Below are 115,343 nucleotides of genomic sequence, written 5' to 3'. Positions count from 1 at the left end.
ACAATATGTATGATAAGTACTATCAGGAGATCTCCACTAACACTTCTTGGACCAACGGCAACGCTGGTGACAAGTCCAAGCACTATCTGATGAACTGGTACACTTCTTGGGGCGGAGCTCTCAAGAGCACAGGTCAGAACTGGTGCTGGCAGATCGGCTGCTCGCACGCTCACGAGTTCTATCAGAACCCCCTGGCTGCTTACGGCCTGCTGACAAGCATGAACATGAAGGCTGACGGCGCTAAGCAGGATTACACCAAGTCTCTGGAGAGACAGCTGGAATTCTATCTGTGGCTGCAGTCCTCTAATGGTCCTATCGCTGGTGGTGCTACCAACTCTTATAAGGGCCGTTATCTTACTTATCCTTCCGGCGTACCTACCTTCTATGGTATGATGTACGTTGAGCATCCTGTATATGCTGACCCCGGTTCCAACCACTGGACTGGTAACCAGGTATGGGCAGTACAGAGACTTGCTGAACTGTATTACTGGGTTAAGCAGAATGGCGACAACACCGGCGTAAGACCCGGCGGAATGACCATGGAAGCTGCTCTGGAGCAGATCCTTGACAAGTGGTGCGCATGGTTCGTTAACAACACCATCCTCACTGATGATGGCGACTTCTATATGCCTTCCAACCTTGATTGGAGCGGTGCACCTGATACATGGAACGGCTCTGCTACAAGCAACAGCGGCCTGACCTGCAAGATCACCGGCTACGGCAACACTGACCTTGGTTGTATCTCTTCTCTGGCAAACACTCTTACTTACTATGCTAAGGCTAAGGGCGTTAAGGCTAGCGATATCAGCAGTATGACTGCAAGCTCTGTTGGCGGTTCCTTCAACTACAAGATCGACGGCGTTTCAAATGCTAAGGCTGGCACCAAGACCTACACTGCTAAGGATTCTGCTCTGCCTAAGGCTTCTCTGTTCCTTGCTAAGTCTCTCATCGACCGTGCTTGGGATAAGGGTCGTGATAACCTTGGTATGTCCAGAACTGAGCACAACGGTTCTATGGCTCGTTTCTTCAGCCAGGAAGTTTATATCCCCGAGAGCTACAACGGAACAATGCCTAACGGCGACAAGCTGCAGAATGGTGCTACATTCGAGAGCATCCGTACAATGTACACCGGCAACTGCGCAGGTGCAGAGACTTCTCAGGAGTGCATAAAGCTTGTTGAAGAGCTGAGAGCTGCATACAAGAAGGACGTTGCTGCCGGCGCTAAGTGGAGCAACAAGTACTCTGCATCCGACGCTGAGGGTCAGGCAGAGCTTGCTAAGTTCAAGAACATTGCAAACGTTGACCTGAACTACCACAGATTCTGGCACGCAGGCGACGACATGATGGCTATGGGTGTAATGGCTACACTGTATCCTGATCTGAAGCCTGTTCCTATTCCTGTTCCTAGCGATGATTATCCCAAGAATGTTAGAGCTATAACCAACTCTCAGTATCATCAGGTACAGTTCGTTTGGGACAAGGTAGATGGCGCTGACAAGTACGGCATCGCTGTATACCTGGCTGGTAAGTGGAGAGTTCAGACTTCCAACATCACTACAAACAGCTATGTAACTCCTAAGAACCTGACTCCCGGCATGACCTACAAGGTAGCAGTTGCTGCAAGAGTTAACGGTAAGTGGAATACAACTGATCCTATCAAGAATGCTATAACTGTTACTGTTAAGTAATCCATAGGATAACTTAGTACATCATAAAAGCATAATAAGAACCGGGATGGCAATAGTCATCTCGGTTCTTTCTTTATTATGGTACAATCTATGTAATTACTCTCGACAAACATCTATCATTCAACACAGAAGATAGCATCATACTTGTATCCCCTGCTTTCCGGGCTCGATACATACTTAGGATGCAAATAAATAATTCAAAGCGTAGCCTCTCCTTTGCCTTATCCCATACAAAAAAGCTCCGACCCATAAAGTCGGAGCTTTTAAAATCAATATTACTTTATGAGACCTATGCCCCAGATGGTGAACTGACCGCTGCCGCTGATAGAAACATCAAGATCGCCTGATGTGTTCTGATAGTAGCCAAGTTCTGCATCAGGACCGCCCCATGTGTACTGCTTATTACCGCTGATCTTAGTGGTCTTGCCGTTAACAGTAACATCTATGCTGCCCATACCCGAGCTGTTAGCCTTGAATACGATTATCAGACCCTTGCCCTTTGTCTTGAACTTCATGGGGTTCCAACCGTTGAGATTGTACGAATAGGTCAGACCTGAGCTGCCGTAACCTGAACCCGAAGACCATGAACCAGCACTGAAGTTATCCAGATTCTTGGGATCAACATTAACAGTATTTGCGTACTCAGCACCGTATACGTAGCTGGTAGGCTGAGTATAACCGGAGCAGCTGTTTACACTCTTCATAGCCTGACGAACATAGTAAGCCATACAGTCAGCAACAAGCTGTCCGCCCTTCTGATGAGGGTGATACTCGTCAGTGTAGTAATCGCCTGTATTGAGGAAACCGCTATTGAATGCCTTGGTAAGAGCATCGTCCATGCTGATAACAGGTATATCGAAGTTCTTGCCTATAGGATACATCTGATTCTGGCTGGAGAATCCTCCCTTGGAGCGTGTGATTATGATACCTACTGCGGGTGCATTAGGCATATCCAGGAACTTCTTGATGCAGCTCTCGAAGCACTTCTTGTACATAATATCCTCATGGTCGTTTACGGAGAATTCCAGGAAGATGATATCAGGCTTCTTAGAAACTATCTGTGCTTCACTTCTTACAAGGCCGACAACCGAAGAAGTACCGGAAAGACCGGCATTGATCTCGGTGAAACCGCCCTTAGCAAAGGTGTTCTTCAGGTAGTTGGAGAAAGGTGTGGTATAGTTCTTACCCTCAGTGATAGAACCGCCCAGATAAGCAACTGTCAAAGGTGCGCCCTGCTCAGCAGCCGCAAGCTTCTGAGTAAGTCTGTAAGTATTGCCCATGTGCTTTATGGAGTTCTTGTAGAAATTGATGTACTGATAGGAAGCAGTCTCCTGATAGTTATCCCACTTGGAGTGATCAACCGTAACCTCTGTACCGGTACCAGTGCCGGTGCTGGGAACTTTACCTGTTCCGCCTGTCTGAACAGACGATTTAGTTCCCTGTGGTGCAATAACTATATCGTCAATGTAGAAGTCCATAGTGTCGCCGGTGGACTGAACTGTTTCAACATAAAGGGTCATATCACCTGCATTATCAGGGATAGTAAATGTAGTATTCTCAAGCTTTGTCCACTCACCGCTCTCGCAGGTAGCAGAAGCTATGTGAGAATATACAGCAGTGGTTCCGTTGCTGCCGCCCTGCTGCAGAGAAATCTGTATCTCAGCGGATCTGCCGGAAGTCTGAAGAGCCGCACAGCTTATGCTGTATGTCTGACCTGCCTTGAAATCAGAACCGAGACTAACAGCCGCACCGTTCCACTCAGCAGTTCTGCCCGAAACGTATAGCGATTTGCCTGATGTGCCGTAATATGCATAATCGGTAGCTGTAACAGATGCGGGACCTCTGCCTGCCCATGAGTCTACACCCGAATTGAAATCATAATTCAGAAGCGCATTCTGGGAAGGGACATTAATGGAAGGTTCCTCAGGAAGTTGTGAAATAAGACCTGCAAGGTACTTCTGTATAGAATTAACATCATCTATAGTAATACCGCTGCCTACGTTGAATGCATCAGCATTAGCAAGTCCCTGCTTGGAAATATAAGTCTTACTGGGATTCTTGACATACTGAGCAATTAGAATAGCATCATGTATATCAACAACACCGTCGGTGTTAGCATCACCATAAAGTGTAGCATTGCCGGCAGCACTAGCGCTGAACGGTAACGAAGCACCGATCATCATAAGTGCGACAGTTGCACTGAGTACCCTCTTCATTTTTGAAAGTTTCACTATAATCACTCCTTTTATAATTGTAGTCCCGAATAATTATATAAAAATAATAAACAGAACAAACCTTCCGAACAGTTATCCGGGATAAAGAGACGTTTAAAATTTGCTCTTCCAATGTTTGGCATATTTCATAATAAATTACATGATTCAACAATCCCTTATAGTAAATATACAATATATTTAAGTAAAAGTAAATAACAAATTCTCTACATCGCAATTTATGATTAGTACTCCGCAATAATTGATTAGATAATTTACAATACAATGATTAAACTATGATATTTTTAAGAAATACAATTTGAGTTAAATCAATTAACACGTTCTGATTTCTAAGATAAATATATAAATATATTATCACATGTAAAAATGCTCCGCATTAAATTATATAAATAAAAAACTCCACAAACGAAGTGAACCGCCCCACATTGTGCGTACAGCACAAAAAAGCCCCTATGATAATTGAATCAAGCAACAAACTGGCTTCGCAATTCAAGCGGAGTCAGTTTTGTTTTGAGTTGAATGCGTTGGTTATTGTAAAAGTAGATGTAATCATCAATGAGCTGCTTTTCTTCTGCAAAAGTCTTTATCTTAGTTCTGTAAATGCATTCGGTTTTGAGTATAGAAAAGAAGTTTTCTGCTAAAGCATTGTCATATGGGTTCCCACGTCTTGACATCGACGGCGTAATGTGATATGCTTTAGTTAGGTTAAAATACGGTTGTGAAGTGTATTGAAACCCTTGGTCACTGTGGAGTTGCAGCTCTGCAGTGACCTTTTCTTTTGCCTTTGCCGCTTTTATGGTATTCAGAACAAGGTTTATGTTCTGAACAGTAGAAGTCTTGTATGCAACTATGCTGCGGTCATAAAGGTCTCTGATCACCGAGAGATACAGAAATCCCTGAGAAGTCTTGTGTCACCCACTTCTGATTAGTTCTGTCTGAATGAAAGTCACGGTTGAGCAGATTGTCATATCTGTGCAGAGCCTGGCTGTAATTGCAGTATCTTCTTCGTCTGACAACGGAGAGAAGGCTGTACTTATTCATTATACGTAGTATGGTCTTAGGGTTGTGATGGACGCCTTTGCGTTCCAGCCATATCGCAACACGGCGATAGCCATATGTCTGCTTTGTCTCAACCTGGCATTCTCTTATCAGCTCGGAAAGCTCCAGATCCTTTGCAGGCTTTCTCGCTGCGTATCGATGTTTTCCAAAGTGCGGAATAATCACTCTGGTTGTCATGCAACCTTTATTACTGTGACCAACGTTCTTGCGTGACCATTGTTCCCCATAAAAAGGAAAGCAAACCCATTCATAATACGAATTTGTGCAGAACTTGTCAGATCATGTGTTTTTTTTCTGCACCACTGTATTTCCGTATCATCCATATCAATACTTATCCTGCCATAGTAACGTGCTTTTTTGACAAGCTGTTTCCAGCTTTTGAAGCCGCCATGGTTTTCAGATCATTATATATTTATGATACCATAGTTTTCGGGAGAAGTCAATTAAACCAGCGGTTTAGTGTCAGAATATGTTATACCCGGTTAATCACTTACATCTTCATGCATATTGAGGACAGTACGATACAATTCATTAAGCTCTGTAATTTTCAAACGCAGATACTTGTCCGCATCTACATAGCAATCCCTGTTTTTAATATTTCCCCACGAATAGTCATAGAGCAGATCCTTCATACTGTAATCGCTGTCATCATCAAGCGCCATGGCAAGATATTTCGTGCCGTAAGTCACATTGTCAAGCTCACCTATTTCAGGATAGTCAAGGTCAAGCGACTGATAATCACCGCTGTTAAGATAACCTCCTGTTAGCTCTGCATCTTCCTCAGAAAAGCTCTCGATCGGATAGAGCATACTGTACCGGCTTCCTTTATGGCGATACTGCTCAAGGTTATCATTAAACAATTTGAGCCTTTCGTCATCGGGCTCAGTGAACACGCCGTATTCTGTTTGCACCTTCTGCCCGTCACGGTAGGTCACCTTTACAAGATCACCTTTTTTAAATGGCAGCGGTATCCACACAAAATATCCCGAAATATTTAGCTCGTCGCGCAGTTTATTATCTTCTATCACAGGGTCGGCGCTGATAAGGCGGAGGTTCTTGTCATATATATGGTCATAGCCCAGAATACACCCGTTTGGTACTAACGGAACTGCCGATATTATAAACTCGCAGAACTGATCAGGTTCATAGAATTTCTTATTCTTTTTTATCTCCTCAAAAGCATCTCTGTATGTCGGGAAGTATTTGTTCGGGCAGCCTAAATCATCGTCTTCGTCATTTATCGTTTTTATAAAAACATAGCCCTGCGATACATCTCTGAGCGAGAGCGATTTCTTCATACAGTCGATATAAGTTCTTAGCTTCTGCCGGAATGAATTTTCCGTACATTGCCAGGGAGCGCCTGCCATTTCTTCGCCGAACTCATCATCTGCATAGGTCTTAAAAAGATATTCAAGAGCGACTATCTTTTCTTCGGGCGTTTTGTCCCTGTTTCTTGTTATAATTACCGCCTGCTCTGCCGGGGTAAACTCATATCCGATCGATCTGATATGACGTCTTATCGCCTTTGAATCTACAAATGAAAGAAAATCATAATCCATTTTGTTCTCCTGCTCTTATGCGCAGATATTCATCTGCTTTGTCAAGATCTCTGCATCTGAAATATCCCCACGAATAGTCACTTAGTAGTTCTTTCAGACTGTAACCGCTGTTATCATCAAGCGCCATTGCGAGGTATTTTGTGCCGCAGTTTACATTGTCAAGCTCGCTTATTTCGGGGTAGTCAAGGTCAAGCGGATAATAATGGTCGTAACTAAACGTTCCTCCGATAGATGAATCATTTTCTTCTATGAAATGGTCAAGCGGGTAGAACATATCGGTATAGTCGCCTTGTTTACGGTGGCGTTCACGCTTTCTTATAAAGCGCTCGTCTTTTTCATCTTCCTCCCACGAAAAGACTGCGTATTCCTTCTTAAAGCACCAAGAATTTGCATAACGTATCCTGACAAGGTCGCCTTTTTTGAACGGCAAAGGCAGCCAGACATAGTATTTCGAGATATCAAGCTCAGGCAGCTCATCATTTATCGGCAAAACTGCATCGGCACTTACAAGACGAAACTCGTTATCATATGTGTGATCGTAACAGTATCTCTCGCCCTCTGGCTTAGCTGTTATCCTATACTCGCATATGCAGCCGGATATTTCATCGACGTAGTACTCTTTCTTTGCTTTCAGGTATTCATATGCCTGCTGATATGATGAAAAATATATCTTCTCACAATCGGAATAACTATAGCCCTCTTCGCACACTGCGACAATGAAGATATACCCCTGCGCCGATTCTCTAAGCACAAGCGATTCCTTTACACTGTCGATATAGATCCTTAGCTTCTGACGGAATGTCATTTCCGACTCACCGTAAAACGTACCGACCTTGTCTTCACCAAAATCTTTGTCGGTGTATTTCGCATAGAGATATTCAAGTGCGGCGAGCTTTTCACCGACTGTCTTATTATAGCTGTTTGCCATAATCACCGCCTGCTCGGCAGGGGTGAATTTATAGCCTGTCTTTCTAATGTATTCCCTTATCGTCTTTGAGTCGATAAAGGATAAAAAATCATAAATCATGGGTTGTCTCCATTTTTTACATTTATAATCATACTATCTTTCTTTGTTAATACTTGACACTAGGCAGATATCTTTGTACTTTTCACGCAGCGAAAGCACACATATTGCAGCAATAGTATCAATCCTTACCGCACCGTCTGCGTAAAATTCGGTGACAATTTCAATCGTAATGAGCTTTTCAAGGCAAGCGAAAAGCCTTTTGAAAAGTGTTACCTTTTTTCGAGATCTCCCTGTGTCCTGTAAAGCAGACCGAACGCTTCATCTTATAATCTCCTTCTTTTATTATGATAACACAACGTCGGCGCAGAATTTTGCACACGGAATATAATCGATATAATATCAAAGCCAACTCAAATGAGTCGGCTGATTTTTTTCTGACATATCCAAACCATATCGGATGCATTCATTATAACTTACGTATCACTCGTTTGCTGCTTCTCTGAGTTTACGCAGCACCTTGACCATTGCATAGGTATCAAGTCCGCAATATCTCAGCAGATTTTGGCGTATCTCTTCTATCTCTTCTGGAGTGTGGTTTGGCATATCCGCAAATGCATATGAAGCCTCTGAACCATTGTGGACACCGTCGAGATTATGATAATCGAGCTCGGGATCATAGGGATATAGTGCAGGCAGAACATACTTTATGGAATACGAACCATTCATGGCTGAGCTGTAATAATCCTGATCCTTAAATGGTATCATCAGATCATGCATATTGTCATGGATATCCATAAGATGCTCAGACAGATCGGGGAACTGTTTTGCAAGTCTTTCGATAACTCCCTTTTCAAAGCTCATATTATATGCCAGTGAGCATACTCCCATGGGGATATCCGAGACCAGCTGTTCCGCAAGAGCACGCCTGGGATCTGTGCCTTCTTTACCAAGGAACTCACGATGTTCAAGGCTGCCGTCCACCTGTTCGATATGAAGCGAATACTGGAATGGTATCTGCTGGTATGGTCGCTCTTCGTCAAACTCGGGCACAGCGTGCTGGAATGTCTCGAAGTCCAGGTGATATACGGGATATCTTATGGTATTGAGAAAAGCTTGTATGTTATCTGTATTTATCTCATCCGGTCTGTCATACAAAATACTCTCCACCTGCCGCCTGTGCTTCGAATTCAGCTTTATAGCTTTGGCATTATCCAGTATATCCTCGTATGTGATTATACCGTTATGATAATGCTTATACTTGGTTTTTGCAAACATCCCCGCAAGATCAAATATCGAGTTTTCCGGCAGATGTTTACCGCAGTACTTGCGATAGGCACATTCATACGGCTTTTCACAGTAGAGATCAATATCACGCTCGGGTTCTTCCGTAACGGATACATAGCTGCGTATATCGGCAATATTATGATCAACACTGTCACACTTTGCGATCACCACATCGGTACAGTCTTCCATAACAAAAAGCTTACTGAGATCAAGTTCACCATGGCGCACATAGGCACCGTTTAGATGCATATTGAAAACACGCTTGATGTTAAGCCCGCATTTCGTCAGCAGATAATACTGAAATGCCATATCCTCGACGTAAATTTCGGTCAGGTGGGTCGAGCTTTTGACCTCAACTATATCCCACCCGTCACCGTTTTTATGGAGGATATCCACTGCACAGTAAAGTCCGTCATACAGAAAAGCTGCCTCTGCGATGTTCTCAGCGCCTGCGTTTATGAATTCCTGTGTTTTCTTAGTCATCTCGGTTTTTATGTAAGAAAAATCCACAAGATAATAATCTCTGAAATAGCTTCGTGCCAGATCACCCACGAGATTGCCGTTAGCTATAACATTCTCCGACAGAATGTTCTCACCCACCTCGGGCTTATATGCATCAAGCCATAAGATCTTCGGACACTGTATGCCCTTACAGTATTTTGATTTGCTGAGGTCTGTTATCTTCGACACGGATATACCCCCTTTATATCAGTCATTCATACTAACGATACTATTATACAATACATTGATTCGGTGTTACTGGATAGTCATATCCACATGGAAATGTCCGCAGAACCATTTATCATATGTCACTCTTTCAAGAATCTCATCAAGAAATCTTGCTGTTTTGCATCTGCACATCTTATGTGAAAATAACGGTGTTTCTGCGATGATGCTCTGCAGCAGAGTATGGGTTATGATGTAGTCCGCCTTATAAGCGTTCTTTTCAAGAACATCCCGTGCGTGCTGCATATCTTCGCTGCTTGCTTCTTCACCGCTCCACCGGCTGACCCCCTCTGTCCGAAAAGGCTTGTCCACGCTCATTGCACCACCGAAAGTGAAGAACGATCTATCTTCTATCTTATACATTTCACCACGCATAAGATGTATGACATTCGTAGCGTGAGGATGTATCTGTACCTTCCCGCCGAACATATCGGTAACTTCCTGTCTGCTCCACCAGTCGTGATTATCATGGTTGCCTTCGATAAAAAGTATCGAGTACGGTCTTTCTTTCAGATACTTTATACGGTAACTGTATTCACCCTCCCTGCCATTTGAAGCTTCATATTCGGATATATCACTCGGCAAAAACGGAAATCCGAAATCTCCAGTTATGATAAGATGATCATTCTCAGTCAGTTCTATGCCCTGCTTTTTTAGCTGCTCCGTGCTGAGCTTTCCCATATCTAAACCACAGTGAGTATCCCCCGTCAGATATATCATTTTTTCACCTCGTATAGCTTGACATCTTTAATCGTGCAGAAATCTTTTATGGATACTGATAAACTCCTCCGCTGTCATATCCGGCAGTTCACCGAATTTATCAAATATCAGCTTGATAAGCACTGCCGAGCGTGCCTGCGTATTTATACTTCTTTTGGGAGAAAACTCTATATCCGTAAAATGGGTGTAGTTTTTCAGCTGAGATAATTCTTCCAAAGTAAGGCTCTGCCTGACGGCTTTGTAATAGATATGGTCGTAGAATACGGTCTTTGGCTCTAATGGATAATCTGTACCGTCATACCTGAAACCCAGCAGTTTATGGCTCTCGTGAAGTTTTCCTGCTTCTCTCTTTGCCTCTTTCGGGTGAAGTTCAAGCCACTCACGGTGGGGACTGTTGTCATCGTCAAAAACCTTAGATGACTGGAATACATTTTCAAGATAATATCCATCCAGTTTCAGGTTGAACGCACTCAGCTTATTGCCGAGCGGTATTTCTCCTTTGGTGCTTATTTCCAGAGGTTCGGCACCCGGATATTCAACTTTTATAGCCTCATGAAGTGCGGCTATACTCTTTCGCTTCTGACTTACCGCAAAACCCGAAAACCACTGAAATTCGATATCTACACATTTTACTGCATTTCCATCCGCATAAAAAACAGGTCTTTTTGCCATAATTTTCACCTCAGATCAATATTTTCCAGCGCATCATACAGCTTCCTGAATACCAACTGATTAGGATACCGCTTAAAATCTGCAAACACCCATATGCCGTCATGCGAAAAGTGCTCGCGTATTGCAGCAGCACTGCCCGCACTTCTGCTTTGACCGTATTCACACTGGCAGATGATATCTCTGCTGCTTTTGTATGCATCAACAATAAACCTATCCATATCTTTGGCTTCGGAGAAATAAGTATCGTAGTCATACCCCATGTCGCCCAGCACATCAAGATCGTCAAGCTCACTGTAATAGACTTTATCACACACTTCGCTCTAATCAACATGGGTGTAGCTCTTGTCGATATGCTTTATGGCAGGATCATAAAAGCTGATGACCATCGTGTTTTTGGAAAAATCTCCATTTGCGATAAGTGTTTCTGCTTCTGCACGGAAATATATGGTAACATTCATATCTATTGTATCCCTCCTGTAAGTCCGCTGCCTTTTTATACAGTATCATAAAGAGTATAGTACTCTTTGCAATACGCATCGAAATTATCTTCAAAGCCGTCGGGAAATACGATAACCGTGTTTTCTCCATCTACGAGGATCAGTTCTCCGGAGTATCGGGATTACTGCTATCTATTGCTATTAGCTGTTCGCCGTCTACTCTGTCGTAGGTGATCTTACGCTTGTAGGGATCGCTTGAAATCTGAATCGAAATCATACTGGTAGCCCTCCTGCTTGTATACTTAGCAAAATATTAACGCGTATAACCTTTTTGTATAGTTTTAATAAAAATTAATTTAAACTCTCAACATATTATACCACAATATTAGCAATAAAGTCAATTGTTTTTGATGTAAAAAAATATTGTTTAGTTTCATTTAGCTCTTCCACTTCTATGCTGAATACAGAAACCAATCGAAATCAATGCGATTACGATTAACCATATGCAAGACTTATAGTGTGCATTATATGAGCCTTCTCAAATCTCAATTTCATCATAGTTCCTCAGTGTCACAATATAAAGACATCCAAACAGATGAAACCAGACTGTTTTCAGAACCCCAGCTTTCTTTAAGCTTTAGTTCCGGCTTAGTCCTGCCGTCACCGTAACGTGTTGTGCCGACAACAAGCTTTTCACCAAAGTTCATGGTATCGACCGAAGCTATCTCATCCATGACCAAATCAAAAAGCTCTTCATCCATCACATAGCTTAAAACTGTATCCCTAGTCTCACAGAATAACACCTCCCTGTCCGTTGCCAGAAAAAGTTCTTTTTCTGGCATATGCTTTTCCTCCTTGATCTTTAATATACCCATATTGTATCATATACGATGGGTAGAAAAGCGGATATATACTACACGAAAATATATGGCAGCATATCAAGCTCCAAACCCCATCCGTCGTGAAATATCATTGATCTCACAGCTCATATTCAGCCCTGTATCCGAGAAATCCTCCGCGCAAAGAGTGATGATATCATCACCGGTCAGACTTTCTATACTCTTATATTTTGACAATCTTACAGCCTGAGCCAGCTGTGCGTGTTCGACAAGCTTTCTGGCAAATCTGCCATTGCCGAAATCATCACTGTTTATTGCTCTTTTAAAAATGGGTATGAGCGTTTCTTCCACATCAGCCGACAGTTTATAGCCATTGTTCTTTGCAATAAGTTTTGTTATTTCATAAAGCTCGGTGACGGAGTAGTTTTCAAAATCAACATAGAAAGATATCCTTGATCTCAGCCCCGGATTGCGCTCGATGAAAGTTCTCATCTCATCGGGGTAGCCTGCAAATATCACTATCATATCCTCACGATTGTTTTCCATTTCCTGTACGATAGTGTTTATCGCCTCGTCGCCATACATTCCGCTTTTGTCGTCTACCAGCGAATAGGCTTCGTCAATGAACAGCACAGAACCCTTTGCCTTTTTGAACATTTCCTTGACCTGAACCGCTGTCCAGCCGACGTATTTTCCCACAAGGTCACTCCTGCCGCACTCTAACAGATCACCAACGGAAAGCACGCCATTGTCTTTCAGTATTCTTGCAAAAAGCCTTGCAACAGTGGTTTTTGCTGTGCCTGGTGCGCCCGTGAACACCATGTGCATTGAGCGTTTGGCGTTTGGCATACCTCTGTCTGCAAGAAGCTTCTGCATTTTTGAATATGTGACCGCCTGATCGATAACAGTCTTTACGTTTTCAAGCCCGATCATTTCTTTCAGCTTGCTGTAAGCACTGCCCTCGGGTGTTGTATCCTTGTTCAGCAGACTGTTCTTTTTGAACTGCGAATACTGCGGATATACCTTGGTTTTCAGTGCATTGGTGAACCATGTATCATACATCTGTTTCAGATCTTTGGAAGAATATTTTGTATCGGTTGCTACAGCCGAAAGCAGTCCTTTGTCAGCCCTGATTTTATCCTCCCTGCAATATGCACGCAGGATCTTTTTTGCCTCATCGTTCATCGCAAAACGCTCATCTATCCCGATAAACGTCATTTCGGGAAGTCTGTTGGCAAGTATCTTTTCAATGGTGTCATTACCATTACTGTTATCTGCTGCAAATATCACCAGTGTATCACGCTTGTATTTCTTTACGGAATCAAACAGACTGTCGCTCAGGATATCAGCTTTTTTGTGATCGTCAGGAGTATACGTCAGCCCATGCAGCGAAATAACTATGGTACAGCCAACGGCAGTTTTGAAATACTCGTCAAAGCTGTTATGACGATGAAGCTCCCTTTTACCGAATGACAGATAACGCTTTGAACGCAGTCTGCCGTGCTTGTATAGCTGAGATATCAGCCTGTCGCATATATCATCGGTACAGCTGCTTTTCACTATATAATGAACGGGATGACCATATACGTTCTTCGGATTTGAAGGCATGGTTATCCTCTCAAGCTCGGGGAGAAAACTGTCAGCATATAGCCCATAAACAGCGTGCTTTTTGATATCACTCAAAGAATATATTCCGGATAAATTATCTTTAGGCGGATCTCTGTAACTTTCCGTCAACAGCTCAAGACCATAAGGAGAAAGAAGATCACGTTCAAAAGTGAAATCGCTATAATTTGAAATATGCTTACATCTTTCAAAAGCCGTGACAGTTATTTCTTCAAAATTGTATTTACCCGAGATACCGCAAACTTCAGTCAGCTCATTCATGAAGTCATCAACGCTGCTTTTGTCATTTATGATCATGCAGAAATCCAGTACCTTATTAGTATTCTGATAAACGAAAGCGCAGATCTTTCCAAAATATTTTATGTTAAGATCATTCAGGCTGTTCTGTATAAGGTTGATCGCTTCATCGTCAATATCTCTGCGTCTGCGCTTGCCCTCTTCAAAAAGAAGTGGTGTATCAAGGGTGAGCTTTATCTTATAGCACTGCATATTATCCTCCGTTTCGTTTTCCTGTTGTCAGTATGTACCGTCAGAAGTGTTGCTTTTTCAGCATTTTTTCCAGCTCCGTCATTTCGGGTATGCCTGCCTTTTCATAGTATTTGGCGTTCCAAGCGGGAAAGTTTTTTCGCAGGTCATTCTCCGCTTTTAAAAGGTTATTCGCCGTCACCAGCACTTCAATGTCTATCTCGCCTTTTAAGGCTGCGCTCAGTGTTTTCAGCAAACGATGATCCTTGTATTTTGGATTGTATAGATCCAGTCTGAAGAACTCTCCTGTGAAGTATTCAAGATTGTGATAATCATGTACACACTCTTCATAGACCTGACCATCATTACCTAGCCAATATCCATATGCAGTCATGTCCGAGAAATCAGCATATACTTTTCGTTTTTCAAGCCATTCTTCGTCCTTTCCCCAGTAACATATATCATTCAGCACCATAGGCTCGGGAGGGTAGAAAGTCGCACAGGGGATAAGAATATCGCCCTTTTTGAATGGTGTGGGGATATACACCCAGAGAATATCAAAAAGCGGTATCTCCTCATGACAGTTGTACCAAAGGGTATTAACTTCAAGATTATCGTTGAGATGCCCTGTTATATACTTGTCTGTATCTGGAATTTTTGCGGTGATAAAAAGTCCTCGGTATTCGTCGGGCTCACTGTCGGATATATTCTCCTTTAAAACCTCATACGCACGTCCGTATGAGGTGTAGATGGTATCATCGGTGAATCTATTATTATAGTGATAACAGCCGTACTGACAGAACATTCCGTTCCTGTCAGCGTGTATCAGCTGCTCGTATGCTGTCTGCTCGCTGGGGATAAAGGCATTTTTGAGCGCATGGAAAAAGCTGTCGGAGCCTGTGTATTTTTTCAGCCTTTCGTTCCTGACATCGGACATGGTCTCCATTATTTCTCTGTAAAGATCGAGTTTTTCCTCAATGCTGATACGATTGCACGCGTTGATGATGAATCCTGTTTCATAGGCATTGAATTTGTGTCCAATACTGCGGCAGTATTCACCGACAGATTTTGAATTGAAATAGCTGTAAATATCCATATTTTCTCCTTTCAAGAAATCAGTCATAAACGATCTCTTCCCGAACATTATACTTTTTATCAATGAGCTCAAAATATTCAAGCGCACCGACCTTACCCATCGTGAAATATGTTCTGCCCGATTCGGAATCTTCTTCCGTGATATCGTCCCACATTCTGTAGCATACAAAAAGAAAGTCTTCCTCTGCATATTTTTCAAGCAGTTCTTCAATATTTCCCGCGGTGAAAAAGCTGCCCATTCCACCCTCAAAGGAATATGATATGCCGTCATTTGTGATGAAATATGCTCCGAACAATTCACTGCGATGATCCTCATTTTTTGAAAGTTCTACCTCACGACGAATAATAGCAAGCAATCTTTTTATTGCAGCTTGCCTGTCCGCAGCAACATCAACATTCCTGTATTTATCGGTATCTATGTCTGTAAGTTTCAGCCTTGCACAGCACAGCGCATAGTACATTTTGTGGAATACAGCAAGGTTAGGGCAGTATTTCGGATCTGCAAAAATTGCTGTACTGCTGCCCTCAAAAAACTCTGTTACGGCAGCCGCACAACCCGCACTGCGGCTCATACCGCACTCACACTGAAAGATGAGCGTACATCCGTCGTTTACAGCCCTTATAACAAATTCGGCTGCCTCAGATGCTTCGTCAAAAAAATGATAGTACGCATCTTTCAGCTCACTTTTATCAAGATCATCAAGCTGTACGCTGAACACTCTCCCACCCGTCCCGTCAAGGCTGACAGGCTCAGTTTCCTTGTCATAAAAGCTGATGACAGCTGTTTTGCTGTCAATGTCATGGCACTTTACAGCATGGATAAGGTCTTTTCTGGAAAATATCTTTAGTTTCATAATGTGTACCTCCGATTTCGAGCGTATTTTTTTCTTACTGTATCTATATTAACATAGGGCATGCGCAGTTTTTTGAACATGAGGTGTGATATGGATATGATGAGAAGAACCGATTTTTTCGGCAAATATTCATCCGTTCAGCCTGACCACCTTTCCCCACGGCGGCTCTACTTTATCATTATTGATTACCCAAAGCACGGGTATATCATTACACATATCCTCGGGGGGATACTCGGCAATACCATCGGTAAGTATGGTGATGCTTACGGGCGGTTCGTCTTTCATATTGTCGATTACATATTGAAAAATAATGTCAAATCGTGTCCCGCCGCCGCCCTGTGGACGTATGATATCGAGCTTCTCAACATCTTCAAAGCGAACAGGCTCGGTGACCTCGGCATCGAAAAAACCAAGCCAGCCCTGAAGCCTTCCGCTGAACTGTTCAACTGCGCCTCTGACTTCCGAAAAAACATCGGTGATATCATCATCGCTCATTGAACCCGAAGCGTCGATCATAAAAAGGATATTATTGATCTTGTCATCGGGCACATTGAAGTCGGGAAGAAAAAAGTCGCTGTCCTGAAATCGACGGTCGGGCGGCTCAAAGGAATAATCGTTGATCTCCTGCTTGATGAACTCGTTCAGCACCTGCCTCCAATCAATTTGCGGTTCACGGATATCTTTCAGAAGACGTGCGGCAAGCATCGAAACCCCGTCGTAGTTAAAGGTAGAATTCTGTATTTCTATTGCCTTTACAGCGTCACTGATATTCTTCCTCCACTGTTCGTCAAGATATGTATTATCGGAAATTTTTTGCCAACAGCTGTGGTCATCAAACTCGGATAGATTGGAAGCTCTGTCTCCCGACTGTTCTCCCGACTTTGAATCATCATTTGATTTTTCGCTACCGCATTTTTTATCAAATTCTGAGCCAGATGAAGCGGGAACTTTGTTTCCCGATTGCTTTCCCGCCTTTGAATCATCATTTGATTTTTCGTTGCCGACTTTTTTATCTGATTCCGAGCCCGACGAAGCGGGAGTTTTGTTCCCAGATTGCTTTCCCGACTTTGAACCATCATCTGATTTTCCCCTGCCGCTTTTTTCATCAGATGCTAAGCCCGAAGAAGCAGAAGAATTATTCGGTGAAAGCAGATGATAAAGTTCCTCCAGCGAATGTTCATTCCCCTCGCTGCCGTCGGGAGCTTTGTGCGGCAGTATCTTTCCGCCAAGGTGGAGCATACTCTCGTCATTACCATATTCCTCGAAAATATATGAATTAACGATGATGTCCGCAGCAAGCTCTGCACATTTTTTGTCGGACAGACAAGAGATTCTTTTCGGGTGAGATAACGCCAGATGTGTTACCGCATGAAGCATGACAAGGTCAAGTTCACGGTCTGAAATGCTGTCAAGGAAATCTGGCTCGAAATACAGAAAAACTCCGTCTGTACCGAAGTTTTTCACTTCCGACGAAAGCATTATCCTGAGGTGCATCAGCAGCATACCGTAAAAGCCGTGTTCCACCAGAATTCTCATTCTTGAACGCATTATCCGTCCGACAAAAATACTTATCCTGTTACTTTGCATCGGTGAAAAACCTCCCGTTTTTTTGCAGCCATTCGGTAAATTCGGGTATGCACATAAGCTTCAGGCGAAACCCATCTTCAAAAGCCATATAATCACGAAGCAGCATCGCCGCAAATTCGGGCGGAAGCTTTTTTGCATAGCGCACAGAATTTGCGATACGCTCCATATCTTCCTTACATCTGCACGCCCTTGCTGTCATTTCGGCGGTAAGCGCATATAATGCATCGGTGTTTTTGGGAACATCGGGCATTTTACCCGAGAATATCCCGTCGATATCTGGCAGCTCGTCAAACACCCTGCACCAGCTGCGGAATTCAAGTGCCTTGCCGATACCGATACACCCTGCTATCATCGGAAAAATACTTTCGATATCATCGCTGACCACATTCAGCAGAGTGCTGACCATTTCCCATGTACGGGGCGTGGTGAATGCCAGCCCGTCATCTGTATTATCGGACATAAGGCTGCTTTGGCTGAAAGTAAGAAAGCCCAGCACTTTTGAATTTATACCCGAAGCTATTGCCCAGTGCTTCCAGCTTTCAAAGCTGTGCTCTATCTCAAAATGACAAAGACGGTTCGCCAGTGCTCTGGGCATTTTGTAAGTCACCGACTTGTCCGTAACTCTGTTGCCAGCTGCGATCACGATACAGTTTTCGGGCAGCTTATGTTCGCCCACGGTACGGTCAAGGGTTATCTGATAGGCAGCAGCCTGCACCGATTGTGGAGCTGCTGAGATCTCGTCAAGAAACAGTATATTTATCACATCTTCACTTTCGTCCATCTGAAATATTTTCGGGCGCAGCCAGATCGCAAGGGTGCGCTCGGCATTTACTGTTGGTATGCCTCTAAGATCAATAGGATTAAACAGCAGCAGACGGACATCTGTTATTATGACACTTTTTCCTGTGGTGACTTCAATGCGTTCTGCAAGCTGACGTACACCCTGAGACTTGCCTACACCGGGCGCACCCCAGAGCATTACCGAAGGTATCAGTCTGACAGGAAGCCCTGCATTTATAACAGATGAATAGGCAGCTGCAAGCTGTTTGACCATTCCGTCAACACTTTGTACAGTCATTGATGATGTTTTGATCTCGGTCATTTTATTTCACTCCCAGTTTTTTATCAATTAGTTTTAATTTTCTTGATAGTCTCCTTATTTCATCTGAATAGCTCTCCTTGTTTTCAAGCTGTGAACGTGCGGACTTTTCTTCATCTTCAAGATCAGCTATCCGCTTTCTGCGTTTCTCGGCATATTCGTCCAGTGAATTAAGAAAATTATCTGTCCTGATAAGATAGCCTTGCGGACTTTCGCCCAGCGCAAGGCGATATGCCCCTGACCTTTCTATAATAATAATTGGTTTTTCGGCTATCATATTCGCAGGAACAGACAACCTGAAACCTCTGTATTCGCAGATGAAAAGAGGCGTGTCGGAACGGGCATTTTTCATTATCCCGTCATGTATCATATCACGGATTTTCCGACGTTCTTCGAGCTTTGGTATACAGTTGTTTTCTTGTAAAAATGCAAAGTCGCTTTCGGCTTTTTCGATAATGTCATTAAGCCTGTCCATTTCGTTCGGAATAACAGCCAGCCGAGCCGAAAGGCTGTCGTAATGCTCGGTAATCTGTCGCTGTAAAATGCGGTATTTTGAAAGCTCGTTTTCAAACTCAACTCGTTTCTTTATCATCGGATCACCAACTGCCAGTGCTTTGACCTCGGCATAATCAAGCACTGCGCTGTCCACTTCACTTCCGCTGCGTTCGGAGAGTTCTCCCGATATGAGCTGCGTGATGAAACGCTGTTTGATCTCCAGAATCTGCCACGAATATGCGTCAAAGCTGCCCTCGGTTATGTAGCGAAATATCTTTACCTCGCTGTTCGTGTTGCCCTGCCGCAATATCCGCCCCTCACGCTGTATCATGTCGGCAGGCCTCCACGGAACGTCAAGATGATGAACAGCTTTCAGATATGTCTGCACATTTACACCTGTCCCGAGTTTTGCAGTCGAACCAATTAGCACTCTGACCTTACCCGTATTCATATCACTGAATAGTGCTTTCCGCTTTTTGTCATTATTGGCATCATGAATGAATGCTACCTGATCGGAGGGTATGCCCATTCGGATAAGAATATTTTTTAGTTCGTCGTATATGTTGAAACCCTGCTTAGGCGTTGAAATATCACAGAAAACAAGCTGCGTACATTTGCCGCTCGTATCGGAAGCATAGATGTCAAAAACATTCTCTGCGCAGCGGTATACTTTCATATCACATGACGGTTTCACCTTGCTGTCTGCAAGCCGCATATCCAGAGCAGCCTTGCGTCCGTCGGTGGTCAGAAGCAGCATATTATCCTCTTTTCGGTTGACAATTCCCTCACGGATACAATCGGCACGCTCGGATATCATTGAAAGATACGCAGTAAGTTCAGGCGTTTTTGCAACAAGGCAATCTGTTCGTCCATTTAGTTTTGGAATATCCTTTGAAATATCGTTTTTGTGAAAGCAGGCAGCACCCGAGAAAAGCGCTGTCAGCTCCGTCAGATTGTGGAATTGGCTGAGCCTTGTGACCATGCGGTATCCCGAGGTGTCAACATCTATCTCAAAGTCGTTTTTCGGCTCGGCAAACATACCAAGCCAGCTGTCAAACTTGTCTATACCAAGCATTTTAAGTTCACCATGCTGGAGATAGGTCTGCATGGCAAAACAGTCAGACAGCGAGTTCGTTATGGGCGTTGCCGTTGCCATTATCACACCACGTCCGCCGTTCTGTTGCTGGACGATATGCACCTTGTATAGCATATTCACACATTTGAGTGAACCGTTTTCGTTTATACCCAGATACCCGCCTTTGGTTTCGATGGGTATATTTTTGTAGTTGTGCGCTTCGTCAACAAACAGCGTGTTTATGCCAAGCTCGTCAAAATACAGCACTTTATTGTCTTTTGCAGACTTTTGTTCCTGATGCTTTTTAAGCTGCTTTTTGAGCTTCTTCTCATATTTTTCGGTAGACTTTGTTCTTTTATGATACGGTATATCGGCTACGGCAGCGATATGTCTGTTAAGCTCGTTTTCAATGAAGTCGTCCGAGGGGTCTATCATATCAAAGCAGCTGTATGCCATGATGATGCCATCAAAGTCTTCATCAATGATAAGCTGTTTGACAGTCTCACGTTTTGTTTTTGTAAAGAATTTCGGTGTCACGCAAAGCAGCTTTGCGTTCGGGTACATTTTAAGAAAAATGCTTTCCCACTGTGCTACCAGACCGTTTGGCACAACATACAGATTTTTTTGGGATATCCCCGTCTGTCTCAGCTTCATTCCTGCCGCGATCATTATATATGTTTTGCCCGAACCCACCTCGTGAGCAAGCAGAGTATTCGGCATGAACAGTATCTTAGCGACGGCATTTTTCTGATAGGGATAAAGAGTTATTTCGCTCAACATCCCGGGAAAAGTCAAAAATGAACCGTCATATTTTCTCTGTCTGATACAGCCGAATTTTTCATTGTATATATCTCTTAGCTGTTTGCATCGCCTTGCATCATCCCATATCCATTTATCGAATTCAGCGCGTATCTTTCTCTCACATTCGGCAGCTGCGATAGTTTCACTTTCATTGAGCGCCTTGATCTTTTTGTTTTTATCCTGCGGTGACTGTACGCTGTTATACACCTTTATCGGTTTCATGTTCAGCATATTTTCAATGATACACACAGCACTGAGTCTTTTGGTGCCATAATAGCTTTCGTTGTCGCTGAAATAGATATTAGCTGTGACCTCCCAGCAGCCTGTTATTTCGTCATGTTTCACCACTGCTCCCGCAATGCCCAATAGATGACCTATAAAATCCTCTACTATCCTTTCGGGCAGCCAGGGCGAACCGAGTGTAACATAGATATCTTCGGTTTTCAGTGGTACGGGAATGATCTTTTCAAGCGCTTTGATATTATCCTCGAAATATCCGTTGTACTTTTCATTTGCGCTTTCGGCTGCCTTGTATTTGCGCAAGATATTACCGCTGAGATATTCGTCCGCCGTCACCCAGCCTTTGTAGAAACACTCTCCCCATGTTTCAGGATCCTGATATATCGAACCCTTCAGCGTTTCGATCACTTCTCTGTGACTGCTGCCTGTTATCTGAGAAATGTATTCTATATCCACACGGCTCAGGTCATTCAAAGACAGTATCAGCCCGTCGGAAATAGATCCCACATATACACCTGCTGCACGTTCGTCGGAAGAATAACAGTTATTATAATCAAGAGGAAGCTCCATAGAAGTTACCTCGGCAATATGACGTTCTTCCGCCTGCTTTTTCTCGATCTCACACTTGTTGAACTTTGCTATCTGCTCATAGTTTTCGGTGAACCGCTTTAGTTCTGCTGCCGCCTCGTGAAGCTCACTTGCTGAAAGAAATCCCGAGTATTCATTGAAGTGTTTCAGAAATTCACCGAACATTTCCTGCGTTATATTATCGTCAGCCATATCCATTCCCCCTTTGCTTTTTTATCATATCACAGTGTCTGCCCAAAAAATTTAGCACAGCGTGTGATATCCTTATATCATCACGAAAGGAGGAGCTTCTATGTGCTTAAAAACAGTAATGATAATATGGAAATTATGACCGATAGAATACATGGTGTGTATGATATACCGATAAGGATATCCATTCCAAAGGGTGATATCATCGGGACGTGTGTATCGGTGGACGGCACAGATGCAGAGCGATATTTTGAGGCAGGCTTTGCGGTAATATCCTTTGATCTTCCCGGTCATGGTGATAGCGATGCGAGTGAATATTTCTGTGAAACAAATTGCAGGCTGGACCTGCTTACGGTTTTAAAGTATGCAGATGATCATTTTCCCAATGCAAACAACAGGATTATCACAGCATCGGAACATGACCTTACATTTCTTATGGATTATGCAGGAGAACAAATAATTACAGCAGAAAGTGAGGAAATAATATGCTTGAAATTAAGATAGGTGAACAGGGTGCATTATTTGAAATATGCGTTAATGGGCAGATCCAAAAAATAACTCTTGATATGTTGCACCCGATATGGCGTGACATAAAAGATAATGGTATTGAGGACATAGAGTATCTTTCCGCTGATATATGCGGTGATCTTGTAGCCTGCTGTGCCTGTGTATCTCAGGGACAGGGAGGAATAGTTTTTGTCTGGGATACTGTGACGGAAAGCATAGTCCATTACAGCGACGGATGCTATGCGGTGAGAGCATTGGTCTGTGATGATATGGTGTATACCATCCGGGAGGTACATGGCTACGGAATAAGAGCGAGATTAGAGCTTGACCACTGTCCTTTTGGGACAAAAGACACCGAGTTTGAGTGCGAAAACTGTGAGATAGACGATCATATCTGCTTTGCTGAGGATAAGCGCGATTACTTCATCGATTTTGATGAAAACGGAAAGGCGTTTTTGGTGAAAAAAGATGACTGATAAAAAATACAAGCTTCTTGATAGCAGCGGTAATATGTATATTTCAGATGTTCCCGGTTCGCTTGGAGGACATAATAAACTAAAAATTTACGGCAGGCTTGACTGCCCCTCTGCATTGAGATACATCGCAAAGGGACAGTATGTAAAAAACAGGGTGTTCTTTGCCGATGAACAGACAGCCATTGCAGCGGGCTACAGACCGTGCGCTGTGTGTATGAGAGAAAGGTATCTTAAATGGAAAAACAGAAGATGATATGCTGTACAAAATTACGCCCTAATATGAGATATTTACAATTTGTTAACGAACCATGCCTTGCCATATGGTATCATACAAACAAGGAAAACAAAAATGCCTGCGCTCAAAATTTTGAGCAGAAGTCATGCTATAATAAGTCCGTAAATTCAAGAGGAGGAATTGTCATGAAAGAACTCAGACACGCAGAACTCAGCAAAAAGGAATGTTCGCTTTTTATCGTACTGGATTATCTTCGCAACCATACTTCGGAAAACAAGCCAATCACTCTTGAGATTATGTGCAGAGAGATCGAAGAGCTTTACGGACTTGAAATGGTCCGCAATACCCTGACAAGCAAGCTCAGACAGCTTAAAAAGATAGGATATGTTGCCGAACCAAAGAACAACTATGTGCTGACAGAAAAAGAGTTTTCCGATACGGAACTTCGTGTGCTTATAGACAGCCTTGTATACACAAATGCGCTGTCAGAGGATTCGGCAGAGGAACTTATCGACAAGCTGATGTATTTTGCAAACGACAGCCTGCGCAGGGAGAAAAAGCAGATCAAAAGGCGCATGAATAATTATTCTAGAAAAAACGGACGTGACATCATCGGTTCCTATGAATATGTCACCGAAGCCATAAGAAAAAGGAAGAAGCTGCTGCTTAATGTCAAGGTGCTTGACAGTGATTTCAACATGGTAAGAAAATACCCCGAGAGTGTGCCGGTAAGCCCTTACGAGCTTGTCATCTCGAATAACAGATATGTGCTTATATGTGCGGTTGACGGTGATGAAACTCTATCTGAATTCTATCTTGACCGAATCACGAATATGTCGGACACCAATGAAAATATCCGCCCCATTGAGGAGATACAAGGCTTTGAAAAACGTGGTGCTCTGGAGGAATATATAAAATCATCGCCCACACTTGGCGGAGGTATGCTAAAAAACTTTACGGTAAAATGCGATAACGAAGTGCTTTGCGATTTTGCCGAAAGTCTGGGCTGTGAGTTCAGAAAGTACCCTGCGAGCGAAGAAAATGACATATACAATACCGTCATCAGGGTGAATACCACAGCGAATAATCTGAAGCTTGCAATGCTGCCCTATATTGATTCGGTGACTGTTCTGAACGACAAGCAGTTCAACAATGAACTGACAAATATCTTTGAAAGAAGTAAGCACAATATCCATATCAGCGGCAGAGATATTTCCACTAAAATACGTCTGGCAAATGATCTGGAGGAGGCGGTGCGTCTTATTGAGTCATCTAATAGCAGCGAGCTTTATTTTCACGGTCAGGGTGGCAGCTATGATATTTCTGTGCTGAAAAGAGTCCCCCATATCACTTCGATGACACTTCTTCATACCGATCTCGGCACGGGCGAGATACTGGAAGAACTTAAAGAGCTGAAAAAGTTGAAGCTCATAGACTGCAAATTTGACTTTGACCATGTTCTTAACTGCCAAAAACTCAGAAATCTTGCTATATCCGATCTGACACAGCAGCAGGCAGACAAGCTGACGGCTTTTAAAGAACTGGAAACGCTTGAATTATATTACAACGTGAACGACAGGTGCGAAACTCCATCGCAGGAGCTTAAAAATATTGATTTTGTAAAAGGTCTGCCAAAACTAAGACGTATCGAGATCTGCAACTGCATTGCAATTTCCGACTATACACCGCTGGCAGAGCTGCCCTGTCTCAGAACGGTATATATAAGATGTAAGGGGCTGCCCGAGGACACGGAGGAAAAGCTGAGGGAAATACTTCCAAAATGCGAAATTATTGTAAATACTTGACAAATTAATTCTTTTATGTTATAATTATTTATATAAATTTTATACACAAGGAGGATATCAATTATGAAAGAAGCTCTGAAAAATTTAGATGTTAATGGATTGCTGAAGGATCTGGCAAAAAAACGACCGCTGTTTCACAATGAAAGAGATTTTCAATTTGAGATAGCCCAGCTGATCAAAGAAAAATATGACTGTGATATACGTCTGGAATACTACTACGGAAACGATACAAATGCTAAGCGATGCTACATAGACCTTGTTGCAATGCATAATAACTATAAAATAGCTTTTGAACTAAAATACCGCACCAAAAAATTTGAGGGTACAGTTAAAGATGAAAAGTTCGATCTGAAAGAGCAAGGGGCAAGAGATTGGGGCTGTATATATGTTCATACAGACCTGCATAGGCTGGAAGATCTGGTCAATAAAAAGGAGTTTGAAAAAGGTTATGTCATCTTTCTGACAAATGACGAGAAATTCAGAGATAATCCTTTCAAAAAAGGCTCAATGAGTGAACAATTTAGTTTAACGAAAGATACTATTAAAGGAACGGTTAAATTCCAACATGAAGAAAATGGTAAGAAACACGAGGAAACCTCTGTAAAAAACTGTGCAGAGTCATATAAATTCAACGGAAAATATCCCATAAAATGGAATGAATATAGGTATCCTAAAACAGTAGATGACAAATTCAAAGTTCATAGCCTTGTTTTGTGTGTTGAAAAAAAATAAAAGCTGCCGCAGGAAAAATATCCTGCGGCATTTTTTTGCTCAAAAAATTGCACATTCCCCCTGCTATAATATATACAGAAACAAAACCAAAGACCGAAAAGGAGAAGGAAAAATGTATACCGATACCTATTCAAGAGAAGAAATGGCAAAGCGCATAGCAGAGGGCAGAAAGTTCGATAATGCCGTTATTATCAGCTTTTACGATACGGTGGGGTGCGAACCTCTTGACTGTTCGGGGATAAGCGATGATGTGTTTTATATAAAGGCTGATGATCTTGATATCTATGATCTGAATGATATGGGCATCACGGTATATGACTATTTTCCCGACTCGATAAAGCTGGCACAGTTCATAATCAAAGCACATGAAAACGGAAAGAATATCATCTGTCAGTGCGAGTACGGACAGGGGCGGAGTGCGGGCTGTCTTGCGGCAATTAGGGAGTATTTCTTACATGACGGTATATCTGTTTTTGCAGACTATATCTATACTCCCAACAAAATAATTTACAACGAGCTTATCCACGAACTCAGACGGCAGGGAGGAATGATGAATGAACAGACAAACAGATCATAATGGCATAAACAGATTCTACCTTTCGAGCAGAGACAGAGAATACATTGCTAAAAACATAAGGGAGATAAACAAGCAGTGCAGCGAGCCGCAAAGGTCACATTACAGCGTCAGACGCACTACTCCGCTATCTGATCTTGCGGCACTGCTGCTGAGCATTGGTGTAATTATGCTGATTATCCTGATGTTGAAGCATGGTGACAGCGTAAGTAATGTGCTTTATTCTTTGTTTATGAAGTTCTTTGAACAACTTGGCAGATTTCAAAACTGGTTGAATGAGTGAGTTTTACAGAAGGAATTATAACGGCATTTGAGATCGAGAAGGGCTTCACAAGTCTGACCTCGGTAACAATTAAAGGCAGCACGGAAATTTCGGAAAATGCTTTTGACGGCTGTGACAAGCTGACATCAATAATTACTCCGAACGGAGAGTGTTAAATGAAAATATTCATAGGCGGCTCAAAGACTGTCACCGCACTCAACGATGAGATCAGAAAAGTGATAGATATTTTTTGTGAGCAGAACGCAGAAATACTCATAGGTGACTGCTTTGGTGCGGACAAGCTGGTGCAGAGATATCTTCATGAGAAAGGATATCGCAACGTTACTGTATATGTCAGCGGAAGCAAGGTCAGGAACAATGTTGGCGGCTTCAGTACTGTTTTTGTTGATGTTCCCGATGGTAGTAAAGGCTACGGATTCTACGCCGAAAAGGACAAGCAGATGGTTCTTGCCGCAGATAGAGGACTGATGATATGGGACGGGAAAAGCAGAGGGACAAAAAATAATATTATATGGCTGAAAATCATGAAGAAACCCTGTATGATATATCTGACAACTGGTAAAGAACTTGTCTGCGCAGATGAATGTGATATCTGAAGATGTTTAAGAAAGCAAGTAAAAGGAGTCTATCCAAAAATTTGTGTAAACCTCCAAAGTAGTGTATAATAGAAGAGACACTACTTTGGAGGTTTTAATTAAAATAATAATGACCAACCGTAGAAAACAGCTAAAACAAAAAAACTCTGAAACAACGCAATCACGTTATCTCAGAGTTTATAAATCAGCGCCACCTGTTGGACTCGAACCAACGACCCTGCGGTTAACAGCCGCATGCTCTAATTATGCAAGGTTCTCGCACCCAAAATAGTTCTTTAAATGAAAGGTATTAAGATTTTATTCTAAATACCTTTTTATTCATCTATTGCACTTGTTGTAAAAGCGTTCTCAAAGTCCTCGCAGAACTGTTTGTATTCCATATTCAGCTCGATCTTCACATCGTAGCCTTTGAATACTTCTATCCTGCTGAGCACCTGCGAAACGATCATTTTCTTACGCTCCATAGGAATGTTCTCATTGAACTCCTCTGCCCAGCCCTTGAACCTATCGTACATAGGCTTGACCTTTTCAATAGAGCGTTTCTTACCATTCATTTCATTATCAAGAGTATCGAGCTTTTCCTTGATCTCGGCTATCTTTTCCTCGACCTTCTTTATCGACCTGCTAAGTATCTCGGGCGAATACTGACTGTCACCCGTAAGGCTCGCAGCCACCTCGTCCTCCAGCCTGTCGAGCTGATTCTGCTGTTTCGACAACTCAAGATTCAGCTTCGTCTTTTTAGCCTTGTAACATCTCATGTCATTATCAAAATTCTTTTTCAGGACAGCTTCATCGGGAGAGTCCTTGATGCTTTTGAACATCTTGTTTACCACTTCAAGAACTATCGCATCGACCCTATGAACAAGATATGCTGTCTGTCCGTCACAGTGGCACAGCCTCCTGTTTTTATGATAGCAGACGTATCTCGGCTCGGACTTGGTAACTACCGTTCCGTCCTTGCGGGTATGCTTTTCATTATGATTCATGGTACTCAGCGCACCGCCGCAGTGACCGCAGTACATGATGCCCGAAAGCAGCAGCTTCGTCTTAGTGTTCAATGCTACTTCCCTTCTCACATCACTTGTGATCGCCCGCTGTTCAAGTATCCTTTGCACACTCTCAAAGGTATCATCATCTATGATTTGAAGCTCCTTCAATCTCGGTGCATTTTCTACATTGCTGAGGTATCCGCAGTAAACTCTGTTCTTCAATATCCTTATGACCGTATTGCACTGGAACTTAGTTCCGTTATGCGTTGTACAGCCATTTTCGTTAAGATATGAAGCCAGTCTGAATGAACCGTAGCCTTCAACCATTGTCTTAGAGAACATATCTCTGACAATATCAGCTTCCACAGGATCGATTGCAAGGTCATGCACAGGCTTTCCTTTTTTATTCAGTCTGCCCGTATTCACAAGCTGATACCCCAACGGCACATGACCGCCGGTATAACAGCCCTCGGATTTTAACTGCTGCATTCTTGTCTTGATACGCATCGAGGTCTTTTCACTTTCGCCAGAAGCCTGCCAGAACCTTATGTAGTTCATCAGCTTATCGACGTGACTTTCAAACCTCTGCTCGCCCTCGTTGACGCTCCATACCCTTATTCCCTGTTTAACGAACCATTCTACTATGAACGGTGTCTCATCGTCTATACGTCCAATTCTATCGAACATGAACACAAGGAGAATATCGAACTCTTTATTGAGAGCAGCCGCCTTCAAGTCCTGAATTGCATCTCTGTTTTCAGCCGACACCTTGAAGCCCGATACACCCTTTTCAAGGAACTCCTTACCGATAGTCCAGCCCATTTTCTCGGCGAACTCGTGGCAGGCTTCCCTCTGCATAGGTATGTCATCCTTGGTCTTATCGACCTGCTGCTTTGTTGACACTCTATATAATGTATAAACCATTTCCATAACGATTACCTCCGATTTCAGAATTATCAAAAACGTTTCTAAATATCGGCAGATAGTCGTTTGGTGCTTCTCCAACATGGGGAATATTCTGTTTTCAAGCTGCAATAGATTTTCTATAAAATATTATAGCATGGAGCAGCCCGAATGTCAAGAGCGAAAACGATTTTTGCCGATATTTTTTTGTATAACAATAAGCCTTAAACTGCGCATTTAAGGCGTTTGACTTGACCTCCGGTTTAAGTTATTTGGCCGTCGGTTTATTGACTTGATGTATGCGGTATGGTATAATAAATTCATACCGGATTATAGGATATGTTATCACGTTTGCTTATTCGATTTACAGCAAAGCAAACGTGTCATTTGTATATCCTATGAAAAATCTCTAAATATTCTATTACGTTTTAAACTGTGAGTAAAATCCTTTACGCCTGGATTATAGACAAGTATTTTACAGTATGGTATAATAAAACAAACCACTTGAACTGTAAGTCAACTCTTGACTTCCGGATTATTTACAAATAAAAAGCAGTATGATATAATAGACTAAACCACCTCGAAAGGAGCTTATTCTTATGGACGTAAACGAACGCTGTCAGTCACTTCCCGTCATTCATACGCAAAAGGTTGAATGGAGCAAGGGTGAAAACAAGGATAATGTTATCACCCTGTCTTACCCTATCTACAACGATGAGGTCAAAGCATGGATAGACACCTTCTATTCACTTGACATCGCTGATACGGACTACATCAAGAACACCGAAAAGCTAAAGTTTAAACAGATCCCCGACCTTACAAGAGATGAAACTCTCACCCGCATTACTGCTATCATCAGAGCAGAACGTTTTTGTGACGGCACTATTGCCGAAGCTCTTGAAAATGGTGTGCTTGAAGAGCTGGGTGTTCATCTGCACGAGGTTGCAAAATAACCGATCAAACATATCAAAGGAGCAGCATACAATGACCTACGAAGAAGCAGTTGCCGCTATCCCAAAAGGCAGATACCGCCACTACAAAGGCAACGAATACGAAGTCCTTGAAATAGCAAAGCATTCGGAAACGCTTGAGCCTATGGTGGTGTATCGTGCGCTTTACGGCGAGCACGGCGTATGGGTGTGCCCTGCTGAGATGTGGAATGAAACCGTCGAAAAGGACGACAGAATGTTCAAGAGATTTGAAAAATGCGAATGATGTATTTAAATGAACAACCAAGAGCAATATGAAAAAAGATACCATTATAATAGGCGGCAGATCATGTACTGTTTACGCTGATACTTCCCCAGAATTTCTGCTGATACAGCCCACCGACAAACACGAAATTGAACTGCTCGCCAAAGAGATAGAACACATCAAATCACTGACCGACACCCCATTTGCTTTTGCCGCTTTTGAGATAACCGACTGGAACAGAGAACTGTCTCCGTGGGAAGCTCCGCCAGTTTTCGGGAACGAGCCTCTCGGAAACGGCGCAGGCGAAACGCTTGCTTTCATTGAAGATACTCTTATCCCGAAGCTGATCGAACAGTATTCCTTGAACAAGGATATTCCTGTAATCCTCGGCGGTTATTCTCTTGCGGGGCTGTTCGCATTATGGGCAGGTTACAACTCGGACAGATTTACAGCGGTTGCGGCGATATCGCCGTCGGTATGGTTTCCGGGGTGGCTTGAATTCATCGAAAAACACTTCCCTGCTGTAAAAAGCATTTATCTCAGCTTAGGCAATAAAGAGGAAAAGACTCGCAACAAGATCATGGCTGTGGTAGGCGATAATATCCGCAGACAGTACGAAATGCTGAATCAACTCGACCTCAATGTTACCCTCGAATGGAACGAGGGCAATCATTTCACCGAGCCAGAGATGAGGACGGCTAAGGGATTTGCTTGGTGTGTAAACCGATCATCGCATCAATAACGGAGGTAAAGATCATGTTTGACAATGATAGAGAAGAATATACTCCCCGCATCTTTCATACCAGATTCGGTATAATCGTTACTGATAAAAAACATTGCAGATTTGTTATCACAAGAGTAAACACCATAGATAGTCCGTTGGTGTTCCTGCGGAAATGGTCCGATGATACGGAATACGGCTATGAAGAATACTATACCCTTTACAGATCAGCGCTGACCGCAGATGAAGCCGATGAAATTCTCGGCCTTCTTAAAAACAACTAAAAACGCAAGGCAAATGCTCTTCTGAAAAAATGTTTCAAGCCCGAGGGTATTATCTGCGAATCCGTCAGCGAAACACGGCTTGAAGATGCCGTTCCCGATGAATGGTATGCTGTATGGCATGAGATCGAACTCTTTATCACTTGTGAAAAAGATTTTACAGGTTACTATGAAAATGACATTAAGGAACAGGGTTATTGAATAACTGCAAGCGGCAGAATCAGCAACAAAGATATTAGCTATCCCCTTGACAACCGCCGCCCAAAGTGATATACTATTTTTTCGGGCGATGACGTAAGGCGAAACGTCATATAGCAAAGGACAATTGAGCTTCGGCTCAAAGATCGCGGGGCTGCTGCGTGGCAGCCCCCTTTCTTTTTGCCTTGAACAGAATTTTTACAGCTTTCTCTTCCGCTTCTTCGCCTCCTGCTCCTTCCGCTGACGTTCTTCCTCGACGAGCTTCCCAATATAGTCGCCCTGCGAGATTTCGGCGTAAGTATCTCTAATATCCTTATATACATCATACCGCTGTCGGCAGCTGTCAAGACTTTCCTTGATTTTTGCTATCTTTTTGTCCAACTGCGAGGTTTTCTCACGCAGTCGGTCGGCATCGGCAGCGGTCATTATGCCGCTGTCATTTACAGCCTGTCTGCATATATTGAGCTTCACTTGTTCCGCAGAGGACAGCTCATTTTTCTTAGACAACGCAAAGTATTCCTGCGCCTGCTCCAAAAGGCTAACCATTCGGTTGTGTTCCTCAATATAGGCATTTATCTCCTGCCGCTGTTTTTCGTACTCAGCCCGGAGCTTAGTGATTCTGCCTTCAAGTTCACCGATAGAACCTATTCCGTCACGATTAATGACAGACAGTTGTGCCGACAGCCGATACACGTCAAGGTCGTTATCAACGGAATATTCTGCTGTGATAATGCGCTTGCGGGGTACTTTCTTCCGCTGTTCCGCGAGTATACGAACGTCGCCTATGACAGCGACATACGCCACCCTCAACTGCGACTTGCTGTCCATTGTGGGCGTTGTTCCGGCACCTACCTCACGATATAGTATCCGAATTTTCAGGCTTTCTTCGGTGTATTCTTCTCCGAGGGTCTTGGTGCGCACAAATCGCTCCTGCCCAGGTGCGCGGATAGAGATATACTTGCCGCGCTTTATTTCATATCCACGTTCTTCGAGTGCTTGCATCAGGTCATCAAGAGAATTAACGGAGTTTATCAGCCCGTCAATTGCCTGCCGTATCTGCTCCTTCCATGATTTGCCGTACTTCCGCTGCTCCCATTCATAGTAGCTGACCGAGCGTCCTTTGTTCTCGAAGTTCAGCGCAGGGGTAACACCGAACGCCCGGCATACACCGTTGACATTTTCCCTTGCCTGCCGCAGAGAATTTCGGCAAGCATAATATTTCTGCCCGGACAATGAATAAGAGTTCAATATTACATGACAATGCACATGGCTGCGGTCAACGTGTGTTGCGATAACAGCCTGGGCGTCCTCACCGAAATTCTTTCGCACGAATGCCTTTGCTATCTTGTGAGCAAGTTCCGGAGTTACATTTTCGGAATCGGCAAAGCTCATGATATAGTGGATAGCTTTCACCAAACCTTTCCCCTCCAGCGGTTTCGGGCTGCTGAACTTGTCTTTTGCAAACTGCTCATAGACCATACGCATCTGCATATAAGCTTGTTTGGCATCGGTTGTGCAGTTTATCGAAGTCGTGTACAGCATATTTTCTGTCTTATCGGGGTTCAAAATGTATGCTAGACTTTTGTTGACCGAGGTATGAATAGATATTGACTTAAGGTAAGGGATAACGATTCTACCTCCTCGTGTAGCTTTTTAATATCGGCTGCATATATGTTGTTCGTTTCATTTGCCTTCTTTGCGATCTGATTTATATTCGAGGAGATGATCCTCATGCCGTTCAGCAGAGGTGCGACCCCCTTCGTATCATAGAACGTCGGTTTGGCGTTAAGTATCACCTCTCTCAAATACTTTGATGTGGTGGTATTACACGCTTCCGCTCTGCGCTCGATCTTCTCCCAATCCTTTATATCGAAGTCGATCTCCTTGCGGTGTACCTGTTTATATTTTCTTGCCATAAAATGGTTCCTTTCATTTTCAAAATTATGGTTACAAAATCATCGTTCTGCCAATTGACAACTTCTATTTAAAATAGTATAATTATAGCGTTGTTTATCACAGCAAAAGAATACCCCGGGAGGCAAAACAATGGATAAGATAACAGTAGGCATGACAATAAAGCTGGTCAAGGATATTGGCGAAAATATCCCCGTCGGCTCGACAGCTACAATAGTTTATATAGACGACTTCGATCAGATCTTCATAGACTGGAAAGACGGAGGTCAGGCGAAGATCTCCGAGGAACAGCTTTTGAAGAACTTTGAAGTCGCTGCATAATCGTTATCACCAAGAGGGACTGCCGTGAGCAGCCCTCTGTTTTCATATTTTTATCCCATCATTTCTGAGCCTTTCAAGGCTTTTGGCGTAGTATTCTTAGTTTATCTCGCAGCCGATAAAATCCCTGCTAGTGATACCGCAGGCAGCCGCAGTCGTTCCCGAACCGCTGAAACAGTCGAGAACTGTATCTCCGGCATTGCTGTGTTTCAAGACCAGTGACTGGAAAAGTGCCAATGGCTTTTGTGTCGGGTGAAATCTTCCTTTATCGTGACAGATCGGGAAACGGTAGATTCCGTCATCATATTTTGAGTGAAAGGTCGGTTTGCCGTTCTTCACGGCAGCGACCGCCGCCTCCCTCGCATTGGTCAGATAATTCACATTGCTGTTTATCGGAACAGGATTTGTTTTGAGCCATTCAACAAAACGTATCTGCTTGAAACCTGTTTCTTCAAGAGTATCTTTCAGCTTTGTTATCTTCCAGAGATCATAAAAGCTGATGAACGTCCCGCGGCTTCTCAAAATCCGATAACTCTCCCGTACTACTTTTTCTATTCCCTGAAAGCTGCTGTCCCACTCTCCGAAATCCATAGTTATCCTGAAACGGTCGTTATCTCTCCCGCGAGGTTCACCATTGGCGAAATTGGTTTCCCTTGAAATATCATAAGGCGGGTCGATGAGTACCAGCGAAACAGAATTGTTCGGGATAGTCGGCAGAAGATCGAAACAGCTTTCGTTTTTTAGTTTTATGTTGCTTATGTAAACACCCCTTTCCGTGAGAGCATTAGTGCTCATTTTGCTTCACAGCTTATCTCTGTATTAACTTTCTCTATTCTTTTTCTGAAAGCAAGCAGACCTCCTAAAAACAGCTTTCTGTCATACTCGTCACGCTCGAAACAAACAAATCTGCGCTTATCCTTTATCGCTGTCATAAGCGTTGTTCCGACGCCGGAAAACGGGTCGAGAACAACATCGCCCACGCCGCTGTAAAAGAGCACTGCCATTTCAGTAACCTCCGCCGGAAGATACCTCTGATCTGTTTCTTTACTGAACATTGGAGAAACCTGAACCACTCCCCTGCTCCATCTGTCAACGAGCTCATTCTGGATTATGTTGTCGTCGATCTTGCGGCTGTTTATGATTTTTCCGACTTCGGTATATACGGGGCCTACTCCAAAGCAGTTACCGGGGCAGTTGCGGTTCTTGCAAACCCACTGCCTGTCGCCCTTCTTGTTGTATCCCCAATGTCCGACATTATCGCTGCCGCAGCGGGGACAGGAAACAGGTGTATCCTTATTATCCTTCTTCACAAAAACAAGAACGTGCTCCAAACTGCTGACAGGCGTTACCATGAACGGAAAATATGCACTGCTCCACTTGTTAGGAATACTCTTTCTGCCCTTGTCGGTCACATACTCGGTAACGTATGTGAAGCCTATCCATTCAAGCAGGTTGATAAAGTGAGCCGCAAGATGATATGTTTTCTTATCCCACTGACGGTCTCCGATGCGGGTGGTGGTGTCCCCGATATTAATAACACAGTAGTGCTGGTTTTTCAGGACGCGGTAAACTTCAGTAAACACCGTACCCATATAGTCGATATATTCATCGAAATTTTCCCATGAGTAGCTTGTTCCGATGCTCTCCTTTCCTGTCATTGCAAAAGCCGGAGGAGCCGTCACCAGCAGGTCGATGCAGCTGTCATCAAAAGTCATAAGCTCTTTTCTCGGATCCTTCATGCTGAAAATGTTCTGTTCTATATTCATATTTTTCTCCCTTTCATTAATAAAGCGGATAGCCGGAGGTGAATTCCTCTTGCAGAAATTCAGCTTCTCCGAACATGACTTTCTGATTATTGGTATCCCTTTCAAAGCAGACATATTTCCTGTTCAGCTTTACCGCTGCGAACATAGTTCTGCCGATCCCCACGAACGGGTCAAGCACAAGGTCGTCCACTCCGCTGAAATATCTCATTGCCATTTCAATTATCTCCATGGGGATAAATCGCTGTCTGCGGTATTTTTCCGCATAGGATCTTGACCTCGGTTCGATTTTCACAATATTCCTGTGCCACTTGTCAATGACCTCGACCGGGATAATGTTTTCTTCGGTCTTGCAGTCATTTACCATTATGCTGTATTCGGAAAATGTTTTTCCGCCCTTAAGCCCTACTCTGCCGGGGCAATCAGGATTCTCGCATCGCCACTGTCTGGCGTTTTCCTGTGTTATACACGCTCTTGATGTGTATGTTCCACCGCAGTACGGACAAGGTATCCTGTTGTAATTTATCTTCCGTTTTGAGAAAATAAGTATATGCTCGCAGCAGTTCTTCGGCATAACATTGTAGGGATAGCGTGGGGCTGTCGGCACATACGGATTTTCATAACCGCCCTTGTCCCACACCACTTCACTCAAATAGCTGAAACCGATCCTAGTAAGCATGGCAGTGAAATATGCCGGCAGTGGTATCTTTTCGGAATTTAATACGACCGCCTTGTTGTTGTACGTCTGATCTCCTGCCACGATAATGCAGTAGTGCTGATTTTTCAGCACATGGTACACCTCGGTAAATACCTTCTCCATATATTCGAGATAATTGCTGAGGCTATCCCAACAGTAGCTATGGTCGAGGTACTCCTTTGAAAAACGATCCTCCGAATAACTCGGCGGTGCCGTCACCACGAGATCAATGCTTCCTTCATCAAGGTCGGAGAGCTTATCGGCAGGGTCTTCTGTAAAGAACCTGCTGTTCTCTATCATCATTTTTTATGCACTTCCCTTCTGCTGTTCATTTTCCGGGGATACATCATTATCGCTCTCCCCCGCTTCTTTCATCACACGCTCCTCGAAGCTGTCGCACAAAAGACCGAGTATCTTCTGCTTGATATTCGGGTTGTAGCCCTTGAACGTGAGCGTAACATTGCTTTCACCGATTTTGAGGTGTATCTCCTTCGGCTCGTTCAAACTATCCCCTCCCCAGCATTTACAGCCTGCCTCAGCGACTTTCCGCTTACGAACGCAGGTGTCTTGTTGCCCGACAGGTCGGAGATAACAGTGAACTTACCGAAGCTACCTATCCTTACTTCGTCGCCCTCCGCAAGGACCTGACGGATCGTGTCCATCACCGAATTTATGTAGCGATAGGCAGTGACCTCGGAAATACCCTTGCGGGCGGCGAGTTCTCTTGTAAATTCCAGCGTATCCATTATGCCCTCTCCCTCCTTCTCACTATCTCCGTGACCGCAAGCATGACCTTGTAGTTCTGCATGATACCGAGCTCGGTATTCAGAAGGTCAACGGTCTCTTTGTCGGTTTTCCCGAGATACTCCGCAAGGTCGCTTATGCTCACGCCCGCGAGTATCATTTCTTCCTTTATTCTTGTATTAGGCATCTATCGTTCCCTCTCTGTTTCTCATTTCTTTTCTGATGAATGTGATATATCTCCTGCGCTTTCCGCCGACCCTCTTTTCGGGACGGTAGCGGAGATCCTTGCGCATCACCCAGCCGACCTTTATGAGGTTCGCTCTGAACAGTGTGTTGAGCACATTCTGAATATTGATCCCGGTCTTCCCTGCTCTTGTCAGGTAGTCATCGCACATTCCGAGCACCACGCTGGGGATAATGTAAATGTATTCCTCATCAAAATATCCGAGCAGCGTTTTGGTAGGATCAGTTTTATAGAACTCGTTTACGTTCAGCAGATAGTTGTGCTTATTGGCAACAAAAGTCTTTAAGAGGTACATAAATACCCGGGTGTCTCTGTTGTCAAACCTCATCGGACACTACCTCCATATCGTCATCAACAAGCAGGAAAGGAAAGAAAGCTCCCGCCCCACAGAACACAGCACCTATAAGAAACTTCATCATTTTATTATGTCCTCCATTATCTTGTATTACTTTTACAAACCTTACGGCTGAAAGCATCGAGCTTGTCCAACCGATTTTTAATGACAAGAGGATAATCCCTGTCAGTATCGTAGCAGGCACGTTTATCGTCATCGGAGCCGAACAGCAGTTGTTCGAGGTAGTAATTTGCGTACCCTCTTTCTTGCAGGCTCTCGATATATCGCTCATCGACTTCATCAATCGGACTTCGTGGATTGTACACCCTGTTCCAATAGTCGAGCAGCTTCTTGTATTCGATTATAACGTGGGTTGCTTCGTTGAGCCACAATTCATATCCTTCATCTTTTCGGGGTTTAGGTTTTCTCGGTTTCACGGGAATGGCGAGTTCACCGTTATCGAGCCCCAGCCCGAAGTCGTGACTGATCTTTTTCGCAGCTTCAATATTGGAGATACCATATAGCTTCTGAACGAAGTCAACGTGATCTCCGTGCTCACCACAGCCGAAGCAGTGGTAATGATCTTCATAGACTTTAAAAGAGGGGTTACGTTCATTGTGAAAGGGGCAGCAGGCGAAGCCGCCACGGTTCACATCAAGACCGTAATAGCGAACAAGGTCTCTGAGGTCCACCCTGTCTTTGATGTCCTGAAAGATATTTGTTGTCATCTCTCCTCCCTTGATTTTAAGTTTGAGCGAACCGATCTCATTGGCGTCTGCCGGCGAGATTATTTTGGCGAAATTATCTCGTCGGGAAATTGGTCCTCTCATAAGGTAGGAAACGGGAGAGCACTTTTTTCTGGTCTGATTCCTCAATTTTCAAAAACTTTGTATAGATACACAAAACAGAACAAGCTCAATGTGTGGCGATTTATTTATTTCTACAATATTTTTGCTAGTGACCAGAAAAAAAACTTCTCCCATTTCATTCCTTATGAAGGGGGAGAAGTTTCGGCTGCATACGCAGCGTATGTAATAATTTTAGGGGTGGCAGCCTATGCAGGCTGGAATATTGAACGTTATTTTTTATACCCTATTTTTGGCACCTCCTGAAGCAAGTATAGAAGATGCCGTATACCGAGGTCACGGCACTTTCCCAAATCGCAGTATCCTTGCGATTTGGGTGTTAAGGGAACCCGGAGCCCTTAACACCCTCCCTCTGCTGAGGGAGTACATAATAACAGCTATGAAAATGAAGCGAGCGATTCTATGACAAGAAAAAACTGTAAAATATCGTGCGAGGGGTAGCAATTCACAGCTGTTCGTGGTATAATGATATTAGATAAGGAGACAGATATGAGAGATACGATTTACAGATACAACACTCCGCTGCGGATAGCTTTGCTTGCCGATCTTCATGACCGAGAGTTCGGTTGGATAACCGATTCGCTGAAAGCACACAAACCTGATATAATCTGTATCGCAGGCGATGTCGTTCATAGAGTCGATACGAATACGGACGGACTTGCGATAGGTCAAACGCAGTATGTCCTGCCATTTCTGAAAGCCTGTGCTGAAATCGCACCAACATTTATGTCGCTCGGGAATCACGAATGGACGCTTTGCGTTGAAGATATTGAAGTCATGGCAGAAACAGGTGTGACCGTTCTTGATAACAGCTTTGTGCAGTATAAAGATGTGGTCATAGGCGGACTGAGTTCTGCAGGTGTTACGGCATACTGGGAGTACCGCAAGGATAAGCCCGAACGTTATCCTGAATGGGATTATGGGGACAGACCAGATGTGACCGAGCCAGATGTTTCGTGGCTTGATGACTTCTGTAAACAGGACGGCTACAAGATACTGCTGTGTCATCACCCCGAGTACAGAGATAGGTATCTGAAAAATATGCCGATAGATTTGGTTCTGTCAGGTCACGCGCATGGCGGACAGATACGGCTTTTCGGCAGAGGTCTGTTTGCACCTGGGCAAGGTATTCTCCCGAAGTATACAAGTGGTGTTCATGGGAATATGATAATCTCGAAGGGGCTTGCAAATACTGCCGGAACTATCCCACGATTGTTTAATCCGAGAGAGGTCGTGTATATTGAGCCAATGTGAAGAATCCTGATATCACTAATCTATTTGTATTTCCACAAACCTTTGAATCATCGTCTTTTTGTGAAATAATAAATAAGGATGAGCAAAATTATTTGTAAGTATTTGGTTGTTGAACAACTGCTGGTTTTGTTTTACGATAAGGAATTATATTTATGAAACGAAATATTAAAAGTGACACATTCAAAAAATTTATCTCATTTGCCTTCTACCCTAAGATAACAATTATAGTATGTCTTATCATAACGGCATTATCTAATCTTGTTTTAGGTTTGATCATGCATACTATTAAAGAGCATTCTACAGTATATAACATTCTATATGCTATTCTAACGGGAACAACTGCTTCATTTATTGTAGCTATATTTGTTGAGCTGACAAATAATTATCGTCACAATAAACTTGCTTGGCAGGAATTACAGGCTTATTATTCTGTTGTAACAGATTATGAACTTCACAAGCAAGTGGCAATGGGGAATACTCCGGCTCAACGAGCTACGCTTTTAGCAGAGATTGGAGCAGGGCTTCTTAATAAGGACGAAACTAAAGATTATATCGAAGCTACTTGGGAACAGCTCCCGACAATTATCCCAGTATTAAAAGATACACTTAATAATAAAAAACCATACTTAACAGACAAAGAGATTGTTGAGCTAAACAATATTGTAAATCTCTGTTACAAACAAATATGGGATAGAGTATATTCGCTCCTGATTATGTCCCCAATCAATCATAATGTTATGAATCACCCTGATGAAGATATACTAAATTATCCGAAAAACATTCTGGACGATATGCCCGATTGGCTCAGAAAGCAACTTGCAGGAAATGCAAATCAGCAAGCAATGAATAAACTTGTCGATGAGATATTGTCAGATTCTTTCTTGATGTCACAGTTTATGGTAGGATATGATATTTCAAAAAAAGGCATTTCTAATTATACAGAGTCCGATACATTTGATAGTGACTCAATAACTGACATGGATAATGATTATGAACATCAAGAATTTGAAACCGAAGAACAATTTAAGAAGGTTAACGAAAGACTGTATCAAAGGATAATAGAATCGGAAAGACCTTTTGTTTCGTATCATCTTAGCAATATGTGCAAAGATATTTCTGATAGTATTGATGTTTTAGAAAATGAAGTATTAAAAAAACCATACTACGGATTTATGCTCAAAGATTTCAAGGAAGCAAAAGAACAAATTTTATACTCTCCGATGAATAGAATGATTTACAGATCGGAGTTAAAAAGGGCAAAAGAAGCAGTTAAACTCAAAAAAGAAAAATGATGATTATTGAACCTGTAGCGAGAAAAAACACATCATGACTCGTTATTTATATTATATGAAATCAGGGCGGCTCCGTTTTTGCGGAACCGCCCCTTGTTATGATCACGTAATCTTATTACTCTTTACTACCATACACCTGCCACATTGTATGCTCTAATTCCTCGCTGCACAGCCCCGCACTTTTCAGAAGCCTGACCAAAACCATAAACGCAGCCTTCTTTTTGGCTTTTGTCTTGTTAGCAGCCCTGCCGCAGCCGAACACACCACCACAAGTGCAATCACATTCCCAACCTTCACTTGATTCTTCAAATGTGTATTTCGGCTCATCAACATATTTTTTCTGCTTCAGCTCTTGCAGCTGATTTATAGCGTCCTCTAATTTCGGTTCCAGGTTCGCATTTTTCAGATCGACCCACAGACCATTTTGCTGAATGAAACCAACAGCCATCATAGCCGCACGTTCTCTTGCGGCAGTGCGGTTTGGAAAGTCGAGAGCCTCTATCCGCTGATCGGTGTAAATATCTTTGTCGTTTTCGGGAACAAAGTAACGAACGGAGCAGCTGAAACTTTCTTCACCGTTCTGCAGTCTGCGTCTGAATATCTCATACTCGGGCATCTTATGGAAATGCCGCTGATGCCATGAATTGAACTGCTCATAGTAAGAGGTTTTCAGCAGACTATCGGGACTGTTCAGCTGGATATTCACAAGCCTGTCCACCACATCTTCAAGCACCCGCCAGTTCCAGTTTGAATCTACCGCCACAGCACCGATGAGTGCTTCCATCATGTCTTCACGGCTGCTGTCGGTTGCATTTTCGTCAGAGCCGTAAAGGATAAAGCGGTCAAGTTCAAGTTCCTTTGCACGCTCGGAAAGATATTCCTTGCTGACAAAGTGAGTGCGCATTTTCGACAGGTCGCCCTCACTGTACTTTGATTCAAACGGCGCATCGACCGTGCTTGTGGAGATCTCGGTGAAACGCTTGTAAATCTCCCTCGTCACCACCGTATTCAGCACGGTATCCCCAAAGAATTCAAGCTGCTCGCTGCATCCGTCCAGACCATATTCTATCTGAAATGCGCGGCGGGTGAACGCCTGACGGAGAATGTTCTCGTTGATGAAATCGTAGTTGATGATCTTTCTGATAAAGCTGACGGGACTATCCGTGTCATACGACGGTATCTTCAGAAGATTGATGCAGGTCGACATATCTTCTTCCCATATTTCAAGCAAGAATTCATCGTCCCAGTAGTCAGCACCATTTTCGGGCTGCCACGATTCATCGTAATCTTCATAATCTTCATTCAGCGTGTAATCGGGATTCAATCTGCCAAGTTCCACCTGCTCGTCAAAATACGCTCTGATGTCGAACAGTTCCTTGCCGTCGTCATCAAGCTCATCATAATTGAGCAACTCCGGATCGGTATTGGCGTACACACCCTCGCCGTTCCAGACAGGCTCGGGCCATACACATTTTTCGGGCCAGCATTTGTTTTCGGACATAAAAATACCTCCATAATTTTGGCTTGCTGCCATAGATTCACGGAGGACATATATCAGTATTTATAAGCATATAACGATAACACACAATATGGCGATCGGATATGATCCCCCTATTGCAGTCATCAGCTTCATTGATCCCATTCAAACATTTTTCCGAATGCCATCTCTCTGCCCGCGAGCCCTTTCAAGCGCACGACCAGGATAATGAACACACAGCCAAATGCCCTATGCCATCCATGTATGTTCATTATATCACATTTCGTTCGGAAAATCAAGAGGGTTCGGAAAAATATTCCTGTTCAAGTTCTTCTATAACGTTATACGGGAACATCTCTCCGTCACCCTCGTCAATATCTTTCAGTTCTGCGACAAATGCTTTTACAATCTCTATTGCCTTATCACAGTGCTTCCCGTCAGTGGGCGCACCATGTGACAGCCAATATTGATCATATATCTCGATCTGCGACACGAGATTATCAACATCACAGGAAAAATCAGACTCGTTCTTCCAAAAGCTGACCGCACCATATTTTTAAATTATCCAATCCAGCCTGCGCAGGATAGCTTCTTTGTTGATATCCATCGGGATATACACTCGGATATTATCATCATCCGGCAGTGGCTCGGCAAAGACGCCGGTTTCCATTATCCATTCCAGAGAACGGTCGATGAGCCAGGGTTCGTTAATGAAGATCGGCTGTTCTTCTTTTGGTATCGGGAATTCGTCGAGAGTGTGGTGCTCCATGTGGATTGTGACCTCCGTCAGTCAGTACAGTACATGTAGTATAGTAGCTCAGTTTATTCTCTCATTTAAAAAGTGGCAACATCATATTATTTTACACCAGTACACATTATCTCTTGATGTGTTATTTCAGAAGCTAATTCATCAAGGAATTGATCAAGTGCTAACGTGATAAATTCATGTAGCAACCAGTTCTCCTTAGATTGTAATAACCGTCTTAATTGTTCTGGTTTGTACCTAGCTATTTCACTTATCCGATGCATTGCTGCCATTATTAATGTCATATTTGAAAGATTGACTACGTCATCATTTTGAATCTGAGTCCTTTTTAAATACCACATACGATTATTGCCTTTGATATATGTGTAATTCTTTCTATACTGAGCATTCAATTCTTTTATTTCTGAAGAAACGCTACCAGAGTTGTACTTAGCATTGTTACTACTAATCAACCAAAATTGGTTATTTGAATAAACATTGTAATTAGTCTCTCCAAATGACCTTATATAATCCGAAGGTATTTTAGTAGCAGAAGGTGAAAAATACCGTTTATCTATTTTGGATACTAGATATGCTTTTCCATCATTAGCTTTGTAAAAGGTAGGCGTTGTTCCTCTTTCTAAAGGAATAAATAATTCATCAATTGTTCGACTTTTTTCTGCATATGTCATCATATAGGCTCTATGAATAAATGCCATATTATATAGTAATGTTTTTAAACTATATGATATGTTACGGTTCGGCCAAACATTATAGAAATCTTCATCTAGTTTACTCGCAAACAAAGGGAATACGCCCCAATCCTTATGCTTTATACTTATTGTTGACAAATCATTTCCTGCATCATCTTTATCTTCTAAAATGCCATGCCCACCAAAATCCTTAACAAAATCATCGGCTGACTCAGATGTATATGATATATATGCTTTTGCTGCATTTAACATACAATAATATGCTGCTACAGGAGAGGCTTCAACATCTATCGCTTTTGCAGATTTATAAAAAATCTCAGATTGTTTCCAATAAAAATTATATTTATATTGATTTGGATCACCATATTTTTCCTTGTTCTGTTGATCATTGAACTTCATTGCTTTTTTATGTACATCAAAGAAGAACGAAACATAGGTGTAAACATCGTCAGTAAGAACAGTATGTTTAGTAAAATCCTGTGTCGTGTAAGGTTTTTTCATTCTTAAAGACTGGTTTTTATGTTGGATTGGTATGTTTTGTAAAACAAATTTTGTATGTCGTGCCATGTTATCATAACCTCTCTCTTATTTCAACCTAAACTCTTCTAGCTTGTTATCACCTTATTGTCAGTCAATGTAATCTTAAACAGTCCCATATTCATTCTCTCCTTCACTTATTTCAACAAGCCCAAGGTCAAGCAGCGAAATAGTTAAAAGACTCAATGCTTTATATACATCATTCTGACTTTTGTAGGCTTCTTCGTAGTCAAAAACCTCATTATTGCACTCGGAAAGATCATCAAGATCATACTTGCAGCCATTGATTTGCTTCAGGGCAGACATCAGCTCTTTCACTGCCAGCTCCAGAGTATCATCGTCTATCTTACGATGATTAATCTTATTATCGTTCAGATATTGCTTTAAGTGTTTTCCGGTATCAAACACATTATTGAATGAATCATGAGTGAAATTTGATAATGTAAAGCTTTCAATAGCCGGATAACTGAGCAGAAGCATTCCTTGCCTGTCAAATCCCGGATTATTGCGGGAGTTTTTCAGCTTTGAAAGCAGTTGTTTTATTAACACAGGATCGGTATTTGAGTGATCGTCCCTGTCAAAAAGATAATAGATCGCTGCGTTGTCAACATCAAAGCTGTATTTCGTTATCAGTTCTGTAAAAAGTTTGTCAAGGTAATCATTGGGTTCATTGATGTACTTGATGTTGCTCTGCTCGGTATTTATAACAAACACTCTTGACAACGGATTGTCCTTTGATCTGTATTTGCGGTAGTCTTTCCCTCTTAGTGACATTTCAATCTGATAATCAAAGAGTTTACCGAAAATGTGATCAAGCAAAAACGGTTCGGTCTTGACTCCCTCTACAATATACAAAACCTTACCAATAGACTTGTTCTTATTGATACTAATCTTCATCATAGACCGGCACCCCTTTGAACACGCCGCTCAGATACATTTTTTCAAGATTCTGCGCCTCTCTCGGCTGCTCATTTGAAAAGCGGTTTATATGGCTTCCGTTATTGTCAAAATCTACCGAATACAGCTGATCAGGTCGCAGTATTCTGTTTGAAAGAAGATTTGTAGAGTGAGATACAAATAAAAGCTGTGATCTGTCGGAATTCTTTATAAAGTATTTTACAAGAAGTTCCTCAAGCTCATTATGGAAACCGCTGGAGAACTCATCAAGTATAAGCATTCCGCTATTCTTAATACAATTGAAGAAAACAGGAAGAAGCAATAACAGATTACGATTGCCCAAGGATTCAAGATCAAACGGGATAGGCTCATCAATATTTTTACGTTTAAAGAATACAGCCTTTTTCTCCTTGTTGTCGGTCTGTATCTGTAATAGTTTCCCATGCGCTTCACTATCGTACTCTATCTGCTGATCAAAGCTATACATTCTGAAGAATTCATTTATCTCATCAGTTCCATGCTTTTCTAAATACGACAGCAGACTAAGATCCTGATCCTTATACAGAAAGCCCTTCTTTTCATAAAGGTCAAAATATACAGAATTAGAAAGAAATACAAACCACTTCTGCAAAACAGGCATTCCTCTGAATTTGGTATTGAAATACAATTCCCGCAGGAAAAAGGCATTATCGGGAATATCCGAGTATTCCTTCTTTTCAGTAAACGTAACTTTTGCGTAGTTGCTGTTTCTGTCCAGAATAAGTTCACTATCAAGATACAGCCTTTCAACAATAGTTTTCTGATTGCTCTGTATCTCTATCTCATATCTGATCTCGGAATCATCTATTTCAAAACAGTAATTCAGCGATACTTTGGGATTGGCAGAAAAAAGGCACTTAAACTCACCAATTGAAATATAGTTATCCTTAAACAAAATGTCAAGCAGCAGCTTAACAGGCAATACGGAATTGGATTTTCCGGAGGCATTTGCTCCTACAAAAAGTACACCTTTTAGTATCGAGCCTCTGATATTAGTTTCCGATAACACTTTATAATTAGTCTTTTCCAAGGAAATCCTTGTTCGTTCTTTAAAAGACTTGAAATTCTCAACCTCATAGTATTTCAGCATGGTATCAGCTCCTCTCTACATATAGTATACCACAAAGCGGAATAAAATGCAATAACTTTACGCGAATTATTTTCAAAACCGTAAGAAAATTACGCTAGATAACAAAATATCCGCAAAGAACCATACGCTCTGCGGGTATTTGATATTATTGTTTATGTATAGTTCAAGTATTCTAAGCTATCTCCCAAAGCTCCAGTTCCTCGCTACAACGTTTGAGTTGTGCTCGATCCGAAAATCTGGGTAGGTGATATGTTTTCGCAAAATATTCTCATTAGAGAAAATGTTTTCGATAGTTTTATATGAAAACTATTTTTTGACGTTCGATTCTATACCTAGCTTTTCAAATAAAATGTATTTTTCCTTACTTGCATCAATCTGTTTCTTAACACTACCATGTTTTATCATTGCAGGAATCCCTCTAATAAGTGCGCTACCAATACCATAGATCCAAGCAAAAGGTCTAAAGATTTTATATCTCTGACATAGATGCCACTTTCTTAGTCCTATATCTTGGAAATATGGAAAGAAGCCATTTCTCTTTATATTATATAAACCATATGAAACAAGACTATCGATTTCATTTTGATGTGATTTTTTCTTCTTGTTCCCAAAATTACCGTTATCAAATACCATTTCCAACAGCATTGCCGGAACATCTTCATCAAGATCAGTATCAAGATCAAGAGAACATTTCAATCCCAAATATTTTATACACATTACTGTTGTATTTATGGATAGTCTTTTCAGTCCGATACTATTCAACAGAGGAAGAAACTTTTTATTCCACATTGTATCATCCAAAGCATTATGAACGTACATTTCCCAATCAAGGATCTGTCGTAGTCCCAGATTATGAGTAATCAGATGATGATTCATATGTCCTAAAAGAACCAGTCCATTCTCAAAGTCCGGAAGCATTGGTATCTTGTAGCCGTCTATTTCACGATATTCCCTATTCATTATTGCCTGATCAAGAATATCATCTATATCAAAACCGAATGATCCAAAATGATGGTGCAACTCAAACTCTATACCATTTTTCTTGTAAGCTATATCTCTTGATAGATCGATGCTTTTTTTGTTCTTCCCATGCTTATAAACGTAACCATTATTCTCTAGAACATTAATTGCTTCCTCAAATACGCTGTGTTGTACAAGGAAATCCACATCACCCATAGCTCGCAAATGTGGCTTAGGGTAATACTGTGCAGCAGCACAGCCTTTGAGTATAACACAAGGAATATCGTTTGCATCGAGCAACTTTATAAGTTTATCCTGCTCAAACAACAGCCTCATGTACGTCGCCTTACCTATTTCGACACTTTCATCTTTTATGGGAATAACAGGACTGATTATCCCTAAAACAGTTTGCGCTTTCGCTTCTTTTACGACCTCAGTCCAATCGGTATCTTTCGGGTAGTTAGGCTCAGTGCCAAACAGCGACGCTTTGATTGCCTCTAATAGTGCGATTTGAGTTGTGTTAAGCATCATTTACCTGCCTGTTCTATATGTTTCAATTTTTGGAAAAAGCACCCCGAAAGGTGCTTTTTCATTGTTAGTCAGTCTCTGTCCTCTTTATGAATGATCTCCCCGTTATCCTTCCAGATCGAATCAGCAGGCACGACTCCCCTAACGCACGAAGTCGGATAAACGTTGCTGTTCCTGCCAATGACGGTTCCGGGATTGCAGACCGCATTACAGCCGACCTCAACGTAATCGCCCAGCATAGCACCAAACTTCTTGATGCTGGTCTCGACCTTCTCGCTGCCGTCACGAACGATAACATTTTTCTTGTCAGACTTCACATTCGATGTGATAGAGCCAGCACCCATATGGCTGAAATAGCCGAGAATGCTGTCGCCAACATAATTGTAGTGTGGAGTCTGAACATGGTCGAACAGGATAACGTTCTTCAGCTCAACGCTATTGCCCACAACACAGTCAGCACCGACAAGTGCAGAACCACGAATAAATGCACAATGACGAACCTCTGTATTCGGTCCGATAATGCAAGGCGCACCGAGATAAGCGGTCGGAAAAACCTTAGCTGTCTTATGAACCCATACGTTTTCTTCACGCTGCTCGTACTCGTTCGGGTCGAGGGTCTTGCCGAGTTCAAGGATAAAATCCTTTATTCCACTGAGTGCTTCCCAGGGATATGTGAATTTGCTCAGATAGTCTTTTGCAAGTGTATGATCGAGGTCGTAAAGGTCAGAAATTGTGTACATGGCTCTCTCCTTATTCAACTGTAACGCTCTTGGCGAGATTTCTCGGCTTGTCCACATCAAAGCCCTTGCCGACGGAAACGTAGTAACCCATCAGCTGCAACGGGATAACTGACAGACTTCCTGCAAACAGCGGATCCATCTTCGGGATATACACCGTGAAATCGGCGGTGTCCTCCATAGCATAATTTCCATAGGTCGTCAGCCCCATAACATGAGCACCACGGCTCTTGACCTCGACCATATTGCTGACGGTCTTTTCATACAGCTCGGGCTGGGTCACAACGCTGATGACAACAGTGCCGTCCTCGATAAGACTGATAGGGCCATGTTTCAGCTCACCCGCAGCGTATGCCTCGGAGTGGATATAGCTGATCTCCTTCATTTTCAGGCTGCCCTCAAGGCTGATAGCGTAGTCGATACCCCTGCCGATGAAGAAAGCATCCTTGATGCCGACCAGCTTGGTCGAAAACCACTGAATGCGTTCCTTGTCTTCAAGGATTTTGCTGATCTTATCGGGGATTGTGTTTATTTCATTGATAAGTTCGGAATATTTCTCGTCGGAGATCTCTTCTCTCGCCTTAGCGAACTGGAGAGCAAGTAGATAACCCGCGATAAGCTGAGTGCTGTAAGCCTTAGTGGTCGCAACCGAAATCTCGGGACCCGCAAGAGTGTAGAACACGTTGTCAGCCTCACGCGCGATAGACGAACCAACCACGTTCACGATACCCAGCGTCTTGATGCCCTGATCCTTAGCAGAGCGCAGAGCCGCAAGGCTGTCGGCAGTCTCACCCGACTGGCTGATGATAATAACAAGGCTGTTCTGTTTCAGCTTCATCTTCCTGTATCTGAACTCACTTGCAAGCTCGACACGAACAGAAAGGCTTGTCAGCTCCTCAATAACATACTGCGCCGCCATGCCGACATGATACGCCGAACCACAGGCAACAATGTAGATCTGCTCGATGCTGCGCATTTCCTCGTTGGTCAGACCAACGCTCTCAAAACTGATAACGCCGTCCTTTACAACGGAATTGATGGTGTCACGAATTACCTTCGGCTGCTCGTGGATCTCTTTCAGCATAAAATGCTCGTAGCCTCCCTTTTCAGCAGACTCGGCATCCCACTTGATCTCAGTCAGCGGCTTGGTGATCTCTTCCTGGTCGATATTGTAGAAAGTCGCTTTGCCTTTTTCGAGTTTTGCAATCTCGTTATTTCCAATATAGTAAACATTACGAGTGTATTTGAGGATAGCAGGAACGTCAGACGCAACATAGGTCTCACCGTCAGCAACACCGATTATCATCGGGCTGTCCTTACGAGCGGTGTATATCTCGTCGGGATATTCCTTGAACATCACGCACAGTGCATAGGAACCGCGGATACGCAGCATAGCACGAACGATAGAATCCACAGGACCCTCGTCGTACTTCTTGTAATAGTAGTCGATGAGCTTGACCGCGACCTCAGTATCGGTCTGCGAATTAAAAGTATAACCCTTTTTCGAGAGCTTTTCACGCAGCTCCTGATAGTTCTCGATGATACCGTTATGCACGGCGATGACATTCTCATCATCGGAAGCATGAGGGTGAGCATTCAGCGCAGACGGCTCGCCATGAGTCGCCCAGCGAGTATGCCCGATGCCACAGCAACCTTTAACAGCGTGACCGTTGTCGGTCATTTCCGCAAGCACACGCAGCTTGCCCTTTTCCTTTATGATCTCAGTTTCATTAGCACCGTCACGAACAGCGATACCCGCCGAGTCGTAGCCTCTGTATTCGAGCTTTGCAAGCCCGGCAAGAAGTATGGGCGCTGCTTGCTTATTTCCGGTGAAGCCTACTATGCCGCACATATTTTGTCCTCCAAACTATCGTTTTTCAAAACCATATTCATCATTTAGGGTTTACTGTTTACCTTCCACCAGAGCATATTTTTGAAAAGAATTGTGACCATATTTTTGTTATAACAAAAATCAATAATAATGTTATAGTAGGAGCCAAACAATGATCAATTACTGGTCCTATTGTCGATTTAGGAAAAACTTTATATATTATCTTCTCAATACATTCTAAAACTAAAGGATGTATTGCGTAAATAAGAAATGTGATTTTTGTAATCCAGCCACTAAAGGTAATCTGAAATGTATTAACAAGTTCCCACAGCAAATACAATAATGAGAAATTTCTAAAAATATCAAGATTACTCAGGTATTGTATTTTCATAACATCTATAGTGATAAATGATGCTAATACAATAAAAATACTAATCAGAACCAAGATTGTTCTTCTTTTTTGAATATATTTTCCGCAAATTTCTGTTATATACGATTGATTATTTCCAATTATTGCTCCTAGATAATAATATATCAATGCCGCGAAACAAATCAAATAAGGTCCATTGTATGGTATAAAATCTCCGAAAACCAAATAAATCAAAATCAAGGTTAATTGTTAACTTCCAGAAATATTCTCACTCAAACCACTTATTCATCCTCACCCGAGGTCAAAAACATCATGATTTCCTCATAGCTCCGCTTGCTCTTTCCGACTGCGTCAAGCAGTGCTTTCTTCTTTTCTTCATCTCTCTTGGCGTACAGATCTTTTAGCTTCCGGACATTTACATCATACTTTTCCCGTAGCTTCGCAACCGTTTCTTCCTGCTTTGCGATCTCATCCTCTATCGAAACAGGCTTTTTGGGTCTTGCCATTTTACTGCTCCTCCCCTTTTGCAGATGCGCTTTTGTATAGCATTTCGGACAGCTCATTTGCATATTTTCTGATGTAATTTGAATCCATTTTGAATGCTGAAAGTATCATATTCTGATTCTTGGTGACTGCGTGATCAAGGCGGTATTTCCCGTCGAGACCTTTTATCATCTCGATCTTTTCCAGCTCCTTTATGGCTGCCGGCACCGTCATAAAATTCGGTGTTTTATCGATTCTTTCCTTCTCTTTTTGCAGCAGTGTGTATATCCTGCACCGGATTATCAAAGCGATAAACTCGACAAATATCTTCGACGACACCGACTCATTTCCGTGGTTTCGCAGGCTTTTGTTTCCGAGATAGCTCTTATCACCGCGGAACAATTTCTCCGATGTATCCCGGCTCTTGTACAGATCAATCGCTTCTTTGGCAGTCATATTTCTTGATGACACTATCACGAAATATCCGCTCATTTCAAGCTCTTTTTCTATTGCTTCCTTGTTCTCGCGGTATCCAAGAAATGTTCCGTCTTTATCGTATATTTCGAGGTTGAAATAGTGCGTATATTCACGGCTGAACTGCACCTGTTTTCCCTTCATGCTGTCGAGAGCGTGTTTCATTTTTTCGATTCTTTCTTCAAGATTTTCACGCTCTGCCGACGCTTTCATATCCGAATAATACACATGAAAATATCGTTCCTGTTTATCCGAGCTGTAAAGCATTTTCCTGACAGTTGTACCGTAAAGCTTATGTTTCCGAATACTGTGATCACGTTTATTCTCGAATGAGCCGTGGACTTCCTCGACAAGGCTCCTGACAAATTTCGCCATGCCCTTTACCATAATGACAAAATCATAGCCGTTTTCGTCCATATATTCGATATTACCTTTGCTGAAATATCCTCTGTCAAGAATAAATCCGATATGTCGGTAGCCGTACCCCTTTACCTTCTCCAGCATGATCTGAAGCTGTGAAACGTCATTGATACTGCCCGGATATTTCTCATAAAACAGCGGAACTTCGTTGCTCACATCATATCCGACCGCATAATTGAACACCGGAAGACCCTTTTCATCTTTCGCATGACCGTATTCCACCATCTCAATATCGCCTGCCTGACAATTTTTGTTGGTGGAATCATATGAAATATATATTCTCTCCCTGTGATCTCTGGAGGCATTCCAATCGTTCAGAAAGCCTATCCTCCGGTCATCGGTCATATCCGACAGAAAGTTAGAAACGCTGCTGTCGCTGTACTGACGCATATCAACGGTAAAGGACGGGTGATTGTAGGTATAGTCGGGATAATACTGACCGGCATTGTTTTCACTAACGATAGAATACGCCGCAAGGTCGAGGATCAATCCACACTCCTTCGGGTCAAAATTATTCAGCAACAATTTCAGCAGATCGTATTCCTCTGCGATCTTGCGAATGATCGCAAATGCGCCGACCTTGACGCAGCTGCTCCTTGAACTGTCCTCTGTAATTTCCGGAATTTCGTCATCACCGAAATACTTCAGATAGTTCTCGTTGGGGATCATGAGCGACGAATCGGGGCTTACGAGCTTGCCAATGGTTTTATGATCGGGCACGTTATACTGCTTTTCGGGATTGTATTTTCTGCCGACAGTATACCTGACATAGATGACATTTCCCTTCTTAAAACGGCTGATCTTACCCGGCTCGGGCGGGATCTTTACGGTACAATCCAGATACATAAGCGGCTCCTTTCAGCATCTGTTATTGAGTGATACTTCTTACTCAATATTATACCATATTTCAGTCCGTTTGTCAAATTTTTTTCAATAAAATCACAGTTTTTCGGGCTTTTTTCAGGATCTCGCTCAGTCTGCCATCGGTTGAGTGTGAGGTTGGTTTGGTAGTTCACATAATAAATAAGCTAATAGTATACTATCCATATTATTTCAATAGAAAGAAATAGTAATCACGTTTTCCTAAGATTTTTCATATTTGACTCTTTTAAACCAATATAACGCATAAAAACTTTTCCATAAGGAATACGACCTGCCAAAAAATATGCAATATACAAAATAGCAATCATTATTATCAAACCCAAAATTGGATTAAACAATTTAAAAAGACAATTCTTACGCAGTCTAATCAACAAGAATTGCACTATTTGTATATGATAAAAATATATAATTAATGTATTTGAACTTACAAAGATTAACAACTTGTTCATTTTCTTATTTTCTGAAGAATGCTGAGTAAGTACTCTAAATAAAATAACTAATAGCGCAGTTTGAGTTATAGGATTTAGAATATTAAAGTAAGAGAGCTGATTAAAAAAGCTCTGTATGCAAAAAGAAACTACAAATACACAAGTTGAAATTATAAAGATCCTATTTGTCACTTTTTGTTCAAGATTAAAGTTTCGTACTATTATTCCAAATGAAAAATAACCTACCCAATTTAAAGGATTAAGATAACACGTCAATATTAAATCGCCATAATCTTCCTTGAAAAAAAACTGCTCAAACATCAAGGAGATTATTGAAACAAGAATGCATACTATAAGAATCAATGTATTATTATTAATTATTTTAAACAGCAATAGCATAAATATATATATTGTCATATAATAAAAAAAAGTTTTTGAACCAATAAACCATAAAAAATAATCAAAAAGTGAACCATCATGCTCTCCGAGAAATATATGTATGAAATATGTTATTATTGAAGCTATTATCCATGGAATTATGAAGCCAAATACTTTTTTCTTCCAGAAGATTTTACTATCATTTTTTTTTCTATGATAATAATACCCCCCTGTAATCAAAAAAGCTGGAACACCAAAGCATGATAATATTGCCCAGATATGAGTAATAATGCTTGAAATAATGTTGCTATTGTCAACAACATTAACATGAGCAGCAATAACCGAAAGAATCGCAAATACACGAATTATGTAAACAGTACAACTTATTTTTTCATCAGAAATCAATTTATTATACTGATTTAGAGTAGTATTATTCATAATCAAACCTTTCTACAATAGTGATAGGATGATTCAAACCTAAATAAGATACTAATTGTCATCTAATAACATATCCAATCAATAGTCACTAACCTTTTCAGCAAATGTGTCGGGATGCTTCGGATCAAACTGCTCATTTGCCCACATCACGGTCACAAGGTTCTCGGTCTCACTGAGATTTATGATGTTGTGAGTGTAACCCGGCAGCATATGAATCGCCTGGATCTTGTCGCCGGAAACCTCAAACTCAATGACCTCGTCAGTGCCGATCTTGCGTTCCTGAATTAGTCCGTGACCGGCAACAACAATGAAAAACTCCCACTTGGTATTGTGCCAATGCTGTCCCTTAGTGATACCGGGCTTTGAGATATTCACGCTGAACTGACCGCAGTTGACGGTCTTCATCAGCTCGGTAAAGCTACCCCTATCATCACAGTTCATCTTCAAATCAAAGATAGTCTTTTCCTTCGGCAGGTAGCTGAGATAGGTCGAATACAGTTTCTTCGCAAAGCTATTGTTCGGAATCTCCGGCATTACAAGTGTCTCGGGCTGAGCCTTGAAAGACTCCAGCAGATCAACTATCTCACCGAGAGTAACCTTATGAGTAGTCGGCACATAGCAGAACTTGCCCTGCTCCCCTGCTAAGGGAGTAAGTCCTTCATAGTCGCAGCGGTGAGCCTTACCCTCGATTGCATCGAGCATTTCCTCGATCAGATCATCAATGTACAATAGCTCAAGCTGAGTGCTTCTGTCATTGACCTGAATCGGTAGGTCGTTTGCAATGTTATTGCAGAAGGTCGCGACAGCACTGTTGTAGTTCGGTCTGCACCACTTGCCGAAGAGATTTGGAAAACGGTAAACAAACACCTTTGCACCAGTCTCTTTCGCGTAATCAAAGAACAAATTCTCGCCTGCCAACTTGCTGCGTCCATACTCGCCATCATAGCGTCCAATCAGTGTAGCCTGCAAAGACGATGAGATCATCACAGGACACTTGTTGCCATGCTTTTTAAGCGTGTCGAGCAACTCACTCGCAAATCCAAAATTGCCCGCCATAAACTCGCTGTTATCCTTGGGACGATTCACACCCGCGAGGTTAAAAACATAATCAGCCTTTGCGCAATATTCGTCAAGTAGAGACTTGTCCGTGTCAATGTCAAACTCGAATATCTCGTCAATCTGAATGTTGGGGCGAGTACGGTTCTTGCCGTCACGAATGTTTTTCAGATTCTCGACAAGATTCTTTCCTGTGAAGCCCTTTGCACCGGTTATAAGTATATTCATACGTCTTTTCTCCAAACCATCTTGTTTACAACGCCCACATAAGACTGAATGATCTTTACAACCTTATCGGAAACGTTGATGTCAGTATAATCGGGAACAGGGATCGCTCCGCCGTTCTTTTCCTCCTTGACCATCTCAACGGCAGTATCAACAGCCTGAAGCAGACCCTTTGTGTCGATTCCCGAAAGAATGAAACAAGCCTTGTCCAGTGCTTCGGGGCGCTCGGTGGAAGTCCTTATGCACACCGCAGGGATAGGCTGACCGATGCTTGTGAAGAAGCTACTCTCCTCAGGAAGAGTACCCGAATCGGAAACAACGCAGAACGCATTCATCTGCAAGCAGTTATAGTCATGGAAACCAAGCGGTTCGTGCTGGATAACACGGCTGTCAAGCTTGAATCCGCTCGCTTCAAGACGCTTCTTAGAACGAGGATGACAGCTGTAAAGAATCGGCATATCATACTTTTCAGCCATCTGATTAATAGCTGTGAAAAGGGAAGTGAAGTTTTTCTCGGTGTCGATATTTTCCTCACGGTGAGCCGAAAGCAGGATGTACTTGCCCTTTTCAAGACCCAGACGTGCATGAACATCGGAAGCCTTTATCGAGTCAAGGTTATTCGTCAGCACTTCAGCCATAGGCGAACCTGTCACATAGGTACGCTCCTTCGGCAGACCGCAGTCAGCAAGATAACGACGAGCGTGCTCGGAATAAGCAAGGTTCACATCGCTGATAATGTCAACAATACGGCGGTTTGTTTCCTCGGGCAGACATTCGTCCTTACATCTGTTACCGGCTTCCATGTGGAAGATCGGGATATGCAGACGTTTTGCACCGATAACTGAAAGACACGAGTTTGTATCACCGAGAACAAGCACTGCATCAGGCTTCAGTTCAACCATAGCCTTGTAGCTTGCAGAGATGATATTGCCCATAGTCTCTCCGAGATCAGCGCCAACCGCATCAAGGTACAGCTCGGGATCATCAAGCCCCAGATCCTTGAAGAACACCCCATTAAGATTGTAGTCGTAGTTCTGTCCGGTGTGAACAAGGATAGTATCGAAATACTTACGGCACTTTTTGATGACCGCAGCTAGACGAATTATCTCAGGGCGGGTGCCTACAATTATTAATAGTTTAATTTTGCCATTTTTTTTGAAAGAAACCATCTTAAATATTTCCTTTCATCTCCGCAAGGCGATCCTGTATGTATGCGAGAGAAGAAATCTTCGCCTTAGTTTCTTCAACATTCAGTATGCGGGTGTTATTGGAATTGAACTCGGAAAGTGTCACGCGATTCTCATCACCCTCCTTGAAGAACTTGTCATAGTTCAAACCACGATTGTCGGCAGGCACACGGTAAAAATCACCCATATCGATTGCCTTAGCGCATTCCTCGTTTGTGAGCAGGGTCTCGTACATCTTCTCACCGTGACGGATACCGATAACTTTAATGTCCTCTTTCTTGCCGCCAAACAGCTCGCATACAGCTTCAGCCTGTGTCTGAATGGTGCAGGCAGGAGCCTTCTGAATGAGCAAATCACCGTTTTCGCCGTTCTCAAAAGCAAACAGAACAAGGTCAACAGCTTCTTCTAATGACATTATGAAACGAGTCATCTTAGGCTCGGTCAGAGTAATTGGCTGACCGTTCTGGATCTGGTCGATCCACAGCGGAATAACCGAGCCACGGCTGCACATAACGTTGCCGTAACGAGTGCAGCAGATCTTGGTATTGCCGGAAGTTCTCGACTTAGCAATAGCGACCTTTTCTTCAAGCGACTTCGAGATACCCATAGCATTGATCGGGTAAGCAGCTTTGTCAGTTGAGAGGCAGATTACGCTCTTGACTCCAGCCTCAATTGCAGCTGTTAAAACATTATCAGTTCCGATAACGTTAGTGCGAACAGCCTCCATAGGGAAGAACTCACAGGACGGAACCTGCTTAAGCGCAGCCGCATGGAATATGTAATCTACGCCTTGCATCGCTCCACGAACAGACTCTAAGCTGCGAACATCGCCAATATAGAACTTGATTTTGTCTGCAACTTCTGGCATTGTAGCCTGAAAGTGATGTCGCATATCATCCTGCTTTTTTTCATCACGGCTGAAAACTCTGATCTCACCTATATCGGTTTTCAAAAATCGGTTTAGAACGGCGTTACCAAAGCTTCCAGTACCACCTGTTATCATTAACACCGCATTTGTAAAACTACTCATTTGTACTTCCTCTCCTTACTTTTGTAATTAATGATCCAAATAATTGCTTTTCGTATTGATTAAGGCCAAATAATAATAAAAATCCACAATATAGTATGACCATAATAAATGATTTTAGCAAAAAACATAATAATCCACTTGCTAAGAATTGATTTATAATAAATCCAATAATAATTATTATTCCAGCGCAAGGAATTATGCCTTTAAATAACATTTTATAATAATAAATTAAATTCATACCGATTTTTTTTATAAAAATAAGATTTAAAACCACAACATCTCCTAACAATACAGAGATAAACGTTCCAATCGTTGCGCCTATCAACGGATTCCATTTTATCAAGACAATTGTCAATAAAATGTTGCACAACACAATGGTGATTTTTAAATATGATTGTTCTTTATGTGCATTCATTGCCCATAATACTTGCGTTCCAACTGCCTCAGTTAGTACAAATATATTTACTGTCATAAGTATTATAGCAACATAATATCCATTTATATTCTCTTGTCCAGCCCATAACTTTATGAATTCCTTCCCATTTACTAAAAAGACACTCCATATTAGTGCTAAAACTATTAGTATAATACGACCTATTCGGATCATCTCATCTGTTAATTGTTTGGCAGATGCCTTATTCTCGACCATTTTTACAATTCCGGGCATTAGAACACCAGTAAAAGCAGAACCAAAAGTCTGAAAGTACTGTACTATTTGAGTTCCAACTCCATATACTGCTAAAATGACCGATGAACCAGTAACCAAAGCTCCAATTAAAATCTGATCAACAGTCGCATTAATCTGAGTAGCAATCATTTGTAATAAAATAAGTGATGAATAGATGATTATTTCTTTTACAAAAGATAATTCAATACCTTTTAAAGTAGGCACCAGTTTAATTACACATAATACATATAATACATAGTAAATACGACATAACACAGTCATTATCAAGTTAACACTGACGATTCCTATACTACCCATTCCTGCTTTTAGTGCAAAATAAGTTACGATCATTCTCAAAATAATCTGTATTATTGCAGAGCCTTTTGAAACAAAGAACTTTTCATATGCAATGATTACATTATTGTATGCTGCAGTTCCTAAGGTAATAGCAGAATTTATCATTGTTATACTTAATAATTTTTGACCAAGAACTACTTCATTAGTGGATAAACCTTTTGAAAATGCTCTTGGAAAAATGACTACTAATATAATTCCTGATAATAAAGCAATTACTGCAATAATAATATAATATAAAGTTACAATTCCCAAAAAACGCTTTTCCTGTATTTTATTTTTATTTGTTTTGAATTTTGCTATATAACGTGTTACTGCATTTCCAATTCCCAAATCAAGAAGAAGAAGATATGTATTAATTGCAATTGTCAATTTGTAGACACCATATTCGGCTTGACCTAAAGTCCTAATTATATATGGTGTTAGTAATAGTGTTGAAAGAGCTTCGAAAAAGATTAACACATATGATAACAATACACCTGTTGTTCTTTTCATTACTATCCTTCCTATAAGCAATTAGTTCTTATTAGCACTCTATTTTTCAATAATTCAAATAAATATACAATTTACTTTTAAGACATCAAAAGCACTCTTAATTACTCTTAACTAACATTTTCAACTATTTTATGTTCTTCTGAAGAATTGGTGCTTATTCCATAAAAAATAAACAACATAAAAAAAGGGCGCCATATAAGAGATTCTACTGAAAAACAAATAATTAGAACAATATAGAAAAAAAAACCACTCTTAATTTTTTTGCAAAACCTAAAATAGCAATATAACAGTAGCAAAACATACGGAATTCCAAAAACTAAAGCAGAATCAAATATAGAATTCCAAATGGTGGTTGTAATGTTTTCTCTTCCAGTAAAAGTATATCCCCAAAGATATGCTTTATAACTACCAAAAACAAATTGAAGTTGATTAAATGCCACTCTATTTTTTATATATTCACTATTGAATAGTTTATCTGTTAAAAAAGATGTTTTACTTACTGCTACAATAAATATTATAAATCCAAGCAGTAAAAACAGAATGTTTTTGCTTTGCTTGTTTGTTACAAAATAACCAGTTACAACAAGAAATAATACAAAGAGTCCAGTCGCAGATAACGTCGTAATAATCGTAAAAACTAAAACTAAAATTTTCATACGTTGATATTTTACTGTCTCATTTTGTAATAACAAAAATAGAGCAATATTTAAATAAGCTTGATAGACCCCAGGTTCCCAAAATATACCTGAATTTCTTATAGAAAGATTATTAATTGTCCATCCTGTCTCTTCCCAATATACATAAATATAAGCATTATAATATGTTAGATTCAAATCACTACGACTTTCAGAAGGAAAGTATCTAACAAAAGATGGATAAATGAATCCAATAGCATAAAATATTAATGAAATCAAAGCTAAACAAACCATTATTTCAACATAAATGGCTTCAAATTGTTTTTTACTAACTGTTAAACAAATTATCATGGCACAAATCATTTGCAATAATATAGCAATATAAGATGAAATATCCATGAAATTGTTTGTTAAGGCACTAAGAAAAAAAACAGTGATTGTTATCGAGATAAACAATATCCAGTGTGGTTCGTACTTGATTCTTCCTTTTTTTATTAAAAGAAATATAATGATTTCAAACAGCAAGAATAGTAAAACCGAAATATCATATTTACTCATTACAAAATAATTACCACTAAGATATATTGCAAATATAATTGAAATGATAGTTAATACGGTTTCATTCTTTTGTTGATTAACTTTATTCATATCGTATCCTTAATTAACTTAAGCAGCTTTTTGGATTGCGCATCCCATTCTTTTGAGTCATGAGCAAGATGCATGGCATTTTCAGTCAATACATTTAAAGCATTATTACTCATATTCATTATCATTTTTACTTTCACTTTAAAATCATCAAGCGTATCATCATAAAACACCACTGCATCATTATATTCTAATCCTATCGAAGGCAATTTAGTCACAAGTATCGGAGTATTACTACCCAAATATTCAATTAGTTTTGAGGGGAACGCAACTTGATTAATAGGGTGTGTTATCGGGTTTGGACAAATCAACAAATCCGCTTCATATTGAGCAGATATTGCTGTGTTAAAATCAACTGGTCCGTGATATATTATTTTAGTATTTCTATCTGCTCTTTGCTTAACTTTTACTTGATCAACACCTGAACCATAAATATGCAATAATGCACCTTGAATATTTGATTGTTCAAACATATCAATTAAGCGTAAAACACCAGAGTGCTCATGCAAAGTTCCTGTAAAAACAATATTAAAATTCTTTTTATCATAATACACTCTTGGCTTTTCATGTTTAATGGTTTCTATTTCATCTAATGATATGCCACCATCAATTACAATATATTTAGATTTAATTTTATTTATTGTTATAAATGACTTGTTTAAAACTACGAGAGCATCTGCTGCATAAACAGATTTCATATAGGCATTTTTATTATATTGATATATTTTTTTCCACAACATACCTTTTCTTGATGTTGTTCCTTTATACTCCGGAGGATCAACAACCATACAGATATATTTAAAGTTGAGAAAGTGTCGTAAAAATCTTATTGAGGCTGTTAATCGTCCATCCCCATTATAAGAAATAATACAGCACTTTTCATGACTTTTTAAGCAAAGTTCTTTCAAAAGAGAACAAAAAGTGTGAAATCTAATACTAATCTCTTTATAGAATTTAATATTTATAAAGGAGAGTATCGAAACATTCAATCCATAATAAAATGGAAGATTCTCATTTCGAGAAAAAAACACACTACTCTTACCTGGCCACCCCCTACGAGCTGGTACAGAATAGATTTTCAATTTTATTTTTTTATCCTTAGCAATACCTTTAAGCAACCCACTTTGAAAGTTATTAGCTGCTACTGACGTACTAGGATAATTATTTATATAATCATTTGGAACAATAGTCCCAATGTATATTACTTTCATGAATACCCTTCCTACTTATGTTTATTATCGTTACTCTTACTTCCTAGTATGTTTATATGTGCCTTAGCCATGTTTTCTATTGTATATTTTTCAATAAATTCTAAAGACTTTTTACCCATACATTCATATCCTTTTTCAAAAACCTTATTAATTGCACTTGATGTTGTAAAAACATCTTCTATTGGCACTACATAACCATTTTTTTCGTTTTTAACTAGTTCAGTTCCGGCTATGCACCTATCTGTGGTAACGACCGGTAAACCATTAGCCATAGCCTCATTTATCACTAGTCCCCAAATATCTTCTCTAGTTGGCAATAAGAAAATATTTGCAGCTTGATAATACTTTTTTAATTCATCAGGTTTCTTAAAGTCTACAAAATGCACATTATAAGCATCAAGTCTTTTTTTTAGTCCTAAATATTCATTTTTGGGTTTTCCACCTACAATATAAAAACCATAGCTCTTGTTCAAAGCCGCTACTTTAATAAAAATATCAATTCCTTTTCGTGGAATCATTTGACCGACACAAAGTATAACCTTATCTTCTTTTATCCCAAGAGTTTTTCTAAGGTCTCTTTTTAAGTTTAAAGGAATTGTGTTTTTTAAAACATTTTCTTCACTTATTGATGTAAAAGGATATCTAAATATAGCATTTTTCTTAGCGCCATAAGTTAAATAATAATTATCATGGACTTTACTTGTACTAAAACATCCTTTAGCATGAGAAATAATGTAAGTTTTAACAAATTCTTTTAGATTTTTTTTCTTCTTTGCAAAAGCTCCATCTCCTTCAATCCAATAAGGTATTTTTTTCATTCTCATATATAAAACAGCAATTATTCCTGTAGGAGATGAAATGTTAGAAACAATTATATGATCATATTTAGAGTTATTTAAAAATGATATTACTCTAAAACATAAAGCCTTATCAGTATTTATTGATTTTCCTCCTAGAATTACGCCTTTGAAATTCGAAAAAGAATATTTTTTCCAAGTTTCATCACGTTCATCTGATGAACTTTTTTCAAAAAGAACTGTTAATTTGCAGTGTTTGCCAAGTTCATTAAAAAAATCCACTCTATATGGTGATGGAATGTTCGAAATCCATAAAATTTTCATTTATACCACCTAAAAAACAAATATTATATTAAGCATTCTCAAACATTATGATTAATATCAACTACGAGCTGAGAATATAATGATTGTGTTTTATGAAATGATTTACAATTATTTTTATTATAAGAATAACCCTTATTAAGAATTTTCCTCATATGATTGGCTAAATCTCTAGCATTGTTATAGTTAAAGAAAAGTGCATTTGAATAACCGGCTAGGGCTTCGTGCGAGAATGGCAAATTTGATGCAATAATAACACAATTCATCACTCTTGCTTCAACAAGCGGAAGTCCACATGTTTCTAAATATGAAGGAAAAATCAATATACTTCTACTATACTTTTCTAGTACTTGTTCATACGGTAGATCTCCAACAAACTTTATTGGGAGCTGAGTAGCTTTTTTTTGCAATTCACTTGCATATTCGTTGATCGTAGGATCAATCGTAAAAACTACCTCAAAGTCCTTAATGCCTGATTTTTTTAGAATTTTCACAGCCTCAATAACTACTGAATGATTTTTGTACTGCTGCGCTCGCGCAGGATAAAAAAAACATCTGCTATTCATTCCAATATATTCCAAATCCGGAACATCATTTTTGGAAATAGTTATAGGAACAACTGAAATTTTTTTCTCATTTATGCTCAGCCATTTCCTTGTAGCTTTCTTTATCCAATCAGTTTGAACATAAATATGATCTGCTCTTAAAAGACACAAACGATAAATATTACATATGATATGTTGTCTTATTGCAAGACTTCTTTCACTCCTACGAAAAAAAGAAAACCTAACTGGACAATACTGTAATGATTGATGCAAATAAACAAGTTGTCTATATTTAGAAAAAATAAGAGGGATGTTTTGTAATGAAAGTACATAATCAGGCGAAATCTTGTTTACTTCTTTATTAATGAGAATTTGTTCAAATAATAACCGTTTAACCATACTCATTTTGGGAAAATAATGTACAATAATGTTATTACAAGATTTAAATTCTTTACTTGATACGAACAAATGCCATTCTATATCATCATTATTTTTTATTATACTACTATATAAATCATTTAGAACAAATAATCCTCCCTTATCCTCTGCAGAAACATCGTATATGACTACTTTCATTATGATTCTCCCTTTTCTAGTGTATAGTAAATAAAATAAATCATTAATGCGATTCGCACTTCAGAATGAATAATAACTTATTTGACAACTGTTCAACTATCCTCTGCTTGATTAAATGTTTTAGCAATACATTTTGTTACATCTCTCCCTATATAATAATCAGGTTTACCACCACGAATTGCAGTTGATAACTGTACTAATTCATAACGAATTCCTTCGCCTTCAACGGGATAAAAATATCTTTTGTTTTCAGCAGAATTCTCATATCTTAATTCAAAATAATCTGTTTTCCACCAAGGCGCAGGGATATAAGCATATCCTTTCGTTCCAGATACTATTAATTCGCTTTCAGATTTTATATTCATACCAACTTTTACAGTAGCAGTTGAATTTTTATATAAAAAGTTTAGCTTTGTAAAGCCATCCAAATATGGATAATCTTTAAAAGGAATCGAAAATACATCTACAGAATTATAATCTGTACCAAGAATCTGAAATACAGGAAGCAATGCAGTTGCTCCCCATGCTTCTAATGATCCCCACTTCAAACTTTTGTCACCATAGTTTTCAAAAGTACTTAAACTTGTACATGTTGCGTCTACTGAAGCTATTTCCCCAATTTTGCCAGCTTTCAGTAATAGTAACAATCTTGAATATGCTGTTAAATATGCGGTTCTATTTCCTTCCATAAGAACACATTTTTGTTTGTCCGCCAAATTTAATAATTTTTCACATTGCTCTTCGGTTAGTGCTAAAGGACTTTCACAAATAACGTGTTTTCTATGTTCAAGTGCTTCTTTACATTGGTCAAAATGATTTTTTGGATGAGAATGGATATATACAGCATCAACATTATCTAACAATTTTTCATAATCATCAGTTATAAGTTCGATATCATTAACAATTTCTTTAAGTTTCGAAAGATCAGAAGAACAAAGTCCTATTATTTCAATAGAGTTTACATACTTACTCTCTCTATAAAACTTATTTAAAAATGAAGAGTAACCAACTAACCCCAATTTTACTTTAGAAACTGATGATCTTATTTCTGTACTAGATATACCTTTTGTTCTTGACAAATAAACAACTTCACAATATTCATTTAGATAGTCAAAATATCCAGTCCAGTCAGATCCAACAGTAAAGATATCAATTCCATATCTTCTTATATCGTCAATTTTTTGACCTTCGTATTCTTCAACTATAACTTCATCTGCAATTCCAGTTGCTTTTACTGCTGCTACTCGTTCCATCAAAGACTGTTGATTATTGATTTTACCACGAGTTTTATCATAATCATCTGATGTTACTCCTACAATTAAATAATCACCTAAAGCTTTTGCTCTTTCTAATAATCTAATATGACCATAATGAAGTAAATCATATGTACCATATGTAATTACCTTTACCATAGTAAATCTCCACTATTTATCAATTTCATAAAGAGCATCCAAGAATTTTTTCATGTATTTTTTTTCACCTATTGATACCCTTAAACAATCACCGAACTCTCCAACATTTGAATATGTCTTAATTAGAATTCTCTTTTCATTTTTCATACGATCAACTATCAACTGGGAATCAGTTTTAGGCTTGATAAAAATGAAATTTCCAGCTTCCCCCTTATGTGGATATTCATTCTTATCTAATTCACTAATCAAATAATTGCGTCCCTCTTCAAACTTACTGATAAGCTCTTTTAACATATATGGAGATTCAAGAATCGCTTCGGCAAATCGCATTGCAAAAGCATTTGTGTTGTGGGGTGTACAAAGTTTTTGAACCATTTTTACTCCTTCAGGCCATCCTACAACATAACCCAATCGACAACCAGCCATAGAAAACAATTTTGAAAAAGTACGAGTTACAAAAATGTGTTCATCACTAAGTGCATATTTAATAAAGGTTTTAGGATAAAAGTAGTGATAAGCTTCATCTACTAATAACGTAATTTGCTTATTCTTTGCAACCTTTAAAATCCTTTCAAACTCATCAGCTGAATAAACATTTCCCATCGGATTATTCGGATTCAACAGTATTAATAGCTGTGTATCCTCTGTCATTTCTTTGATTATGTTATCCACATCCATACTTAAATCTTCATTGTATGGTACTTTCACAAAATTTCGTCCATACATTTCAGAATAAACTTGAAACATAAAATATGATGGAACAACACCAACGATTCGTCCACCTTCAGAAGTAAATGCTTGAATTATATATCTAATACCCTCAGCAGAACCATTTACAAGACAAAGGTGAGAAATATCTGTTTCCAAATGTTTTGCAAGAATCTCAGTAAAGTGTAGCGTTTCAGGATACTGTGCAATAAAAGAAGAATCAACGCCAGATAGCACTTCATCAATAAATTCCTGCGGTAATCCACCAGGGTTTTCATTAAGATCCAATCGAAGATAATCTTTTCTTTCATTTTGATCGAATATTCTATACAATGATTCAACCCTATTATTCAGATAATACATAATCATAGTCCTTTCTATGGATTAGCTCTTCTCACTAATCAAACGAAAAATACCATCTATACTCATTTTCACTAATCATCTTTCCACCGTTTTTTTCAATAACATTTTTGGAAGCAGGATTGTATTTTTCAACACTAAGCAGTATTTCATTAACCTTTAATTCTTTTGCTTTATCTATCAAAAGAGCCAGTAATTTGGTTGCATACCCTTTACCTCTATAATATGGGTCGATTGCATAACCTATATTTCCACCGATTTCTCTTGAATAATTGGTTAATCTGTGGCGAATTTTTCCGAATCCTACAGGGACATCATCGTCAAACAACCAGAATATAGTTTGCGGAACATAATCTTTCGGAAGATTCTCTCCTCTTGACCAATCATCCTGTATTTTTAACCATTCTAAATATTCTTCGTAAGAAATACCATGTGCTGTATTTTTAAATTCATTTTCACACGAACCTATTCTTTGAAGCATTTCATATACTTTATAATCATCTTTTATTGACAATTGTTCTAGTTTTATCATACTTAACCTCAAATCATGAATTCATTTGATTGGCATGTGAACGCACTCTATATTTTTGACTAGGAGGGGTCATATAATCTGTTCCATATACAGTCTTTAAAATATAATCCCAACTTGTAAATGTTCTTAATAATTGATCTTCAAAAATTATATCTGTATACTTATTTCCAATTGTTTTTTTATCAAATCTGTACTTCAAATATGAAAATGCTGCATTGGGTATAGAATACATAGATGATTGTTGTCTTTCATTTCGAAGAGAAATCGTCCTATACTTTTTTAGCAAGGATGATCTTGAAAACAAGGACCCTATAATTCTAGTACCCCATAACATTACTTGATATAATTTAGAGATTTCCTTTTCAGATTTATACTTTTTTAGCATTCCTTGAAGTATTTTTAATTCGCTTATCTTAATCTGAAAGCTGACTGTATTCTCAGGTGCATTTGACAACCAAAACAAATCAATAAATGCACCGTTTTTTTCATTTCTTCTTCTAAAACGAGGAACCCACGCATCGGTAGTATCAATATAGTACTTATCATTATTTTTCATTACCCTTGCTAGCTTAACGTACTCGCGATATACCATAATTACGTCAGCATCGTCATCCCAAGGAATAAATCCTTTCTCTCTTACCGCACCAAGAAGAGTTCCGGCATACAATGAATAATCTATTTTATTTTTCCTGCAAATACTATCAAAACATTTTAATAATTCAAGCAAATCCTCGTGAACTGATTGTAGTCCATACTCGTTTTTTTTCATTTCCATCATTTTCCTTCAACCTATTACGTCAGAGATAATTTTGTTATATTTATCTATTTGCATTTTATAGCCTATCTTCTCCGCAAGCATTCTTGTTTTTTTCCCTTTTTGAGCAAGATAGTCTTTATTTCTATAGATTTCTAAAACTGCATCATTTATTTCTTTAACTTTTGGTGACACAACTAATCCCAAATCATTATTCATTATCAAATCAGCTATATCGGTATTCTTATCAATTGCCGTCAAAATTGGACTACCTGCTGCAAATATGTCAAATATTTTATGAGGACAAGCCATTTTCATAACGCCTTGACCGACACTAACATATTCAATATCACCAAAACTATACACTTCTGATATTCTTTCAGGAGGTTGAAGAGGCAAAAGTTTAACGTTTTGTATTCCCTCATTTTGTATTTTTTTTAGGATATCATCATGACAAATACCTCTGCCAAATATTACAAACTCGATATCTGAATAATCTTGTAATTCTTTTGCTGCATCTATCAATATATCTATTTTTTGCAAAGGACCTAAACTTCCTGCATAAGAGATAATAAACTTGTCTCTACTGATTTCAAACTCGTCAAATAGTTTATTATCTTTTCTTTCTACGTGATGAAGTTTATCCACATCAGCCCAGTTATAAATAACATTTACATTTTTCTTATTAGTCTTATTGGATTTGATTTGATCAGCCATTGTTTTCGATATGGTGATAATTTTCGTATTGCCATCATATATGTATTTTTCCATTTTTCTCAAAATTAAACCAATAAATGTTTTTTCTATATTAGGTTTTATTGAGAAAAGACTGTCTGGGAAAAGATCCTGTGCAATATAAATTGTTCTATTACCTTTTTTTGCGAGCTTTCTTCCAATCAAACCAAGAAAAGGCGGTGTACTATAGAATAAATAACAATCTGCTTTATGTTTTTTTAGCTCACGATAAATAGCTGCAGTTAAATGAACATATTTAATTCCACGAGCTGCAAGCGATGTCGGATCTTTTTTTCTTGAGCCAACTCTAATTATCTTAAAAGAAGGTGAAATTTTTTCCTTTGGATGCGATAATTGATGTTCTCTGTATTCATCTGATACATTAATATTGGCATATCCGCTTATAACAGTAACATCAATTCCCGATTCAGATAAACCTTTAGCAAATAAATACGGCCATGAAGATGTTCCTCTTATTGTGCCAGTAACAAATACAACTTTATGCATTATTATCCTTCCGTATTATTGATTATTCTGTAATTCCTGCATAGCATCTTGTATTTTATTAACAATACTAGTGCTATCCATACCATACTGCTGCCTTAAATACTTTTGATTGCCAACACGAATGCTATACTCATCGTTAAGACCAATACGTAATAGTTTTGCTTTCTTATCATTCATTTCAGCCATAACCTCAGCAACAGCAGATCCAAATCCTGCTACAATGTTATGCTCTTCAACGGTGACAAGTAAATCATATTCCATGCTGATTTTTTCAATCGTTTCTTTGTCAATAGGTTTTACAGTCGGGAATGTATAAACTGCAGGATTATATCCTTTATCTCTCAACTCATCATAAGCAGCGGTTACTTCCTCAAAGATCGCACCAGTCGAAAAAATAGCAATCTTTTCTCCATCATGAACCTTTATCGCCTTTCCAATCTGGAAATTATCAATACGATCATGAATACGTTTTTCTCCACCGCGTCCAAGACGAAGATACGCTGTTCCGTTATAATTTGCCAAAGCCTTTGTACATTCTTCGGCTTCAACGAGATCAGCTGGTGCCATTACAACAACATTAGGTAATGCTCTTAGAATAGCTAGATCCTCAGTCGCTTGATGGCTCATTCCAAGTGAACCATATACAAACCCTCCGCCGATACATACAACTTTTACATTAGCATTATGATATGCACAATCATTTCTAATCTGTTCTAAGCAACGGAGTGTCGGGAAATTGCCTATACTGTAAGTAAAAACGTTCTTTCCTTCAAGAGCCATTCCAGCTGCCACAGATGTCATGTTTTGTTCGGCGATGCCTGCATTGGTGAACTGATCTGGACACTGTTCCCAAAAAGGTTTTAATACACCAAATCCAAGGTCACCAGTTACAAGCTCTATATTTTTATCTTCCTTAGCAAGCTGTACTAAGGTTTTAACAAATGTATCTCTCATAGCAACCTCCTTACAGCTTATGCTCACGTTCGCCGCTTCCAGATTTAGCTTCAACACGTCGCATTATTTCAGGATACGTTGTATTCCATGTTGATGAAAATGTATGATCATTACCAATGTCATCATCTTCCGTCGGCATTACTGGATTCTCAATACCATTAGGCGTATAAGGATCAATGATTCCATCTGGCTTAACTTTATGCAGTTCATTCACAGCAGTATCATACTCCCACCCATCATGTGGAAATCTGTAGTGCCAAAGAATATCATTTTGCATAAACGATATTCCATAGCCTTTTATTGTATTTGCAATTATGACTGTAGGCTTATGTTCAGCAATTTTAGAGTTTTCATCTGCATATCTGAAAGCCGCTTTTAATTCGTTGTGATCATTGCCATTAATTTCAACAACATTCCATCCAAAAGCTTTCCATTTTGCTCCGAAATCTTCTATTTCAAGAGTATTCTCATTAAAATCAAGACTCTGCATATGGTTGTGATCAACTATTGCTACAAGATTATTTAACCTGAAGTGATTTGCAAAGAGAGCTGCTTCCCAAACAGAACCTTCATTGCATTCACCATCACCAAGAACAACATAAACTTTGTGATTTTCATTTTTATCTTTCTTTGCTGCATATGCCATACCTACAGCAGCTGATAATCCATGTCCAAGCGAACCGGTAGAAAAATCTACACCTGGAAGATGATGCGACACATGACCTGACAGACGGCTTCCGTTTTGGTAATGTGTTTTAAGTTCTTCAACAGGGAAGAAACCTTCCTCCGCTAAGGCTGCATAGATACTCGCTCCTGCATGCCCTTTTGAAAGAATAAATCTATCTCTGTCTTGCCACTTAGGTTCTTCCGGTCTATACTTCATTACATCTGCATATAAAACAGCCACAACATCGGCAACAGACATAATTGCACCTATATGGCTTCCCCCAGACAAATGTGTCATTTCAATACCATGTCTCCTGATTAACCAGGCTAACTGTTCGCTTGTTTTTTTCATATTATCCCTCAATTTCCAGATACTTCGTCAAGTATCTTTAGCTCTTCATCAGTTAAATTCCAGTCCAGACCTTCAATATTTCCTAATATCTGTGATGGACGTTTAGCACCTACAAGAACAACAGAATCATTAAGCCAGTCTAAGATAAACCTTATAGCTACCGCACTGATGGGTTTGTTGTGTGCTTCTGCAATAGGTTTCATTGCTTCGACAATGTTAAGATTTTTCATTAGTTTTTCTCCATGAAAATTCACATAAATGTCTCTGCTTCTCCTATCATTCGTGCCAAATGAAGTGTTCTTATCATATTTTCCTGACAAAATACCTTGGCCTAAACTCCCCCATGTTAAAGGCGATATTTGAAACTCTGAACTCAAAGCCTTAAGTTCTTCTTCATTTTTTCTGCAGGCGAGACTATACTCATCCTGAACACTCACAAATTTACCGATGAACGGCTTGATTTCTTCATAATCAGATTCATGGATATTTGAAAGACCATAGTATCTGATCTTTCCTTCTTGTTTTAACCTATCGAGTGTCTCAACAACATCACCCAAAGGAGTTTTATTATCTCTGTAATGAATCTGATAAAGATCAATATAATCAGTATTAAGGTTTCTTAATGAAAGCTCTAATGCTTCTCTAATATATTGTGGACTGTTATCATAATACGTTGGACCGTTGCCTGCTCTAACACCAAATTTATCCGCAATAATAACGTCTTTTCTCTTATTACCCAAAGCTTTACTTAGTGTTCTTTCACTTTGTCCAAGACCATATGTATCAGCAGTATCAAAAATTGTTATACCATTATCTAGTGCAGTATGAACTGCATCAATCAATTCTTGTTCCTGAACATCGCCCCAACCGTAGCCGCCCATAGGACAACCACCCATACATAAGCGAGAAACTTTGAGATCAGAATTTTTAAGTGTAACGTACTCCATGTTTTTTCTCCATCTTTTATCAAAAGTATCAATCTATCGATGTTCTTTCTTTACAATAAAACCGAATGTCTTTTCAAGGACTTTCCAAATCGTAGTAAAAAATATTTTGCAATCAGTTATAAAACTTACATTTTCAGCATATTTAATACGCAACGCATTTTTCTTTTTTAGAACATACTTTTCGTACATCTCATCAGCATTCCCGGAACCGACTATCTCATCAAGATTTATGAACTCAATGGAACTAAAGTCTGTTACTCCCGGTCGAACTTCTAAAATTTCCTTCTCTTTTCCTTCATATTTATCGGTATATTGAAGCAATTCTGGTCTCGGACCAATAAAACTCATCGTTCCAATAAGGATATTAATAAGATTAGCTGTTTCATCTAATTTAGTCTTTCGGAGAAATCCGCCTACTTTTGTAATTCTCGGATCGTGATTTGCAGTAGTACCACCTCCGATTTTATCAGCATTCTTTACCATAGTCCGAAATTTAAAAATATGGAATGGTTTGTTTTTATATCCGCCTCGCAGCGGTCTATAAAACACTGGCGGTCCATCTTCTGCAATAATAGCTACACTGATAAGAAAATAAATTGGCAATGCGACTATCAAAAAAGGAAATGCCACCAATAAACCAATAGCCCTTTTAATGCATCTGTTGTATATACCATCGTATGCTTTCATCTAAACTCCTCAATTCGCAAGTATTTTATATTATTCTCATTATCAATCCTAAATCTTCAGAAAGTATCTCTTCAAATACTCTTCATATGGCGCTTGAGAATAGACCAAGCCATCTTCTGGATACCTATTAAACCAACATAAATCTCCTGGTTTTTGAGGCGTTTTTATTGTCAATATATCTTTTTTTTAGCATCTTCCAATAAACAAATGTGATATAAAATGATCTCGATACTCTTGATTCAAAAAGATTTCAGTTATCTTACACGGTGACGACTCAAATTGCGGAATAGAACCAAGTTCGTTGTTAGCAGTTTGTAATAACCGCTCTTTCATCGTTTCTCCATGACGGATAATTCCACCAGGAATATGCCACCCTGTGCCACAGTATTCATCGTCACGCCAAGACAGCAAAACTTCTTCAAATTCATTTACTACAAATAAATCTACATTGATTAACGGAGTGACTGAAGAAATGTAGAGAAACTCTTTTTCAGAAAGATCTTGACTTTTCATATTAATCCCCGTTTTAAAAGTACGTCTGCTCTTCGCCGACCCAGTTAGTCTCATTGACCCTGGCATTCTCTACAAGCGTTATTATGATCTTGTTGCCATCAGCACTTACGTCCGTGACAACAACGTTTCTATCAAAATCATAGTTTGCAAGTTCCTCGCCGCTTTTGAACTCACGCTCGGTGTCACCGTATTTCACGATGACGGGCGACGAGATCTTTCTTACAAACTGCTCGACCCTATAAGTCATAAAATCTCACCAATTTATTTCCCAAACTAATAAAATTTGTCAAAAGCTCCATAAAAGAGCCTGAAACCGCCATCACAGAACACCTTTGACGAATAGCTGACGAATAGCCGTCATCATTTTGCGCTTATTCTTGTTGTAAAGCATTATTCCCATATAATCCCAACAGCCCGAAGCTTCTCGATCCTATCAGAGGACATCTTTCCGACTTTATATAGATGTTTTTGGCTTGTGATCCAAGAATACAAATCAACTCCCGCTTCCGTTTTCATCGCAATAGGTATCTTAGAATGTCCATGTTCATCATAGAACGTTTTCAGTGCCTTGTAATTCTCTTCCCAGCGTTCTTCTTTTATTGTCATACCTTTAAATCCGAGAGAACGCAGTTTGTTGATCTGTTCTTCTGACAGTGATTTTCCTTTTCGTTTGCCTTTGTAAATTTGTTTCTGCTCATTGAGCCATTTATTCAGCCAAACACCATCCTCAACGTATGTCGGCGGTATATTTAAATCTCCATGCTCATAGTAATACTTTTCCAATAACCGAAAACAGGAATCCCACTCATTTGCCCTTGATTTATTCCATACCATGCCTATTTTATTCAGCATGTCGATCTTATCCTGACTTAGTTTGCCTTTACCATACTTCTCACGGCATTTGCCAAGAAAAATCCCAAGCTTGTATCCTTCGGAAGTTACATAATGAATTGAAGCATCAGCTGCACCATGTTCATCAGCATATTTTTTAGCTTCTTCATAGCCGCGGTCCCATGCAAGCGCTGCCTTTGATTTCCATCGCATTCCGATAGCATCTAATCTTTTTATCTGATCGTCAGTCAACTTTCGGCTGCTTTTTCTTAGGTCACTAAGCCAAAGACCAAGCTTCACTCCATTCCAAACAGTTCTGTTCGAGACTTCCAGATCACCATGAATTCTGTAATAATCCAAAGCCGCTGCATAGTTCTGTTCCCATATAAAATCTATATGATCCCAAATAATACCAACCTGTTCAAGAGCCTTTTCTCTCTCTTCTGTAAATAACTCTGATCTTATTCCCGATTTACGGTACCTGCGTATCATAGCCAGCCACCTGCCCAGTTCTACGCCTTTGTAAACAAAATCATTTGAAACCTTTAAGGAACCGCCATTTTCAACATATTCCTTATATGCGGAAAAATTTTTATTCCATGAAAGGTCTGCTCTGCTTTCCCATCGCATTCCGATCTCATCAAGCAGTTCTATCTGCTTTTCAGTAAGTTCGCCTTGCGCTGTACCGTTTCTTATATCCCTTTGAAGCGCCACCCAGTTCATCAGGCTTGTTCCATAGTTTTTATAATATGACCGTGGAAAAACAAGCGAACCATGTTCCTGATAGTATTTTTTGGCTTCTTCATACATATAGTCCCATGAGCGGCTCAGAACGCCTTCAAGCTCGTCAAAAAGCTGCCTGCAATCGGCAACCTCGTCTATGACCGTGAAATGATCGGTCACGATCTCCTCGCCGTTTCCATTGTATCGGTAATAGGTGATCGCTGCCTCCATCTCGTTCCTGATGCCGTCGATGCTGTACAGGTTTTCAATATTGTTTACAACATCAAAGATCACAGGTGTTGTTTTTTTGTTAGCAGAAAGTGTTCTTCCGATCTGCTGTTTATATACAATTGGAGATACAGTCGGGCGGAACAATACCACGCCCGAAATATCATCAATGTGTATTCCCTCATTCAGTGCGTCGATACAGAACAATAGCCGTAAATGGCTCTCGTCGGTGTCATTTACAAAATCCTTAAAAGACTTGCTTGAACCCGCGTCACCAGAATAAACAGAATAGACTTTAGGTTCTTTATCGACCTTGCCAAACCATTTTGAAACATATCCCATACACTCTGTCATAGTATCATAACAAGAGCAGAATACGATATATTTTCCTGTGCGGTTCTCCATGTGCTTGCTGAAGATCTCGTCAAGCCCGTCCGCATTTTCAATCGTGCGGCGCAGTGCGTTCAGATATTCATCAGCCACCTCACGCATTGTCGTATTATTGATACGGCTTACACTCTTTTCATACTTTTCAAGCTCTTTCTCATAAGAAAAAACGGAAAGCACATACTTGGGTGCGTTGAGGATTCCTCGCACAATAGCCTCGCCAAGCGTCATCTCGGATGCGATATTTCCATCAAAAAGTTCGTCCGCCATATCACGCTGATTATCAAGGTAGCGGATATTTGTGGCAGACAAACCAAGCATCAGAACATCGGGGTAGAGCTTTAAAAGCGTTTCTATCCCCTTAGACCAACCTGCCGCGCCTGTTCTGTGGTACTCATCGAAAATGACCGCATATGGCTTTATCTCATCTATCTCGCTTTCACTCATATTCATGAGCTTAGCGTAAGTAAAAAACTTGATGTTCTCCGGCTGCCAGCCACCCGAAACCTCAGCAAGGTTTTCAAGCTGAGTTTTGAAGATATAATCCGACGGAGAGAGCCAGCATATCGTCTTGTCGGGATTGTCCTCGCACAGCTTAAAGCCGATAAAGGATTTTCCCGTACCTGTCGGGTGAATGACAGCAGCTTTGCCGCTTTTGGCAAGCATAGCAACTGCACTGTTGTATGCATCTAAGTTGTGCTTAAACAAATCAAGTGCCATGCTATCACCCGCTTCTTATCTAAAGACCTCTGCAAATAGTCGCAAGCAAGTTCGCCTGCTCATCTGTCAGCTTACCCTGCCGTTTCTTCTGCATCTGAGTACAGCGCCACTTAACAAGGTCAAGGTCATTATAGCGATCCTTACTCGCAGGGTGCTTCCCGAACTTTTGCAGGTACTCCATGTAACTGTCGTAGTACTTCATAAAGACTTCGTTTTTGCGTCTCTGACGTATATTTTCAAGCGGTATGCCAGCCTCTTTAAACCGCTCGACGCGGTGCGCCTGCATATTTCCGGCTAAATACAAAACGACCTGACTTTTATACCATTTTCCCAGCTTGTATCCATCAACAACCTCATTGATGCCCGGCAGGCTGCCATACTCTTTGAAATAGCTTCTAAGCCTATTGAAAGCGTTCAACCACTCTTCTTCATGTTTGTCCCAGGTAAAACCAATCGAATCAAGAATCGCAATACGTTCTTCCGACAGCTGCCCGCGATACCTTGCGGTACGCTGAGAGTTCGCCCAAACGTATATAACCTTTAATTCCGGGTCTGACTTTACATCGGCATAATTCGGGAAACGTCCATGCTGCTTCACGAATTCGCCGAGCCTATCACAGTTATCCTGCCAATACTCTGCCATACCCTTAGTGATCTCGCAACCAATCGCAATAAGCTTTTTGGCTTTGTCTTCCTCAAGCGTACCATTGCGGTACTTGTATTTTTGCGTTGTGACCCATCTGTACAGACTTGTCTTGTCCGAACCGAACTCCGATTTTTTCGGGAAATGCCCCAGCGACTCTACGATGGACTTTAGTTCTTCATAAAATGTCTGCCAGCTTGCTTCATTGACATCCCAAGGAAAATCAATGCTGTTGAGCTTGTCAACACGATTCTTTGACAGCTTGCCCTGATTGTTCAGAGTTCGCTGCTGATTAGCCCATTTGCCGATCAGAACTCCCTCATAAGAGGTATTTCCGTCCGGGAAAGCATGATACTTCTCGGCGTACTCTTTGAGCAGCTCGAAGTTGAAATCCCAGCTGTTTGCGAAGGTGTCATTGAGCTCGTTGAGTATCTCACGAATGTCACAAACGTAGTCGTAAAGCTCAAATTCGATCTCATCATCGTAATCGCCCTCGCCTCGGGCTATTTCCATGAAACCTGCGTACTGCTGTGCAGTATCGCCTGTCTCATAGTTGTTTACAATATCAAAGATCACAGGCTTCTTCTTTGAATCGGAACAAGCCAGCGCACGTCCCAGCTGCTGATAGAAAACATTTGCACTCTGCGTAGCACGAAGCATGATGACCCCGTCCACGTCGTCGAAGTGAACGCCCTCGTTCAGCATATCAATGCAGAACAGCAGCTTTAATGCATTACTGTCCTTATCACTCCTGAACTCCTCGAATTGTTTGTCCGACGCGCTGTTCTGCGCGTAGACCGTGTATTTATGAATATCGCGGTTGACTTTCGTGAACCACGAGTCGCATTCGCTGACCATTCTTTGAAGCTGTTCCACGCTCGGACAGAAGACAATGAACTTGCCCGCCTTGTTGCGGATATGCTTCTCGAATATTTTTTCAATTCCGACATCAAGTTCGGCAATCATCGACTTTGCTTTCCGGATCTTACCCAGCAAGGCACTTTTCAGTCTCGGATTGCCCGACTGCTCGGCTTTCATTTCAAGCTGTTCTATGTCACCCCTGAAAGAATACCATGAGGTAACATATATCGGCAGTGGAAGTATCTTTCTGCGAATTGCCTCAGCCAAACTCATGTTCACGGCATAGACACCGTTAAACAGTTCGTCCGCCATGTTGCGTCCGCTGTCGAGGTAGCGTATAGGCGTTGCCGACGTTCCGAACACTTTAGCGTTCGGATTGCTGTCAATTAATCGTTGAACACCAATGCTCCAACAGCTTGCGCCGCAACGATGCATTTCGTCCAGTATAAGGTAGTCATATTCCGAGAACGCTTCGGTCTGAGCCAGCTTTGTGTAGGTGAGGAAATCGGTTTTTTTAAGAGAAATGTTATTTCCCTCCGCAAGCGACTTCATCTGCTCGAAAATGTAAGTTGAGGGAGAGCAGACCGCAAAGCGTTTATCAGCATTATCCTCGATGAGCTGCATAATGAGATAACTCTTGCCTGTTCCAGTAGGCTGTACCGCAGCCACTCGCTGCTCTGTCTGAAAAAGGCTAACCATGTTCGCATAAGTCTCACTATTGTGTTTATGCAAAAACATAGTCCTCACCTTCTCAGTTGTCTGGAAATTTTCGACGTTATTCTTTTCGCAAATCAACTTATTTCAAGAAAAGTTCAATAACAAAAGTTATTTAATAGTGGAAACGCTAGGAACTAACGATTTTTAGCCACTTTCATACTTTATAATTATAGCATTTATTTGTTTCATTGTCAAGAAGAAAGTGATTGATTCGTGAATATGATAGAATTTACATAAGTTTCACGCCATAATTTGATAATATTTGATCTTGGAGGAGTCAAAATGAGTACAGGAACCACATATTTACGCAAAGACGGACGTTGGGAAACAAGGGTTTCCCTCGGAGTTGTTGACGGCAAACGTCAGACAAAGTCGTTCTACGGACGCACAAAAGAGGAAGCCGAGGGCAAGATGATGGCTGAGGTCATGAACGGTATGAGCTTTCAGATAACGGGACTTACCGTCAAGGCACTGTGTATGGAATGGCTGTCGGTCAACAGCCACAGGGTCAAGGTATCCACGCAGGCTAATTATATGACAAAATTAGAAAAGCACATTCTACCGTACTTTGGCGATAAAATGTGCTATGAGATCACTTCAAAAACAGTCTATGGGTTCATACAGGCAAAACTCGATGAGGGGCTTTCTGCGGGGTATGTTTCCAACATTCTCGTACTGCTGAAAACTATTTTCAAGTACGCGCAGAAGGAGTACCACATTCTCAATCCCTTTGACAACGTCATCATGCCCAAAAGTACAAAGTCCGAAACTCGTCTGCTGACGAAGAAGGAGCAGAAAAAGCTGAAGGAATACCTGAAAAGCAACGTCAATACAGCCACTCTCGGCATTTCTCTTGCAATTTCTATGGGGCTGCGCATAGGTGAGATCTGCGGTCTGACGTGGCAGGATATTGACTTCAAGTACCGCACCTTGACTGTCAGGCGGACGGTTCAGCGTATTCGGGTGAAAGGCGAAGCAAAAAAGACGAAGATCGTCATTCTGCCGCCAAAAAGCAAAAGCTCCTTCCGTGAGATACCTATTCCCGCGAACGTGTTTTCTATGTTGAAAGACCTGCGAAGTACGCCCGAACACTACATATTGAGCGACAGCACCGAGCCTAAAGAGCCACGAATGATGTACTATGACTACGTCGAGATCCTGAAAGAACTCGGTCTCCCGTCCGTTAAATTCCATAGCCTTCGTCACGCCGCAGCTTCAAATGCGATAGAAGCCGGATTCGATGTCAAGACGCTTTCCGAGGTATTAGGACACTCGCGGATAGAAATGACAATGAATTTGTATGTGCATTCCAACATGGACAGGAAGCGCAAGCTGATGGACAAGCTGGATTTAGATACCTAACGTCAATTATTCGTCAAAAAACCGTCGGGGATAGCTCCATAAAATGGCGCTATCCCGCGATATTTCGACGTATTGCCGCAAATTAAGTTGTTTTGTTACAAACCGAAATAGCACTTAACCGCGCTATTTCGGTGTTTTTTATTTTTCAAGCAGATTTATTATCCGTTTTCCACACTTCTCGGCATACTTCATCGCCTTAGCCGCCCCGCCGCCTTTTTCAACAGCACAGATCACAAGGTCACTGCGGTCAACCATGCTTTTGTTTCTCTCAAAGATAGCCGCTTTCGGATGCGCCTTCGAGGATTCCTCGCAGATCTGAATTTCGTCATAATAGGCTTCATAGCTTTCACGATTATCGCGATACTCCGCCCGTTCATACGGCAGCACCAGTATCAGCGACGCATTTCCGCAGGCGTAATCACGGATTGCTTTTCGTACAGTTGAAGCCGCCAACTGATCGAAGTCGCCGTCCCTGCCTGCAAGAAATTCGACGTACTCTTTTGAGTTTATCAATTCCCGCAGGATCGTAATCAGCCTTTCCTCCAGCGCAAACATATTCGGCAGTTCCCTATGCCCGAAAAACGTCACCGTATAAATATTCATGCCGCACCGCCCCAGAATCCGCTTAGGAAATCCGACGAAATTTTTACCGTCAACTTGCTTTTTGAAATTCGATAAAGTATAATAAATGCGTGGGGTTTTTGACTTTTCGCAAAGTCTGTGATTTCAGGGCGAAACGGTTCAAAAGCCCTATATTACAGGCTTTTTGTATTTTCCTTGACGGCAAATTACGTTAAGCTCCCATCGTCATGAGGTCCATACAGGACTTTTTGTGGCTCATAGACGAATGCACATAGCGGTCAAGAGTTATCTGAGATGAAGAGTGTCCAAGTATCTCGGAAAGTTTTTTTACGTCAAATCCGATTTCTATGGCTTCAGAAGCCATTTTATGACGCAGACTATGGTAGGTGAAGCTGCCAAGCCCGAGCTTTTTCAGCATACTTTTGAAGCGGTATTGCAGCGTTCTCGGCTCAATAGGCGTTCCCGTCCCCGTCAGCACATAGCTGTCGGGCTTTCTTTTTAACTCGGTGAGCATCGGCACAAGGCATTCGGGAATGGGTATCTCACGCTTTGAGGACTGGCTTTTAGGCTCTGTTATGATGATTTTTGTCTTGCTGCTGCCGTCATAATTCTGTATGCGCTGCATAGTGTGTCTGACGTAAAGCACACGCTTTTCTATGTCAATATCCTGCCAGCGCAGAGCGCAGACCTCGCCTATTCTCATGCCCGTGAAAAGCGACAGCGCCACGGCGAGAGTCGTTTCGTTATGGTTCGTATTTATGTAGTACACGAGCTTTCTCTTTTCCTCGGCAGTCATAATATTTATCTCGGGCTTCGCTTTCTTGGGCAGCACTACACCCTCAATAACGTTGGTGATGTTGTATTCGTTCGCTGCATAGCGGTACATCGCCTTCATCACCGTAATTATGTCGCCCACATACCTTGCTGAAAGCCCCTGACTCAGCTTTTTCTGAATGAATTCGGAGATCATCTTTGTCTTGATCGAAGCGCATATTTTAGAGCCAAATTCGGGCAGTATATGGCGTTCTATCTTCATTCGGTAGTTGGAAGCGGTTGAGTCCTTTATCCTGTTTTTCATGATAAACAGCCACTCCCACGCAAGCTCTCTGACGGTCATTACCGTTATACTTTCACCGCTTGTGATCCTGCCGCCCGTTTCCTCCATCATCTTGTATTCCGCTTCTTCCTGCGTTTTACCGTAGAAAGAGCGGTATTTTTTATGCCCGTCTTTATCTTCAACACGAATGCGGCACTCCCAGCGCCCGTCCTTCCGTTTGTACGTTGTTCCCTTATTCATATATTCCTCCGTTTAATTCTTACTTTTTACATTTTTTTCATTGACAAACACCGCAAAATCGTGTATAATAGTAGTGTTGAGATAGTGCTATGATGGCATTTCTCAAAATCACAGACTTTGCGAAACCCTTACAGCAAAAAAAGACTTTTGCGCTGTATAGGGCTTTTTTTATAAAAATTATTCCGGGGACGATGACGGCACCGCCCCGGATTTTTACCGTCAGCGTTTTGGCTTCTTCGCTGCCGGCTTTTTCTGTTCCTCCTGTTCCTGCTTGTGCTCACGGTCGGGAGCCTTGAAGGATCTGAGTTCCTTAAAACCAAAAGTATCCACATAGTAAGCCTTTCCCTTTGCGACAACAACATCTGATACAGACAAGCTGTGTCCTTTGAAGTCCGCAGGGTGGTCAACATTGAATTTTGTATAGACGGCTTCAAGCTGCCTGCCTATTGTATCCCCCGACTCCTCAAAAGGCAAATAGTCGCCCTCATAGACCTTGTCATAGGTTGAAATGTCAGGTTTTTTCCCCTGCTCCGCAAGCCGGTCAAGGCTGATGAAGCGCATATCGCGGGTATCATCACCGCCTTTGAGCTGATAGATCTCGAAAGTGGTCTTGTCCTGTGAGGGAATAGGCTGTGTAGGCGAAGCGATAGCAGCTTTCAGCGCCTCATTGCAATCAAAATAGTCACCATAGCACAATACGCCGGTCTGATTGTAGTTTCCATCGTTATTGTCAAGAGTATATTTTACAAGCATATGCGTAGTATCGGGCTTATCGTCGCACTTTTCTATGCGGTACTGATTAGTTGCAAGCCCCTGTGACGGGTCATACATACGAGCAGAGATCTCGTCAATTGTCTGCGGGTGCATAAGCTCAACGTGTGCCTGCCCCTTGCGCTTTTCATAGACTTCCATGAGAGCCGCCTTTGCTTCGGGAACGGACGGAATACTGTCTTTTACGACCGTAACGATACCGTCCGCAGCAATGCCAACGACTGCGTATTTTCCACTGTTATTCTGTCTCACTCCGTAATACTCTGTTGACATTTCGGCTACTCCTGCTGTTTTTATCCTATGCTCATACGCTGCCTTGAAACGCTCGAATTCCTCCTTATTTTCGGGAGCGTAAGTCTTTTCGGTCAGCAAATCATAGACCTCGGGTGTCATATCACCGCTGCCGGGCATACCGTTAGCGTCGATATAATGGGCATTGATCTTCGTGACCTTCTTGTAGAAATCATCGGCACTCAGCCCGCTCTCTTTCTGCTCACGGTCATAAGCATCATTATCCAGCCAGCCTATACCCTCGACAAAAAATTCATCGGCAGAAGTCGTGTAATACTTTGTTTCGGGGATTCCCCTGAAATCATCGGAAACAGATACCTTTTCCACCGCAAGCAAATACTTGTCCTTGAAGAAATCGGGCAGTTCCTTCTTTTCTTCAACTACAGCGTGTTCCCTCTGCAAGTGGAATTTCTTGTCAATCATTTCTTCAAAAAGATGATTCATGATGACAGGGTGCGTTTCGGTCAGAAATTTCAGCCTTGTTTTGTCGCTGTCAAACATATACTGACGAGCCATATCCTTGACATCGTTCGTGAAGCGACCATCGTGCATTTTGAGCTGGATAGTCGCTGCGACTGTATACATAGCACGGTCGATTCCGAACTTATCCGTGAGGGTCTGCACAAACCCCGACAAGTTCCTGTTCTCATAAGCGGAATGGATATTCTGCTCGATATAGTCACGACAAGCCTGCGAAGCCTTAATGCTCGCTTGCAGCTCCGACAAGCGACCGTTCATTTTTGCGTCCATGTAGGACTCTACCACAATAGGCACCGACTTGTAATCCACACTTGTATTTTTGGGTTTCGGCATATCCGACAGTGTATCGAAAAGAGCATCGGGCATAGTGCCGCCCTGTTTCGGGATACTATCAAAATCACCTGTGAACGGACGAACGTTTCCGAAGCCGCCCCTGTCAGCATAAGCCGGTGCGCCGTATGCAGGCTGATAACTATTCTTCTGATAACTGTTCTGATTATTTGTGCGGCTGTTCTGCTGATAGGACAGCTTGACCTCGGCGACCGCCGCTTCATATCTCGGAATATCCGCCTTGTTTATGGTGATTGTTGTGGTGTAACCCTTGCGCAGACCGCTGAACCTTACGCCGTACTCATTGAGTTTCTGAGCGATATTATCTGCATGGCGATTTTTCAGATTCGGATAATACTGCAAATCGCTCTTTCTGCCAAGCTGATCGTAGGGTGTATTTCCGATAACGTTAGGATTGGTCTGCCGGGTCTGCGTAGGCTGATTGCTGAACCCATTCTGCTGAATACCTTGCTGTCTATTATCCGCAAAGTTGCCGAGCCTTTGCAGGATCGCATTTGCTTCACCGGACACCTGTGCATCACCGACTGTGTTAACGACCTTACCGAAAAATGTTTCAAGGCTGCCCACATCACCGTTTTTAATGTTATTTGCAACGCCTCTTATCCCCTGCTCTCTGTCTCCCGCAACATTACGATAGCCGTTGGTGTTGTAATTGTACATAAATGCTTCAATGTCACGGGCAAGCATATCGGGGCTGTCATTCTGCTGATACGTCGCACCGCTGTTCTGCTGATAACCACCCTGTCTGTTGTTGCGCTGATCGTACATCTGCTTAACCTTATCGACCGCCGCTTCGTAACGGGAAATATCCGCGACATTTATTGTGATCGTAGTCGTGCCGCCTTTTATCACTCCGCTGTATCTGATACTGTCCGCATCAAGCTGGCGTGCGATATTCTGAGCATGTTTGTTGTTCAGCCCTTTGTAATACTGAAGCTGCCCCCTGCCGCCTAACTGATCGTAGGGCGTATTTCCGATAATGTTACTGTTCCTCTGCTGATAGCCGCCCTGCTGCTGAAATTGTCGCTGATTGTAGCTATCATAAAACTGCTGATTTCTCACGTTTCCTAAACCTCCCTTGTCGAAATCAAGTTCTGCCGAATACTGAAATTCGCTTAGTGCTATGCTCGCCGTGTCGGGTGCATTTCGCACTTCATCTATGCTCGTCGCCTGTTTTCCGTCGATGAAAACATCAAGACCCCTGCCCCACATCTCGATTGCTTCTGTCCTTGAAACAGGATACAGATCGGGATTGTCCTCGGCAGCAACCACTTGCTTCGGCTCCTTTTCAATACCGAATAGACCTGAAAAGTTTTCGATCTCCTCACGGCTTTCAGCCATGCCCTCAGTACCGTCGGGGTACAGAAGATAGACAGCCTCGCCCCGATCATAAGCGGCAAGTGCTTCTTCGGTTGTGTCTATCGGATTCATATACTGAAAATCGTAGCCGTAGCTGTTGCGCTGATTTATGGTGTTGGCGGTATCGTCGATAGCCTTGAAAACAGCCCCAATATCCGTTTCCTTTTCAGCCTGCTCCATTATCTTCTGAATGTCGCTGTCCTCGAACACGATACCGTTCTGCTGAACAATATCAAGATAAATCTCGGCTTTCTGAACATTTGATAATTCCGTATCGTCCATTATCTCATTAACTGTCAGATCACGCTTTTTGTATTTCAGCAATTCAGAATCAATAGCGTTGAAAAGCGTCTGCGAGGTCTTTTGTATCTCGTCAAGAAACTTGTTGAGTTGGTCAAGCTGTTTTCCCTCCGACCATGAAGCAATATAGGGGAAAGAATAGTCCGAAGTGTCAACCCCCAGCTTCTCGCAGACGATAAATGCAATTGATTCCGCCTGCACCTCTTTTTCGTTGCGGGGCGATTTTGTTGTGACGATCTTTTTATCGGGATCGTGCAGCAGACAGTGAGCAGATTCGTGAACAACAGTCTTTAGCACCTGTTCGCCGCTCATGCCTGTTTTTATTATAATACTTTTTGCCGAGGGACTGTAGTATCCTTTTGCGCCTCCGGTTATAGTGCGGTACTCGGGGGCAATACCCGTTGCTTTCTTTATCCCCTTGAAAATAACATCCAGCTTTTCTTCGTCTATCTCGCCTACAAGCTCCTGAACGGGGTCAGGAATGGGCTTGCCATCCGTCTGCGAGAGGTCGAAAACATACTGCTTTTTGAAACGCATTTCCACGATGTTCTTTTCCACCGTTTCCATCTGTTCGGTGCCGTCATCGTTATACAGTTTATTTCCCCACTCGTCCTCCGCCTGCCGTTCAATCTCGACATACTGATTTGTCTTGTGAGGAACGGGGGACATGATAACAATGCCGCTCTCACCCTTATTTACGCTTCTGCCGAGCCTTTTCCAAAGCCCGAAAGAACCCACCAGGGTAGCGTCCGGGCGCTGTAAATTGATAAGCATCGTATTTCTCGCAGAGTAGTCAGTAAACTTTGATACGAATTTCAGATACTCCTTGTACTTATCCGATGAAAAGACAGCCTCCACGCCCTTGTCGATACGCTGAAATATGTCCTGCATTTCCTGCTGCTGCCTGCGCTGATACTCCGCACGTTCTTCGGGGGTAAAACTCTTTTTCCAAGCCATTCTTTACTCCCCCCTTAAAGCTCGTCATATTCCGATATATAGCTGTCATCGGAAATGGTTATGCCCTTGCCTTCGATCATGTTTTTCAGCTCATCGGAGGTAATCACCTTATGTGGCTGATCTCCGATGGTTATGACTGCCTCATCAACCGCCTCAGCCATCGCCGCCATACGCTCGTTGTAGCGTTCTCTGTACTCCGTTCTCCATTTCTGACGCAATTCCAAAGCGGCATTAAAGACCTCATAAACATATCTGCTCGCAAGATCGGCAACGGTGCATTTGCCCGAAACAAAGTCATTGTCAATTTTATCGAGCAAAATTGTATCATCATGTTTCTTTTGATACATCATGAGCTTGACAACCACTCTGCCACTGATGTAAAATGTAAGTATGGCGGTATATCCGTGAACGAAAACCCTGACTTCGGTGCTCTGATTTTTCACGCTTACAGCGTATTCCTTGAAGCCGCACATAAGGGCTTCATTCTGCACCAGCGTCATGACGCTTTTCTGAAAATCACGGTATAGATCTATTTTCTTGATAATATCATCTCCCTCTGTGTTTTGCAGGCTTTGGTATTCCGGACTTGTCTGCGATGACCTTGCTTTCGGTAAGCTCCTGCTTCTGTTTCTGTTCCATCATCTGCTTTACCGCCTGCGCCGTTCTAAGCCTGTATGCAGTATCTTCGATAGCAGTATCTATTTCGGCAACGCCGTTGAACTGCGTCATAGTGTCCCATTCCTGATAGATCTCGTCAAGAACGTTATCCGTGTCAAGCAATACTTGCAGATCATCGGGGCTTAATGAAGTCATATTGGTGTTGCAGAAATCCACAATATAGTCCTTGTTGTAGATCTCATATGCCGACTTGATTATCCTGTCGGGATCGCCTTTTTTCAAGTCGGCTATGTACTGCTCATACTCTCCCGCCACCTTATCCGCAAGTTTTGACATATCCCTGTTGACCTGAAAATCGGAATACTTCTGTTCGAGGATATACGGCGTGAGCTTTCCTATGTTCTCACCCATACTGCTTTTCAGGTATTCGCTGAACTGTAACCAGTCGGGCTGCTCCATTTTCTTGAATATTGCTGCCGCCAGCCGATGATCGTCAAATCTCATACGATCGCCCTCGGCAAGTGCAGCATCAATATCTTTGAAGGAGGATAAATGCTCCCCCGAATATTCAGAGGTCAGCGTCATACCAAGTGCCGCCATTTCACGGGCAAGTCCGGAGTCAAGAAATAACCCCTTATCGCCTGCGTAATATGCACCAGACTTCACGAACTCCGCAAGCTCACGGTAGGTCTTTTGAGTATCATTTTCCGCCACAAACAGATTTACCGCAGTCCTGCGCGGCAGCTCTCTGTCTATGGATTCGAGAAAGGCACCGAGATCACGCTCATTGCAGTTGGAATTTACCGAACTGTGCGCTATCTGCATCACATCAAAATTATCTATCAGCCTTGTGTCGCAGGCGTGTATCAGCTCATCAACTGTTTGGGGACTGTACCGTGTGCTTGCAAAAACAACGGCGGTCGGGGCGTAGGAAGAAATAAAGTCGAGCGTTCTGTCGGAATAATTCTTCTCTAAGATTTTTGCTAACATATACGGATCAAGTAAATTGGAAAGCTGTTTCAAGTTGTCATCTCTGCTGTTCATCTCGCTCCTCCTTTCTTTTTCGGAAGCTGCGGCTTGTCGGACAGTGTTTCATTATCCTTCGCCTGCGCCCGCTTTTTTGATTCAAGGATACTGTCCGCCGCATACTCCATAGCCTTCGGAATATCGTCGTAGGTTTTGAGATACTCTCTTTTCAGCCAGACAGAATATATTTCGTCAAGAGGGTTTTCGCTTGATAAAAGTGCGTTATACTGCTCCTCGTTAATATCCGCAGGCTCGGATTCGATATATGATTGAATGTTGGTTTTTACAGTGATCTCGTAACAACGGGAGATAGCTTCATCAACACCCTGGTCACGGACACCCTGAATAAAGGCTTCAAAGTTCTTATCGACCTTGCGGCTGAGTTCTATATTCAGTTCCTCCACACGGTACTCCTGATAAGCTTCTACAAGACCGTCAACAGTCAGGTGTTCAATGTCCTCCATATCTTCCGCTATGTAATTACGAAAATCTTCCCAATCGGGATTGCTCCGCATTTCGTTTATCTTCATAGCAAGTGCCGACCTTGAAAAAGTGATGCTGTCACCGTCCACAATGGTCTGTTCTATGTCTTTTACAAGATAAAAATCGTTGGTTTTGTCATAAGCGAAAAGCTCTATGCCCAGCTTGTCGATTTCACGGGCAACATCGGGATTGAGGGCAACAAAAGTGTTGTCCCCGACCTGATAAGTCCCCGATTTCACCATCGAATATATCTCATTGTAGCTCCAGTCCTCAAACTTCGCCGCCACCAAAATGCGTGAAGCAGTTTGTGTATCAAGCCCTGCGGCAATTGATGAAAAATAGTCGTTAAAATACTTTTCACTGCCGCCCGACACGAGGCTATAATTCGTGATATGGAGAAGATCGCCCATAGTTATTATATTGCTGTCATAAGCCTTGACAAGACGCTCCACACCCTCATTACTAAGTTTTGTATGTGCCAGCCTGTCGGCAAGCTCACGGCTGTTGTTTGCCATTATCTCCAGAACATAGTCGGAAAAATGATGACTAACGATCTTTGCGTACTCCGCATTATCGACCATGTTGCACAGCTTCTCCATGCTTTCTGCTCGTGTAATATTGCTCACCTCCTGAATTTCTTTTCCGGCTTGAAATGCGGCTTGTCCTGCAAATCGTCAGCCATTGTTTTCTTTGCAAGTTCAGCCGCCAATTTCTGTTCACGCTCACGGGCGGCTATCAGTTTATCGGCAGTGTTCTCGATAATGACCTCAATATCCGTATCGGCAAAATCATCATCACTGCGCCACTGCTCATAGATAGCGTTCAGAGCGTTATTACTTGACATGAGTGCATCCGTTTTCTGTTCGGGTATCAGCTGCGGAACTTCCGTCATAAACATTTTAATCTGTTCCTTTATGACTATCTCATACGCCGAACCTATGATCTGTTCGGACGGGCGCTTTTTCATATCTTCCATAAAAGCAGTATGCTCTGCCGCTACCTTATCCACAAGCTTGTCTGCATAGCGTTCCATAGAGAAATACCGATACTGACCTCTAAGTTCATCGCCCGTAAGCTGTGTCCTGTCAATGCCCTGATGCTTCTGAAACCACGCTTTGAAGTCATGCCAGTCGGGGTATGCCATCATTTCATTGACAGCGACAGCCAGCTTCGGAAATTTGACCAGTTTTATTCTGTCTCCCTTTTTGACCGCTTCATCAAAATCCGATTTTTGTGTGAGATCGTAGTATGTGCCTTCTTTTCGCATAGCGGTCAAAGGCACACCGAGGTCACGAAGCTCGGCTGCCACTCCGGTATTCAGACCAATACTTGCGAACTGCGTCGGATAATATGCGCCGGATTTCACAAGTGCCATAAGACCGTGATATGTGTCAGGCTCATAGGAAGTTGCGGTGAGAATCCGTGCGGCGGTGGTATGATTTATCTCCTTAGCCCTGAGCGAACGGATAAAATCATCAATATATTCCTCGCACCCAAAATCATAGCAGGAGTATTCCATAATGTGCAGAAGATCCTTCCAGTCGAACAGCTTATCGTCATAAGCAATTATCAGCTTTTCGATGCTCTCAACGTCAAATTTTGATTCTGCAAAACGCTCGACATAACCCCTATCGAACTCCGACATGACCGCAATTGCCTGGTCGGAATAATCACAAGCGATTATCCTCGCCATCTGTTCCTTTGACAGCACCTCCGCAAGACTTGCAAGGTTGTCATCACGATTTGTTTGTATCATACGTCACCTCTTTTTCGAACGCACGGGCGCAGCCTTGAACTCGGAATAATACTTCTCCACATCTTCGGAAGAAATATCTTCATTTTCCTTTGAAACAAGGTACTTATAAAAGCTGTTCCAGTCATCTTTACTCATGTACTCACAGATAGTCTGCACCAGCTTAGTGCTGCCGCCGCGGATACAATCACCATAGCGAATACTGTCCTCGACATTTATTACACCGCTGGGGATATGTCCCTTTCGGCTCGCCCTCAATGGTACTTTCAGCTTGAAAAGCACTCTTGCGACCTCATAAGACAGCGACAGCGTTCCGTACTTTGTAGGGAAATATGCGCCCGACTTCACCTTGTTGGCAAGAGCATCAAAATCCTCTGATTCGTAATTGTCAGCAACAAAAATGTTTGTCGCTGTCTTACGGCTCATGCCGCCGCCCTTTATGCACTCGATATATTTCTTCACATCGACCTCGTTGCCGTTGCGAAAGGTGGAATACCTCATGACGTGCAGCAGGTCGGCACCGTCGATTATCTTTTCGGAATACGCTTTTGTAAGGGTATCCACCGTTTCCGCTGAATACATTGTATCGGTGAACACCTTTGCTTTCTTTTTATCCGCCGCCGCTATGACCGAAATGGTATTATCATCATACCCTTTCGCAATAACAGCGGCGAGAGCCTGACCGCCTTGTGTTTCGGCTATCTGCTCTATCGCTTCATCTCTTGTCATTTCATCATCTCCTTGTCTTAGTGGGTGTATTAACATTTGTTGGTGTATTTAAGATAGTGACCTTCGGCTTGTAGTTCGGCATATCCGCGACCTCCTCGACTACCGACGGGATAGCGTCATCGCCCTTGCCGCTGCTGAGTGCTTCATTCACCACATCAAGCCTTGCCAGCTTTTCGGCAAGTTCATCGGCTCTGTCAAAAGGCTTTGTCAAGTTCTCTTTTGCTTCGGCAAGATTAGCCTTAGCTTTTTCAATGTCATTCTTGTACTGCACAATACGTTTTGCTATCTCGTTCGCCGCAAGGTTTTCTATACGGCGCATATTGCCCTGTTTGTTTTCAAGATTGACATCACAGGTATATTTTAACGAACCGCAAAGTGAGATTACACATGGTGCGCCCTGATCGAAGAAAGTTAGATTTTGCGGATTCTTTTCAAGCAGAAGATCGAAGCCGAAATAGCTGCCGACCCTCATGCTTTCTCCCGTAGTCGAAACCTTAATGATAGCCTTTTCAAGAGCTTCTCCGGCTTCATCACGAACGTGTTCACTTGTCGCTTCGGAATAAACCTTCCCGTCAATTTCTATCTGGAAAGCGGTTCCATCGGGATGATTTACACTAAACTGTGCTATGTCGGCAGAAGCCTTTTCAAGATAAGTTGAATACTGCTCAATTCTCTGCGGCAAAGTGCGCTCCGCCTGCTCCTGATACCGATACAGCGATTTCTTGTACTCGGCTTCAAGCATTTTAAGTGTTGCTACATCGTTGTCGAGCTGTATTTTCTCCTTTATCATGGGATTGCCCGAAGCAATAGCCTGCATTTCGGAGTATGTCAGCACCATCTCGTCAACGTCCTCAGAAACACGAACAGGGTCTTTTGAGGTCATAATCTGCGATATGAATTTTGCTTTGTTTGTGATTATGCCCATCATATACGAATCGAAGGTGTTTTCCGTGAGATAATGATAGATACCGACCTCCTTGAACATATTGCCCTGACGTACTCCTCGACCGTCCTGTTGGGTCAGGTCCGCAGGTTTCCACGGTATGTCAAGATGGTGTATAGCACAGATACGATCTTGTATGTTAGCACCCGTGCCGAGCTTTGAAGTGCTTGCGAGGATAAATCTCTTTTCACCCTGCCGCAGCTGTTCAAACATTTCTGCTCTTGCTTTGTCCGTTTTCGCATCACCCGCGAAGCATATTTCATCACGGGGTATGCCGCGCTTTACAAGGTCGTCCTTTATTGCTTCATAAATGGAGAAGTGCTCCGCGTCCTCGTTGATAGCTATATCGCAGAATACTATCTGAACGCCCCTCTCCGCCATTGTAGCATTGTAGTTCTCCACAAGAATATCCAACAGCTTATTCACCTTGCTGTCAGGTGCCGGAACTGCTTCCGGGTTCATACAGCGGCAGTCAAGACCTAAAAGACGTGCTTCATGCGTAATGCGGAGCATATTATCCTCACGGGGATCCACGCCGCCGCAGTGTATCATTTCGGCTCTTTGTGCCAACTGTTCCATGTACTCCTTCTGGTATTCATCGGGTTTCGCAGAAATAACGATAGGCTTTCGCGTTTTCAGATCGGGTACGGGCAGCTTTATCATGTCGGGGGTCTGAATGTCTGCGAACTCCTTGTACATAAGCATAAGTTCGGGGATATTCACAAACTTTGAAAAACGGTTCTTCATCTGGAAACCGTTGCCCGCAGGCTTGATCTCCAACTGCGATACGACCTCACCAAAGGTGCTCGCCCAATCGTCAAAGGTTTCAAGACCTGCCTTTTCCAGGAGATCGGGGCGCAGGTATCTCTGCATAACGTAGAACTCGACCATACTGTTCGTACAAGGTGTTCCCGTGGCGTACAATATGTTGTTACAGCCGTACTTGTCGTTCAGATACTGCGTTTTCATCAGCATATCCTCTGACTTCTGTGCGGCGGTTGTCTGAACACCTGCGACATTAGACATTTTCGTTGCAACAAAGCAGTTCTTGTAGTAGTGTGCTTCATCACAAACAAGATAATCGAAGCCGAGCTTTTCAAAACACAGGCTGTTATCCTTTTTAGATGACATCAGCTTTTCAAGATGCTCCTCCAGCTTCTTTTTCTGACGCTCCAGAGCCTTAACAGAGATTCTGTCCGAACTATCCACTTCTTCAAGCGCAGCCATCAGCTCATCAAGCTCACGCTCCATAAACTGCTGCCGGTACTCGGTGGACATAGGTATTCTTTCAAACTGATTGAACGACATAATGACAGCATCATAGTCGCCCGTGACACATCTTGCAATAAACCGCTGACGGTTTTCCTTGGTGAAATCCTCGGGGCGGGCAACAAGCAGTTTTGCGTTAGGATACAGACGTATCCATTCTGATGCCATCTGTAATGTAAGGTGCTTCGGAACTACCACGCAGGCTTTTGAGATAAGACCGAGTCTTCTCTTTTCCATAGTAATAGCCACCATTTCAAAACTCTTTCCTGCACCAACACAGTGAGCCAGCAAGGTATTGCCGCCCAGCTTACCACGCATAATAGCGTTGTTTTGGTGCGGACGCATCTGTATCGCGGGGTTCTTTCCGGGGTAAGTCTGATGTGAGCCATCGTACTCTCTGCCCCGTATCGCATTGAAAAGATCGTTGTATTTCTTTACATATCTCTCACGCCTTTCCATATTATCCCACAGCCAGGTGCGGAACGCTTCCTTAATGACACGAGCCTTGTCCTTTGCAAGCTGTGTTTCCTTTGCATTGATTTCATACCATACGCGCCCGTCCTCCTCACGCTTGTCGCGGACAACTATATCTCGCTGATTCAGGAGGTTTTCAAGAATATGATAACTGCTCATACGGCTTGTACCATAAGTCTGTGTTGCCGCTACCGACCTGTCCTGATAACGCCCGTCGATCTTGTACTCACCCATTCGGGTTCGGGTTATGGGGTGCGAATAAATGTCGCCTTTGAGGACCTCCCGCATAAAGCGGTTGTAATCCTCGACATCGACCCAGTTTGCACCGATCCTTACGGATATTTCGCTTGCTTCGAGGTCTTTCGGCACAACCGCTTTCAGGGCTTCAACATTACGCTCAAAACTGCTGTCGATATGCTTTGAATATTCCTCGGCAATCCTAAGTTTCTCACGGACATTTCCCGAGAGATACTCGCTCGCATCTTCGTATCCCGAAAGAGGATCGTTGTCCTTTACCTTCTGCGGATTTCTGTAAATATCCTTACCCAGCTCCGAAATTATCTCGTCAGGCTCCACGCCGACCAGTTCAGCCATAAATGCAATATCCACTTTCCCCTTTCGGTCAATGGATATTTGCAATGCTTCCTGCGGCGTTTCGCAGCTTACTATTTCCACCTCCGGCATGATCGTTCTTTTACTGAAAATTTCCGCCTTTTCAACGGTTTTCTTTTCAGTATCCACTATTTCCAAAGCCGCCAGCGTGTTGTAGTCATCATCATGCTGAAAAACACGCTCGTTTGCTCTGTCGGTGATTGCACCGTATGCCCTCTTAAAGCGGTCATAGGTATAATTGAGTTCCGCTTGCAGCTTTTTCAGTTCAGCATCATCGCAGCCCCTTGCCTGTGCATCTATCACCGCCATAGCTTTCTGCCGTATCTGGTGCATACCCATCATACGGTCGAGGGTCTTGCCTGTCTCCTGCACAGCGACCATTATTTCGTTTTCACGGAAAAACAGCTTGCCGTTTACAACGGTATGAGTGTAGTTTCTCACGGTCGGGTCGGCGGGAATTATATCAATATCCTTCTTGCCTTCCTCGACGATTTTCACCGTTTCGATCTTACCCTGAATTTTGGCAATAGCCTTTTGAAGCTGTTCAGAAAGCGGCGTATCGTTGTTCGGCAGACAGGTAGTCACCCTGCTGTCATCGCCGTACTTACCCTTCATGCGCTCATCCCAAGCCATGGTACCAAGAACCATATCAGGGTTATCGACGAAATACTGATTGCAGGGTATGCCGTCAGCAGTTTCTCCGAAGTGTACCCATGAGGGTATCTCTACCGTCAGTGTTTCTCTCTTTTTAAAGAAAAGAATATCCGTTGTAGTTTCCGTACCGGCATTTTTCTTAAAAGCGTTGTTCGGCAGGCGCACTGCGCCTAAAAGGTCACAGCGTTCGGCAAGGCGCCGCCTTGCCTTATCATTCTGCTTGTCCATAGTGAACTTCGATGTTACGATAGCAACCACGCCGCCGGGCTTCACTTTGTCGATACTCTTTACGGCAAAATAGTCATGTATCTTCAAGCCGAGTTTGTCATAAGCCTTGTCAGATACCCTATAATCTCCGAAAGGAACATTACCGATAACTACATCAAAGCTGTTATTGTTGAATCGGGTCTTTTCAAATCCCGTGATCTGTATTCTGTCCTCGGGGTTCAGAAGCTGTGCTATTCTGCCCGATATGCTGTCCAGCTCCACACCATACAGCTTAGAACTACCTCTTATGTCATCGGGCATTTTAGCAAAGAAGTTTCCGACGCCCATAGACGGCTCCAAGATGTTGCCGCCTTCAAATCCAAACTGATGTAACGCCTGGAACACACCGTCCGTGACTTCGGGAGGTGTATAGAACGATGTGAGCGTTGAGGCTCTTGCAGCCTTGTATTCGTCCTCAGACAAAAGCTCACGGAGTTCCTTCTGCTCGTCCTCCCAACCCGAGGGAGCTGCTTCACCAAGATTTCCACCTATGCTATCCGCTGCCCTGTCTGTTGTGAAAACCTGCGGGATTCCACCCCAGCCCACATATCCCGCAAGAATACGCTGTTCTTCGGGCGTAGCATATCTGTTCTCGGCTTCTATCTTTTGAAGTGTTTTTATTGCTTCGATATTCGCCTTGAATTTCGATTTTGCACCGCCCTGAACAATGTCCTCGGCGTTAAAATGGTAGGTTATCGGTGTTCCGCTTTTTGCAGCAACGGGCATGACGGTTATTCTTTCGGGAGCATTGACATTTACCTTGACAGGTTCGGGTTCTGACGGTGCAGCCACGAGTTCGGTAGGTTCAACATCAAGCACCTCTGCGGCTTCATCGGGTAGATTTGCAAGAATATCCGCTTTCAGCTGTGCCAGTTCCCGAGGAATATCCAGGCTCGCGTCCATATCGACCAGCGCCATGAAGTGGTTGTAGTCCTCCACCTCGGCAAGTGCGTTGCTTGTTGTAGCCAGTATCTCCGCCGCAGCGGTCAGCAGGCTCATGCTTTCTTCCATCTCCCATACGCCGCCATCGGTAAGCGTGAGATCGGGGGCATAAACAGAATACGAAATACCCTCATAGGTCTGGTGAAGCTCGATAAAACTCTCATCACGAATATCCATGAATACAGCCTGCTCCTGCTCAATCTCTTCGGCAGGCTGACCGTTCCTGATCTCGACCGGGATACCCATATCCTGCGCCCGCTGTATCAGCTTTTCTACGGGCTTCTGCTCAACTGTTGCTATGCCTTCAACTACAATACCCTGTTCACCAAGAAATTGCAGTGCTTCGTGATACCGTCTGCGCTCGTACTCCTTTTCAAAGCTATCATAGCTGTCGGGGTCATAGTCCTGAACAATGCGCTTGCAATCGTGAATTTTACTGTCAATATCCTTTTGAGTAATATATTTACCCTCGGATACAAGCCTTGAAATACGCTCTACGACTTCATTCCACTTCATAAGGACTTTGCAATCGGGCTTTCCGATTGTTTCGCCGCGCACATAAGCGATACCTTTAGAATCGTGCCATTCATCGCCGCCGCGACGAGAACCACCGCCTGTTCCATATTCCGATTTGAGGAACTTTATCTGTTCGGGCAGGCTATGATCTTCCTTGAAGTATTTTTGTATCCTGAACTTGCCGTCCGAAAATCCGCTGCCGTATCCTAACAGTGCGTCTTTCTCTTTTTCGGAAATGAAATAGTGACCCTTGAAAGCAAAATCGGGCTTTGTGACAAACTGCCTGCGCTCTATTTGTAAGTCTTTCAGACGATACAGCAGTTCCTTCGGTCTGTGAAAATGGAAACGCAGAATATCCCTGTTCTGCTCATAATCGGTCACAAGCTGTGTAAGCCCGTCTATGTACGATTGCAGGGTGTCTTTGTCGAGCAAAGCTAATTTTATGCGCTCGGTGGAATCGGGGAAACCGCCCTTGAACATATCTTTCGGAATAAAATACTCGTAATTGTCGTAATCAATATCCTGATGAAGATACCAAAGCCTGTCGGCTATATCCTTTATCTCCTTTTCGGCTGCACCGTCGATAATATCCTGTGAGCAGAACTCGCCGTTTTCGAGCAGATCATTGATACGCCTTGCAGCAATCAGCCACGGGATCTTTGAATTGGGTATCCCGTTTTCATCAACATTATCGCCCAAAGTGATTTTGATGCCGAAATCATCGAACCACGAAGATATATGGGCTGTCTTTGAAAAATCGGGCGTATTGTAGATATATCCGCGCCCGTCGTTGCCAAATTCTTTGCGAAGGAACTCGGCATTTTCCTCATCGGATTTGCCCTTCTGATACTGCGCCACTATCCTTGAAAGCGACCCACGCTCAGGACTGCCGCAGCGCAGAACATAATAGATCATATCATTGCTTATAGCCTTGATAGAAGGGTCAACGTTCAACAGAGTTTTCGGTTTTTCCTTTTTCTGTGATTTCTTAGAAGTCTGCTCCACAGGTACAGGTTCACCGAAGAACGAAAGCTGCTCAGCGCCCTCGTTATCATCTCTGTCAAGATCGTTGACGGGAATTGGGACTTCAATATCCTCATCGGATATTTCTTCCTCTGTTTCGTCCTCAGCTTCAAATTCCTCTGTCAGTTCCTCGAAATCGTCAATATCTTCTTCGGGTTCGGGGTATTTTGTTTGTTCGGTCGGCTCCGCAAAAATAGGCTCGTCTATCTCCGATACAACGGTATCAATCAGCAGCCCGTGCTCGACCATTTCGGCGTATAGGATCTGCACATGGTCCCAGCTAAAGCCGGATTCCATCGTGCGTGTTAGATAACTGCCTTTCCAGATGTGGATACCCTCGTCATACGTCTTGTAGCCATAGCGAGTATCCTCGTCCTTACCGAGCAATATCTCGGAATAGTCTGAATTGAATATCTGCTTAACAAAAGCCACGCGCTCATCATGGTCGGTATTGTTCTCGAAATACGCCGCAATCCGGTCTTTCTTGACAGAGAAAAACTGATCGTGCCGCAGTATCCCGAAGATTATGTTTTCATCGGTAATGGGCGGCAATTCAGTTGTAATAACAGCCTCGTTTTTTACGATAACAGTATCGTCCTGCGGCTGTGTATTGACTATTGTTTCGACTTCTTCCTCAGTAGGCTCTGACAAATCGACCTCGGGTACTTCCTCTGGTGGATTTGTATCCTCGACAATCTCCGTCGGGAATACCGGCTCCATATTGGTCGGTATCTCTATGCCCGCATAAGGACTTGTAGCAGGCTCGGCAACCGTCACCTCGGACGGCTGCTCTGTTTTGACCTGCGCCTGCTCACGCAGACGGAGCGCATTTTCAATGAGGAGAATTATCTCCGCCTGCTGTCTTTCCGAATACTTGTACGCTTCGTGTTTCCTGAAAAACTCTACAATATTTACATCGGTATCAAGGAAATCCGCAAGAAACCGTCCTGCTATCTCATAGCTGTCGGGACGGCGGTTAAAGTCACTCTGAAGATAACGCTGGATAAGAGCATCGGCGGTCAGCTTCTCGGCTGATACACTATCTCCTCCATTATCCGGTGTTCTATCGTCAGGAGCCTTGTTTTCTCCCACGTCTGCATTTCGCTGAATGTCACGGGGCGAGGGTTCTCTTTTCGGTAGAGTGCGTCCAGCTCTGTGAATCGGGCTTCTGCCTGTCTGTCTATCTCCCTCGGGATTATGTTCCAGCGTCCTGTTACTATAAGCACTGTCACCTCGGACGGGTACTCCGTGTGCATCCACTGCTGCCACATTCTGCCCCACCTGCCTATCGGAGTTCTCAGCATTTCGAGTTCCTGTGGGCTGTCGCTGTATACCACCTCTGCCAGCAGCTGTCCGGTCGGGCTTTGTCTGTAATTCATGCTCTTTCTCTCTCCTTTTCCTAAGTATCTGTATGACCTCACGCTCTATTTCAAGAAGACTATCCTTTGCCGACCTCTGCACCAAATCGCAGAAGCGGATAACGTCACGGGTGTCCTTGAAATAATCAGCGGCATTGAGGTTTATGTTCCCCGAAAGCGGCATACCGCCGTTCTGTTCACAACGATTTGCAATAACAAATCTTACAGCAGAAACAACCGAACGCTGATACTCTCCCACATCTTTCTGTGAAAGGTGCATCTGCTCTATCGTGTACTGCATTTCAGCAGAGTGCGCCCTAATATTATCCACCGCAACAGCGGCGAGTGCTTCGTGTATATCCCTGCACTCTTTGTTGTAGTTCTCGGATATTACGTCCACGAGTTCAGCAGCCACATCTTCTGTCAGCCTCCAGCCGTTCGGGACGGGCTTTCCGTTGGTCTGCGAAATATCGAAAAGGTGTCTGCACCTGTCACCATCGCCAAATACAGCGATAGACTTAGCACCCTTATTCACAAAACGCCCGAGTCTGTTCCAAGTCTCCAATTCTGCTACCTTTGTAGCGTTCGGATCATGGTAAAAAACAAGAGCCGCATCGGGGAATCCCATTTTGTAGAGAGAAGCCGAAAAGCGCAGGAAACGAGCAAGGGTCTGCTTGTCCCGTCTTAGCCTTTCAGTCACTTCCGACCAGTTGTAGCATACGCTTTGATACCGATTATTCAATAATTATTTCTCCTTTCCTGCGTTTTCGGTTCTTATGTTTTAGGAATAAAGTCCCTTAAAATCGGGAATGTCTGAGCAAGTGTCGCTGTCATCATCGTACATGACACAGCGCTTACAGCCTCCAGCCATCTCACCGTCGTTCCAGCCTTCTTCATAGCCACTGTTCTTACCGAGCTTGTAAGCTATGGTGAGCGCAGCCGTATTTACTGCTATACAAATGATAGTCTTTATGACATTCTTTCTCATAATATCGTCCTCCTTGAATCTTGGTTTCTTGTATGATTTCTGAATACCTATTGACTAAAAAAATGATGAGGTAAAATAGATATGTGGGATAACGTACCCGAAGGTACGTCATCATCACTCCTCCTTCGACTTGCGTCTTCGTGTCTTTGCATACTCCACAAACTTGAGGTTGACATAATCACCGCTGTCATCAAGCTCAAATACAGCAGCATACTTGTTGCCCTTACTTGAAGTGCAATTACGAAGCGTTACCTTACCGTTCGCCAGCAGTTCGCTTATCTCCGAAGCCTTATAGTTCCTGCCGATTCTCTTATCGTGCTTATAGATGAAGAAATCGCAGTCCTCACCGTTGGAACAGTAAAAAGCCTTCGGACCTTCCTTTATAGGGCTGCCGCACCAGGGACACTTGCCGATCTCGGCAGGCTGTTCCGCAGGCTCGATAGCCACCTCGTCATTTGCGATAACATCATTTACATTCTTGATTATTTCGTTCATAAAATCCTCCTCTCCGCACTTGCCCTGCTCAATGTCCGCAAGCATCTGCTCCCAATGTGCAGTAAGCTCCGCCGACTTGATGTTCTCGGGCAGTGCGCTGTTATATTTTCTTCCAAAATCGGTTATGAGCAGCAGCTTTTTCTTGCGCTCAATGTACTTCGCAGAGATAAGCCCCTCAATGATCTGCGCTCTTGTCGCAGGCGTTCCCAAGCCACGCTCCTTGACGTAGCTTTTGAGTTCCTTATCGTCTATCCTGCGGTCGATATTTTCCATGACAGCAAGCAGACTTGCCTCCGTAAAGTGCGCGGGCGGCTTAGTTTCGCAGTCGCGCACCTCGGCATTTCCGATAAAAACTGTTTCACCCTCAGCATACTGATAAACAGGCTCGTCCTTCATATTCGTGTACTGCCGCCAGCCTAATTCAATAGGCTTCTTTGTGGTCAGTTTGAATATCTCACCCTCGACCTCGAACTCATATCTCGTTTCAAGATAGGTATAGGGCTTGTCCAACGCAGATAAAAACCTCTCAATTACCAGACCGACCACCTTCTTTTCAGGCTCGGAAAGCTCAGTATCTTTCAGCCGCCCGATAAGATTTGTCGGAACAATAGCGTGATGATCGGTAATCTTTGAATTGTTCACCACACGCTTGTCGAGGTTCAGCCCCTGCGCCAGCAGCTTATCAATTCTTGCCTTGTCATACCCCGAAAGGCACTTGACTATGCTTGTAACAAGCGGCTTCATATCCTCCGAAATGCAATTACTATCCGTTCTCGGATAGGTCAGCAGTTTCTTTTCATACAAGCTCTGCGCCGCTTTTAAGGTAGTTGCCGCTGTCATGCCATAGACCTCATTAGCTTCACGCTGTAATGAAGTCAGGCTGTGCAGTAGGGGTCGGTTTTCTTTCTTTTCCTCAGCGACCACAAAGGATACAACAGCATTTTTGCCATTGCATTTCCCGGCAACCGCTTCGGCTTCCTCTCTTGAATCAAAGGTACGGGCGCACTCTGCACCATTGTCGAGTACCACCTTGAAATACGGCTTCTTTTCAAAAGCCGCTATCTGCGCTTCACGCTCAGCGATAATATTCAGCACAGCATTTTTCACCCTGCCGGACTTGTGGTGCTGACCCGAAATAAGGCTGAAATATCTTGACAGATTTATACCGAACAGCCAGTCGGATTTCGCCCTTGCGAAACCCGCAGCAAACATATTATCAAGTTCGGAAGAATCAAGCAGATTGTTCATTCCCTCACGGATTGCATCGTCCGTCAGTGAGCTTATCCACAGCCTCTTTACTGGCTTTTTGCACCCAACAAAATCATAGATATATCTGAATATGCACTCTCCCTCACGCCCAGCGTCGCAGGCGTTTATGATCTCGGTAACATCATCACGGTTCATAAGCTCTTTCAGCATTTTTATCTGAGAACCGTAACCATTCAGAGCGAACAGCTTGAAATCGGGAATCATCGGAAGATCGGCAAGCGACCACTTCTTGTAGCCGTAATCCTCGGGAACACCGATGCCCACTAAATGCCCGAGGGCATTAGTGACGATATATCCGTTGCCCTGCCAGTAAAAGCGCTTGCCGTCGGATACCTTATCGGTCGCACCCACGCAGTAGGCGGTCGCCAAGGCGACGGAGGGCTTTTCGCAAAGTATCAATCTGTACACGGGAAATCACACACCTTTCCGAGAAACTCCCTTGCGTTCCTGAGCCTGTCGGCAAGCTGAACTCCGAGAGCGATCATAAAGTCTATCGTGCTGAAACCCTCTATGTAATCGCATTCCACACGGTACACGGAAGTCATATCGCGGTCGGAAACAGCAACCGAATACACGGGGATAACGACATCTCCGTTTACGTCATAGATAATATCATAGCTGCGCTCGATGACCTTTTCGCCGTCATCGGTAGCACTAATATCTATCTGGATAGTAGCGAGGTGTACTGCTTCACAGCTGAGCACGCTGTTGTTCTCGGCATCATCGGGCATATAATCCCTTTCGCTCTCACCCCTGATCGTGAGGTCATAATTGTTTATAACGGTCACGGGCAGAACACCGTTCTTGATCTTTCTAAGCTCCGAGAAAACGGTATCGAGCATACTTCTTACCTCGGATTCCATATACTCATATTTGCACTCGTCCTGCTCCATGCAGAAATCGAATACCGCGTCGGTCAGCTTATTGGTTAATGCAATAAATCTCATCATATATTTTTCCTTTCAAAAGTGGGATAGCTCCCTGCGGCAAGTACCGCAGGGGTATCCGTAATATTATCATTCGTTAACGTTCTTGCGCTTTACAGCCGAGATCACCATAACCATAAGTGCCAGTGCCATTCCCGCAAAAGCGGTGTTCTTTACAGCAGATCCGGTATGGGGATTGCTTACATCGGTGTGATTACTGCTAGGTGTGTCAGAATGCGGTACATCATCGTGAGGTGTATCGCTGTGCGGAGTATCGTCATGAGGTGTGTCATCATGGGGAGAGTCCTCTTCTGGAGAATGCTCGTCATACATAATGACCTCGGTGACAGAGCCGTCCTCATTCACCTTGAAGGTAATGTCCTGTGCTATCTCATAGCCGTCTGGCGCGGTTATCTCACGCAGAGTGTACTCCTTGCCGACTATCAGCTTGCCCTCAATTATATGAGCTTCATCAGTGCTTACCCATTCCTCGACGATCTCATCACCGTCAAGTATCTGTAAGGTCGCACCGGGCAGCTCCTTGTCGGTGGTAATATCACGCTTGGAAATATGAACCTTAGTGGTATCATCATACATTACGACCTCGGTAATGCTGCCATCCTCGTTCACGCTAAACTCAACGTCGTTTGCGATAACATAGCCGTCAGCAGGAACAGTTTCATGCAGAGTATAGGTTTCGCCTGAAATCAGTACAGCCTCGATATAATGAGCTTCATTTGTAGAAACCCATTCCTCTATAACTGTGCCGTCCTTGTCAATGATCTGTAAGGTCGCGCCCGCAAGCTCTTCATCATTGGTGATGTCACGCTTGGAAATGCGTACCTTTGTGGTATCGTCATACATTACGACCTTATCAATGCTGCCGTTATCGGAAACAGTGAATGTAACATCATTTGCGACTACATATCCGTCGGGAGAAACCTCCTCGTGAAGAGTGTAGGTGCCGCCCGAGATAAGCTGTCCCTCTATGATGTGCGCTTCGGTGGTGCTTGTCCACTTGTCGATTACAGTACCGGTGCTATCAATAAGCTGAAGCTCTGCGCCTGCTATCTCCTTTTCGTCGGTAATATCGAGCTTTGTGATATGAACCTTTGTTGTGTCATCTACCATAGTAATGGTAGAATTGCCGTTTTCGTCAGTGGAAAGTGCGTCAACGTTCTCAACTGTTACAACGTTGTTTTCGTCAATCGAGAACTTGATCCCGGTCGAGATAACAAATCCATCGGGACTTGCAATCTCTTTCAGAATATAGCTGCCGGCAGGGATATTGGTCACAGTATGGATCGTACCATCAGACACCCACTCGGTGAAGACATTACCGTCGCTGTCGAGTATCTGCATCGAAGCGCCTTTAAGCTCATTGCCGTAAATATCCTTCTTGGAAACGTTCAGATGTGTTGCCGAATTTATAGTGGTGATCTCGACCACCTGCTCATTTTCGGAAATAACAACATCGTATTTCCTGTCGCTGAAAATGTAACCGGCAGGCGCAGCTATCTCGGTCACGATGTACTTTCCGTAAGGAATTTCATCAAAACCGAAATTACCGTTTTCATCGGAAGTCGCAGTTACAATAGCGGTATCCGCTGTAAACTCCGCTACATCAGCCTTGAATAAACCAAACACAGCGCCCGAAAGCGGCTCGTCATGCTCATTAACCTTAACGCCCTTGACCGACCCACGCTTGAGTTCATTCTCAAAGGTGCCGCCGTCAATATCCACTACCTTGGTATCCTGTCCTGCGTACTCAAAAGTCACTATATGCTTTTCACCGCTGATGACATACTTGTCATCGGTGCTTATCTCCTGAATGTAGTATCTTCCGAAAGGCAGCTTCTGACCAAATCTCACGGTCATATCCTCGCCAACGCTTGCATAATCCACAAGCCCGTCCTTTGGAATTGAAGAACCGTTTTCAGCAACAAGCGGCTCGTCTGCATACAGACCGAATACTACGTTCTTAGCGTCCGCATTGCTGCCTACGCCATAGGTATCATCGTGTTCCATATACTTTGTGAGATGAACGCTCACGCTCTGATACTTGTTGGTAAAATCGGTGTTTACTGTATCTCTGATTGCTATCTCCTGTCCCGCGTATGTCAGCTCGACGGTCTGCGGCTCGCAGTCATTTACATAGCCGTATGCCGCCTTAGTTTCGGTAACGGTGTACTTACCGAGATACAGCAGCGGAGTTTCCGCATAGCCCTTATTGTCGGTAGTGATCTTTGCAACCACATCGCCCTTGTGCGCTCTGAGTGTGCCGTCAGCAGTCACAATATCCTCTGCCGCAGTCACCTCAAATTCAGCACCAGCGAGGAATCCATTCTCAAAATGGGGAGTGAAAACTGTGTAGCCTGCCTCATGAACAGTGCCGTCCTCGTCAATAGAAATTGCAGACCCCAGCGCAGATACAGCGCTGAAAATCTCGCCAGTCTTACGAACGGAGATCTTGCCCTGCTGTGAGGTGTTGTCGAAGTCGATGCCGAGATTGGTGTACTCGAATTCGTTTCCGGCAAAGTTGAAAGTAAAGGTCTTGCTGTCGGAATTGAGTGTGTAGCCATCGGGAGCCTGTATCTCGGTCAGCGTGTACTCGGCACCGATATACATTTCAGCGTCACCCGAAGTTGCATGACCGTCAGCTCCGGTAGTCATAGTACAGATAAGGTCGCCAGCCTTGTGAAGCTGCTTGCTGCCAATGCTGAAATCCTTAGCGGCTCTTACCTCAAAAACAGCGTTTGCCAGAGGCTGCTTTGTACCATCGTCCATCTTGTAAACATCGAGAATACCGTTCTGAACATCGTCCTTTATAGTCACCTCATGAGGAATTGTCAGCGTATCTGCTTTTTCGGAAACAGCGGTAAATCTCGTTTCGTTATTCTCCGGCACGATATACGGCTCGGGGGCAGACTTTTCAACTATCGCATACTCGAAATTCGGATATATCGGCAGCACCTTCTCATAGCCCTGCGTACCATCGCTTGCGTACTCGATATACTTGGAAGAAGCGATACCGTTTGCATCGGTCTTTATAGTGCCGATAACGGTTCCTCTCTCCTGAATAATCTTGTTGTTTATCTCAACATTCTCGGTAGGAACAATATCGAAAGTAACGTCCTTTACAGGGTTGTCGAAAACGTCCTTCTTGTGTACCTTTAAGTCCACAAGCTGAAGAGTATTCGGAACATCGGCTCTGTAAGTGATTACGGGATTCGTCTTGCTCTCGATGTCATCAAGAGTTGTAACGATCTTTATCTCCCTTGAAGCGTTGCCGTCCTCATCGAGCATAATGTACTTGTCGTTCTCACGCTCGGTCACGGTATAGACGTTCTCAAAGGTATCGCCGTTCAGCTTACCCAGCGGCAGCTCAGAAACACTTGCACGACCTTCTTCATCGGTAGTTATTGAAGTGATAGGCTTGCCGTCGAGGGTAATATCGAAGGTGATGCCCTCGATGCTTATATTATTGATAACATCATACTTGTTCAGTTCAATTTTCAGCTCATAAGGCTTGTCCTTGACCTCATAACCGAAGTCACTGAGCTTCGAGTTCTGGAAAGTATCCAGATCGTTGCCGACAGCATTACTGCGGTTTATCTTGTAATACTCAGTATCCTGAACATAGCCGGCTGGTGCGGTAATTTCATGCACATAGTAGTCGGTGTTCGGGATAAGGTTGTAGCTGAATTTTGCCTTACCTTCTGCGCCGGTTGTCGCGGTTTTCAGCAGCTTCTTATTGCAGTTGTACAGTCCATAGGTCGCACCCGAAAGCACGGTATCTTTATCGTCCTTCTTTGTCAGCACCAGCTCATAGTTCACAAGCTCGTTAACGATCTCGGCATCCGAGTGCAGCTTGTTGCTCTCCAGCTTATTACCCGAAATCGGATAATACTTGCCCGAAGAAATAACGTACTTACCGCCCTCGCTATCGGTAACGGTATAGCTGCTTGCGGTATCGTTCTTCATCACGCCGCTTATGCCGCGCTTGTCGAAAACAGAGCCGAGTGTGCTGAGATTTACAGCCTTTGATACATCAATATCATCATCGTAGCCGTAGCCCTTTGCGCCGTTCACCTCGATAAATACGATCTCCTGCGAAACGTTTGATGAGTTCAGCGGCAGCAGGTTCAGATACACCTGACCGAAATAGTCGCAGGTGTCAGAACCCGAATAGTTATATCCTGCGTCAAACACATACGCCTTAGAAATATCGGTCGAAGTTCTGCTGCTGTCGAAAACGACTTTGTGCTCACTATTCAGCTTGGTGGGTGCGTAATACATTCCGTCACCGGACTTGTAAGCGGTATCGTTGAAATTATTGAGATCAGCAAGGTTTCCGCTGAAAGCATCCCTTGCCGAAAGATAACCATTTGTAAGGTAACGCATGGTGTTTCCGTCCCAGTAGCCGACGATGAACTTTGTGGTCTTGTATATCTCAGCCAGCTTCTTAATATCATCAGCATTGTCGGTGGAAAGCGCCTTGCCGTCACCGTTGTGAACTACCTTATCTAGCGTAGCCGTTCCGACCTTTGCGTCATAGCCTTCCTCATTGTTATTCAGCTTTACTGTCCCCGTGCCTGCATTGCTTGTAAAATCCGATGTAGGCGAGGGCAGCGAAACCGACTTTGTGAGCTTCTCATAGCGATCATTGTCGGGAACAGTGTACTCGGAAACGGTATATGTTCTTCCGCTTGACATTGAGGTCGGCAGGTCACACACGGTAAATGTACCCTTGTTATTTGTCTTATTCAGCGTCCTGAACTTCGTAGCGTTCACGATGCTGTTTGTGTATCTTACGAAATAGTATGTGGAATCCTTCTGTTCAGCGACAACATAATATTTCGTGCCGTTTATAGTAGTCGATACAACAAAGGTCGTTTTGTCGAGAAGATCACTCAGCGCAGTAGCCGTGATAGCATTGTTGCCGCTGTCGGTGTAGGTCTTTTCCACAGTAAGATTGGGCTCATTGTAGCAGCCAATAGCGGTATATCCCTTGACCGAATCTATCTTCGTGGAGATAAGACAGGTCTGGTAATTGCTGCTTGCAAACAGCGACTCACTCTCCGTAAGACCGCTCATTATCTGCATTTCGATAGCAGAGGTGCTGTAAACTCCGCCGCTTGAAGCGCTTGTAAAAGGGCGCTCATTCGACCAAACGGTAAATACGGTATAATCCCCATCGGTCGAAGTGTCGATACCAAAATCTGTGCCGTAAGTTCCTTTGAACCTCGACTTTACCATTTCGGTCAGCTTACTCTTGAAGGTGCTGTAATTATGCTCCAGCGCATCCTTCTTGATGAAAGCCGACTTGATCTTAAAGGTAGCTTCATAACGCATTTTATCAGTCTTGAACTTCATAATGTGTGGGGTGTCCTTCGCAAGTGCCGCGCTCTTTTCCATAACGCCGGGGAGTGTGTAATGGGACTTTACATCTGCGACTATCGCATTGTATGCCTTCTCCACTCCCGACTTTGTACACCAGCCGCCCGAGGGATATGTAAAGTCGTTCCACAGAATATCCGAGCAGGTTCCGAATGTCTCGGGTGTATGCCCGCGATAGCCGAGAACTATCTCCCAGATAAGGAGCTGAGTTGCGGCATAGTAGTTGCCGTTCTTATGCGAACTGTAACCGTAATACTGTACCAGCCCCATATACTTCGCAATATCGCCGTCCGTACCGCCGAGGGAATCCCAGTAGGCGGTAGCATCTGCCTTGAACTTGTCCGAGAGATTGAAAGTATCGTATTCGGTGAAGCCGTACTGCGTGTACCAAGTGCCGGAGGGTGTACCCTGCATAGACTTCGCAGGCTCGATACAAAACGCCCAATCATTCCCCGATGAGGGAACGAAACGGCATATCTGTTCACCCGACTTAATGTACTGACCCGACACGCCTCCGCTTTTGGCTGACTTCTTCACGCTTATCGACGGATTCACCGAGCTATCCCATGTATACCCGATATTGATGTCCGAACTTGCCGCAGATGCGGAAGTCGCAAGCGTTGAAAGCCCGACCATAGCTGCGAGCGTTCCCGAAACGCCGCGCTTGAACACATTTTTTATCTTACTGTTCATGAGTTTTTATCCTCCCTGTTTTTATGAAAATCGGTGTTATTCTGAGGAATTTCGATAGCATCGCCCAGACCCTCCTCTTCGTTTTTCTGTTCCGTGGGTGCAGCGATTTCACTGTCCGCTGTACCGCCATCCGAAGAAAACTCACCGTTCTTTATTGCTTCTTTTATTGCCGAAATATCACAGCCGCCGTCACGGACGGTCTTGTACAGAGCGTTGAACTTCTCACGCTCCAGCTTATCTGAAAGCTCCCTGTCCTTGCGTTTATATGTTTTCAGCATTTTCTTGTGATACGCTATCAGGCGCTTGCTGTCCTCGATATTCTCCCGGACCTTAACAAGACGCTCCGACAGCCTTTCGCTCTTATCCGTCATTTTCTCCCTCTTTTCTTTATGAAAATATATCCGACCACCGCCACAGTGAAAACGATAATATCGAAAGCACTGATCTTTAGATTTAATATCTGTTCTCTCGTTGTCGGGTCATAGAACGCTCTAACAAGAGTGACCAGTGCCAGCACCGATATTATGATGACCGCCAGTATGAATTTCTTATCAGCTTTTTCATCATCACGCTTGTCCTGCACGGCGGAGAGGTCTATCCGGGATATATCATTTTTCATTCTCTTGAAATTACTAAACATCAAAATCCTCCGTTCTCCAGACAAGCATAGTACGTCCAGAAGATAGACTCCTGTTCGGTCGTAAAGCCCATAGAAGCAAGACCCGTTTCAACGTCGATATTCGTGACCTCGCCGTAATAAATTGTGTGGTCGGGATTGTTGCAATATATGGTTGTTGCTTTTATCGTAATATCCGTCCAGTCAATCTTGTTAAAACCGTCTGCACCGATATTGTAAGTGACCTCCCAATCAGAGCCGCTGACACCCGCATAGGCTGTTCCGGTTATAGTACCTCCGTCTGTCATTGCCATTGTCAGATCAGTCCATACCGATGAAGTATGCTCGTAACACGTTCCCCGGAAAGAAACGGCGTACTCGTTTGTGCTCGCAACATAGGCGGTATTCGATACATAGAAATCGCCTGCGGCAGCTGTCAATTCAGTATTTTCGTCTTTCATGCAATCACAGTCGGGACAGTACCCGTTCTCCGTAGAATGAGTGAAAGAATAAAAATGCTCGATCACCTCTGCTATCGTTTCATCGGATATTTTATCGTTTCCGTTCTGAAACTCCTTTACAGCCGCAGCCGCTATAACAGCGTTTTCATCAACCGAGAGTGTGGTATTTCCCCACTGCTTCAGGCTCGTTATCTCACTGCCGTCATAGCGATATTCAGGTGTGTAAGAAAGCTCACTGTCGATATTCGCTTGCAATTCGGCTTCAATAGCCTGCACCTGAACGTGATAGGCTTGAAGATAATCATACTGATTTGAGCCGTCCTTCGGTATCGCCCAAGACAGCATTGAACTGATAGCAGATAATATCACCGACAGAAAACCGTTCAGCAGGGTGACGATAAGAAGCAGCAGACCTCCGCCCAGAGCCACAACGATAAAGCCCTTTGAGGTGACGACCTTGCCGACCGCACTTGCAGTTTTCTTCGCCGCAGCCCCGGCAGCCTTGCCTGTTTTCTTAGCTTTTGCCGCCTGCTTTGCCCTATGCTTTCTGATTATCTTTTCCCGAATCTTCTGCACATCGCGCCCAACAGTCTGCTTTGTTTCCCTGACAGAACGAGCAGTTTTAATGCCGCCCTGTGCCGTGTTGTAGATAGCTTTTCGGGCATTATCCACATAGCGAATATCCGTCAGCCCTTGTTTTATTGCTTCCGTTCCGGTATCGGTTGTTGTACTCTTGTCGATCTTTGTTTTCAGCAGCGAATGACCTGTTTCTTTCACAGAACCAAATGCTGCATTTTTTGCAGCAGCTGCCGCACCGCCGAGAGTGCGCCCGACATCTTTCACCGAACCGACCTTTACACCATTTTTTACGGCGGTCTGTATCCTGCCTACAGTATTTCGTGTGCCGCCCACAGCGGTACGGATAGCACCGCCGCTTTGAACGACACCGCCTGCCGCCTCCAAAGCACTTTGGACAGTAGTTATATTGTTTGGGCTTTCTTCCTCGCCTTTTGCGGTGATATATTTCTTTCGGGCAAACCTCAGCTTTCGGCTCTTGAAATAATCCTTTCGACGGTCAATATCCCGTAGCTGACGCAGGCGTTCCTCACGGTTGACGTTAGGATTTTTAAGCACCAATTCTTTGCCGCCCAAAGAGGTTTGAATATTGCCTCGTTTTACGGATTTTATGTGATACCGATTAGCTACGCCGACCTTAGATTTCTTCGTTTCTATACCGTCACGCACGATACTCTTTTCGGGAGTATCACGCGCCTTCTGCGTTCTTATCTCTATTCAGATCACCCCTTGTTATTGTTGTATTCTGATACCTCATTGAAGCTGCTGGTCATCAAGCGGTACAAATTATTCTTCGGGAACTTATCCCTGAACGGAATAATAGAGCCGCCGCAGCAGATAAGACCCTGACCACTATCCGAGTTAGTAACGTAGGACAGCAGATTGTCCGAAATGTTCAGAATCTTTGCCAGCTGAACTCTGTCCGAAGTCGCCTGATTGAGCATCATAACAAAATCAGTGTTGGAAAGCATAGAACGAGCAGTTTCCGATTTCAGCAAGTCCTCAACATTCTGAGTAATGCCCGTAGGAACGCCGCCCCATTTACGCGCTCTCTTGTAAAGCTCGTAAAGGAAGTTGGCAGAATACTCATTTGCGAACAAAAGGTAGATCTCGTCCATATAGATCCATGTACGTTTGCCCTGCGCTCTGTTGACGGTGATTCTGTTCCAGACGTAATCCAGAACTATAAGCATACCCAGCGTTTTAAGCTGCTTGCCGAGGTCCTTTATATCGTAGGACACGACACGGTTTTTAACATCAACATTAGTCTTGTGAGCGAATACGTTAAGATTTCCCTTGATGTAAAGCTCGAATGACAGTGCCAGTCCCTTTGCTTCCTTTTCGGGCTGTGCCTTCAAATTCTCATAGAACTCCATCAGTGTCGGGATTTTATCGGGGTCGAACTTGATGAGATACTCGCCGTATGTCATCGTCAGGCATCTGTCGATGATAGCCTTTTCTTTGGCTGTCAGCCCCTGCTTTCCGACAAGGCACTCGCAGAATGAAAGTATGAAATCCGACTTCATTACAAGCGGAGATTCATCATCGGAATAGTCTTTCGACATATCCAGCGGATTGATGAAATTATTGCTTGCCGGTGAAACAAATATCGTTTCACCGTTCAATGCCGCAACAAGGTTTGTATATTCACGTTCGGGGTCGATGATGATAATATCGTCATCGGTTGCCAAGAATACATTGAGCATTTCACGCTTCGCCGAGAATGATTTACCGCTGCCGGGAGAACCGAGAATAAAACCGTTAGGATTTTTAAGCTGCAAGCGGTCGAACAGTATCATATTGTTTGATAATGCGTTCAGACCGTAATACTTGCCGTTCTTGTGGTTTATTTCCTTGCCTGAAAACGGCATAAGCACCGCCGTGCTTTCGGTTGTCAGCGTTCTGCGTATTTTCAGCGTACAGTTACCCAGCGGCAGAACGCTCTGCAAGCCCTTCTCCTGCTGAAATTTCAGCGTGGACAGCGAGCAGATATGCTTTCTCACAACGGATTCTATCGCCTCGGTATTTGAGTCCAGCTCCTCCATATCTTTTGCAGTAACCATTATTATGATGTTATCCAAAAACATCTTCTGATTTTTTGAACGGAGATCATCCAGCAGTTCCTCGGCTTCGATAAGGCTGTGTTTCAAATCCTCATTGATAACGTCCGAGGTGTACCCCGACTGTATCGCCTTTTTCTCGGCTTGCAGCTTGTTCGCCCTCATGGAAGTCAACTGATGGTTTACGATTTTCAGTGCTTTGTAAGGGTCAACAGGCGTTATGTTCACCGAGATCATAACGTCCAAATTGGTATTCGCAATATCCGTCAGCATACAATCTTTGAGCGATGCGGGCATATCCTTTATGAACATAGTTCGGGCATATTTGTCGCCCCACATAAAGTAGTCCTTTTTGAACTCCATGTAATCGGGGCAGCAGTAGGCTCGTTCTGCCTGCCGCTTGAAATGCTTGTCCGTCAGCTCGGGGATAACCTCGTCAACATTACGGAATATATCCTTCAAGAGATTAATTCTCTCGTTAGAAGTAAGTGCCTTTATGTTGGACCCGACCTTCTTGAAAGCATTGAGCAGATCCAAATCTATCGTGTTGAACTTGCTTCGGGCGTTCTCTAAGTCCGCCGCCTGCAATGTGACAGTAATGTACTTGTTTCTGATGATACCGTTCTGCCCCTGCTCCATCTTCTCAATGAGCATATCGTTGTACTCGTCACGGTAATTATCGTAGCCATCGCCCTTGTGCTTTATGAGCACCATGCGCTCAAAATCAGCCTTGTTCACTCTGTTGTTGTGAACCGTGATCTGAATATCGGCGTTGGTGTCAAAAGAATTGAGGACGCTGCAATAGCCTAAGAAAATGCTCTCCTGCTCGTCCTGCTTGGCAATCTGATAGTTGATATCTTCAAACTGATAGGTCTTTGAATACTTGTTATCATCGACCTTGAAAATGTAGTCATCGCACACCATCTGGTACGGCAGAGTTTTCTGTACGGTTTTCGGTACAGATTTCTTTTTCTTGATCTTCTTCTCTTTTGGCTTTTTCTTGTTTTCTTCACGCAGACGTATCTCGTCACGCTCTTTTGCTGTGAGCGCAGAAAGGTCGGATTCCTCCTTCTTTTTCTTACCGCGCACCTTTATTGCAATAACGGTCGCAGCGATCATCACACCGAAAGCCGCCGCAATAAGCGTAAACGCCTGTGCCTGCTTTGCATTCAATGTTATGACAGGCTTCTCCGAGAGCGATGATGTTTCTATCACGCTCTCTGTATCCGCTATGCTTTCCGAAGGTTCGCTCACTTCTCCTTCCGATGAAACTGACGTGGAAATATCTTCTTCCGCTGTGGGTTCACTTTCATCAAATGTAGCTTCGGAATAGCCGGAATACGTTGTCTGCGGATACGAGGTAGATATTTGCGGTATTCCGGTCTGTTCATTTGCATATCCCTCCGTATTTATGTTATCGGTGGAACTCTGCGGAGAAGTATATGTTATCGGCGCAGTAGTTGTCACCGTTGTCGTAGTAGTTGTTTCGGGCGCAGATGTTTCTGCTTTTGCGGTAGTCTTAGTGAACTTAGTAGTTGTTGTCTCCGCCCTCGAACTGTCATTGTTAGTAGGAATCTCTATCGCCCCCTTAGTATTCTATCGGCTCGCCGTAGTTGATCTTCTTGATGCTCTTTATATTACTGCCGAGATCAAGTCCGTACCAATTCCAGTAACCCCATGAGCCGCTGTATGCTACACAGGACGGCAGGCTTGCGTCGTCATAGATAAACTCTATGATACATTTTCCGTTGCCCTCGCCGCCGAACCAGTGCCACTTGCCTTCGCCGTCATCAGCCCAGCCCTTGCTGTCGCACTGCTTTACGGTGAACTGTGTTCCGTCCAGAAGCTCCACGAGGTACCTATCATTATCAAGACCGAAGTGAAGTCCGAGCGCAGCACAGTAGTCGCCATACTGATCTCGCCTTATTCCTGTATGAGTCACGGGGTCGGGAATGCTACCGTAAATAGCTCCCGATGCAGGCATATTTTTAAGTCCACTCGCAGGTTCACCCGCAAACGCATTTGTCCAGCCGTCGATAGGCTCAAACTCCCATATAATCTCAACGGTCTCGGTGTGCGCCGTGACCTTCTGTGATTTGAGCTTGGTGTCCTTATCCTCATTTTCTTTCAGCTCGGGGGTCACGGTTATCTCATATTCCGTACCTTCACGAAGCCCGTTTATGTAGCACATATCGTTGCCCCGGAACTCGAAATACATATTGTCGGCATACTCGCCAGCAGTTTCCGTGTAGCAATATATTGAGTAGTCACGGTCTTTTTCGGCATTCCATTCGACCTTGATAGTTGACACCGAAATGGTGCTTGCTTTCAGGTCGGTAACAGCAACCACAGGCTTCGGTTCTTTTACCGGCTTTACCTGTGCTTTTGGTGCGGCATCTCCCACAGAAGATAATGCTATCGTCCCTGCAAGGAGTGCCTCGATAATATATTTTGCTAATGGTTCATAAAACAATATTTACCTCCTCAAAATATCTTGTAAAATCTCGTAAATACTCGCGAAATCTCAGTATTTCATAAAGTTATGTTCAAGAAATGAACCAAGTTATGGATGATCCAAAGCATTGAATGCCGGATTTAACGTTATCAGGGTATAGCAAACAAAACGTCTTGAGAGATCTGTTTTGACAGCCTTGATGCGACCCATATCCGTTACGGCAGCAAACCTCCTCTGTCCAACGGGATCATTCGTCACGTGAAGTCCCAACTTCCTTCGTTCTGCCTATCCATAACAGGGCGTCGGCGCAGCTCCATTGCGAGGTCATGCCCCTTGGTAATAATTCCTGCCGACTGCCGGCTC

General features: G+C 42.7%; 97 protein-coding genes (1 of these 97 running past the window's edge). 18 read left to right on the top strand and 79 right to left on the bottom strand.

The features are described from left to right. On the top strand, positions 1-1,688 hold the 3' portion of the coding sequence (locus tag BM265_RS00485; RefSeq protein WP_074959530.1) for a glycoside hydrolase family 48 protein. Its footprint begins 940 nt before the window's first position; the window shows 1,688 of its 2,628 coding nt (coding positions 941-2,628); its start codon lies beyond the left edge, outside the window; the stop codon is at positions 1,686-1,688. 275 nt (positions 1,689-1,963) lie between these two features. Here the strand turns inward: BM265_RS00485 and BM265_RS00480 are convergent, their stop codons facing one another. The 17 genes from BM265_RS00480 to BM265_RS00410 form a co-directional block, all read right to left on the bottom strand. Then, on the bottom strand, positions 1,964-3,919 hold the full coding sequence (locus tag BM265_RS00480; RefSeq protein WP_074959529.1) for a carbohydrate binding domain-containing protein: 1,956 nt from the start codon (positions 3,917-3,919) through the stop codon (positions 1,964-1,966). 464 nt (positions 3,920-4,383) lie between these two features. After that, positions 4,384-4,797, bottom strand: coding sequence for an IS3 family transposase (locus tag BM265_RS21045; RefSeq protein WP_177219517.1), 414 nt, complete (start codon positions 4,795-4,797; stop codon positions 4,384-4,386). After that, the gene (locus BM265_RS19640; RefSeq protein WP_143098637.1) at positions 4,778-5,155 is read right to left on the bottom strand and encodes an IS3 family transposase; all 378 of its coding nucleotides are present in this window, start codon (positions 5,153-5,155) and stop codon (positions 4,778-4,780) included. Before BM265_RS19640 ends, BM265_RS21045 begins: the two co-directional genes overlap by 20 nt. Positions 5,156-5,460: 305 nt before the next feature. Next, positions 5,461-6,537, bottom strand: a complete 1,077-nt coding sequence (locus tag BM265_RS00470; RefSeq protein WP_074959528.1) for a hypothetical protein — start codon at positions 6,535-6,537, stop codon at positions 5,461-5,463. Then, positions 6,527-7,564: a hypothetical protein gene (locus BM265_RS00465; protein ID WP_074959527.1), complete on the bottom strand. Its 1,038-nt coding sequence runs from the start codon at positions 7,562-7,564 to the stop codon at positions 6,527-6,529. Before BM265_RS00465 ends, BM265_RS00470 begins: the two co-directional genes overlap by 11 nt. 420 nt (positions 7,565-7,984) lie before the next feature. Beyond that, positions 7,985-9,478, bottom strand: coding sequence for a DUF2779 domain-containing protein (locus BM265_RS00460; protein WP_081358320.1), 1,494 nt, complete (start codon positions 9,476-9,478; stop codon positions 7,985-7,987). 66 nt (positions 9,479-9,544) lie between these two features. Continuing rightward, positions 9,545-10,234 carry a metallophosphoesterase gene (locus BM265_RS00455; RefSeq protein WP_074959526.1) on the bottom strand — a complete coding sequence of 230 codons (690 nt, stop codon included), beginning with the start codon at positions 10,232-10,234 and terminating at the stop codon, positions 9,545-9,547. 27 nt (positions 10,235-10,261) lie between these two features. Then, positions 10,262-10,906: a DarT1-associated NADAR antitoxin family protein gene (locus BM265_RS00450; RefSeq protein WP_074959525.1), complete on the bottom strand. Its 645-nt coding sequence runs from the start codon at positions 10,904-10,906 to the stop codon at positions 10,262-10,264. A gap of 5 nt (positions 10,907-10,911) precedes the next feature. Beyond that, entirely contained in the window at positions 10,912-11,220 is a 309-nt protein-coding gene (locus BM265_RS00445) for a hypothetical protein (protein ID WP_074959524.1), read from the bottom strand. A 6-nt stretch (positions 11,221-11,226) separates the two neighbouring features. After that, positions 11,227-11,364, bottom strand: coding sequence for a hypothetical protein (locus tag BM265_RS19915; protein ID WP_177219516.1), 138 nt, complete (start codon positions 11,362-11,364; stop codon positions 11,227-11,229). A gap of 533 nt (positions 11,365-11,897) precedes the next feature. Next, positions 11,898-12,185, bottom strand: coding sequence for a hypothetical protein (locus BM265_RS00440; protein ID WP_074959523.1), 288 nt, complete (start codon positions 12,183-12,185; stop codon positions 11,898-11,900). A 96-nt stretch (positions 12,186-12,281) separates the two neighbouring features. After that, a complete protein-coding gene (locus BM265_RS00435; RefSeq protein ID WP_074959522.1) occupies positions 12,282-14,297 on the bottom strand; it encodes an AAA family ATPase in 2,016 nt (671 codons plus the stop codon). Positions 14,298-14,337: 40 nt separating this feature from the next. After that, on the bottom strand, positions 14,338-15,396 hold the full coding sequence (locus BM265_RS00430; RefSeq protein WP_074959521.1) for a hypothetical protein: 1,059 nt from the start codon (positions 15,394-15,396) through the stop codon (positions 14,338-14,340). Next, positions 15,389-16,222 carry a hypothetical protein gene (locus BM265_RS00425; RefSeq protein ID WP_074959520.1) on the bottom strand — a complete coding sequence of 278 codons (834 nt, stop codon included), beginning with the start codon at positions 16,220-16,222 and terminating at the stop codon, positions 15,389-15,391. Before BM265_RS00425 ends, BM265_RS00430 begins: the two co-directional genes overlap by 8 nt. A gap of 129 nt (positions 16,223-16,351) precedes the next feature. Beyond that, positions 16,352-17,809 carry a vWA domain-containing protein gene (locus tag BM265_RS00420; RefSeq protein WP_074959519.1) on the bottom strand — a complete coding sequence of 486 codons (1,458 nt, stop codon included), beginning with the start codon at positions 17,807-17,809 and terminating at the stop codon, positions 16,352-16,354. Continuing rightward, positions 17,799-18,911 (bottom strand): ATP-binding protein, encoded by a 1,113-nt coding sequence (locus tag BM265_RS00415; protein WP_074959518.1) that lies wholly within the window; start codon positions 18,909-18,911, stop codon positions 17,799-17,801. The genes BM265_RS00420 and BM265_RS00415 overlap by 11 nt, the downstream gene beginning before the upstream one ends. A 1-nt stretch (position 18,912) precedes the next feature. After that, positions 18,913-22,299, bottom strand: a complete 3,387-nt coding sequence (locus BM265_RS00410) for an SNF2-related protein (protein WP_242940739.1) — start codon at positions 22,297-22,299, stop codon at positions 18,913-18,915. A gap of 102 nt (positions 22,300-22,401) precedes the next feature. Between BM265_RS00410 and BM265_RS00405 the strand changes: the two genes are divergently transcribed. The 9 genes from BM265_RS00405 to BM265_RS00370 all read left to right on the top strand — a co-directional run bounded on the left by BM265_RS00405 (position 22,402) and on the right by BM265_RS00370 (position 27,504). Further along, complete coding sequence (locus BM265_RS00405) at positions 22,402-22,800, top strand: hypothetical protein (RefSeq protein ID WP_074959517.1); 399 nt, start codon at positions 22,402-22,404, stop codon at positions 22,798-22,800. Beyond that, positions 22,782-23,279, top strand: a complete 498-nt coding sequence (locus BM265_RS00400) for a hypothetical protein (protein WP_074959516.1) — start codon at positions 22,782-22,784, stop codon at positions 23,277-23,279. The genes BM265_RS00405 and BM265_RS00400 overlap by 19 nt, the downstream gene beginning before the upstream one ends. Then, on the top strand, positions 23,272-23,532 hold the full coding sequence (locus tag BM265_RS00395; protein WP_074959515.1) for an Ada metal-binding domain-containing protein: 261 nt from the start codon (positions 23,272-23,274) through the stop codon (positions 23,530-23,532). Before BM265_RS00400 ends, BM265_RS00395 begins: the two co-directional genes overlap by 8 nt. A 167-nt stretch (positions 23,533-23,699) precedes the next feature. Next, entirely contained in the window at positions 23,700-25,319 is a 1,620-nt protein-coding gene (locus BM265_RS00390; RefSeq protein ID WP_074959514.1) for a WYL domain-containing protein, read from the top strand. Between the two features lie 63 nt (positions 25,320-25,382). Next, the gene (locus tag BM265_RS00385) at positions 25,383-26,051 is read left to right on the top strand and encodes a hypothetical protein (RefSeq protein WP_074959513.1); all 669 of its coding nucleotides are present in this window, start codon (positions 25,383-25,385) and stop codon (positions 26,049-26,051) included. Between the two features lie 112 nt (positions 26,052-26,163). Further along, complete coding sequence (locus BM265_RS00380; protein WP_074959512.1) at positions 26,164-26,628, top strand: protein-tyrosine phosphatase family protein; 465 nt, start codon at positions 26,164-26,166, stop codon at positions 26,626-26,628. After that, positions 26,606-26,908, top strand: coding sequence for a hypothetical protein (locus tag BM265_RS00375; RefSeq protein WP_074959511.1), 303 nt, complete (start codon positions 26,606-26,608; stop codon positions 26,906-26,908). Before BM265_RS00380 ends, BM265_RS00375 begins: the two co-directional genes overlap by 23 nt. Beyond that, positions 26,905-27,063 (top strand): hypothetical protein, encoded by a 159-nt coding sequence (locus tag BM265_RS19910; RefSeq protein ID WP_177219515.1) that lies wholly within the window; start codon positions 26,905-26,907, stop codon positions 27,061-27,063. The genes BM265_RS00375 and BM265_RS19910 overlap by 4 nt, the downstream gene beginning before the upstream one ends. Next, complete coding sequence (locus BM265_RS00370; RefSeq protein ID WP_074959510.1) at positions 27,064-27,504, top strand: hypothetical protein; 441 nt, start codon at positions 27,064-27,066, stop codon at positions 27,502-27,504. 314 nt (positions 27,505-27,818) lie between these two features. On the opposite strand, the gene BM265_RS00360 is transcribed toward BM265_RS00370, so the two are convergent. Next, positions 27,819-29,423 (bottom strand): recombinase family protein, encoded by a 1,605-nt coding sequence (locus BM265_RS00360; protein ID WP_074959509.1) that lies wholly within the window; start codon positions 29,421-29,423, stop codon positions 27,819-27,821. A gap of 572 nt (positions 29,424-29,995) precedes the next feature. Here BM265_RS00360 and BM265_RS00355 point away from each other — a divergent pair. From BM265_RS00355 to BM265_RS00340, 4 genes are read left to right on the top strand one after another with little or no spacing between them, the layout of a single operon-like run. Then, positions 29,996-30,349, top strand: a complete 354-nt coding sequence (locus tag BM265_RS00355) for a DUF6508 domain-containing protein (protein WP_074959508.1) — start codon at positions 29,996-29,998, stop codon at positions 30,347-30,349. A gap of 31 nt (positions 30,350-30,380) precedes the next feature. After that, positions 30,381-30,611, top strand: coding sequence for a DUF1653 domain-containing protein (locus tag BM265_RS00350; RefSeq protein ID WP_074959507.1), 231 nt, complete (start codon positions 30,381-30,383; stop codon positions 30,609-30,611). Between the two features lie 28 nt (positions 30,612-30,639). Further along, positions 30,640-31,332, top strand: a complete 693-nt coding sequence (locus BM265_RS00345; RefSeq protein ID WP_074959506.1) for an alpha/beta hydrolase — start codon at positions 30,640-30,642, stop codon at positions 31,330-31,332. A 14-nt stretch (positions 31,333-31,346) separates the two neighbouring features. Next, positions 31,347-31,595 carry a hypothetical protein gene (locus tag BM265_RS00340; protein ID WP_074959505.1) on the top strand — a complete coding sequence of 83 codons (249 nt, stop codon included), beginning with the start codon at positions 31,347-31,349 and terminating at the stop codon, positions 31,593-31,595. A gap of 393 nt (positions 31,596-31,988) precedes the next feature. Here the strand turns inward: BM265_RS00340 and BM265_RS00335 are convergent, their stop codons facing one another. Together BM265_RS00335 and BM265_RS00330 are read right to left on the bottom strand one after the other, a co-directional pair. After that, positions 31,989-33,356, bottom strand: coding sequence for a relaxase/mobilization nuclease domain-containing protein (locus tag BM265_RS00335; protein ID WP_431767981.1), 1,368 nt, complete (start codon positions 33,354-33,356; stop codon positions 31,989-31,991). Positions 33,357-33,364: 8 nt separating this feature from the next. Next, a complete protein-coding gene (locus BM265_RS00330; RefSeq protein ID WP_074959503.1) occupies positions 33,365-33,706 on the bottom strand; it encodes a plasmid mobilization protein in 342 nt (113 codons plus the stop codon). Between the two features lie 130 nt (positions 33,707-33,836). Here BM265_RS00330 and BM265_RS00325 point away from each other — a divergent pair, with 130 nt between their 5' ends. Beyond that, positions 33,837-34,025, top strand: coding sequence for a hypothetical protein (locus BM265_RS00325; protein WP_074959502.1), 189 nt, complete (start codon positions 33,837-33,839; stop codon positions 34,023-34,025). Between the two features lie 96 nt (positions 34,026-34,121). Here BM265_RS00325 and BM265_RS00320 read toward each other — a convergent pair whose 3' ends face one another. The 8 genes from BM265_RS00320 to BM265_RS00285 form a co-directional block, all read right to left on the bottom strand. After that, positions 34,122-34,817 (bottom strand): DNA-methyltransferase, encoded by a 696-nt coding sequence (locus BM265_RS00320; protein ID WP_074959501.1) that lies wholly within the window; start codon positions 34,815-34,817, stop codon positions 34,122-34,124. Then, positions 34,814-35,788 carry a site-specific DNA-methyltransferase gene (locus tag BM265_RS00315; RefSeq protein WP_074959500.1) on the bottom strand — a complete coding sequence of 325 codons (975 nt, stop codon included), beginning with the start codon at positions 35,786-35,788 and terminating at the stop codon, positions 34,814-34,816. Before BM265_RS00315 ends, BM265_RS00320 begins: the two co-directional genes overlap by 4 nt. Positions 35,789-35,804: 16 nt before the next feature. After that, positions 35,805-36,782: a site-specific DNA-methyltransferase gene (locus BM265_RS00310; protein WP_207646937.1), complete on the bottom strand. Its 978-nt coding sequence runs from the start codon at positions 36,780-36,782 to the stop codon at positions 35,805-35,807. Positions 36,783-36,788: 6 nt separating this feature from the next. After that, a complete protein-coding gene (locus tag BM265_RS00305; RefSeq protein WP_074959498.1) occupies positions 36,789-36,986 on the bottom strand; it encodes a hypothetical protein in 198 nt (65 codons plus the stop codon). Then, the gene (locus tag BM265_RS00300) at positions 36,983-37,228 is read right to left on the bottom strand and encodes an HU family DNA-binding protein (RefSeq protein ID WP_074959497.1); all 246 of its coding nucleotides are present in this window, start codon (positions 37,226-37,228) and stop codon (positions 36,983-36,985) included. Before BM265_RS00300 ends, BM265_RS00305 begins: the two co-directional genes overlap by 4 nt. After that, the gene (locus tag BM265_RS00295) at positions 37,228-37,413 is read right to left on the bottom strand and encodes a hypothetical protein (protein ID WP_074959496.1); all 186 of its coding nucleotides are present in this window, start codon (positions 37,411-37,413) and stop codon (positions 37,228-37,230) included. The genes BM265_RS00300 and BM265_RS00295 overlap by 1 nt, the downstream gene beginning before the upstream one ends. Further along, positions 37,406-37,798 carry a hypothetical protein gene (locus BM265_RS00290; RefSeq protein ID WP_074959495.1) on the bottom strand — a complete coding sequence of 131 codons (393 nt, stop codon included), beginning with the start codon at positions 37,796-37,798 and terminating at the stop codon, positions 37,406-37,408. The genes BM265_RS00295 and BM265_RS00290 overlap by 8 nt, the downstream gene beginning before the upstream one ends. Positions 37,799-37,905: 107 nt before the next feature. Then, positions 37,906-38,532 (bottom strand): CHC2 zinc finger domain-containing protein, encoded by a 627-nt coding sequence (locus BM265_RS00285; RefSeq protein WP_074959494.1) that lies wholly within the window; start codon positions 38,530-38,532, stop codon positions 37,906-37,908. A gap of 627 nt (positions 38,533-39,159) precedes the next feature. On the opposite strand from BM265_RS00285, the gene BM265_RS00275 reads away from it, so the two are divergent. Both BM265_RS00275 and BM265_RS00270 read left to right on the top strand, forming a co-directional pair. Continuing rightward, positions 39,160-39,924: a metallophosphoesterase gene (locus tag BM265_RS00275; RefSeq protein WP_074959492.1), complete on the top strand. Its 765-nt coding sequence runs from the start codon at positions 39,160-39,162 to the stop codon at positions 39,922-39,924. 152 nt (positions 39,925-40,076) lie between these two features. Beyond that, the gene (locus BM265_RS00270; RefSeq protein ID WP_074959491.1) at positions 40,077-41,216 is read left to right on the top strand and encodes a hypothetical protein; all 1,140 of its coding nucleotides are present in this window, start codon (positions 40,077-40,079) and stop codon (positions 41,214-41,216) included. A 115-nt stretch (positions 41,217-41,331) separates the two neighbouring features. Here the strand turns inward: BM265_RS00270 and BM265_RS00265 are convergent, their stop codons facing one another. From BM265_RS00265 to BM265_RS00100, 33 genes are all read right to left on the bottom strand, one after another. Continuing rightward, positions 41,332-42,717, bottom strand: coding sequence for a ribonuclease III domain-containing protein (locus tag BM265_RS00265; protein ID WP_074959490.1), 1,386 nt, complete (start codon positions 42,715-42,717; stop codon positions 41,332-41,334). Positions 42,718-42,988: 271 nt separating this feature from the next. Further along, a complete protein-coding gene (locus BM265_RS19905; RefSeq protein ID WP_074959489.1) occupies positions 42,989-43,186 on the bottom strand; it encodes a hypothetical protein in 198 nt (65 codons plus the stop codon). A gap of 63 nt (positions 43,187-43,249) precedes the next feature. Continuing rightward, on the bottom strand, positions 43,250-43,462 hold the full coding sequence (locus BM265_RS00255) for a hypothetical protein (RefSeq protein ID WP_074959488.1): 213 nt from the start codon (positions 43,460-43,462) through the stop codon (positions 43,250-43,252). A gap of 86 nt (positions 43,463-43,548) precedes the next feature. Next, positions 43,549-44,718: a YaaC family protein gene (locus BM265_RS00250; RefSeq protein WP_074959487.1), complete on the bottom strand. Its 1,170-nt coding sequence runs from the start codon at positions 44,716-44,718 to the stop codon at positions 43,549-43,551. Positions 44,719-44,793: 75 nt separating this feature from the next. After that, positions 44,794-45,588 (bottom strand): hypothetical protein, encoded by a 795-nt coding sequence (locus BM265_RS00245; RefSeq protein ID WP_074959486.1) that lies wholly within the window; start codon positions 45,586-45,588, stop codon positions 44,794-44,796. Next, the gene (locus tag BM265_RS00240) at positions 45,575-46,714 is read right to left on the bottom strand and encodes an AAA family ATPase (RefSeq protein WP_074959485.1); all 1,140 of its coding nucleotides are present in this window, start codon (positions 46,712-46,714) and stop codon (positions 45,575-45,577) included. Before BM265_RS00240 ends, BM265_RS00245 begins: the two co-directional genes overlap by 14 nt. A gap of 306 nt (positions 46,715-47,020) precedes the next feature. Continuing rightward, positions 47,021-48,205 (bottom strand): nucleotidyltransferase domain-containing protein, encoded by a 1,185-nt coding sequence (locus BM265_RS00235; protein WP_081358315.1) that lies wholly within the window; start codon positions 48,203-48,205, stop codon positions 47,021-47,023. A gap of 68 nt (positions 48,206-48,273) precedes the next feature. Then, positions 48,274-48,942, bottom strand: coding sequence for an acyltransferase (locus BM265_RS00230; protein WP_074959483.1), 669 nt, complete (start codon positions 48,940-48,942; stop codon positions 48,274-48,276). 10 nt (positions 48,943-48,952) lie between these two features. Further along, positions 48,953-50,791 (bottom strand): glutamine--fructose-6-phosphate transaminase (isomerizing), encoded by a 1,839-nt coding sequence (glmS, locus tag BM265_RS00225; RefSeq protein WP_074959482.1) that lies wholly within the window; start codon positions 50,789-50,791, stop codon positions 48,953-48,955. A 630-nt stretch (positions 50,792-51,421) separates the two neighbouring features. Continuing rightward, positions 51,422-51,646, bottom strand: coding sequence for an ErpK protein (locus BM265_RS00215; protein ID WP_074959480.1), 225 nt, complete (start codon positions 51,644-51,646; stop codon positions 51,422-51,424). A 1-nt stretch (position 51,647) separates the two neighbouring features. After that, positions 51,648-53,363: an IS1634 family transposase gene (locus BM265_RS00210; protein WP_074959479.1), complete on the bottom strand. Its 1,716-nt coding sequence runs from the start codon at positions 53,361-53,363 to the stop codon at positions 51,648-51,650. 227 nt (positions 53,364-53,590) lie between these two features. Further along, entirely contained in the window at positions 53,591-54,643 is a 1,053-nt protein-coding gene (locus tag BM265_RS00205) for an acyltransferase family protein (RefSeq protein WP_074959478.1), read from the bottom strand. 78 nt (positions 54,644-54,721) lie between these two features. After that, positions 54,722-55,927, bottom strand: coding sequence for a capsular polysaccharide biosynthesis protein CapF (locus BM265_RS00200; protein ID WP_074959477.1), 1,206 nt, complete (start codon positions 55,925-55,927; stop codon positions 54,722-54,724). Next, positions 55,924-57,093 (bottom strand): non-hydrolyzing UDP-N-acetylglucosamine 2-epimerase, encoded by a 1,170-nt coding sequence (gene wecB, locus BM265_RS00195; protein ID WP_074959476.1) that lies wholly within the window; start codon positions 57,091-57,093, stop codon positions 55,924-55,926. The genes BM265_RS00200 and wecB overlap by 4 nt, the downstream gene beginning before the upstream one ends. 1 nt (position 57,094) lies before the next feature. Next, positions 57,095-58,141: a polysaccharide biosynthesis protein gene (locus BM265_RS00190; RefSeq protein ID WP_074959475.1), complete on the bottom strand. Its 1,047-nt coding sequence runs from the start codon at positions 58,139-58,141 to the stop codon at positions 57,095-57,097. Then, positions 58,134-59,657: an oligosaccharide flippase family protein gene (locus BM265_RS00185; protein ID WP_074959474.1), complete on the bottom strand. Its 1,524-nt coding sequence runs from the start codon at positions 59,655-59,657 to the stop codon at positions 58,134-58,136. The genes BM265_RS00190 and BM265_RS00185 overlap by 8 nt, the downstream gene beginning before the upstream one ends. 107 nt (positions 59,658-59,764) lie before the next feature. Beyond that, positions 59,765-60,940 carry a hypothetical protein gene (locus BM265_RS00180; RefSeq protein WP_074959473.1) on the bottom strand — a complete coding sequence of 392 codons (1,176 nt, stop codon included), beginning with the start codon at positions 60,938-60,940 and terminating at the stop codon, positions 59,765-59,767. Next, entirely contained in the window at positions 60,937-62,148 is a 1,212-nt protein-coding gene (locus tag BM265_RS00175; protein ID WP_074959472.1) for a glycosyltransferase, read from the bottom strand. The genes BM265_RS00180 and BM265_RS00175 overlap by 4 nt, the downstream gene beginning before the upstream one ends. A gap of 11 nt (positions 62,149-62,159) precedes the next feature. Beyond that, positions 62,160-63,269 (bottom strand): glycosyltransferase family 4 protein, encoded by a 1,110-nt coding sequence (locus BM265_RS00170; RefSeq protein WP_074959471.1) that lies wholly within the window; start codon positions 63,267-63,269, stop codon positions 62,160-62,162. 38 nt (positions 63,270-63,307) lie between these two features. Next, a complete protein-coding gene (locus BM265_RS00165) occupies positions 63,308-64,387 on the bottom strand; it encodes a glycosyltransferase (protein WP_074959470.1) in 1,080 nt (359 codons plus the stop codon). 92 nt (positions 64,388-64,479) lie between these two features. Beyond that, complete coding sequence (locus tag BM265_RS00160) at positions 64,480-65,799, bottom strand: Gfo/Idh/MocA family oxidoreductase (protein ID WP_074959469.1); 1,320 nt, start codon at positions 65,797-65,799, stop codon at positions 64,480-64,482. 12 nt (positions 65,800-65,811) lie between these two features. Next, on the bottom strand, positions 65,812-66,795 hold the full coding sequence (locus BM265_RS00155) for a pyridoxal phosphate-dependent aminotransferase (RefSeq protein WP_242940737.1): 984 nt from the start codon (positions 66,793-66,795) through the stop codon (positions 65,812-65,814). 109 nt (positions 66,796-66,904) lie between these two features. Continuing rightward, positions 66,905-67,399 carry a GNAT family N-acetyltransferase gene (locus tag BM265_RS00150; protein WP_074959467.1) on the bottom strand — a complete coding sequence of 165 codons (495 nt, stop codon included), beginning with the start codon at positions 67,397-67,399 and terminating at the stop codon, positions 66,905-66,907. A gap of 13 nt (positions 67,400-67,412) precedes the next feature. Continuing rightward, the gene (locus BM265_RS00145; RefSeq protein ID WP_081358314.1) at positions 67,413-68,177 is read right to left on the bottom strand and encodes a LicD family protein; all 765 of its coding nucleotides are present in this window, start codon (positions 68,175-68,177) and stop codon (positions 67,413-67,415) included. A 6-nt stretch (positions 68,178-68,183) separates the two neighbouring features. Then, positions 68,184-69,395 (bottom strand): glycosyltransferase family 4 protein, encoded by a 1,212-nt coding sequence (locus BM265_RS00140; protein WP_074959465.1) that lies wholly within the window; start codon positions 69,393-69,395, stop codon positions 68,184-68,186. A 15-nt stretch (positions 69,396-69,410) separates the two neighbouring features. Then, positions 69,411-70,349, bottom strand: coding sequence for a transketolase family protein (locus BM265_RS00135; RefSeq protein ID WP_074959464.1), 939 nt, complete (start codon positions 70,347-70,349; stop codon positions 69,411-69,413). Between the two features lie 10 nt (positions 70,350-70,359). Continuing rightward, on the bottom strand, positions 70,360-71,367 hold the full coding sequence (locus BM265_RS00130; RefSeq protein WP_074959463.1) for a transketolase: 1,008 nt from the start codon (positions 71,365-71,367) through the stop codon (positions 70,360-70,362). Positions 71,368-71,375: 8 nt separating this feature from the next. Then, positions 71,376-72,263, bottom strand: coding sequence for an aldo/keto reductase (locus tag BM265_RS00125; protein WP_074959652.1), 888 nt, complete (start codon positions 72,261-72,263; stop codon positions 71,376-71,378). Positions 72,264-72,347: 84 nt separating this feature from the next. Then, positions 72,348-73,001, bottom strand: a complete 654-nt coding sequence (locus BM265_RS00120; protein ID WP_074959462.1) for a sugar transferase — start codon at positions 72,999-73,001, stop codon at positions 72,348-72,350. Between the two features lie 186 nt (positions 73,002-73,187). Then, entirely contained in the window at positions 73,188-73,514 is a 327-nt protein-coding gene (locus BM265_RS00115) for an NUDIX domain-containing protein (protein ID WP_074959461.1), read from the bottom strand. A 13-nt stretch (positions 73,515-73,527) separates the two neighbouring features. Continuing rightward, on the bottom strand, positions 73,528-73,761 hold the full coding sequence (locus BM265_RS00110; protein ID WP_074959460.1) for a hypothetical protein: 234 nt from the start codon (positions 73,759-73,761) through the stop codon (positions 73,528-73,530). A 143-nt stretch (positions 73,762-73,904) separates the two neighbouring features. Beyond that, positions 73,905-76,403, bottom strand: coding sequence for a Helicase associated domain protein (locus tag BM265_RS00105; protein WP_074959459.1), 2,499 nt, complete (start codon positions 76,401-76,403; stop codon positions 73,905-73,907). A 19-nt stretch (positions 76,404-76,422) separates the two neighbouring features. Beyond that, positions 76,423-78,645, bottom strand: a complete 2,223-nt coding sequence (locus BM265_RS00100; protein ID WP_074959458.1) for a Helicase associated domain protein — start codon at positions 78,643-78,645, stop codon at positions 76,423-76,425. 261 nt (positions 78,646-78,906) lie between these two features. On the opposite strand from BM265_RS00100, the gene BM265_RS00095 reads away from it, so the two are divergent. Continuing rightward, entirely contained in the window at positions 78,907-79,986 is a 1,080-nt protein-coding gene (locus BM265_RS00095; RefSeq protein ID WP_074959457.1) for a tyrosine-type recombinase/integrase, read from the top strand. Between the two features lie 138 nt (positions 79,987-80,124). Here BM265_RS00095 and BM265_RS00090 read toward each other — a convergent pair whose 3' ends face one another. The 18 genes from BM265_RS00090 to BM265_RS00005 form a co-directional block, all read right to left on the bottom strand. Further along, positions 80,125-80,589, bottom strand: coding sequence for a hypothetical protein (locus BM265_RS00090; RefSeq protein WP_074959456.1), 465 nt, complete (start codon positions 80,587-80,589; stop codon positions 80,125-80,127). Positions 80,590-80,779: 190 nt separating this feature from the next. Continuing rightward, positions 80,780-81,865: a tyrosine-type recombinase/integrase gene (locus tag BM265_RS00085; RefSeq protein WP_074959455.1), complete on the bottom strand. Its 1,086-nt coding sequence runs from the start codon at positions 81,863-81,865 to the stop codon at positions 80,780-80,782. A 219-nt stretch (positions 81,866-82,084) separates the two neighbouring features. Continuing rightward, on the bottom strand, positions 82,085-86,374 hold the full coding sequence (locus BM265_RS00080) for a YodL domain-containing protein (RefSeq protein ID WP_074959454.1): 4,290 nt from the start codon (positions 86,372-86,374) through the stop codon (positions 82,085-82,087). A gap of 14 nt (positions 86,375-86,388) precedes the next feature. Then, a complete protein-coding gene (locus tag BM265_RS00075; protein ID WP_074959453.1) occupies positions 86,389-86,874 on the bottom strand; it encodes a hypothetical protein in 486 nt (161 codons plus the stop codon). 46 nt (positions 86,875-86,920) lie between these two features. Continuing rightward, a complete protein-coding gene (locus BM265_RS00070; protein WP_074959452.1) occupies positions 86,921-88,036 on the bottom strand; it encodes a DUF3848 domain-containing protein in 1,116 nt (371 codons plus the stop codon). Further along, on the bottom strand, positions 88,033-89,127 hold the full coding sequence (locus BM265_RS00065; RefSeq protein ID WP_242940735.1) for a DUF3848 domain-containing protein: 1,095 nt from the start codon (positions 89,125-89,127) through the stop codon (positions 88,033-88,035). The genes BM265_RS00070 and BM265_RS00065 overlap by 4 nt, the downstream gene beginning before the upstream one ends. Beyond that, a complete protein-coding gene (locus tag BM265_RS00060; RefSeq protein ID WP_074959450.1) occupies positions 89,124-90,257 on the bottom strand; it encodes a DUF3848 domain-containing protein in 1,134 nt (377 codons plus the stop codon). Before BM265_RS00060 ends, BM265_RS00065 begins: the two co-directional genes overlap by 4 nt. Before the next feature lie 3 nt (positions 90,258-90,260). Beyond that, positions 90,261-90,983 carry a hypothetical protein gene (locus BM265_RS00055; RefSeq protein ID WP_074959449.1) on the bottom strand — a complete coding sequence of 241 codons (723 nt, stop codon included), beginning with the start codon at positions 90,981-90,983 and terminating at the stop codon, positions 90,261-90,263. A 4-nt stretch (positions 90,984-90,987) separates the two neighbouring features. Further along, positions 90,988-99,783: a helicase-related protein gene (locus BM265_RS00050; RefSeq protein WP_074959448.1), complete on the bottom strand. Its 8,796-nt coding sequence runs from the start codon at positions 99,781-99,783 to the stop codon at positions 90,988-90,990. 39 nt (positions 99,784-99,822) lie between these two features. Continuing rightward, complete coding sequence (locus tag BM265_RS00045; RefSeq protein ID WP_074959447.1) at positions 99,823-100,029, bottom strand: hypothetical protein; 207 nt, start codon at positions 100,027-100,029, stop codon at positions 99,823-99,825. 114 nt (positions 100,030-100,143) lie between these two features. After that, on the bottom strand, positions 100,144-102,201 hold the full coding sequence (locus tag BM265_RS00040; protein ID WP_242940734.1) for a DNA topoisomerase: 2,058 nt from the start codon (positions 102,199-102,201) through the stop codon (positions 100,144-100,146). Next, positions 102,189-102,740, bottom strand: coding sequence for a hypothetical protein (locus BM265_RS00035; protein WP_242940733.1), 552 nt, complete (start codon positions 102,738-102,740; stop codon positions 102,189-102,191). Before BM265_RS00035 ends, BM265_RS00040 begins: the two co-directional genes overlap by 13 nt. 69 nt (positions 102,741-102,809) lie before the next feature. Then, positions 102,810-108,812, bottom strand: coding sequence for a SpaA isopeptide-forming pilin-related protein (locus BM265_RS00030; protein ID WP_074959445.1), 6,003 nt, complete (start codon positions 108,810-108,812; stop codon positions 102,810-102,812). Further along, positions 108,809-109,183 carry a hypothetical protein gene (locus BM265_RS00025; protein WP_074959444.1) on the bottom strand — a complete coding sequence of 125 codons (375 nt, stop codon included), beginning with the start codon at positions 109,181-109,183 and terminating at the stop codon, positions 108,809-108,811. Before BM265_RS00025 ends, BM265_RS00030 begins: the two co-directional genes overlap by 4 nt. Then, complete coding sequence (locus tag BM265_RS00020; RefSeq protein ID WP_074959443.1) at positions 109,180-109,452, bottom strand: hypothetical protein; 273 nt, start codon at positions 109,450-109,452, stop codon at positions 109,180-109,182. Before BM265_RS00020 ends, BM265_RS00025 begins: the two co-directional genes overlap by 4 nt. Next, complete coding sequence (locus tag BM265_RS00015; protein WP_074959442.1) at positions 109,452-111,134, bottom strand: hypothetical protein; 1,683 nt, start codon at positions 111,132-111,134, stop codon at positions 109,452-109,454. Before BM265_RS00015 ends, BM265_RS00020 begins: the two co-directional genes overlap by 1 nt. A 53-nt stretch (positions 111,135-111,187) precedes the next feature. Next, positions 111,188-113,992, bottom strand: a complete 2,805-nt coding sequence (locus BM265_RS00010) for a VirB4-like conjugal transfer ATPase, CD1110 family (protein ID WP_081358312.1) — start codon at positions 113,990-113,992, stop codon at positions 111,188-111,190. 121 nt (positions 113,993-114,113) lie between these two features. Next, positions 114,114-114,998, bottom strand: a complete 885-nt coding sequence (locus BM265_RS00005; protein ID WP_242940732.1) for a fibronectin type III domain-containing protein — start codon at positions 114,996-114,998, stop codon at positions 114,114-114,116. Positions 114,999-115,343: the final 345 nt, after the last annotated feature.

It is taken from the genome of Hominimerdicola alba, assembly GCF_900112155.1.
Classification (GTDB): Bacteria; Bacillota; Clostridia; order Oscillospirales; family Ruminococcaceae; genus Hominimerdicola; species Hominimerdicola alba_D.
The sequence above is the reverse complement of the archived record's forward strand: the minus strand, read 5'-3'. Positions and strand labels throughout refer to the sequence as shown.

What these genes read in the sequence shown, in the direction of transcription:
- BM265_RS19640 (WP_143098637.1), bottom strand. Translation starts at nt 5,155, where the DNA reads ATGACAACCAGAGTGATTATTCCGCACTTTGGAAAACATCGATACGCA.
- BM265_RS00470 (WP_074959528.1), bottom strand. Translation starts at nt 6,537, where the DNA reads ATGGATTATGATTTTCTTTCATTTGTAGATTCAAAGGCGATAAGACGT.
- BM265_RS00465 (WP_074959527.1), bottom strand. Translation starts at nt 7,564, where the DNA reads ATGATTTATGATTTTTTATCCTTTATCGACTCAAAGACGATAAGGGAA.
- BM265_RS00455 (WP_074959526.1), bottom strand. Translation starts at nt 10,234, where the DNA reads ATGATATATCTGACGGGGGATACTCACTGTGGTTTAGATATGGGAAAG.
- BM265_RS00450 (WP_074959525.1), bottom strand. Translation starts at nt 10,906, where the DNA reads ATGGCAAAAAGACCTGTTTTTTATGCGGATGGAAATGCAGTAAAATGT.
- BM265_RS19915 (WP_177219516.1), bottom strand. Translation starts at nt 11,364, where the DNA reads ATGAATGTTACCATATATTTCCGTGCAGAAGCAGAAACACTTATCGCA.
- BM265_RS00440 (WP_074959523.1), bottom strand. Translation starts at nt 12,185, where the DNA reads ATGCCAGAAAAAGAACTTTTTCTGGCAACGGACAGGGAGGTGTTATTC.
- BM265_RS00435 (WP_074959522.1), bottom strand. Translation starts at nt 14,297, where the DNA reads ATGCAGTGCTATAAGATAAAGCTCACCCTTGATACACCACTTCTTTTT.
- BM265_RS00430 (WP_074959521.1), bottom strand. Translation starts at nt 15,396, where the DNA reads ATGACTGATTTCTTGAAAGGAGAAAATATGGATATTTACAGCTATTTC.
- BM265_RS00425 (WP_074959520.1), bottom strand. Translation starts at nt 16,222, where the DNA reads ATGAAACTAAAGATATTTTCCAGAAAAGACCTTATCCATGCTGTAAAG.
- BM265_RS00420 (WP_074959519.1), bottom strand. Translation starts at nt 17,809, where the DNA reads ATGCAAAGTAACAGGATAAGTATTTTTGTCGGACGGATAATGCGTTCA.
- BM265_RS00415 (WP_074959518.1), bottom strand. Translation starts at nt 18,911, where the DNA reads ATGACCGAGATCAAAACATCATCAATGACTGTACAAAGTGTTGACGGA.
- BM265_RS00410 (WP_242940739.1), bottom strand. Translation starts at nt 22,299, where the DNA reads ATGGCTGACGATAATATAACGCAGGAAATGTTCGGTGAATTTCTGAAA.
- BM265_RS00400 (WP_074959516.1), top strand. Translation starts at nt 22,782, where the DNA reads ATGCTTGAAATTAAGATAGGTGAACAGGGTGCATTATTTGAAATATGC.
- BM265_RS00395 (WP_074959515.1), top strand. Translation starts at nt 23,272, where the DNA reads ATGACTGATAAAAAATACAAGCTTCTTGATAGCAGCGGTAATATGTAT.
- BM265_RS00390 (WP_074959514.1), top strand. Translation starts at nt 23,700, where the DNA reads ATGAAAGAACTCAGACACGCAGAACTCAGCAAAAAGGAATGTTCGCTT.
- BM265_RS00385 (WP_074959513.1), top strand. Translation starts at nt 25,383, where the DNA reads ATGAAAGAAGCTCTGAAAAATTTAGATGTTAATGGATTGCTGAAGGAT.
- BM265_RS00380 (WP_074959512.1), top strand. Translation starts at nt 26,164, where the DNA reads ATGTATACCGATACCTATTCAAGAGAAGAAATGGCAAAGCGCATAGCA.
- BM265_RS00375 (WP_074959511.1), top strand. Translation starts at nt 26,606, where the DNA reads ATGAACAGACAAACAGATCATAATGGCATAAACAGATTCTACCTTTCG.
- BM265_RS00370 (WP_074959510.1), top strand. Translation starts at nt 27,064, where the DNA reads ATGAAAATATTCATAGGCGGCTCAAAGACTGTCACCGCACTCAACGAT.
- BM265_RS00360 (WP_074959509.1), bottom strand. Translation starts at nt 29,423, where the DNA reads ATGGAAATGGTTTATACATTATATAGAGTGTCAACAAAGCAGCAGGTC.
- BM265_RS00355 (WP_074959508.1), top strand. Translation starts at nt 29,996, where the DNA reads ATGGACGTAAACGAACGCTGTCAGTCACTTCCCGTCATTCATACGCAA.
- BM265_RS00350 (WP_074959507.1), top strand. Translation starts at nt 30,381, where the DNA reads ATGACCTACGAAGAAGCAGTTGCCGCTATCCCAAAAGGCAGATACCGC.
- BM265_RS00345 (WP_074959506.1), top strand. Translation starts at nt 30,640, where the DNA reads ATGAAAAAAGATACCATTATAATAGGCGGCAGATCATGTACTGTTTAC.
- BM265_RS00340 (WP_074959505.1), top strand. Translation starts at nt 31,347, where the DNA reads ATGTTTGACAATGATAGAGAAGAATATACTCCCCGCATCTTTCATACC.
- BM265_RS00330 (WP_074959503.1), bottom strand. Translation starts at nt 33,706, where the DNA reads ATGGCAAGAAAATATAAACAGGTACACCGCAAGGAGATCGACTTCGAT.
- BM265_RS00325 (WP_074959502.1), top strand. Translation starts at nt 33,837, where the DNA reads ATGGATAAGATAACAGTAGGCATGACAATAAAGCTGGTCAAGGATATT.
- BM265_RS00320 (WP_074959501.1), bottom strand. Translation starts at nt 34,817, where the DNA reads ATGAGCACTAATGCTCTCACGGAAAGGGGTGTTTACATAAGCAACATA.
- BM265_RS00315 (WP_074959500.1), bottom strand. Translation starts at nt 35,788, where the DNA reads ATGAATATAGAACAGAACATTTTCAGCATGAAGGATCCGAGAAAAGAG.
- BM265_RS00310 (WP_207646937.1), bottom strand. Translation starts at nt 36,782, where the DNA reads ATGATAGAGAACAGCAGGTTCTTTACAGAAGACCCTGCCGATAAGCTC.
- BM265_RS00300 (WP_074959497.1), bottom strand. Translation starts at nt 37,228, where the DNA reads ATGGATACGCTGGAATTTACAAGAGAACTCGCCGCCCGCAAGGGTATT.
- BM265_RS00295 (WP_074959496.1), bottom strand. Translation starts at nt 37,413, where the DNA reads ATGCCTAATACAAGAATAAAGGAAGAAATGATACTCGCGGGCGTGAGC.
- BM265_RS00290 (WP_074959495.1), bottom strand. Translation starts at nt 37,798, where the DNA reads ATGAGGTTTGACAACAGAGACACCCGGGTATTTATGTACCTCTTAAAG.
- BM265_RS00285 (WP_074959494.1), bottom strand. Translation starts at nt 38,532, where the DNA reads ATGACAACAAATATCTTTCAGGACATCAAAGACAGGGTGGACCTCAGA.
- BM265_RS00275 (WP_074959492.1), top strand. Translation starts at nt 39,160, where the DNA reads ATGAGAGATACGATTTACAGATACAACACTCCGCTGCGGATAGCTTTG.
- BM265_RS00270 (WP_074959491.1), top strand. Translation starts at nt 40,077, where the DNA reads ATGAAACGAAATATTAAAAGTGACACATTCAAAAAATTTATCTCATTT.
- BM265_RS00265 (WP_074959490.1), bottom strand. Translation starts at nt 42,717, where the DNA reads ATGTCCGAAAACAAATGCTGGCCCGAAAAATGTGTATGGCCCGAGCCT.
- BM265_RS00255 (WP_074959488.1), bottom strand. Translation starts at nt 43,462, where the DNA reads ATGGAGCACCACACTCTCGACGAATTCCCGATACCAAAAGAAGAACAG.
- BM265_RS00250 (WP_074959487.1), bottom strand. Translation starts at nt 44,718, where the DNA reads ATGGCACGACATACAAAATTTGTTTTACAAAACATACCAATCCAACAT.
- BM265_RS00245 (WP_074959486.1), bottom strand. Translation starts at nt 45,588, where the DNA reads ATGATGAAGATTAGTATCAATAAGAACAAGTCTATTGGTAAGGTTTTG.
- BM265_RS00240 (WP_074959485.1), bottom strand. Translation starts at nt 46,714, where the DNA reads ATGCTGAAATACTATGAGGTTGAGAATTTCAAGTCTTTTAAAGAACGA.
- BM265_RS00235 (WP_081358315.1), bottom strand. Translation starts at nt 48,205, where the DNA reads ATGATGCTTAACACAACTCAAATCGCACTATTAGAGGCAATCAAAGCG.
- BM265_RS00230 (WP_074959483.1), bottom strand. Translation starts at nt 48,942, where the DNA reads ATGTACACAATTTCTGACCTTTACGACCTCGATCATACACTTGCAAAA.
- glmS (WP_074959482.1), bottom strand. Translation starts at nt 50,791, where the DNA reads ATGTGCGGCATAGTAGGCTTCACCGGAAATAAGCAAGCAGCGCCCATA.
- BM265_RS00215 (WP_074959480.1), bottom strand. Translation starts at nt 51,646, where the DNA reads ATGGCAAGACCCAAAAAGCCTGTTTCGATAGAGGATGAGATCGCAAAG.
- BM265_RS00210 (WP_074959479.1), bottom strand. Translation starts at nt 53,363, where the DNA reads ATGTATCTGGATTGTACCGTAAAGATCCCGCCCGAGCCGGGTAAGATC.
- BM265_RS00205 (WP_074959478.1), bottom strand. Translation starts at nt 54,643, where the DNA reads ATGAATAATACTACTCTAAATCAGTATAATAAATTGATTTCTGATGAA.
- BM265_RS00200 (WP_074959477.1), bottom strand. Translation starts at nt 55,927, where the DNA reads ATGAATATACTTATAACCGGTGCAAAGGGCTTCACAGGAAAGAATCTT.
- wecB (WP_074959476.1), bottom strand. Translation starts at nt 57,093, where the DNA reads ATGGTTTCTTTCAAAAAAAATGGCAAAATTAAACTATTAATAATTGTA.
- BM265_RS00190 (WP_074959475.1), bottom strand. Translation starts at nt 58,141, where the DNA reads ATGAGTAGTTTTACAAATGCGGTGTTAATGATAACAGGTGGTACTGGA.
- BM265_RS00185 (WP_074959474.1), bottom strand. Translation starts at nt 59,657, where the DNA reads ATGAAAAGAACAACAGGTGTATTGTTATCATATGTGTTAATCTTTTTC.
- BM265_RS00180 (WP_074959473.1), bottom strand. Translation starts at nt 60,940, where the DNA reads ATGAATAAAGTTAATCAACAAAAGAATGAAACCGTATTAACTATCATT.
- BM265_RS00175 (WP_074959472.1), bottom strand. Translation starts at nt 62,148, where the DNA reads ATGAAAGTAATATACATTGGGACTATTGTTCCAAATGATTATATAAAT.
- BM265_RS00170 (WP_074959471.1), bottom strand. Translation starts at nt 63,269, where the DNA reads ATGAAAATTTTATGGATTTCGAACATTCCATCACCATATAGAGTGGAT.
- BM265_RS00165 (WP_074959470.1), bottom strand. Translation starts at nt 64,387, where the DNA reads ATGAAAGTAGTCATATACGATGTTTCTGCAGAGGATAAGGGAGGATTA.
- BM265_RS00160 (WP_074959469.1), bottom strand. Translation starts at nt 65,799, where the DNA reads ATGGTAAAGGTAATTACATATGGTACATATGATTTACTTCATTATGGT.
- BM265_RS00150 (WP_074959467.1), bottom strand. Translation starts at nt 67,399, where the DNA reads ATGATAAAACTAGAACAATTGTCAATAAAAGATGATTATAAAGTATAT.
- BM265_RS00145 (WP_081358314.1), bottom strand. Translation starts at nt 68,177, where the DNA reads ATGATGGAAATGAAAAAAAACGAGTATGGACTACAATCAGTTCACGAG.
- BM265_RS00140 (WP_074959465.1), bottom strand. Translation starts at nt 69,395, where the DNA reads ATGCATAAAGTTGTATTTGTTACTGGCACAATAAGAGGAACATCTTCA.
- BM265_RS00135 (WP_074959464.1), bottom strand. Translation starts at nt 70,349, where the DNA reads ATGAGAGATACATTTGTTAAAACCTTAGTACAGCTTGCTAAGGAAGAT.
- BM265_RS00130 (WP_074959463.1), bottom strand. Translation starts at nt 71,367, where the DNA reads ATGAAAAAAACAAGCGAACAGTTAGCCTGGTTAATCAGGAGACATGGT.
- BM265_RS00125 (WP_074959652.1), bottom strand. Translation starts at nt 72,263, where the DNA reads ATGGGTGGTTGTCCTATGGGCGGCTACGGTTGGGGCGATGTTCAGGAA.
- BM265_RS00120 (WP_074959462.1), bottom strand. Translation starts at nt 73,001, where the DNA reads ATGAAAGCATACGATGGTATATACAACAGATGCATTAAAAGGGCTATT.
- BM265_RS00115 (WP_074959461.1), bottom strand. Translation starts at nt 73,514, where the DNA reads ATGAAAAGTCAAGATCTTTCTGAAAAAGAGTTTCTCTACATTTCTTCA.
- BM265_RS00110 (WP_074959460.1), bottom strand. Translation starts at nt 73,761, where the DNA reads ATGACTTATAGGGTCGAGCAGTTTGTAAGAAAGATCTCGTCGCCCGTC.
- BM265_RS00105 (WP_074959459.1), bottom strand. Translation starts at nt 76,403, where the DNA reads ATGGCACTTGATTTGTTTAAGCACAACTTAGATGCATACAACAGTGCA.
- BM265_RS00100 (WP_074959458.1), bottom strand. Translation starts at nt 78,645, where the DNA reads ATGTTTTTGCATAAACACAATAGTGAGACTTATGCGAACATGGTTAGC.
- BM265_RS00095 (WP_074959457.1), top strand. Translation starts at nt 78,907, where the DNA reads ATGAGTACAGGAACCACATATTTACGCAAAGACGGACGTTGGGAAACA.
- BM265_RS00090 (WP_074959456.1), bottom strand. Translation starts at nt 80,589, where the DNA reads ATGAATATTTATACGGTGACGTTTTTCGGGCATAGGGAACTGCCGAAT.
- BM265_RS00085 (WP_074959455.1), bottom strand. Translation starts at nt 81,865, where the DNA reads ATGAATAAGGGAACAACGTACAAACGGAAGGACGGGCGCTGGGAGTGC.
- BM265_RS00080 (WP_074959454.1), bottom strand. Translation starts at nt 86,374, where the DNA reads ATGGCTTGGAAAAAGAGTTTTACCCCCGAAGAACGTGCGGAGTATCAG.
- BM265_RS00075 (WP_074959453.1), bottom strand. Translation starts at nt 86,874, where the DNA reads ATGACGCTGGTGCAGAATGAAGCCCTTATGTGCGGCTTCAAGGAATAC.
- BM265_RS00070 (WP_074959452.1), bottom strand. Translation starts at nt 88,036, where the DNA reads ATGAACAGCAGAGATGACAACTTGAAACAGCTTTCCAATTTACTTGAT.
- BM265_RS00060 (WP_074959450.1), bottom strand. Translation starts at nt 90,257, where the DNA reads ATGATACAAACAAATCGTGATGACAACCTTGCAAGTCTTGCGGAGGTG.
- BM265_RS00055 (WP_074959449.1), bottom strand. Translation starts at nt 90,983, where the DNA reads ATGACAAGAGATGAAGCGATAGAGCAGATAGCCGAAACACAAGGCGGT.
- BM265_RS00045 (WP_074959447.1), bottom strand. Translation starts at nt 100,029, where the DNA reads ATGAGAAAGAATGTCATAAAGACTATCATTTGTATAGCAGTAAATACG.
- BM265_RS00035 (WP_242940733.1), bottom strand. Translation starts at nt 102,740, where the DNA reads ATGAGATTTATTGCATTAACCAATAAGCTGACCGACGCGGTATTCGAT.
- BM265_RS00030 (WP_074959445.1), bottom strand. Translation starts at nt 108,812, where the DNA reads ATGAACAGTAAGATAAAAAATGTGTTCAAGCGCGGCGTTTCGGGAACG.
- BM265_RS00025 (WP_074959444.1), bottom strand. Translation starts at nt 109,183, where the DNA reads ATGACGGATAAGAGCGAAAGGCTGTCGGAGCGTCTTGTTAAGGTCCGG.
- BM265_RS00020 (WP_074959443.1), bottom strand. Translation starts at nt 109,452, where the DNA reads ATGTTTAGTAATTTCAAGAGAATGAAAAATGATATATCCCGGATAGAC.